The 114579-nt window shown below is 54.7% G+C and carries 107 protein-coding genes (2 of these 107 cut by a window edge); 51 read left to right on the top strand and 56 right to left on the bottom strand.

Annotation, left to right across the window (positions count from 1 at the left end; translation table 11 throughout):
* A protein-coding gene (umuC, locus tag FOC35_RS20990; RefSeq protein ID WP_172570100.1) for a translesion error-prone DNA polymerase V subunit UmuC crosses the window boundary here: on the top strand, nt 1–1068 show its 3' portion. It extends 195 nt beyond the left edge of the window; the window shows 1068 of its 1263 coding nt (coding positions 196–1263); the start codon falls outside the window, past its left edge; it ends in the stop codon at nt 1066–1068.
* Between the two features lie 151 nt (nt 1069–1219).
* Complete coding sequence (locus tag FOC35_RS20985; RefSeq protein WP_172570099.1) at nt 1220–1714, top strand: hypothetical protein; 495 nt, start codon at nt 1220–1222, stop codon at nt 1712–1714.
* A gap of 143 nt (nt 1715–1857) precedes the next feature.
* Here FOC35_RS20985 and FOC35_RS20980 read toward each other — a convergent pair whose 3' ends face one another.
* The gene (locus tag FOC35_RS20980; RefSeq protein WP_039898186.1) at nt 1858–2889 is read right to left on the bottom strand and encodes a methionine synthase; all 1032 of its coding nucleotides are present in this window, start codon (nt 2887–2889) and stop codon (nt 1858–1860) included.
* Nucleotides 2890–2917: 28 nt separating this feature from the next.
* On the bottom strand, nt 2918–3892 hold the full coding sequence (locus tag FOC35_RS20975; RefSeq protein WP_172570098.1) for a DUF1852 domain-containing protein: 975 nt from the start codon (nt 3890–3892) through the stop codon (nt 2918–2920).
* A gap of 750 nt (nt 3893–4642) precedes the next feature.
* Here FOC35_RS20975 and FOC35_RS20970 point away from each other — a divergent pair.
* The 4 genes from FOC35_RS20970 to FOC35_RS20955 all read left to right on the top strand — a co-directional run bounded on the left by FOC35_RS20970 (nt 4643) and on the right by FOC35_RS20955 (nt 7191).
* Nucleotides 4643–5173 (top strand): hypothetical protein, encoded by a 531-nt coding sequence (locus FOC35_RS20970; RefSeq protein WP_254065323.1) that lies wholly within the window; start codon nt 4643–4645, stop codon nt 5171–5173.
* A 118-nt stretch (nt 5174–5291) separates the two neighbouring features.
* The gene (locus FOC35_RS20965; protein WP_172570096.1) at nt 5292–5810 is read left to right on the top strand and encodes a ClbS/DfsB family four-helix bundle protein; all 519 of its coding nucleotides are present in this window, start codon (nt 5292–5294) and stop codon (nt 5808–5810) included.
* A 256-nt stretch (nt 5811–6066) separates the two neighbouring features.
* A complete protein-coding gene (locus tag FOC35_RS20960) occupies nt 6067–6549 on the top strand; it encodes a glutathione peroxidase (protein WP_172570095.1) in 483 nt (160 codons plus the stop codon).
* 255 nt (nt 6550–6804) lie between these two features.
* The gene (locus tag FOC35_RS20955; RefSeq protein WP_172570094.1) at nt 6805–7191 is read left to right on the top strand and encodes a VOC family protein; all 387 of its coding nucleotides are present in this window, start codon (nt 6805–6807) and stop codon (nt 7189–7191) included.
* Between the two features lie 122 nt (nt 7192–7313).
* Here FOC35_RS20955 and FOC35_RS20950 read toward each other — a convergent pair whose 3' ends face one another.
* Nucleotides 7314–8396 (bottom strand): FAD-binding oxidoreductase, encoded by a 1083-nt coding sequence (locus FOC35_RS20950; RefSeq protein ID WP_172570093.1) that lies wholly within the window; start codon nt 8394–8396, stop codon nt 7314–7316.
* Nucleotides 8397–8543: 147 nt separating this feature from the next.
* On the opposite strand from FOC35_RS20950, the gene FOC35_RS20945 reads away from it, so the two are divergent.
* Together FOC35_RS20945 and FOC35_RS20940 are read left to right on the top strand one after the other, a co-directional pair.
* Nucleotides 8544–8888 (top strand): DUF1294 domain-containing protein, encoded by a 345-nt coding sequence (locus FOC35_RS20945; RefSeq protein WP_172570092.1) that lies wholly within the window; start codon nt 8544–8546, stop codon nt 8886–8888.
* A gap of 64 nt (nt 8889–8952) precedes the next feature.
* Nucleotides 8953–9189, top strand: a complete 237-nt coding sequence (locus tag FOC35_RS20940; protein ID WP_172570091.1) for a hypothetical protein — start codon at nt 8953–8955, stop codon at nt 9187–9189.
* 47 nt (nt 9190–9236) lie between these two features.
* Here the strand turns inward: FOC35_RS20940 and FOC35_RS20935 are convergent, their stop codons facing one another.
* Both FOC35_RS20935 and FOC35_RS20930 read right to left on the bottom strand, forming a co-directional pair.
* Nucleotides 9237–9647: an ASCH domain-containing protein gene (locus tag FOC35_RS20935; RefSeq protein ID WP_172570090.1), complete on the bottom strand. Its 411-nt coding sequence runs from the start codon at nt 9645–9647 to the stop codon at nt 9237–9239.
* Between the two features lie 120 nt (nt 9648–9767).
* Nucleotides 9768–10244: a GNAT family N-acetyltransferase gene (locus FOC35_RS20930; RefSeq protein WP_016536257.1), complete on the bottom strand. Its 477-nt coding sequence runs from the start codon at nt 10242–10244 to the stop codon at nt 9768–9770.
* A gap of 92 nt (nt 10245–10336) precedes the next feature.
* Here FOC35_RS20930 and FOC35_RS20925 point away from each other — a divergent pair, with 92 nt between their 5' ends.
* Both FOC35_RS20925 and FOC35_RS20920 read left to right on the top strand, forming a co-directional pair.
* Nucleotides 10337–11269: a LysR family transcriptional regulator gene (locus tag FOC35_RS20925; RefSeq protein WP_172570089.1), complete on the top strand. Its 933-nt coding sequence runs from the start codon at nt 10337–10339 to the stop codon at nt 11267–11269.
* Nucleotides 11270–11410: 141 nt separating this feature from the next.
* Nucleotides 11411–12304 (top strand): LysR family transcriptional regulator, encoded by an 894-nt coding sequence (locus FOC35_RS20920; protein ID WP_172570088.1) that lies wholly within the window; start codon nt 11411–11413, stop codon nt 12302–12304.
* Nucleotides 12305–12337: 33 nt separating this feature from the next.
* On the opposite strand, the gene FOC35_RS20915 is transcribed toward FOC35_RS20920, so the two are convergent.
* The 4 genes from FOC35_RS20915 to FOC35_RS20900 form a co-directional block, all read right to left on the bottom strand.
* Nucleotides 12338–13327: an aldo/keto reductase gene (locus tag FOC35_RS20915; RefSeq protein ID WP_172570087.1), complete on the bottom strand. Its 990-nt coding sequence runs from the start codon at nt 13325–13327 to the stop codon at nt 12338–12340.
* A gap of 24 nt (nt 13328–13351) precedes the next feature.
* Entirely contained in the window at nt 13352–14203 is an 852-nt protein-coding gene (locus FOC35_RS20910) for an aldo/keto reductase (protein ID WP_172570086.1), read from the bottom strand.
* Between the two features lie 223 nt (nt 14204–14426).
* Nucleotides 14427–15686 carry a hypothetical protein gene (locus tag FOC35_RS20905; RefSeq protein WP_172570085.1) on the bottom strand — a complete coding sequence of 420 codons (1260 nt, stop codon included), beginning with the start codon at nt 15684–15686 and terminating at the stop codon, nt 14427–14429.
* A 108-nt stretch (nt 15687–15794) separates the two neighbouring features.
* A complete protein-coding gene (locus FOC35_RS20900; protein WP_172570084.1) occupies nt 15795–16934 on the bottom strand; it encodes a DSD1 family PLP-dependent enzyme in 1140 nt (379 codons plus the stop codon).
* A 92-nt stretch (nt 16935–17026) separates the two neighbouring features.
* Between FOC35_RS20900 and FOC35_RS20895 the strand changes: the two genes are divergently transcribed.
* Nucleotides 17027–17947: a LysR substrate-binding domain-containing protein gene (locus FOC35_RS20895; RefSeq protein ID WP_172570083.1), complete on the top strand. Its 921-nt coding sequence runs from the start codon at nt 17027–17029 to the stop codon at nt 17945–17947.
* A gap of 1 nt (nt 17948) precedes the next feature.
* Here FOC35_RS20895 and FOC35_RS20890 read toward each other — a convergent pair whose 3' ends face one another.
* From FOC35_RS20890 to FOC35_RS20875, 4 genes are all read right to left on the bottom strand, one after another.
* Complete coding sequence (locus FOC35_RS20890) at nt 17949–21017, bottom strand: efflux RND transporter permease subunit (protein ID WP_172570082.1); 3069 nt, start codon at nt 21015–21017, stop codon at nt 17949–17951.
* The gene (locus tag FOC35_RS20885) at nt 21017–22129 is read right to left on the bottom strand and encodes an efflux RND transporter periplasmic adaptor subunit (RefSeq protein ID WP_172570081.1); all 1113 of its coding nucleotides are present in this window, start codon (nt 22127–22129) and stop codon (nt 21017–21019) included. The genes FOC35_RS20890 and FOC35_RS20885 overlap by 1 nt, the downstream gene beginning before the upstream one ends.
* Before the next feature lie 77 nt (nt 22130–22206).
* On the bottom strand, nt 22207–22824 hold the full coding sequence (locus tag FOC35_RS20880) for a TetR/AcrR family transcriptional regulator (RefSeq protein ID WP_016536268.1): 618 nt from the start codon (nt 22822–22824) through the stop codon (nt 22207–22209).
* Nucleotides 22825–22946: 122 nt separating this feature from the next.
* The gene (locus tag FOC35_RS20875; RefSeq protein ID WP_016536269.1) at nt 22947–23825 is read right to left on the bottom strand and encodes a LysR family transcriptional regulator; all 879 of its coding nucleotides are present in this window, start codon (nt 23823–23825) and stop codon (nt 22947–22949) included.
* A 108-nt stretch (nt 23826–23933) separates the two neighbouring features.
* Here FOC35_RS20875 and budA point away from each other — a divergent pair, with 108 nt between their 5' ends.
* From budA to FOC35_RS20855, 4 genes are all read left to right on the top strand, one after another.
* Complete coding sequence (gene budA / locus FOC35_RS20870) at nt 23934–24713, top strand: acetolactate decarboxylase (RefSeq protein WP_172570080.1); 780 nt, start codon at nt 23934–23936, stop codon at nt 24711–24713.
* A 23-nt stretch (nt 24714–24736) separates the two neighbouring features.
* The gene (gene alsS / locus FOC35_RS20865; protein ID WP_016536271.1) at nt 24737–26416 is read left to right on the top strand and encodes an acetolactate synthase AlsS; all 1680 of its coding nucleotides are present in this window, start codon (nt 24737–24739) and stop codon (nt 26414–26416) included.
* A 22-nt stretch (nt 26417–26438) separates the two neighbouring features.
* On the top strand, nt 26439–27209 hold the full coding sequence (locus FOC35_RS20860) for a (S)-acetoin forming diacetyl reductase (RefSeq protein ID WP_172570422.1): 771 nt from the start codon (nt 26439–26441) through the stop codon (nt 27207–27209).
* A gap of 143 nt (nt 27210–27352) precedes the next feature.
* The gene (locus FOC35_RS20855; RefSeq protein ID WP_172570079.1) at nt 27353–29245 is read left to right on the top strand and encodes a potassium transporter Kup; all 1893 of its coding nucleotides are present in this window, start codon (nt 27353–27355) and stop codon (nt 29243–29245) included.
* Here FOC35_RS20855 and FOC35_RS20850 read toward each other — a convergent pair.
* Together FOC35_RS20850 and FOC35_RS20845 are read right to left on the bottom strand one after the other, a co-directional pair.
* Nucleotides 29242–29823: a TetR/AcrR family transcriptional regulator gene (locus tag FOC35_RS20850; RefSeq protein WP_172570078.1), complete on the bottom strand. Its 582-nt coding sequence runs from the start codon at nt 29821–29823 to the stop codon at nt 29242–29244. The two genes, FOC35_RS20855 and FOC35_RS20850, sit on opposite strands and share 4 nt — an antisense overlap.
* A 39-nt stretch (nt 29824–29862) precedes the next feature.
* A complete protein-coding gene (locus FOC35_RS20845; protein ID WP_172570077.1) occupies nt 29863–31359 on the bottom strand; it encodes an MFS transporter in 1497 nt (498 codons plus the stop codon).
* A gap of 161 nt (nt 31360–31520) precedes the next feature.
* Between FOC35_RS20845 and FOC35_RS20840 the strand changes: the two genes are divergently transcribed.
* On the top strand, nt 31521–32135 hold the full coding sequence (locus FOC35_RS20840) for an alpha/beta hydrolase (protein WP_016536276.1): 615 nt from the start codon (nt 31521–31523) through the stop codon (nt 32133–32135).
* Nucleotides 32136–32184: 49 nt separating this feature from the next.
* Here FOC35_RS20840 and FOC35_RS20835 read toward each other — a convergent pair whose 3' ends face one another.
* Nucleotides 32185–33216 (bottom strand): AI-2E family transporter, encoded by a 1032-nt coding sequence (locus FOC35_RS20835; RefSeq protein WP_172570076.1) that lies wholly within the window; start codon nt 33214–33216, stop codon nt 32185–32187.
* Nucleotides 33217–33672: 456 nt separating this feature from the next.
* Between FOC35_RS20835 and mdtJ the strand changes: the two genes are divergently transcribed.
* From mdtJ to FOC35_RS20820, 3 genes are all read left to right on the top strand, one after another.
* The gene (mdtJ, locus tag FOC35_RS20830; RefSeq protein ID WP_172570421.1) at nt 33673–34050 is read left to right on the top strand and encodes a multidrug/spermidine efflux SMR transporter subunit MdtJ; all 378 of its coding nucleotides are present in this window, start codon (nt 33673–33675) and stop codon (nt 34048–34050) included.
* A complete protein-coding gene (mdtI, locus tag FOC35_RS20825) occupies nt 34037–34366 on the top strand; it encodes a multidrug/spermidine efflux SMR transporter subunit MdtI (RefSeq protein WP_016536280.1) in 330 nt (109 codons plus the stop codon). Before mdtJ ends, mdtI begins: the two co-directional genes overlap by 14 nt.
* A 127-nt stretch (nt 34367–34493) precedes the next feature.
* Entirely contained in the window at nt 34494–36662 is a 2169-nt protein-coding gene (locus tag FOC35_RS20820; protein ID WP_016536281.1) for a bifunctional diguanylate cyclase/phosphodiesterase, read from the top strand.
* A 3-nt stretch (nt 36663–36665) separates the two neighbouring features.
* Here FOC35_RS20820 and FOC35_RS20815 read toward each other — a convergent pair whose 3' ends face one another.
* From FOC35_RS20815 to FOC35_RS20800, 4 genes are all read right to left on the bottom strand, one after another.
* Nucleotides 36666–37472, bottom strand: a complete 807-nt coding sequence (locus tag FOC35_RS20815) for a serine protease (RefSeq protein WP_016536282.1) — start codon at nt 37470–37472, stop codon at nt 36666–36668.
* A gap of 404 nt (nt 37473–37876) precedes the next feature.
* Nucleotides 37877–38302 (bottom strand): acid resistance repetitive basic protein Asr, encoded by a 426-nt coding sequence (gene asr, locus FOC35_RS20810; RefSeq protein ID WP_172570075.1) that lies wholly within the window; start codon nt 38300–38302, stop codon nt 37877–37879.
* A gap of 152 nt (nt 38303–38454) precedes the next feature.
* Nucleotides 38455–39939, bottom strand: a complete 1485-nt coding sequence (locus tag FOC35_RS20805) for a carboxypeptidase M32 (protein ID WP_172570074.1) — start codon at nt 39937–39939, stop codon at nt 38455–38457.
* A 74-nt stretch (nt 39940–40013) separates the two neighbouring features.
* A complete protein-coding gene (locus FOC35_RS20800; protein WP_172570073.1) occupies nt 40014–41264 on the bottom strand; it encodes an MFS transporter in 1251 nt (416 codons plus the stop codon).
* A 100-nt stretch (nt 41265–41364) separates the two neighbouring features.
* Here FOC35_RS20800 and FOC35_RS20795 point away from each other — a divergent pair, with 100 nt between their 5' ends.
* From FOC35_RS20795 to bioD, 3 genes are all read left to right on the top strand, one after another.
* On the top strand, nt 41365–42267 hold the full coding sequence (locus FOC35_RS20795) for a LysR family transcriptional regulator (RefSeq protein ID WP_016536287.1): 903 nt from the start codon (nt 41365–41367) through the stop codon (nt 42265–42267).
* 125 nt (nt 42268–42392) lie between these two features.
* Nucleotides 42393–43610 (top strand): sugar metabolism global transcriptional regulator Mlc, encoded by a 1218-nt coding sequence (gene mlc / locus FOC35_RS20790; RefSeq protein ID WP_016536288.1) that lies wholly within the window; start codon nt 42393–42395, stop codon nt 43608–43610.
* 125 nt (nt 43611–43735) lie between these two features.
* The gene (bioD, locus tag FOC35_RS20785; protein WP_016536289.1) at nt 43736–44431 is read left to right on the top strand and encodes a dethiobiotin synthase; all 696 of its coding nucleotides are present in this window, start codon (nt 43736–43738) and stop codon (nt 44429–44431) included.
* On the opposite strand, the gene clcB is transcribed toward bioD, so the two are convergent.
* From clcB to FOC35_RS20745, 8 genes are all read right to left on the bottom strand, one after another.
* Nucleotides 44384–45679: a voltage-gated ClC-type chloride channel ClcB gene (gene clcB, locus FOC35_RS20780; RefSeq protein ID WP_172570072.1), complete on the bottom strand. Its 1296-nt coding sequence runs from the start codon at nt 45677–45679 to the stop codon at nt 44384–44386. The two genes, bioD and clcB, sit on opposite strands and share 48 nt — an antisense overlap.
* 97 nt (nt 45680–45776) lie before the next feature.
* Nucleotides 45777–46922, bottom strand: a complete 1146-nt coding sequence (gene osmV, locus FOC35_RS20775; RefSeq protein ID WP_172570071.1) for an osmoprotectant ABC transporter ATP-binding protein OsmV — start codon at nt 46920–46922, stop codon at nt 45777–45779.
* 36 nt (nt 46923–46958) lie between these two features.
* Complete coding sequence (osmW, locus tag FOC35_RS20770; RefSeq protein ID WP_039898198.1) at nt 46959–47597, bottom strand: osmoprotectant ABC transporter permease OsmW; 639 nt, start codon at nt 47595–47597, stop codon at nt 46959–46961.
* Between the two features lie 9 nt (nt 47598–47606).
* Nucleotides 47607–48470 carry a glycine betaine ABC transporter substrate-binding protein gene (locus FOC35_RS20765; RefSeq protein ID WP_172570070.1) on the bottom strand — a complete coding sequence of 288 codons (864 nt, stop codon included), beginning with the start codon at nt 48468–48470 and terminating at the stop codon, nt 47607–47609.
* A gap of 21 nt (nt 48471–48491) precedes the next feature.
* On the bottom strand, nt 48492–49205 hold the full coding sequence (gene osmY / locus FOC35_RS20760; protein ID WP_016536295.1) for an osmoprotectant ABC transporter permease OsmY: 714 nt from the start codon (nt 49203–49205) through the stop codon (nt 48492–48494).
* A 312-nt stretch (nt 49206–49517) separates the two neighbouring features.
* On the bottom strand, nt 49518–50138 hold the full coding sequence (gene dmsD / locus FOC35_RS20755) for a Tat proofreading chaperone DmsD (protein WP_172570069.1): 621 nt from the start codon (nt 50136–50138) through the stop codon (nt 49518–49520).
* An 11-nt stretch (nt 50139–50149) separates the two neighbouring features.
* Nucleotides 50150–52585 carry a selenate/tellurate reductase subunit YnfE gene (gene ynfE / locus FOC35_RS20750; protein WP_172570068.1) on the bottom strand — a complete coding sequence of 812 codons (2436 nt, stop codon included), beginning with the start codon at nt 52583–52585 and terminating at the stop codon, nt 50150–50152.
* A 215-nt stretch (nt 52586–52800) separates the two neighbouring features.
* Complete coding sequence (locus FOC35_RS20745) at nt 52801–53073, bottom strand: DUF1161 domain-containing protein (protein ID WP_039898202.1); 273 nt, start codon at nt 53071–53073, stop codon at nt 52801–52803.
* A 105-nt stretch (nt 53074–53178) separates the two neighbouring features.
* Between FOC35_RS20745 and FOC35_RS20740 the strand changes: the two genes are divergently transcribed.
* The 7 genes from FOC35_RS20740 to paaY all read left to right on the top strand — a co-directional run bounded on the left by FOC35_RS20740 (nt 53179) and on the right by paaY (nt 59755).
* Nucleotides 53179–53889 (top strand): YnfC family lipoprotein, encoded by a 711-nt coding sequence (locus FOC35_RS20740; protein WP_172570067.1) that lies wholly within the window; start codon nt 53179–53181, stop codon nt 53887–53889.
* A gap of 50 nt (nt 53890–53939) precedes the next feature.
* A complete protein-coding gene (locus tag FOC35_RS20735; RefSeq protein ID WP_172570066.1) occupies nt 53940–55355 on the top strand; it encodes a DUF3404 domain-containing protein in 1416 nt (471 codons plus the stop codon).
* On the top strand, nt 55345–56004 hold the full coding sequence (locus FOC35_RS20730) for a response regulator transcription factor (protein WP_172570065.1): 660 nt from the start codon (nt 55345–55347) through the stop codon (nt 56002–56004). The genes FOC35_RS20735 and FOC35_RS20730 overlap by 11 nt, the downstream gene beginning before the upstream one ends.
* Nucleotides 56001–56816 (top strand): DUF2861 family protein, encoded by an 816-nt coding sequence (locus tag FOC35_RS20725; RefSeq protein ID WP_172570064.1) that lies wholly within the window; start codon nt 56001–56003, stop codon nt 56814–56816. The genes FOC35_RS20730 and FOC35_RS20725 overlap by 4 nt, the downstream gene beginning before the upstream one ends.
* A gap of 89 nt (nt 56817–56905) precedes the next feature.
* Nucleotides 56906–58084, top strand: a complete 1179-nt coding sequence (locus FOC35_RS20720) for a glycoside hydrolase family 5 protein (RefSeq protein WP_172570063.1) — start codon at nt 56906–56908, stop codon at nt 58082–58084.
* A 135-nt stretch (nt 58085–58219) separates the two neighbouring features.
* Nucleotides 58220–59149 carry a phenylacetic acid degradation operon negative regulatory protein PaaX gene (gene paaX / locus FOC35_RS20715; protein ID WP_172570062.1) on the top strand — a complete coding sequence of 310 codons (930 nt, stop codon included), beginning with the start codon at nt 58220–58222 and terminating at the stop codon, nt 59147–59149.
* A 9-nt stretch (nt 59150–59158) separates the two neighbouring features.
* Entirely contained in the window at nt 59159–59755 is a 597-nt protein-coding gene (paaY, locus tag FOC35_RS20710) for a phenylacetic acid degradation protein PaaY (protein ID WP_172570061.1), read from the top strand.
* Between the two features lie 113 nt (nt 59756–59868).
* Here the strand turns inward: paaY and azoR are convergent, their stop codons facing one another.
* On the bottom strand, nt 59869–60474 hold the full coding sequence (gene azoR / locus FOC35_RS20705) for an FMN-dependent NADH-azoreductase (RefSeq protein ID WP_172570060.1): 606 nt from the start codon (nt 60472–60474) through the stop codon (nt 59869–59871).
* Between the two features lie 213 nt (nt 60475–60687).
* On the opposite strand from azoR, the gene hrpA reads away from it, so the two are divergent.
* Nucleotides 60688–64587 (top strand): ATP-dependent RNA helicase HrpA, encoded by a 3900-nt coding sequence (hrpA, locus tag FOC35_RS20700; protein ID WP_172570059.1) that lies wholly within the window; start codon nt 60688–60690, stop codon nt 64585–64587.
* Nucleotides 64588–65363: 776 nt separating this feature from the next.
* On the opposite strand, the gene FOC35_RS20695 is transcribed toward hrpA, so the two are convergent.
* Together FOC35_RS20695 and FOC35_RS20690 are read right to left on the bottom strand one after the other, a co-directional pair.
* A complete protein-coding gene (locus tag FOC35_RS20695) occupies nt 65364–66020 on the bottom strand; it encodes an O-methyltransferase (RefSeq protein WP_172570058.1) in 657 nt (218 codons plus the stop codon).
* A gap of 66 nt (nt 66021–66086) precedes the next feature.
* Complete coding sequence (locus FOC35_RS20690; RefSeq protein ID WP_172570057.1) at nt 66087–68384, bottom strand: FdhF/YdeP family oxidoreductase; 2298 nt, start codon at nt 68382–68384, stop codon at nt 66087–66089.
* 189 nt (nt 68385–68573) lie between these two features.
* On the opposite strand from FOC35_RS20690, the gene FOC35_RS20685 reads away from it, so the two are divergent.
* Nucleotides 68574–69086, top strand: a complete 513-nt coding sequence (locus FOC35_RS20685) for a GNAT family N-acetyltransferase (RefSeq protein WP_172570056.1) — start codon at nt 68574–68576, stop codon at nt 69084–69086.
* Here the strand turns inward: FOC35_RS20685 and FOC35_RS20680 are convergent.
* Complete coding sequence (locus tag FOC35_RS20680; protein ID WP_147293928.1) at nt 69075–69296, bottom strand: hypothetical protein; 222 nt, start codon at nt 69294–69296, stop codon at nt 69075–69077. The two genes, FOC35_RS20685 and FOC35_RS20680, sit on opposite strands and share 12 nt — an antisense overlap.
* A gap of 221 nt (nt 69297–69517) precedes the next feature.
* On the opposite strand from FOC35_RS20680, the gene FOC35_RS20675 reads away from it, so the two are divergent.
* From FOC35_RS20675 to cybB, 6 genes are all read left to right on the top strand, one after another.
* A complete protein-coding gene (locus tag FOC35_RS20675) occupies nt 69518–69769 on the top strand; it encodes an HTH domain-containing protein (protein WP_016536315.1) in 252 nt (83 codons plus the stop codon).
* Nucleotides 69770–69872: 103 nt separating this feature from the next.
* Entirely contained in the window at nt 69873–71522 is a 1650-nt protein-coding gene (locus tag FOC35_RS20670; protein WP_016536316.1) for a bifunctional diguanylate cyclase/phosphodiesterase, read from the top strand.
* Nucleotides 71523–71655: 133 nt separating this feature from the next.
* Nucleotides 71656–73350, top strand: coding sequence for a methyl-accepting chemotaxis protein (locus FOC35_RS20665; protein WP_172570055.1), 1695 nt, complete (start codon nt 71656–71658; stop codon nt 73348–73350).
* A gap of 126 nt (nt 73351–73476) precedes the next feature.
* Complete coding sequence (locus tag FOC35_RS20660; RefSeq protein WP_016536318.1) at nt 73477–73761, top strand: VF530 family DNA-binding protein; 285 nt, start codon at nt 73477–73479, stop codon at nt 73759–73761.
* A gap of 94 nt (nt 73762–73855) precedes the next feature.
* On the top strand, nt 73856–74650 hold the full coding sequence (locus FOC35_RS20655) for a YdcF family protein (RefSeq protein ID WP_172570054.1): 795 nt from the start codon (nt 73856–73858) through the stop codon (nt 74648–74650).
* 143 nt (nt 74651–74793) lie between these two features.
* The gene (gene cybB / locus FOC35_RS20650; protein ID WP_172570053.1) at nt 74794–75333 is read left to right on the top strand and encodes a cytochrome b561; all 540 of its coding nucleotides are present in this window, start codon (nt 74794–74796) and stop codon (nt 75331–75333) included.
* 94 nt (nt 75334–75427) lie between these two features.
* Here cybB and FOC35_RS20645 read toward each other — a convergent pair whose 3' ends face one another.
* Nucleotides 75428–75715, bottom strand: coding sequence for a hypothetical protein (locus FOC35_RS20645; protein ID WP_016536321.1), 288 nt, complete (start codon nt 75713–75715; stop codon nt 75428–75430).
* Nucleotides 75716–76017: 302 nt separating this feature from the next.
* On the opposite strand from FOC35_RS20645, the gene FOC35_RS20640 reads away from it, so the two are divergent.
* Both FOC35_RS20640 and FOC35_RS20635 read left to right on the top strand, forming a co-directional pair.
* Complete coding sequence (locus FOC35_RS20640; protein ID WP_172570052.1) at nt 76018–76644, top strand: hypothetical protein; 627 nt, start codon at nt 76018–76020, stop codon at nt 76642–76644.
* A 127-nt stretch (nt 76645–76771) separates the two neighbouring features.
* Nucleotides 76772–77437, top strand: a complete 666-nt coding sequence (locus tag FOC35_RS20635; RefSeq protein ID WP_172570051.1) for a hypothetical protein — start codon at nt 76772–76774, stop codon at nt 77435–77437.
* Between the two features lie 98 nt (nt 77438–77535).
* Here the strand turns inward: FOC35_RS20635 and FOC35_RS20630 are convergent, their stop codons facing one another.
* Nucleotides 77536–78360 (bottom strand): AraC family transcriptional regulator, encoded by an 825-nt coding sequence (locus FOC35_RS20630; protein ID WP_371810711.1) that lies wholly within the window; start codon nt 78358–78360, stop codon nt 77536–77538.
* 124 nt (nt 78361–78484) lie between these two features.
* On the opposite strand from FOC35_RS20630, the gene FOC35_RS20625 reads away from it, so the two are divergent.
* Nucleotides 78485–79372: an SDR family oxidoreductase gene (locus FOC35_RS20625; protein ID WP_172570050.1), complete on the top strand. Its 888-nt coding sequence runs from the start codon at nt 78485–78487 to the stop codon at nt 79370–79372.
* A gap of 38 nt (nt 79373–79410) precedes the next feature.
* Here the strand turns inward: FOC35_RS20625 and FOC35_RS20620 are convergent, their stop codons facing one another.
* The 5 genes from FOC35_RS20620 to FOC35_RS20600 form a co-directional block, all read right to left on the bottom strand.
* Nucleotides 79411–81678 carry a TonB-dependent receptor domain-containing protein gene (locus tag FOC35_RS20620; RefSeq protein WP_172570049.1) on the bottom strand — a complete coding sequence of 756 codons (2268 nt, stop codon included), beginning with the start codon at nt 81676–81678 and terminating at the stop codon, nt 79411–79413.
* 96 nt (nt 81679–81774) lie between these two features.
* On the bottom strand, nt 81775–83880 hold the full coding sequence (locus FOC35_RS20615) for a S9 family peptidase (RefSeq protein ID WP_172570048.1): 2106 nt from the start codon (nt 83878–83880) through the stop codon (nt 81775–81777).
* 84 nt (nt 83881–83964) lie between these two features.
* Nucleotides 83965–84753 (bottom strand): energy transducer TonB, encoded by a 789-nt coding sequence (locus FOC35_RS20610; protein ID WP_172570047.1) that lies wholly within the window; start codon nt 84751–84753, stop codon nt 83965–83967.
* Between the two features lie 6 nt (nt 84754–84759).
* Nucleotides 84760–85638 carry a ChaN family lipoprotein gene (locus tag FOC35_RS20605; RefSeq protein WP_172570046.1) on the bottom strand — a complete coding sequence of 293 codons (879 nt, stop codon included), beginning with the start codon at nt 85636–85638 and terminating at the stop codon, nt 84760–84762.
* A 208-nt stretch (nt 85639–85846) separates the two neighbouring features.
* Nucleotides 85847–86017, bottom strand: coding sequence for a hypothetical protein (locus tag FOC35_RS20600; protein ID WP_172570045.1), 171 nt, complete (start codon nt 86015–86017; stop codon nt 85847–85849).
* Between the two features lie 193 nt (nt 86018–86210).
* On the opposite strand from FOC35_RS20600, the gene FOC35_RS20595 reads away from it, so the two are divergent.
* The 4 genes from FOC35_RS20595 (at nt 86211) to FOC35_RS20580 (ending at nt 89001) form a co-directional block, all read left to right on the top strand.
* Complete coding sequence (locus FOC35_RS20595; RefSeq protein ID WP_172570044.1) at nt 86211–86561, top strand: hypothetical protein; 351 nt, start codon at nt 86211–86213, stop codon at nt 86559–86561.
* 351 nt (nt 86562–86912) lie between these two features.
* The gene (locus FOC35_RS20590; protein WP_172570043.1) at nt 86913–87452 is read left to right on the top strand and encodes a dihydrofolate reductase family protein; all 540 of its coding nucleotides are present in this window, start codon (nt 86913–86915) and stop codon (nt 87450–87452) included.
* A gap of 126 nt (nt 87453–87578) precedes the next feature.
* A complete protein-coding gene (locus FOC35_RS20585) occupies nt 87579–87854 on the top strand; it encodes a metal/formaldehyde-sensitive transcriptional repressor (RefSeq protein ID WP_016536335.1) in 276 nt (91 codons plus the stop codon).
* Between the two features lie 28 nt (nt 87855–87882).
* Nucleotides 87883–89001: an S-(hydroxymethyl)glutathione dehydrogenase/class III alcohol dehydrogenase gene (locus FOC35_RS20580; RefSeq protein WP_172570042.1), complete on the top strand. Its 1119-nt coding sequence runs from the start codon at nt 87883–87885 to the stop codon at nt 88999–89001.
* An 82-nt stretch (nt 89002–89083) separates the two neighbouring features.
* Here the strand turns inward: FOC35_RS20580 and katG are convergent, their stop codons facing one another.
* The 13 genes from katG to FOC35_RS20515 form a co-directional block, all read right to left on the bottom strand.
* Nucleotides 89084–91258: a catalase/peroxidase HPI gene (gene katG / locus FOC35_RS20575; protein WP_172570041.1), complete on the bottom strand. Its 2175-nt coding sequence runs from the start codon at nt 91256–91258 to the stop codon at nt 89084–89086.
* A gap of 826 nt (nt 91259–92084) precedes the next feature.
* On the bottom strand, nt 92085–92648 hold the full coding sequence (locus FOC35_RS20570) for a hypothetical protein (RefSeq protein ID WP_172570040.1): 564 nt from the start codon (nt 92646–92648) through the stop codon (nt 92085–92087).
* Between the two features lie 22 nt (nt 92649–92670).
* Complete coding sequence (locus FOC35_RS20565) at nt 92671–93138, bottom strand: hypothetical protein (RefSeq protein WP_172570039.1); 468 nt, start codon at nt 93136–93138, stop codon at nt 92671–92673.
* Between the two features lie 230 nt (nt 93139–93368).
* Entirely contained in the window at nt 93369–94313 is a 945-nt protein-coding gene (locus tag FOC35_RS20560; protein WP_172570038.1) for a hypothetical protein, read from the bottom strand.
* Between the two features lie 152 nt (nt 94314–94465).
* Nucleotides 94466–95560 carry an alkylhydroperoxidase domain protein gene (locus FOC35_RS20555; protein ID WP_371810771.1) on the bottom strand — a complete coding sequence of 365 codons (1095 nt, stop codon included), beginning with the start codon at nt 95558–95560 and terminating at the stop codon, nt 94466–94468.
* Entirely contained in the window at nt 95554–96603 is a 1050-nt protein-coding gene (locus FOC35_RS20550) for a putative FMN-dependent luciferase-like monooxygenase (protein ID WP_172570036.1), read from the bottom strand. Before FOC35_RS20550 ends, FOC35_RS20555 begins: the two co-directional genes overlap by 7 nt.
* Nucleotides 96600–98219: an ABC transporter ATP-binding protein gene (locus FOC35_RS20545; protein WP_172570035.1), complete on the bottom strand. Its 1620-nt coding sequence runs from the start codon at nt 98217–98219 to the stop codon at nt 96600–96602. The genes FOC35_RS20550 and FOC35_RS20545 overlap by 4 nt, the downstream gene beginning before the upstream one ends.
* Complete coding sequence (locus tag FOC35_RS20540; protein WP_172570034.1) at nt 98216–99076, bottom strand: ABC transporter permease; 861 nt, start codon at nt 99074–99076, stop codon at nt 98216–98218. Before FOC35_RS20540 ends, FOC35_RS20545 begins: the two co-directional genes overlap by 4 nt.
* Entirely contained in the window at nt 99073–100017 is a 945-nt protein-coding gene (locus tag FOC35_RS20535; RefSeq protein WP_016536358.1) for an ABC transporter permease, read from the bottom strand. The genes FOC35_RS20540 and FOC35_RS20535 overlap by 4 nt, the downstream gene beginning before the upstream one ends.
* Nucleotides 100018–100028: 11 nt before the next feature.
* The gene (locus FOC35_RS20530; protein ID WP_172570033.1) at nt 100029–101654 is read right to left on the bottom strand and encodes a TIGR04028 family ABC transporter substrate-binding protein; all 1626 of its coding nucleotides are present in this window, start codon (nt 101652–101654) and stop codon (nt 100029–100031) included.
* A gap of 117 nt (nt 101655–101771) precedes the next feature.
* Nucleotides 101772–102011 carry a DUF2554 family protein gene (locus FOC35_RS20525; RefSeq protein ID WP_172570032.1) on the bottom strand — a complete coding sequence of 80 codons (240 nt, stop codon included), beginning with the start codon at nt 102009–102011 and terminating at the stop codon, nt 101772–101774.
* 152 nt (nt 102012–102163) lie between these two features.
* A complete protein-coding gene (locus FOC35_RS20520; protein WP_172570031.1) occupies nt 102164–102487 on the bottom strand; it encodes an AzlD domain-containing protein in 324 nt (107 codons plus the stop codon).
* A complete protein-coding gene (locus FOC35_RS20515; RefSeq protein ID WP_172570420.1) occupies nt 102487–103146 on the bottom strand; it encodes an AzlC family ABC transporter permease in 660 nt (219 codons plus the stop codon). Before FOC35_RS20515 ends, FOC35_RS20520 begins: the two co-directional genes overlap by 1 nt.
* A 105-nt stretch (nt 103147–103251) precedes the next feature.
* Between FOC35_RS20515 and FOC35_RS20510 the strand changes: the two genes are divergently transcribed.
* Nucleotides 103252–103800, top strand: a complete 549-nt coding sequence (locus tag FOC35_RS20510; protein ID WP_016536363.1) for a helix-turn-helix domain-containing protein — start codon at nt 103252–103254, stop codon at nt 103798–103800.
* A 39-nt stretch (nt 103801–103839) separates the two neighbouring features.
* Here the strand turns inward: FOC35_RS20510 and FOC35_RS20505 are convergent, their stop codons facing one another.
* Nucleotides 103840–104169 carry an SMR family transporter gene (locus FOC35_RS20505; RefSeq protein WP_172570030.1) on the bottom strand — a complete coding sequence of 110 codons (330 nt, stop codon included), beginning with the start codon at nt 104167–104169 and terminating at the stop codon, nt 103840–103842.
* 327 nt (nt 104170–104496) lie between these two features.
* Between FOC35_RS20505 and nrfB the strand changes: the two genes are divergently transcribed.
* Genes nrfB through FOC35_RS20490 form a run of 3 tightly spaced genes read left to right on the top strand, consistent with a single transcriptional unit; the run spans nt 104497 to nt 110014 of the window.
* Nucleotides 104497–106722, top strand: a complete 2226-nt coding sequence (gene nrfB, locus FOC35_RS20500; protein ID WP_172570029.1) for a cyclic di-3',5'-guanylate-activated glycosyltransferase NrfB — start codon at nt 104497–104499, stop codon at nt 106720–106722.
* Entirely contained in the window at nt 106719–109100 is a 2382-nt protein-coding gene (locus FOC35_RS20495) for a tetratricopeptide repeat protein (protein ID WP_172570028.1), read from the top strand. The genes nrfB and FOC35_RS20495 overlap by 4 nt, the downstream gene beginning before the upstream one ends.
* Nucleotides 109100–110014 (top strand): DUF4434 domain-containing protein, encoded by a 915-nt coding sequence (locus FOC35_RS20490; protein WP_172570027.1) that lies wholly within the window; start codon nt 109100–109102, stop codon nt 110012–110014. The genes FOC35_RS20495 and FOC35_RS20490 overlap by 1 nt, the downstream gene beginning before the upstream one ends.
* Before the next feature lie 112 nt (nt 110015–110126).
* Here FOC35_RS20490 and FOC35_RS20485 read toward each other — a convergent pair whose 3' ends face one another.
* Genes FOC35_RS20485 through FOC35_RS20475 form a run of 3 tightly spaced genes read right to left on the bottom strand, consistent with a single transcriptional unit; the run spans nt 110127 to nt 112659 of the window.
* On the bottom strand, nt 110127–110249 hold the full coding sequence (locus tag FOC35_RS20485) for a DUF2474 domain-containing protein (RefSeq protein ID WP_016536368.1): 123 nt from the start codon (nt 110247–110249) through the stop codon (nt 110127–110129).
* Nucleotides 110249–111262, bottom strand: coding sequence for a cytochrome d ubiquinol oxidase subunit II (cydB, locus tag FOC35_RS20480; protein WP_172570026.1), 1014 nt, complete (start codon nt 111260–111262; stop codon nt 110249–110251). The genes FOC35_RS20485 and cydB overlap by 1 nt, the downstream gene beginning before the upstream one ends.
* Nucleotides 111262–112659: a cytochrome ubiquinol oxidase subunit I gene (locus tag FOC35_RS20475; RefSeq protein ID WP_172570025.1), complete on the bottom strand. Its 1398-nt coding sequence runs from the start codon at nt 112657–112659 to the stop codon at nt 111262–111264. The genes cydB and FOC35_RS20475 overlap by 1 nt, the downstream gene beginning before the upstream one ends.
* 321 nt (nt 112660–112980) lie before the next feature.
* Between FOC35_RS20475 and FOC35_RS20470 the strand changes: the two genes are divergently transcribed.
* The 3 genes in view from FOC35_RS20470 to FOC35_RS20460 are tightly spaced (at most 21 nt apart) and all read left to right on the top strand, a layout consistent with a single transcriptional unit that may run on beyond the window.
* Entirely contained in the window at nt 112981–114186 is a 1206-nt protein-coding gene (locus tag FOC35_RS20470) for an MFS transporter (protein WP_172570024.1), read from the top strand.
* On the top strand, nt 114183–114452 hold the full coding sequence (locus FOC35_RS20465) for a metal-sensing transcriptional repressor (RefSeq protein ID WP_016536373.1): 270 nt from the start codon (nt 114183–114185) through the stop codon (nt 114450–114452). The genes FOC35_RS20470 and FOC35_RS20465 overlap by 4 nt, the downstream gene beginning before the upstream one ends.
* A gap of 21 nt (nt 114453–114473) precedes the next feature.
* A protein-coding gene (locus FOC35_RS20460) for a chitosanase (RefSeq protein ID WP_172570023.1) crosses the window boundary here: on the top strand, nt 114474–114579 show its 5' portion. The gene runs 677 nt beyond the window's last position; 106 of the gene's 783 nt are visible here — the first part of the coding sequence; the start codon lies at nt 114474–114476; its stop codon lies beyond the right edge, outside the window.

Here is a 114579-nt window from a genome sequence, read left to right as displayed (position 1 = left end):
CAGGTGACGGTTTTTAGCTCCAACTATGCGCTTTATGCCGACCTCAGTCATCGGGTAATGTCTATCCTGATGGAGCTGGCTCCCGCCGTAGAAGTGTATTCCATCGATGAGGCTTTTATCGATCTTTCCGGCGTCTCCGGCTGTATTTCGCTTGAAGTGTTTGGCTGCCAGATTCGAACTCAGATATTAAAAAACACCGGGCTGACGGTTGGCGTAGGCATTGCACCGACCAAAACGCTGGCTAAGGCGGCTAATTACGCGGCTAAAAAATGGCCTCAGACCGGCGGCGTTGTCGATCTTTCTGCCGTAGAACGGCAGCGTAAATTGCTCGCCCGTATTCCCGTGGATGAAGTCTGGGGCGTTGGCCGCCGTATCAGTAAAAAACTGGAACTGATGGGGATTGAAAACGCGCTACAGCTAGCAGAAAGCTCTACCTGGGTTATCCGTAAACACTTCAACGTGGTGCTGGAGCGCACGGTACGCGAGCTGCGCGGTGAGCCCTGCCTGGCGCTGGATGAATTTGCCCCGACCAAACAGCAGATTATTTATAGCCGTTCATTTAGCCATCGGATTACCGAATACGACGATATGCACCAGGCGGTTTGCGCCTATGCCGAGCGTGCGGCGGAGAAACTGCGAGCGGAAAGGCAGTTTTGCTGCATGATCAGCTTATTTATGCGTACCAGCCCGCATGCCGGGAATGAAACCTTCTATGCTCCTCAGGCCACAGGCCGACTGACGACGCCAACTTGTGACACCCGGGATATTATCCGCATTGCTACTCAGGCGCTTAACCACATCTGGAAAGACGGCTTCCGTTATATGAAAGCCGGAGTGATGCTGAGTGATTTCTACAGTCAGGGCGTCGCGCAGCTCGGCCTGTTCGATGAATATCAGCCGCAGGCCAACAGCAGCGCATTAATGCAGGTTATCGACAGCATTAATCATTCCGGCCGGGGCAGCATTGGGTTCGCCGGGAAGGGTATTCAGAAAAGCTGGGAAATGAAGCGCAGAATGCTGTCGCCGGGTTACACCACTCGTTATACCGACCTGCCTTTGGTGAAATAGTGGCTTTTATTCAGCCTGGCAGGAGGTAATATAATTAATTGTAATGCAGGGTTTTTGTCAATATTTCGATATTCTTCTGCCGCCTCAGGCGTTTTTTTGTAGATTACTTTATAATAATTTTTATACTAAATTTTATTTAGGAGGAATGTTAATGGGGCAATTCAGGGTTTCGCTGGCAAATTTACGCAATTCTTCTTTTGAAGAGAAGCAAAGAAATAGTACTGAATTATCAACGGGACATAATGGTGACTATCAATTTTTTCTTGATGTGCCTAAGAATAATACAGGGAACAGGCTAAATATTGTCGGCCATGGTGATAAAGGTGGGAGCAGTTTTGTTAGTTTAATCAACAATGTTAAATCAACCCCCGCGGAACTTCATCATAAAATCAAACCGCAATTTTGTGATAAAGAAATCACAAGCATTAGACTTGTATCCTGCCGTGCAGGTGGAACAGGGTTTGCTGAGGCCTTAGCTGATTGTACTAAGTTACCCGTAAAAGCTTCTCCTGGTTCTGTTACTATTTACCAAATATGCAACGATCGTTATGTGTTACTCAAAAAAATGAAGAGCGAGAAAAGGCCGGATGAACATAAATTCTTTTGGTTTGAATGTAGCAAAGATAATTCTGTTAGAAATAGTTGATTGTCATCCTTTATTATCAGGGACTCAGTATCCCTGATAACCTGACTGGGATTTGTTTTTTTAATATATTTTCTGGCGTGAGTAAATATCCGGTCGCTCGGCCGGAAATTAACTCCCTTCGAGCGACCGGATAGCAGGCGAGGTTATTTAGCCAGCAGTTCTCTGCGAATAATCTCTGCGCCAGCGCTCAGGGCATTCAGCTTGCCTCTTGCTACGTGGCGAGGCAGCGGGGCCATGCCGCAGTTGGTGGAAGGGTAGAGCTTATCGGCATCAACGAACTGAAGCGCTTTACGCAGCGTGTCGGCAACTTCCTCTGGCGTTTCAATGGCATGATTTGCAACGTCAATTGCGCCGACCATCACTTTTTTACCGCGGATAAGCTCAAGCAGATCCATTGGCACGCGGGAGTTGTGGCATTCCAGCGAGATGATATCGATATTCGATTTTTGCAGCTTTGGAAACGCTTCTTCATACTGGCGCCACTCTGAGCCCAGCGTTTTTTTCCAGTCCGTGTTGGCCTTAATGCCATAGCCGTAGCAAATATGTACGGCAGTCTCACATTTCAGCCCTTCAATGGCTCTTTCCAGAGTCGCAATTCCCCATTCATTCACTTCGTCAAAGAAGACGTTGAATGCGGGTTCGTCGAACTGAATGATATCGACGCCTGCGGCTTCCAGCTCTTTGGCTTCCTGGTTGAGAATTTTGGCGAATTCCCAGGCCAGCTTTTCGCGGCTCTTGTAGTGGTTATCATAGAGCGTATCTATCATCGTCATCGGGCCCGGCAGAGCCCATTTAATCGGCTGTGTGGTCAGCTTGCGTAAGAATTTGGCATCTTCAACAAATACGGGCTTCTGGCGAGCCACGGGGCCAACGACAGTCGGGACGCTCGCATCATAGCGATTACGAATTCGGACGGTCTCGCGTTTCTCAAAATCAACGCCGCTAAGGTGTTCGATAAAGGTGGTGACAAAGTGCTGGCGCGTCTGCTCGCCGTCGCTGACGATATCAATATCCGCGAGTTGTTGCTCATGCAGGGCTAAACGCAAAGCATCCTGTTTACCTTCAATTAATTCCTGATCCTGCAATTTCCACGGCGACCACAGGGTTTCAGGTTGTGCAAGCCAGGAAGGTTTAGGCAGGCTACCAGCAGTCGAAGTCGGTAATAATCTTTTCATAATAAATGACCTTAATATTTTTAGTTAATCAACGTGCGTAATTAGCGGACCATTGTTCAAGAATAGTTTTATAGGGTTTTATGAAGCTCTCCTCGGTGAACTTTCCTTGCTCAATCGCTAACCGGCTACGTTCTTCTCGATCATAAACAATTTGCGTGACTGAATGATCCAGGTGCGTCAGGTTTGGCTGGTAGTGCAGTCCTGCGGGGGAATTAGCATTATAAATTTCAGGGCGATAGATCTTCTGGAACGTCTCCATCGTGCTGATGGTCGCGATCAGTTCAAGATCGCTATAATCGTCAAGTAAATTACCGGAAAAATAGAAAGCCAAAGGCGCGACGCTATTTTTCGGCATGAAGTAGCGAGCCTGTAGCCCCATTTTACTGAAATAGTGGTCGGTCAAAGAGAGATCGTTTTGCTGATATTCAATGCCCAGAACAGGGTGTCGGTTACCGGTCTGGTGATAAGTATTTTTACTTGAAACACTTAAACAAATAACAGGTTGCTTCTTAAAGTTCTCTTTGTAAACACCGGACTCAACGAAGTGCTTAAAGATATTGCCATGCAGAATACCAAAGTTCTCTGGCGTGCTGAAGTCAGCACGCTGCTTATTGTAGTCCGGTAGTAACACGCTGAAGTCATAATCACGCACGTAAGAAGAGAAGTTATTCCCAACAATACCTTCATGGCGCTGATTAGTTTTTTTGTCAACAATGTTAGTTTTCAGTATTTCAATCGCCGGGAAAGTCTCGCCATTGCCCTGAATATCAACCTCAACGGAGATGATTTCAAGTTCAACAGAATAACGGTCCCCTTTCGGGTTGTCCCAGTGCGCCAGAGAATTGAAACGATTGTCAATCATCGTTAAGGCATTGCGCAGGTTCTCCTGGCGTTTCTCACCTCTGGCCAGGTTAGCAAAGTTAGTTGTGATGCGCGTATTTCCCGACGGGTTATAATTCTCGTCGAAATTAATGCTCTTAATAGTAAATGCAAACTCTTTCATCGTAATCTGGCACCCTAATTTCTGATATAAAATCTGTTTTTATTTCTGGCTTCTTCAGGAATGACCACTTTTATTTTGTGGCTTCCTCTGCGGTGAACTTCACATTGTCAATAGTTAATAGCCCTGCATATCTTATGCCTGAGTCACACTTTGAGGAAAAGTGATTTAATTTCACAGAACATGAACGAATTTCATGATCGCGAAAGTGGCGTGGTGCAGAATTGAGACATGCGTTGAGCCTTAGTAAGATAAACCTTTTAAAATCATGCGTTTTATCGATTTTTTGGTCAGTGAAAATAACTATCAGATGGTTAAATCCTTGTTATTTATAAGACATTAAAGACCACTAAATCTCCGACGGTTTCTGCCCGGTAAGACCGGTCACAATCTTCCCTCAGTGCACAATCAAAAACCGGAAGACATCTGACCCGCATTAACAAAAAACAGAGCTTATTTATTGGAAACCTAAACCGAGGTGCTCAGCGCTCCTGCCTGATTATGCCCATCGGTATAATGGAAGCACCAGCATATATTCCGCTGCAACTGAGTTTCCAGTTATCATATTTTAGTGATTTATAGCTAATTATTGAGGTTTCCAATAATTAACCACATTAATACTGTTGACTTGTACAGTGCTAATAGCAGAGGGTGAGGGGTAAGGAGAGAGTGGTACCTTAAAAAAGCGCCCCCAAATGGCGCCAAAACACCAGGTGAGGGCTAACCACAATGCAACTGACAAGGAGTCACACCATGACTGGTACTGATAGTAACACATTTACCCAACAGAAAGTCACAGGCACACAAAACCTTATAGCCGGAGATATTGCAGCCTTATTAAAAATACCCATGGGAGCAAAAGACGATTTATTTTATGTACTGAATGTTTGCCGCCGTTGTGTCGGTGAATTAATTGAAACAGATAGTCATGTTGAATATATTGCGCTGTGCGGGCGTTTGCTTGCGGGGTTCAATGTTCTGAGAGTTGTGCTGGATAATCCGCTGCCAAAATACCTTATTGAGCAATTAACAGTAGAAGAAGGGTATTCAGAAGCGCTGCGAACTGCGCTTGAAACCGAGTCCGAAACCATCTGTGACTATTGTGCCGCCTTATCTATGGTGCTGCTGAACCAGCAGCTTTCGGCGGGGCAACAGATACAGATAACCGACCTGCTGTATGAAGTGTTCATCATGCTGGATCAGGATTTAAAAGCGCCGCGCTTTGTCCGCACCAAAAAAGGGCTGGCAATGATAGACGGTGGTATCGTTTCAGGTGTCCACTAAGTCGTAAAGCTTCCCGCTTTCTCAGCCGACGTTGCTGAAAAAGCGGGGAAATGAAACGCGGTACGCCGTTTAGTTACCGCATTTCTGGTTAAGTACTCAAAGTGAGAGGGAATTCTTTGTGAGCGTGCCACAAACAAAATCTGAACTACTTTTAGCAATTGATAAAAATTTTAGTAAATTAATCAGTTATCTTAGCAAAATACCGCATGAATTGGCCTCTGAGAAATCGATGGATGGTCACGTAAAAGGTACGGAAATGAGCGTTCGGGAGCTTGTATCGTACCTGCTGGGGTGGAATTCGCTGGTTGTGAAGTGGATTACTCAGGATGCCAAAGGCTTGCCCGTTGATTTCCCCGAAACCGGCTATAAGTGGAATCAACTGGGGCTTCTCGCACAAAAATTTTACTCTGATTACCGGGAGCTAAATTACGATTCATTAATTGAAGCACTTCAGGCTGAAAAAAATGAAATTGTGAAACTTATAGATCAGCGTTCTGACGACACTCTGTTCGCAAAACCCTGGTATACGAAATGGACGATGGGGCGAATGATCTCATTTAACACCTCTTCGCCCTACGCAAATGCGAATGGGAGATTAAGAAAGTGGGCAAAAATTAAAGAAATCAATCTTAAGTAAATAACGAGGAAAAGATTCACTTCTCGCTCATAGACGCTAGATGCAAAACGCACACAGCTAACTTTATGGTGTGTTAATAAACGGAGAGCAGGTTAAAGGTTGCCGGTTTGTTGTTCTTTTCGTTCAACTTTGCAAAGATGTATCGCACACGGCTCCAGACCTGCCACGTTATCAGGAGCAGGACCTACTCTCCACGACGCTTGCCCTGTGTACTGGAATATTGACATTAAACTGGTTCTGCTTTGAGGGCCCCTGTATGACCATCTTTCATCAACTTACGGCCACCAGTCTGGACGGCCAGCTTATCTCTATGACCGACTACGCTGGTAAGGTGGTTCTGGTCGTTAATACCGCCAGCCATTGTGGATTCACGCCACAATACGGCGGCCTTGAAGCGCTCTATAAAAAATATGCCGCCCAGGGGCTAGTGGTACTTGGTTTCCCCTGCAACCAGTTCGGCAAACAGGAACCCGGCGGCGCCGACGAAATTGCGCAGACATGCCGCATTCACTACGGTGTGAGCTTCCCTATGTTCGCGAAAGTAGAGGTGAACGGAACCGCAACGCATCCGGTGTTTCGTTATCTGAAAAACGAATTGCCCGGCGTACTGGGTGGGCGGATCAAGTGGAACTTCACTAAATTCCTGATAGGACGCGACGGTAAACCGCTCAAGCGTTTTGCACCGTTCACCAGCCCGGAAAAAATGGAAGCCGCAATCCTTTCTGCACTTGAAAGCTAAGTATTTCAGTAATTCGAACCCTTCGAGTTTCCAGCGCTTTCGAAAAAACGATTATCCGTGGGAGGATAACCTCCGCCGTTCGCTTGTAATCGACCTCACGGTTCTTCAGTCAAACTGCTTCGTGCCAGAAGCGGACCGTTAGCTAGTCCCAGCAGGATATTTCGGAGGCTCTTCTGGACAAATGAAAAACATCATCACATGTAAACTCAGGCGGGATTTCAACGTTAAAGCAGTATTTTTCATTGGAGAACCCAGATGTTTACTCATATGCGTATTGCTAAACCCGTCACCAATCTCGAAAGATCTTTTCTGATGTACAGCCAGGGATTGGGTCTACATAAAATTGCTGAATTCAATGATCATGACGGTTTCAATGGAATAATGTTAGGGCAGGGAGACGTAGACTGGCACATAGAGTTCACCTTTTGCCAAAACCATCCCGTTCAACCTTTGCACACGGAAGAAGATTTACTCGTTCTTTATTACTCGGATGAAAATGAATGGGTGCAAGCCTGCGAAAGAATGATTGATGCTGGTTTCAGAGTGATAGAGTCATTCAATCCCTACTGGGACGTGAACGGAAGGACATTTGTTGACCTCGACGGACATAGGGTGGTTATCCAAAACAAGACGTGGGCGTAATTCCAATAAATATTGCAGTGTTGCCTCCGTCCAGCTGCAAGCTAAACATCCGCTCCTCAATCAAACCAGGCTCCATCCGCCGGGGAGCAGTCTGCTTATTACTTCACAATCCGTTAATTCTTCTACAAAGAATTATTTCTGAAACGAGAGGGACGATAACGCTCAGGGATTTCATCGTTCTTACCGTCGCGTAATTCTTCAGAAACCAGCCTTCCGATGGTAGCTGCACATGTAACCGCCGGGTGCATAACTGCCACATAAACGCTTTTGCTCTCATCAGTAAAGCCAAGAACGGGATACCCATCCTGCAGGACAGGGCGTTCTCCCACGGAGTATCGGGTGAGAGAGGCAGACTCTGCACCCCTGAGCCTGTTTCTTACCGATGTCTGAGCCGCGTTAGCCGTTTCCCTGACGTTGCCGTTTGTTGGGTAATCCTCAGCGGCGAATAAATCCCCGTTATGGTTATGCCGAACTTCTATATCATCACCAGCGATGAGCGTTTTGACTACGCGCCGGGGGACTGCAAAGCGCAGCAATATAGCGGGTGATGCCAGAACCGGAACAGAGGTCCCCGCCGCCTCAGCTAACGTGGGAATGCCGGTTCCACAGGCCAACACAACGCAATCCGCCTCCAGCTTACCCCGTGAGGTCAGAACTGCTGTCATCGTACCTTCGGCCATGCAGATACCCGTAACGGTCGTTTGGTTTTGCACTACAGTCCCCATACCACAGGCCTTGTCCAGTAATATACGTGTCGCTTCGGCGGCATCAATGGCACCGTCTTTTGCAGCATAGCGGGCTTCAGAGGGGGGACGTAGCAACGCAGGCTCAAGGCTGGCGACCCCGGCTCTGCGGAGAAGGCTTTCGTCCGGCAGGCAGGCCTGAGGCGTTGCGCCGTATTTTAACGAACCACTCCAGTTGATCTGAAGTTCCGGTATTTGTTCTTCCAGCCTGTGCCAGTCCGCAAGTGCGGCACGCCGCAGAAGCACATCGGGCGCATCATCACTCACCGCGCCAGTTAGCCAGCCAAACGCGCTGCCGGTCGCCCCTGATGCAGGCTCATTTTGCTCAATAATGGTGACGTCAAATTCAAGGCAGGCAAGATGCCAGGCGATTGAAGCACCAACGATCCCTGCACCGACGACGACGATCATTTTTTTCATGCTGCCCAGGGTGGCTTCCTCCCGCGTGGGTAATAGATTCATGCCATGATGCAGAAGTTATTTATTACCGACAACCTGCCAGAAATTGCAAATACCTGGCCGGGGCCAATTCAGGCAGCCATTTCTTCCCGCCGTTGGTATTGCGTATAATACGTCGCGATAAATTCTGACAATTACTGTGGTAATGGTATGAATCTCAATCGTTGTTGTTTTTTGCTACTGATCCTGGTGGCGCTCGGAAGTATTTTCACATCCAATCCCTTTGTTATAGGGTTGCTGCTTGTCAACATACTGACGCTGGTGATTTACGGCGTGGACAAAATGGCAGCTCGTAAGGCGTGGCGCAGAGTGCCAGAAACAACTTTGCTGATATTCGGGGTTGTAGGTGGGTGGGGTGGAGCGCTTGTTGGGCAGCAGCTCTTTCGCCATAAAACACAGAAGCAGCCATTCAAAACATACTTCATTATCAGTATTATAGTGAATATTGTGGCGATCACGGCGGCGTATCGGCTCTATCCCTTTTCCCTCTACTGAGTGTAAACCTCGGCACGTTGCCCTGGCTATGGATAGCATTCCGGTTGAGTTATGGAGAATGTGTATGAATATTGGAATGGATGACTTGTCGCTGGTGGGTTTATTTGGCGGCTGTATCTACGGGGCGTATACCATCATCCGGGGAATCAAAACCGGCGAGATTGTCACCTACATCAATCGTCGTAAGAGAACGTTCCGCCGCGGGGAGCGTTATTTTACTGCCGTTCTGGCCATACATTCACTTCTCATTGTTGCAGGGACAGGTATGGGCGGATGGCTGGTATGGCAACGTTTTAGCTAGCCGCCTGAAGGGCTGAAGCTCTATGCAGCGAGCAGATAAAAGGGGCGTTACACAACCTCAACCAGCTCAAACTCTTCTGCCACAAGTTCCATTGCTTCATGGTATGTCCCTTCTCTTAAGAAAAACTCTTTATGGCCTTCTCTCCAGTATCTGAGGCTGAGATCGCCTTCGCCTTCTTTTCTTGCAAACTCTTCGGCTACATCGCAAAAGCGAACTATCCGCATAGCGATGGTTCTGATAACGCAGGCTGGCTCTCCTTTACCGTTAAGAACAATGCTGTAACTGCCAATCGTCGGGGATTCATCCTCATCCTGGAATGATGAGAGTGAGCAACAAGTTGCTGTTTTTATTCCCTTAACAACAAGTTCAGCCAGCTCGTCTGCCATGGCTGGAGTATCTCCAAATGGCCATGCAATCGCACCAGGATAGTTAACTTTTAAGTCGTCAATTTTGCGCATTGTTAAATCCCTAAGAACAATATTATTGGCTACGCAGGCAATCCCAGTAAAAGGGCAGCTACGATAACCGCAACAAAGAAAATCCCGCTATGGCGGGATTATGTCAATGTAATGGCGTTTTTATTCGGCAAACTTCAGCAGTGCCTCACCATCAAGGCGATAGCGCACCCATTCTGACTGCGGCAATGCGCCAATACTCAGGTAAAAATCAATGGCGGGCTGGTTCCAGTCCAGCACGCTCCACTCAAGGCGGCCGCACTTTCTGTTTACTGCGCACTGCGCGATGTTTTTCAGCATTGCTCTTCCCGCACCTTTGCCGCGATAATCAGGAGAAATATATAAATCCTCCATATAAATACCGCTACGCCCAAGCCAGGTGGAATAGCTGGTAAAGAATACGGCATACCCGGCGATTTTATTATCAATCTCACAAATCAATGCTTCGCTATTACTGCCTGCGCCAAAGAGGGTTTCCCGGATCTCGTCCGGGGTAGTGACGACTTCTTCCGGGGCCTTTTCATACACGGCCAGCTCAAAGATCATATCGTAAATGGCTGCTGCATCTTCCGGGCGCGCCTGGCGAATAGTTATGTTCATGAATTTTCCTGCGATTTCTTTATGATGTCGATATTGATGGCGCTAAGCATAAGGGTTATTGTCAGAAGAATTAAGTGCAATGAAATCACCCAATGATGAATATTATGCATCCAGCCCTGAGGCGTCTTGATTTAAACCTTCTGCCGGTATTTGACGCGATTTATCGCCACCGTTCCGTTCGACGGGCGGCAGATGAACTGGCGATGAGCACATCGGCGCTGAGCCATGCGCTGTCGCGGCTGCGTATCACCCTTGATGATCCGTTATTTTACCGGGAAGGGCATCATATGTGCCCCAGCGTGTACGCCACCCAGCTAGCGCCTTCTATTGCTTCGGCCCTGAAATTTCTTAATCAGGAACTGGCCCCGCAGCCAGAGTTTAAATCCGCAGGCAGTACCGAGCGTTTACAGATTGCGATAACGGACTTTACCGCATTTTGTATTTTCCCGGCTCTGATGCACAAATTGCAGCATGAAGCGCCCGGCTTGCGCTTTGAGTTACTTTATTTGCCGCACACACCGGCGCTCACGGAGCTGCTGGCGGGCGAGGTAGATCTGGCGCTAGGGTTCAGCACGCCGGACGAAATCCGGCATCCGGAACTGGAAGAAATCAGCTGGTTCGAAGATGAGTATGTCGTTATCAGCAATAAAAGCCGAACACGGCTGACGCTGGAAGATTATCTCGCCGCCAGGCATCTGGTCGTCACGCCGTGGAATGAGAAGCAGGGCGTAATGGATTTGCAGCTTGAGCAAATGGGTTACACGCGGCAGATAGCAATCAAAACGCCGTCTATGCTGAGTGCGCCGTTTATTGTGGCGGAAAGTGATTTGCTGATGGCGCTCCCACGTTTTGCCGCTGAGAAACTGATGCACTCTGCGGAGATCAACGTTTTTGACTTACCCTTCAGCGTTCCTCCGTTCGAAGTGAAGATTTATTCTCATAGCCGGAGCGGCAAGCGCGGCGCGACGTCGTGGTTAAAAACAACGCTGCAAATACTGGCGAAGGAAGTGAATTCAGGTCGATGAGTTTTAGCGGGCTGCTGAGGCTCTTCGCGGGAAAAAACATCCGTTATCATTATTGTCGCTAACAGGGCTAAACTACTCGTATCTATGAACTCCCTTCATCAATAAAGTCTAAGAAGGGAGGTTTAAATAAGGAAGTGCCCGATGCTCAAAGAGAACTTCAACGAACTGCAAAGCTTTCTGGTGGTAGCGCGAGTGCGGAGTTTTACCAAAGCGGCTGCGAAGCTTGGCGTTTCACAGTCGGCGCTCAGCCATGCGATGAAGGCGCTGGAAGAACGCCTGAACGTCAGGCTATTAACCAGAACCACACGCAGCGTTGCGCCTACGGAAGCGGGCGAAAGAATTATGGCCTGTCTGGAGCCGAGAATAGCCGATCTTGAGCAGGAACTGGGGGCGCTTATCCAACTGAACGGCACCGCCTCCGGTAATCTCCGCCTGTCCGCGGGGGAGCATGCCGCCCGCAGCCTGGTGTGGCCGAAGCTAAAACCGTTTCTCAGAGAATACCCGGAGATCAATGTCGAGCTGGTGGTGGATAACGGCTTCGTTAATATTGTTGAAGGCCGCTTTGATGCCGGAGTTCGTCTCGGGGAAAGCGTTGATAAAGACATGGTAGCCGTAAAAATAGGGCCGGATATGCGTATGGCGGTGGTCGGTTCGCCGGGTTATTTCGCCGCAAACCCCGTGCCGAAGACGCCGCACGAGCTTCAGGCTCATCGCTGCATCAATATGCGGTTGCCAACCGCCGGTGGCCTGTACCACTGGGAATTTGAAAGGGAAGGGAAGCCGCTGCGCGTGGGCGTTGAGGGGCAACTGACGTTAAACCAGCTGCCGGAAAGAATAGACGCGGTGCTGTCGGGGTTTGGGCTTGCCTGCGTGCCTGAAGATACGGTTCAGGCGTATGTAGAGTCCGGGGCGCTGATTCAGGTATTGCATGAGTGGTGCCCGTCATTCCCCGGTTATTATCTCTACTACCCCAGCCGCAAACAGCATCCTTCTGCTTTTGCGCTGATGATAGATGCCCTCCGTTATACGCAATAGCTGGCCTGCAATACTCGGCAGGCCAGCTAAACCTTAGCGGCCTGTGCGGGCCTGAAGCGCCGCAGGGTAACGGTCGCCAACGATTTTAACCGTTTCCAGCGCCAGGGCGATTTTGCTTAAATCACTCTGTGACAGGGTAACTTCTATTGCGCCCAGGTTTTCCTCCAGCCGGTGCAGTTTAGTGGTTCCCGGGATCGGCACAATCCACGGTTTTTGCGCCAATAACCACGCCAGCGCAATTTGCGCCGGGGTTACGCATTTTTCGGCGGCGATGTTACCCAGCAGAGCCACCAGCCCTGCATTGGCTTCACGCGCTTCTGCGGCAAAACGCGGCACCTTACTGCGAAAGTCATCTTCGCCGAACGAGGTTTCTGCCGTGATGGCTCCGGTCAGGAAGCCTTTGCCCAGCGGGCTGAACGGCACAAATCCGATGCCCAACTCTTCCAGCAGCGGCACAATCTCTTGTTCAGGTTCACGCCACCACAGAGAGTATTCACTTTGCAGGGCGGTAACCGGCTGTACGGCATGCGCCCGGCGTATCGTCTGTGCCCCGGCCTCGGAAAGCCCAAAATGCTTAACCTTGCCTTCGGCAATCAGGTCTTTCACCGTACCGGCGACATCCTCAATTGGTACCTCCGGGTCAACGCGATGCTGATAAAACAGGTCAATCACGTCGGTTTTGAGGCGGTGCAGCGATCCTTCCACCGCTTCGCGGATATGCTCCGGGCGGCTGTTTAAAATCTGCTGCTTGTTGTCAGCCCCGAAGGTGAAGCCGAATTTAGTTGCGATAACCACGCGATCGCGCAGCGGTTTTAAAGCTTCGCCGACAACTTCCTCATTCAGATAAGGGCCGTAAACTTCGGCGCTATCAAAAAAAGTCACGCCGCGCTCTACGGCTGCTCGAATCAGTTCCACCGCCTGACGAGTATCCGTTGCCGGGCCGTATCCGTGGCTAAGCCCCATACAGCCCAGACCCAGGGCAGACACTTCCAGCCTGGCGTTACCGAGAAAACGTTTTTGCATCAGTATTTACCTTTTCTGTCGCGGTTAAACATCGAGTTTACGGCCCGTCAGCCATTCGACCATGGCCGGGTCACGATGCGAGAAAAATGCGCTGGTTGCGGTATCAAGAGCGGTAATGCGCATCATGTCTTCGGCGCTGAGTTCGAAATTGAGGATGCTGATGTTCTCTTCCATCCGCGCTTTTTGTACTGATTTAGCCAGTGAAACAATGCCGCGCTGGAACAGCCAGCGCAGGACAACCTGGCCCACGGTTTTGCCATACTGCTCACCTATGGCGGTTAAAACGGGATGCTGAAATAAGCCATTTTTACCTTCGGCAAATGGCGCCCAGGCTTCAGGCCGGATGCCCCGGCTTTGCATCCACGGTGCGGCATGTAGCTGCTGATTAAAGGGGTTAACCTCAACCTGGTTTACGGCCGGAACGACTTTATTGAAGGCCACAAGGTCGGCGAGCCTGTCGGGATGGAAGTTACTCACGCCAATGGCACGAACTTTTCCGGCCTGCTGCAACTCCTCCATAGCACGCCATGCGCCATGAATGTCGCCGTAGGGCTGGTGGATAAGGTAAAGATCGACATATTCCAGCTGCAGGCGATTAAGCGAACGCTCAAACTGCGCTTTTGCGCCTTCGTAATGGGTATCCTGTAGCCACAGTTTCGTGGTAACAAAAAGTTCGTTACGCGCGATACCGCTTTGCTTCAGCGCATTCCCGACCTGAGTTTCATTTTGATAAGAAGCGGCGGTATCAATCAGGCGGTAGCCCGTTTCGATGGCGTCAATCACGGCCCGCTTGCATTCGTCGGCGTCCGTCATCTGGAACACGCCAAAGCCCAGCAGGGGCATTTCAATACCGTTATTGAGTGTTACTGTTTGCATGGCGTTACCCTTCAATCGTTGTGTGTGAAGAGCATAACGCAGGGAGATTTATTCGATTAGAGGGCATAATTCGCAAGGGCTTATTAGAATTATTCATTAATTATGATATTGCCTAAGGAGACTGTTGCTGCCCGTCTATGCGCTAATAAAATAGCGGCTCGGGTAAGGCCGAAACCGCCATCATGCAGGCTTTCTTTTTTGCGAGGCTGGAAAGAGAGGGTGATTATGTTTCTTGAGCTTCTCCGGTTTTAAATTCTGAGGTATCCAGCAGCGGCATAGTGCCATTTTTCTTGAAACCATAATTACCAAGTGCAATAGCCAGGTGGCTTATAGAGTCAGCATTGATAAAAAGTGCTTCCTCTTTAATAGTCGAGTTTGTGTTAAAGATATCAACAAATTCCTTTGTATTCATATTGTATAAATGGCTAATATATAGATCTGTGAAGATATTCCTCTCTTCCAGTTTTCTGGTTGAGGACGAATAATCATCTGATACGTCATCAAGTTGAGCGTGAACGGCAATCTCTGAACCGGATTTATCATCTAAACACGACTTCTCTTTTATAATCTGAAACAAATCCACTTTTGAATGATGGTGGGCTACTTCATGAATAAGAGCGTTAATCGCATTAAGAGTGCATTTCCCAAAGAAGTTGTCTGTCAGAAATATGACTTTGTTATGGCCATCTGAGATGGATGCCGCAGTAATGTTGGCGTTTGCGCCCGTGCTGCTGTATCCATAATATACAGACTCTCTTTTGCTTTTTAGACGTTCAGCTATATCTGATTTTATTGAGTTGTATAAAGGAATGAGTCTTGATTTAATACCCTGAGGATCGACTATGCCATAGTGTCGTAGATGGTTATCGAGCTCATCATTATTTTTGTCTTCTAATTGTAAGATTGCTGAGCCCAGGGTTTTTATAGCGTTATAGGCAACGCCTTTGAAAAATTCATATTTATCAAGTTCAATACATCTTAATTCATCAAGCCCTCGGGTAACAACATTAAAACCATCACTATTCAGGAGGGTTACAATATCATCAGGAAGATGTGAGGCAGAGCAGACCGAATCGGCTTCAGCGCCTGGGAATATCAGAGGGTCATGGCGGGAAATAAACTCTCCTGTTGCATGTAGCGCATTTGAAATGGGGTGTAACAGGTTGTTGGCAGAGATAAATGAAGTGCTATCGGAGGGAGCGGTTAGCTGATTATTTTCAAACCGGAGTTGGCTAAGAAGAAGCATTAATGGAACAGCCAGTCCCTGGCGTGGAGCTGTATTTTGTGGAGAGGAGCGACTCAGTTCGAGATAAGAATTGGCGACTTGATTAATATTCTTTCCCGTGCGGAGTATCTCATCCGGCGTGGCCGGGTTCTTTGAGGTGGTTACCCGAGTTTGTAGCGTGTTTTTCCCAAAAGCATCATGAACGTTATGCTTATAAGCTCCGGTTGAAGCCCTGTGCTGCGATGCTGAAATTGGCATATTAAAATTTCCTTTTAATCAAAAGAAAGTATTAAAACTTTCGCACACGCATAACTATCAATTAACGACCTTTATTCTGGTTGTTTTTTAACTTAACCAGCCTGCCGATCACCAGCCCGTAATACGCGGCCAAATCTCAGGCACAGAGCTGCTCTCGTCTACAACGTAGTAATGCTGGTGCATGGCGGCGGTGGCGCAGGCGTGGTTGGGCAAAATACGCACCCGGCTGCCGAGGGGGAAATCATTTACCGTGAATGAGGCCTGCTGTGCCAGCTCAATAATGCCGTGCTCCTGGTTGGTAGTGTTGACGATTAAACCTTCAAGCGGATCTCCGTTGGGGCTGCAAACCATGCCGTAGCCATAATCCTGGCTCTGGTTTGCCGTGCCCCTATCGCGGGATAGCGCCATCCAGCCTGCGTCTATAAATACCCAGCCTTTGTCGCGGTTATGGCCGATAACGGTGGCTACCACGCTGATTGCGATGTCTTCAACACGGCAAACGCCGATGTTTTTCATCACCAGATCGAACGTGGTAAACACTCCGGCCCGCACTTCGGTGATATCGGTCAGGTCTTCGGCGAAATGCGCCGTCGGGGTTGCGCCAACGCTTAATATCGGGCAGTCAAAACCCCGCTCTCGCAATCTGTAGCCAGCGGTTCTGATGGCCACGCACTCTGTTTTAGCGGCGGCGCGGATCTCATCGTCAGTGCGGCACTGGTAAGACTCGCCCGCATGTGCAAGCAGGCCGGTAAGCCGTGAGCCACCGTCTTCAATAATGCGAGCCAGCTCGGGCAGAGCTTCGCTGTGCGGCGGAATGCCGCCGCGATGTCCGTCGCAGTCCACCTCAATAAACACCGAAAACTCGACGCCGTTTTGTTGCCCATACGCGGCCACCGCCAGAGCCTGCCGCTCGCTGTCGAGCAAAATGTGCATCTCCACGCCTTGCTGCATCAGCCGGGCAACACGCGGCAGTTTGTGCGGGGCAATACCAACGGCGTAAAGCAGGTTGCTATAGCCCGCTGCGGCAAAAGCCTCGGCTTCTGCGAGAGTTGAAACGGTTGCCGGGGAGCAAGCATCGCGCAGCAGATAGCGTGCGGCATCTGTTGACCGCAATGTTTTAAGATGCGGCCTTACATTGCTGCCCAGCGCTGCAACGCGGGAATACAGCCGCGTGATATTGCGCAGGTATTTGCTTTTATCAATCAGTAAAAACGGGGTGTCGGGCGCTTGCGGACATTCAGCGAACATAGCGATTCTCCTTATGGGGGAAGCTCATGTTGCCATTCGTCTGGTTAGGTATAAATTAATATAAAATCAATAAATGATTAGGTTTTAAGTTAATGATAAGCAGCGACGACCTCTATTTTTTCCGCACCATCTCCGCCCACGCTACGCTTGCCGCGGCGGCGCGGGCGATGAACGTTACGCCTCCCTCGGTGACGCAGCGCCTGAAAGGGCTAGAGCAAAAACTCGGCGTCAGCCTGATCCTGCGGCCATCGAGGCAGGTTTCCCTTACCGATGAGGGCTCGCTGCTGCTTAGCCGGGCGGAAAAAATTCTCGCTGAACTGGCCGGTTTGCAGTCGGCAATGGACGACCGGCGGCAAACGGTCCGAGGGAAGCTGCGCGTGCTGGCCCCATTAGGCTTCGGTAACGACTACATCGCGCCGCTGCTGGGCGATTACGCCGCTCAGCACGAAAACCTCGAAGTGGAACTAACGCTCTCCGACGACCCGCACTGGGCCACGCTGCACAAATGGGATCTGGTGATATTTATCGGTGAACTGCGGGACTCCAGCATGCACTGTATCAGGCTGGCGGCCAACCGGCGTTTTATCTGCGCTTCGCCGGATTACCTCAGCAGGCGGGGGACACCAGCCGCGCCGGAGCAGCTGGCTAACCACGACTGCATCGCCCTGCGTGAAAACAGCGAGGACGTTACCCTCTGGCGTTTCTCCGGCCAGGAAGGCGATTGCCCGCAGCGTATTGCGCCGCGCCTGTCGAGTAATGAAGGCCGGGTGGTGAAGGAGTGGGCGCTGGCTGGGCGGGGGATCATTATGCGTTCCGAGTGGGATGTGCTGCCGCAGATCAACGCCGGTTCGCTGGTGCGCCTGCTGCCGGAGTATCAACTGCCGGATGCCGACATTGTGGCGCTTACCGGCTCTGCGCCTCAGGAAAGAAGCTCCAGAACGCAAAAATTTATCGACCTGTTACGAGAAAAACTCTCTTCCCGTCCGTGGGAAAGAGAGTCGCGTGCGGGTTAAATCAGCTGGCCGTGTTTTCTGGTTTGATCCTGAACCAGATGGCGTACATCGCAGGCAGGAACAGCAGGGTCATCACCGTGCCGCCAAGAGTACCGCCGATGAGCGTATAAGCCAGCGCGCCCCAGAATACCGAGTGGGTAAGCGGGATAAACGCCAGAATCGCCGCCAGGGCGGTGAGCAGAACCGGGCGCGAACGCTGAATCGTCGCCTCCACCACGGCGTTAAACGGCGTGAGGCCCGCCAGCTCGTTATGCCGTATCTGCCCGATGAGAATTAAGGTGTTACGCATCAAAATTCCCGATAGCGCAATCAGCCCCACCAGGGCATTAATACCAAACGGCTGGTTGAAGAGGATAAGCGTCGGCACCACGCCAATCAGCCCCAGCGGGCTGGTGGCAAACACCATCAACATCGCTGAAATCGAGCGTACCTGCATAATAATTACCAGCAGCGTCAGAGCAATCATTATCGGGAACAGCGGAGCCATGGCTGCGGTGGCTTTGCCGGATTCTTCAATCGCTCCCGCTTGCTCAATCCTGTAGCCCGCCGGGAGCTTGTCGATAATCGGCGCGATTTGCTTCAGCATCGCCGTCGAAACATCCGGCGGCTGGAGGCCTTCCGCCACGTCGCCGCGTACGGTAATGGTCGGCGTTCTGTCCCGGCGTCTTAGCACCGGGTCTTCCATTATCACTTCGACCTTGCCAATCTGCGAAAGCGGCACTTTCTGGCCGTCCGAGCCCATCAGCGTTAGCGCCGAAAGCTGCGCCGGATTGTTACGGATCTCGCCCCTCGCTCTGCCAGTGACCTGCACGGAGCGAATATCCTCCCGAACCTCGGTAAGCGGAGCGCCGGAAAGCAGGAACTGTAATTGCTGCGAAACAGAGGCCGTAGTCAGGCCCACGGCATTCAGGCGGTCCTGGTTCAGCGTGAAGTGCAGCGTCGGCACCCTTGACCCCCAGTCGATATTCACGGTGCGCATCTGCGGGCTGCCGATCATCACCGCTTCAACCCGGGCGGAAATATCCCTTAACACGTCCGGGTCCGGCCCCATAACGCGAAAGGCAACGGGGTAGGGAGTGTAAGGCCCGAATACCAGCTGGGTTACGCGTACTCTGGCTTCGGGCGCAAGCCCGTCGCTAATCGCCTGGCGTAGCCGGAATTTCAGCGCCTCGCGGGCTTCCGGGTCGGGAGTGAGGATAACGATTTTGGCAAATGACGGGTCGGGCAATTCGGGTGCCATAGCCAGGTAGAAGCGCGGTGCGCCCTGGCCAATATAGGAGGTCACGATTTTTGACTCTTTCTGCCGCCCGAGCCATTTTTCAATCTTCTCTGTAGCAAGCGTGGTTTGCCCGATGGCCGTGCCGTAAGGCATCTGCACTTCTACCAGCACTTCCGGGCGGTCGGAAATAGGGAAGAACTGCTTCTTAACCACGGCCATTCCGGCGATGGCGAGCAAAAATAAGCCCACCACTGAGCCCGCGGTTAGCCACTTTCTGGCGATGACTTTTTTCAACAGTGCTCTGAAGCGGTTGTAGTTTTTACTGGTGTAGACAGCGTGCTCCGCCAGCACCGCTTTATGCCGCTCGGGCAGTAATTTCACCCCCAGATAAGGCGTAAACACCACGGCCACCAGCCAGGAGGCAACCAGCGCGATGCCGACAATCCAGAACATGTTGCTGGTGTATTCCCCGGCGGTGGAGTGGGCAAAGCCGTTTGGCATAAAGCCGATAGCCGTCACAAGCGTGCCCGCCAGCATCGGCGCGGCCGTGTGGCTCCAGGCATAGGCCGAGGCTTTTACCCGGCTGTAGCCTTCCTCCATTTTCACCACCATCATTTCAATGGCGATAATTGCGTCGTCAACCAGCAGCCCGAGCGCCAGGATCAGCGACCCGAGGGTTATCCTGTCAAAGTTTTTATCCGTCGCCGCCATGACGATAAACACCACGGCAAGCGTCAGCGGCACGGCTGCGGCGACCACAATGCCGACGCGCCAGCCCATGCTCACGAAGCACACCAGCATCACCACCAGCAGGGCGGCGAAGAACTTCATCATAAACTCGTTAACGGCGGAGCTGATGTTGACCGACTGATCGCTGACTTTGCTTAACGTCATGCCCAGCGGCATACCGTCGTTGATTTTGCGGGTTTCACTATCCAGCGCTTTACCCAGCTCCAGCCCGTTCCAGCCGTCGCGCATTACTACGCCGAGCAGCAGCGCCGGTTCGCCGTTATTGCGCACCAGGAACGTAGCCGGATCTTCATAGCCGCGATCCACGCTGGCAACGTCGGAAAGTTTCAGGGTTTTTCCCTGCGCCACAATCGGAGTGTTGCGGATTTTATCCAGCTGATCCAGCGCCCCGTCCAGGCGAATAAACACCTGAGGGCCGGAGGTGTCGATGGATCCCGCCGGGCTTAGCAGGTTCTGGTTGCTTAGCGCTTTAAAGATGTCGAGCGGAGAGACGCCAAGGGTTGCCAGCCGGTCGTGTGAGAACGAAACGAAAATACGCTCCGCCTGCTCGCCGATGATATTGACCTTTTTCACGCCGGGAACGTGGAGCAACTGCTGCCGCAGGTTTTCCGCGTCACGCACCAGCAGGCGCTGCGGTTCGCCTTTTGCCTTAAGGGCAAACAGGGCGAAGGTTACGTCGGAGAATTCGTCATTCACCAGCGGGCCGATAACGCCGTCAGGCAGGTTTTTGGCTTCGTCGCCGATCTTTTTACGCGCCTGGTAAAACGCTTCCGGCACGGCAGCCGGTGGCGTGCTGTCTTTTAAAGAAACGATGCTGTAGGCGAGGCCGGGCCGGGTGTAGGTTTCGGTGCGGTCATAAGCATCCAGCTCTTGCATCCTTTTTTCCAGCGGCTCGGCCACTAGATCCTGCATTTGCTGCGCTGTCGCGCCCGGCCAGGCGGTGATCACGGTTAGCTGTTTTACGGTAAAGGGCGGGTCTTCCGCACGGCCAAGCTTGAGAAACGCGATTATCCCGGCAAGGGTTATCAGCAGGATCATAAACAGGGTGACCGATTTTTCCCGCACCGCGAGCGCGGAGAGGTTAAAGCGCTGGTCGCTCATTATGGCGCTCCCGCTACGTCGGGGGTGCTCTGGGCCTGCGGCCTGACTTCTTCGCCTTCGTGCAGAAGGTGGATGCCTAACGCCACAATGCTGGCATTATCCGGCAGCGCGGCGGAAACCACGGCGGACTCATCGCTGATTCTGAGAACGGTGACCGGCTGCCAGCTCACTTTTGCCGGTTTCCCGGAGACGACCCAAACGCCGGACCCTTTCTCTTTGCCCGCGTCGTAAATCGAAGCCAGCGGAATGGTCAGGTTTTGAGACCGGTGGCCGCCCTCGGGAATATCAACCGTTACCGTGCTGCCGAGCGGCGCCTCTGAGAGCGGGGGAGCTAGAACAAATTTGGCTTCGAAGGTTCGCGTTTGCGGGTCAGCTGCATCGGAAAGCTGGCGCAGCGTGGCCGCAACGGGTTTTCCGTCACCGCCGTACAAATGAGCGCTGGCAACGGTGCCGATATCGGGGCGCAGCGTCTCCGGCAGGTTAACTACGGCTTCACGCTGCCCGGCGCGGGCCAGCCTTATCACCGCTTGCCCGGCGGAAACAACCTGGCCTGGCTCGGCCAGAGTCTCCACCACCACACCATCGGAGTCTGCCGTCAGCACGGCGTAGTTCATCGCATTTTTCGCAACGTTAGCCTGCGCCAGCGCGGCCTGAAGATCGGCTCTGGCGCTGCCGGCCTGGGCTTTAACCTGGTCGTACTGAGAAGCTGAAATTGCCCCGGTGCCGATTATGCTCCGGTAGCGGGTTTCGTCCGCTGCGGCCTGCTTTGCACGCGCTTTTGCCGCCGCAACGGCCTGGTCTTGTGCTCTGGCCTGCAAGCTTAGGTCCTGCGGGTCCAGCCGCAGCAGAGGCTGGCCGTTTTTGACCGTTTGCCCTTTATCCACCAGGCGCTCAAGGATCTTACCGGAGACGCGGAAACCCAGGTCGCTTTGAATGCGGGAGGCCACAACGCCGGTGAATGAGCGCGCGGCGTCGTTTGCAGGCTGCACGGTGCTTGTTCGCACCAGCGGAGGCTGGGTTCGCGGATCGTCTTGCTTAGACGAGTTATCGCAGGCGGTAAGGGTTGTGCACAGCAGGGCAGCAACCACCGGAAGAGGCAGAAGACGAAACATACGTTCCCTTATAAACGCGAGTCAGGAACGCGATAATTATTCAAGTGACCAATTTAGTCAATGGTCACAAAGTGCCGTCATGGCATCAGGCTTTTTAGGATCAGGGCGGGAAGCTGCTGCTCCGCCTGCTTCGCGAGGTCGAGGTTGTATTGCAGCTGAACCGGATTAATAAAGGGCAGCATCACCAGAAAAACGGCATCCACGGTCTCATCCAGCGGGCTGCGGCGCTCAAACTCGCCTGACTGGCGGCCTCTCTGGATAATATTTGCTAACATAATTTTCAACTGCTGCTTGTAGCGCTCGGCGGACGGCCAGTTGTGCTGGCAGGAGGCAATAGCGATATCGTGCAGCTTGCGGTCATAGAAGAACAGGTCGCTGCCCGCGGCAATCAACTCGCTAAACATTGCCCGCAGCTGCGCCGACGCCCCGTTAGCGTCGTTTACCGCGGCGCTGACTCTGTCTATCATCAACGTAAGTCGGTTATCGCAGATAACTTCGCCAATTTCCTGCTTGGATTTGAAGAACTTATAGATATAGGCTTTGGAGTAGCCAATCGCTTTGGCCAGGTCTGAAACCGTGGTTTTTTCAAAACCATAATGGCCGAAGAAATCGGTCGCGGCGTGGATAATCTGCTCCCTGACATTGTGTTCGGCAGGCCCTCTGGTTTCTGCTGCCTGGACGCTGGTATCGGACATGCGTGCTCCCTGTAATCGAACGGGTGAATGGTGACCATTGTAGCATTGGGTTACCCGCGGTGGATTATTCTAATCCTAAAAGGTGTTCAGCACGGCTTACCGTGCTGATAGAAAAAATCAGGTTACTGCCCGAGCATCTGTAAAAAACGCTTTACCGACGGAGATCGTTCGAACTGCCGGCAGGCCACGGCGACATCGGTTTTTATTTCATCGCCGCGTATCGGGTGGAAGGTGACATTCGGGCTGGCGATACAGGCCATCGAGGCGGGTACCAGGGCAAAGCCGAATCCGGCGGAAACCATGCTGAGCGAAGAAGATATCTGCGAAGCCTGGCAGGCATTTTTCAAATCAATATTGGCCCGCAGGCAGGCGTTATACATCATTTCATAAAGCCCCGGCGCGACTTCCTGCGGGAACAGCACCGGCGGCACGTCTGCCAGCGCGGCCAGCGCCAGCTCATTTTCACCAGAAAGTGGATGATCCCGGTGCAGGGCAATCATCGTCGGCTCCTCATCTACCAGCCGCAGGCTGAAACGTTTGCTGCTTTCGCAGGGCAGGCGCACGAACGCCACGTCCAGCAAGCCCTCATCCAGCTCCTGCATTAGCTCCGCCATATTAGTCTCCCGCTGCCGCAGTTCGATGGCGGGATATTGCTGCTGAAATTGCCGCAGCAGCGAAAAAATCTTCGGATTGAAAGCGTTTGAACTGGCAATACCCAGCGAAAGCTTGCCGTTTATGCCGCGCGCAATGCCGCGGGCTTTTTCCAGCGCGGCGTCGCTGTGGGCGAGGATCTGGCAGGCATCCTGGTAGAAGGCCTCCCCGGCCTCGGTCAGCTCCACGCCGCGGGTCAGGCGGTGCAGCAGCGGGGTGCCCACTTCGCGCTCCAGGCGCTGTATTTGCTGGCTGAGCGGCGGCTGGGAAATCCCAAGCAGTTCGGCGGCTCGGGTGAAGTTGCGCGTCTGGGCGACGGCAACAAAATAGCGGAGATAGCGAAGTTCCATATCAAAAACGTCTTAAACCTGAGGGAGTTTTATATTGGAACTGTGAGCTGGATCGAGTCAACATCTTATTAACGTTTCTTAACTGTCCCGGCGCGAGGATAAACCGCGATGAGCGACCTAACACTCTGTTCCTGTGAGAAAAGCCTGCTAGAAATGGTCGAGACTTTTGCCGCAAGAAATAAAGAAAACATGATATATCAAACTTCGCTGATGAGCGCGCTCCTGAGCGGTGTGTATGAAGGCGAAACCACAATGGCCGACCTGCTCAAGCGAGGGGATTTTGGCCTCGGCACCTTTAACGAGCTGGACGGCGAGATGATTGCCTTTAACAGCCAGGTCTACCAGCTGCGGTCTGACGGCAGCGCCAGAGCGGCCAGTCCACAGCAGAAAACGCCCTTCGCGGTAATGACCTGGTTTAAACCGCAATATCGGTTACGCATCGACAGCCTGACCAGCCGCCAGGAGCTGCACCAGATCATCGACCAAAAAATCCCTTCCGATAACCTGTTCTGCGCCTTACGCATTGACGGACACTTCCGCCACGCGCACACCCGCACCGTACCGCGCCAGACGCCGCCTTACCGTGCAATGACAGACGTGCTGGATGACCAACCGGTGTTCCGCTTTAACAGCCGCGCCGGGGTGCTGGTGGGATTCCGCACGCCGCAGCACATGCAGGGCATTAATGTGGCCGGTTACCACGAACACTTTATTACCGACGACCGCCAGGGCGGCGGGCATCTGCTCGACTACCAGCTGGAGCAGGGCGTGTTGACCTTCGGTGAAATTCACAAACTGATGCTCGACCTCCCGGCGGACAGCGCTTTCCTTAATGCCGATCTTCATCCCGATAATCTTGATGCCGCTATCCGTGCGGTAGAAAACTAGCGTTCAGCTGGAGGAAACAAACGATGGACAATAAAAAACCTCTGCGTCAGTGGGCGCACGGTGCCGACATGGTTGTTGCTCAACTTGAAGCTCAGGGCGTGAAGCATGTATTCGGCATTCCCGGGGCAAAAATAGACAAAGTATTTGATTCCCTGAACGACTCGCCAATCGAGCTTATCCCGGTACGCCACGAGGCAAACGCCGCCTTCATGGCCGCGGCGGTGGGGCGCATTACCGGCAAAGCCGGGGTGGCTCTGGTCACTTCCGGACCGGGGTGCTCAAACCTGATTACCGGCATGGCGACGGCCAATAGCGAGGGTGACCCGGTGGTGGCGCTCGGCGGCGCGGTAAAACGCTCCGATAAAGCCAAACAGGTTCACCAGAGTATGGACACGGTAGCGATGTTCAGCCCGGTGACCAAATATGCTGTTGAAGTTTCCGCCCCGGACGCTATCGCCGAAGTGGTCTCTAATGCCTTCCGCGCCGCCGAACATGGCCGCCCAGGCAGCGCCTTCGTCAGCCTGCCGCAGGATATTAGCGACGGCCCGGCCACCGGCAATATTCTGCCTGCAAGCGGCGCAATTCAGTCAGGTGCCGCGCCGGATGCGGCCATTGAAGAGGTGGCAAAACTGATTGCTGCGGCTAAAAATCCGGTGTTCCTGCTTGGGTTAATGGCGAGCCAGACCGAGAACAGCGCGGCGCTGCGCCATCTGCTGGAGAAAAGCGGCATCCCGGTTACCAGCACCTACCAGGCCGCCGGTGCGGTAAATCAACAGCACTTTTCTCGCTTTGCCGGGCGCATTGGCCTGTTCAATAACCAGGCCGGTGACCGACTGCTGCAATTGGCTGACCTGGTTGTTTGCATCGGCTACAGCCCGGTGGAATACGAACCGGCGATGTGGAATACCGGCGACGCTACGCTGGTGCATATCGATGTGCTTCCGGCCTATGAGGAACGCAATTATGTGCCGAACGTTGAACTGGTCGGCGATATCGCCGGAACGCTCAGCAAGCTCACCGCGCTGATAGAAAAGCCGCTGATTCTTAGCCCACGCGCTTCTGAAATCCTCATCGACAGGCAGCATCAGCGTGAACTGCTGAACCGCCGGGGGGCGCAGCTTAACCAGTTCGCTCTCCATCCGCTGCGCATCGTTCGTGCCATGCAGGATATCGTGAACGACGACGTAACGCTGACGGTTGATATGGGCAGTTTCCACATCTGGATTGCCCGCTACCTCTATAGCTTCCGCGCACGCCAGTTGATGATTTCTAACGGCCAGCAAACCATGGGCGTGGCTCTGCCGTGGGCGATTGGCGCATGGCTGGTCAATCCCGGGCGCAAAGTGGTTTCCGTTTCCGGTGACGGGGGCTTCCTGCAATCCAGCATGGAGCTGGAAACCGCGGTGCGGCTGGGCGCTAACATCCTGCACATCATCTGGGTCGATAACGCCTACAACATGGTGGCGATTCAGGAGCAGAAAAAATATCAACGCCTGTCCGGCGTGAACTTTGGTCCGGTGGACTTTAAAGCCTATGCCGATGCCTTTGGGGCCAAAGGGTTTGCGGTGGAAAGCGCCGAAGCTCTGGAACCGACTTTACGCGCCGCAATGGATGTTAACGGTCCTGCGGTGGTCGCCATTCCGGTTGATTACAGCGACAACCATCTGCTGATGGGCCAGCTGCACCTCAGCCAAATTCTCTAAAAAAATACAGAAGGATAAAATGATGAAAAAAGTAGCATTAGTGACCGGTGCCGGTCAGGGAATTGGGAAAGCTATCGCACTGCGTCTGGCTAAAGACGGTTTTGCCGTCGCCATTGCTGATTTCAACGCGAAAACCGCGAAAGAAGTGGCTGACGAAATTAACCGCAACGGCGGGCGTGCGCTGGATGTAACCGTCGATGTCTCCAGCCGCGAGCAGGTGTTTGCCGCCGTTGAAGCGGCACGCAAAGGGCTGGGTGGTTTCGATGTGATTGTGAATAACGCCGGGGTTGCGCCTTCTACGCCGATTGAGGAAATCACCCCGGAAATCGTCGATAAAGTTTACAACATCAACGTGAAAGGCGTTATCTGGGGTATTCAGGCGGCGGTCAAAGCGTTTAAAGCCGAAGGCCACGGCGGCAAAATCATCAATGCCTGCTCTCAGGCAGGGCACGTCGGCAACCCGGAACTGGCGGTTTACAGCTCGAGTAAATTTGCGGTTCGTGGCCTGACCCAGACCGCAGCTCGCGACCTGGCTCCGCTTGGCATTACCGTTAACGGCTACTGCCCGGGCATTGTGAAAACGCCAATGTGGGCTGAAATTGACCGTCAGGTTTCTGAAGCTGCCGGTAAACCGCTGGGCTACGGCACGGAAGAATTCGCCAAACGCATCACTCTTGGCCGCCTGTCCGAGCCGGAAGACGTGGCTTCCTGCGTCTCTTACCTCGCCAGCGCCGACTCCGATTATATGACCGGCCAGTCGCTGCTTATCGACGGCGGTATGGTCTTTAATTAATAGCCTTTTTAATGTGGAGTACCTTTTGGCCTGGCAATGATACTGCCAGGCCTTTTTTATTTGCCGCCGTTTATCTGAAGCTTTTTACCAACCTCTATACTTTGTCATCACCAATGGTAGAAAAATTACAGAAGGGATTGGGTATGTCAAAGTTGTCACCGGCGGGCGGCGGGGAAGCTGCTGTTTCATCGCCGCACAAGCTGATTCTGGCCGGTAGCGCGCTGGGCGTGGTGTTTGGTGATATCGGCACCAGCCCATTGTATACCCTAAAAACGGTGCTGCTGCTTTCGGGGAATAACCCAACTCCGGCGGTGATCCTCGGGCTGTTGTCGCTGATTATCTGGACCCTGATCCTGATTACTTCGGTGAAATACGCGATGTTTGCCATGCGCATCGACAACCATGGCGAAGGCGGGATCATGGCGCTGATGTCGCTGCTGGTGGCGAAAGATAAAGGCTCGCGCTGGGTGGTGCTTGCTGCTCTGCTTGGGGCGGCGCTTATTTACGGCGACGGGGCGATTACCCCGGCCATTTCGGTGCTTTCGGCGATTGAAGGCATGAATATTCTCTGGCCCGAAGCCGAAACCTACGTGCTGCCGATTGCCGTCACTATTCTGGTGGCGCTGTTTGCGGTTCAGCCGTTCGGCACGGCGAAAATCGGCAAGGTATTTGGCCCGATTATGGCGCTGTGGTTTATTTCGATTGCCGGGCTGGGGATCTGGGGCATTGCCCAGCATCCCGCGGTGTTGATGGCGCTCAATCCGTGGTATGGATTGAAGTTTCTGGTTTCTAACGGCTTTGTGAGCTTTATGGTGCTGGGCGGAGTCTTCCTGTGCGTAACCGGAGCCGAAGCGCTGTATGCCGATATGGGGCACTTCGGTAAAAAACCGGTCTGGCTGGCCTGGTTTGGCGTGGTGTTCCCGAGCCTGCTGCTGAATTACGCCGGGCAGTCGGCGCTTATCCTTTCCGGGGCGGATATCAGCCAAAACATCTTTTTCAGGCTGTGCCCTCCGGCACTGCTGATGCCTTTGGTTATCCTCGCCACGCTTGCCACCATTATTGCCAGCCAGGCGATAATCACCGGCGCATTCTCCATGACCCGGCAGGCCATTCAGCTCGGCTGGCTGCCGCGTTTACGCATCAGGCAAACCGCCGCTGAAAGTTACGGGCAGATTTATATCGGCACAATAAACTGGCTGTTGATGGCCGTCACCTTGTTCCTGACGGTGTTCTTTAAATCCTCTGAAAACCTCGCCGCGGCATACGGCATTGCGGTCTCGCTCACCATGCTGATGACCTCCGGGCTGCTGTACGTGGCGATGCGCCACATCTGGCAGTGGCGGCGGCTGACCAGCGCGCTGGTGGCGGGGGGCTTTTTGATCATCGATACCTGCTTCTTAATTGCCAACCTGATTAAAGTGCTGGAGGGCGGCTATATTCCGCTGCTGCTGGCGGCGGTAGTTTGCACCACCATGCTGGTCTGGCATCGAGGTGCTGGCGAGGCGGCAAATGCGGTGAATGAGAAGGTCATCGACGTCAACACGTTCTTCGCCGCGCTGAAAGAGCGGGGCGTGCCTCGCGTGCAGGGTTCAGCGGTGTTTATGACTAAAAATCGCAACGGTATTCCGCCCGTTATGCGCTGGCATGTTGCGCGTAACCATGCGCTACAGCAGCAGGTACTGTCGCTGACGATATCGATTATGAACGTGCCGCGCGTTCCCGCCGGAGAGCGACTGGTGATTGTTGAGCAGGCACCGGATTACTGGCGCGGTATCGCCCAGTACGGCTTTATGGAAAGGCCGCATATTCCCGAGCTAATGGCGAGGCTGGGTGAAATGGCGTGTGCTTTTTCGGTGGAGGATGTGACTTACTATCTCGGACACGAAACTATTGTCCCGCGTGAGGATGGGAAAGGGATTCCGGGCTGGCAGCGCAAAGGCTTTGCTTTTATGCTCAGGAACGCCACCCATGTGACCCATTATTATCGGCTGCCGAGCGACCGGGTGGTTGAAATTAGCCGCCGCATAGCGATTTAAGCGGAGCGCAGAACCAGGCGGATAAAACTGTCGATATCGCCCAGCGCCAGCTCTCTGTCGGCAGGCGCTGAGGCAACCAGCAGCTTGTCGGCATAGCCATTTAGCAGGGCGCTAAGCTGGCGCGTAACGCGGCCGGCATCAACCGTTTTGAAAATACCTTCGGCGATACCGGCGGCAATAATATCCGCCAGCACCTTTTCCCATTTTTGCGTCATATCCAGCGCCAGCTCCGCCCACAGTGGGCTGTGAGCCGCCTGGTGCCACAGCGCGCCGTAGAGCTGCCAGACCGCGTCCGGCGCATGGGGGAGGTAAATGTGGGTCAGTCGGCGCAGTTTTTCTTCCGGGGAAAAAGCGTTGGTTTCTTCGGTAAATCTGTGCAGGTCGGCCATTAAAAAGTCGGTCATTGCTTCGATGCACAGCGTTTGCCAGTCGCGGAAATAGTGATAAATGTGGCTGCGTGAGATGCCCACCCGCTCGGTCAGTTCGCGGGTGGTCACTTTCTCAATACCTTTCTCAATGAACAGCTCGATGGCCCCGCTCAGGATTTTGCTTCTCAGCGTGTCAGCTGCTTGTTTCATGATTATTCCACGATTATCTATAGCGTCAGGGAAGCTATCTTAGCAGTTTTTAACGCTATTTTCCGTCTGACGCAGGGCGTATTTCAGCCCCACGGTGCTGGCGGCAACCAGAGCAGCGGCAGAGATTACGACCGTCAGATAGGCCTGCCCAAACGCGGCGCGCGCAAGGCTGGTCAACTGCTCTGCGCCTTGCTCGCTCATATTCCGGGCAAGATGCAGCGCCTCGTCCAGGCTATCGTAGGCCGCCTTGCCGCTGACCAGCCCGTCCGGCAGCACCAGGCTTGAGCTGTATACCGCCGTCATCAGGCCGCCGAGCAGCGTTACGCCTAGCACGCCGCCCATTTCCCACGACACGTCTTCAATCGCCGCCACCATTCCGGCTTTTTCTTCCGGAGCGTTAAGCATGATTGAGGTTGAAGCCGCGGTAAAAGCGACGCCAAGCCCGAGGCCGATAACAAACAGGGCGGCAAGCTGCGGGGCGAGACTATAGTCGGCAAGCAGCGCCACGCCAGCCATACCGAGAGCGGTAACCAGCAGCCCGAAAACCATCATCCTGGAACCGCCCCAGCGCGGCAGCATGATGCCAGCAAGCGGGGAGGCAAGGGCGGAGCCAATCGGGATCGGCAGAATCGACAGTCCCGCCAGCAGCGGCGTAAGACCGAGCACCAGCTGGAGTCGCTGGGTCAGCACCAGTTCGATGCCGGTAAGCGCGATCATAGTAATAATCGCCACGCAAATACCGCTGGCAAACATGCGGTTACGGAACAGCGAGAAGTCGATCATCGGCTGTGCCGCGTTTTTCTGGCGGCGCACAAATAGCGCCAAAAACAGCACGCCAACCAGCAGAGAGCCGACAATCGTCAGCATTGAGGCGTCCATTTTGCTGAGCTCTTTGAGGGCGTAAATCACGCCAACCAGCCCGAACATAATCAGCAGCGATGCGATAAAGTCGCACGGGCGCTGCGGGTTTCCCGCATCACGCGGGATCAGGAACCAGGCAAAGACGATAACCAGCAGCACGACCGGCACGTTTATCAGGAACACGGAACCCCACCAGAAGTATTCCAGCAGTACGCCGCCCACAACCGGGCCGAGCGCGGCGGCGGCGGATGCTACAGCCGACCAGATTCCGATGGCGAGCGCGCGCTCGCGTTCGTTGATAAACACCTGACGGACGATGGCAAGCGTTGCCGGCATCATCATCGTTGCGCCAATGGCGAGGAACACACGGGATGCAATCAGCAGTTCCGCCGTAGGAGAGTAAGCGGCGCAAAGGGAAGCTATGCCGAATACCGGCAGCCCCGACATAAACATCAATTTATGGCCGAGCCTGTCGCTCAGCATGCCCGCGCCGGGCAGCAGGCCAGCCGCAACCAGCGGGTAGGCGTTGATTATCCAAAGCTTTTCTGACGCGGTTGCGTTCAGCGCCTGGGTAAGCCGCGGCAATGCGGTGTAGAGCACCGTCATATCAATAATGATTAAAAACAGGGTGCTGGTGAGGATCGCCAGAATCAGCCAGCGATTAGTGAACTGCATGGTTAATGCCTCTAAAAAACGAAAATTGAGCGGTTGCTCAAGCGTGAAATATACTTGAGCAACCGCTCAAAGACAACCCGGGATCTGTTGTTGGAATGGCGAATACGATAGGGTAAACACATATCAGCAATCCGATATGGGTTTCAGGAGAAGGCAGGGAAATGAAAAAACTGATCGTTATGTTGCACGGCGTGGGAAGTTCCGGGGCGGATTTAGAAGGGCTGGGGCTATTTTTCCAGCAGGTCATGCCGGAAGTCCTGTTTGCTTCTCCGAACGGCAGCGAGCCTTTTGACGGCGGCGGCGAGGCGTACCAGTGGTTTAGCCTGGCGGGCGTGACGGAGCAAAATCGTGCACAGCGCATCGTTGAGGCGAGGGCGGCATTCGACGCTCAACTTCGGGCTATTTTTGAGCAACACGATGTGGTTCCGGGCAAAGACCAGGTGATTTTGCTGGGCTTTTCTCAGGGATCGATTATGGCGCTGGACGCGCTGGTGACCGCTCGCTTCCCGCTGGCAGGCGTGGTGGCATTCTCCGGGCGACTTGCTTCCCCAAAACCTTACCAGCTCGCGGCAGATGCTTCAGCGTTGCTTATCCATGGAATGGCGGATCAGGTGATCCCTTGGGCGGAAAGCGAAGCCGCAGCGGCGGCGCTCACGGAAGCCGGAGCCGAGGTTGAAACGCTGTTCGAACCTGGCGTAGTACACACCATAAGCGCCGACGGTGTTTCTCAGGCGATGGGCTACATCGCCGAGCGTTTTGAACTGGATCCTGAGTAAAATATTCTTCTCATCGTGGCCTCCTCCCTGAAGGGGGCCACGGAAGCAATCACTTGCTCATATCGCTAAGCAGCACGGCAATACTCTTGCCGCCCTCGGTCTGCTCCAGCGCAATTTTCACCGCAATTGTCAGCGGTACTGAAAGCAGCATGCCCACCGGGCCAAGCAGCCAGCCCCAGAAGATTAACGATAAAAACACCACCAGCGTTGAAAGGCCCAGCCCGCGCCCCATCATGCGTGGCTCGAGAATATTGCCGAACACCAGGTTAATCACCAGGTAGCCCGCCACCACAATCAGCGCTTCATACAGGCCATTAAAAACCAGCACCTGCACCACGGGCGGAATAGCCGCTATCACCGAGCCGATATTCGGAATGTAGTTGAGGGCAAAGGCCAGCAGGCCCCAGATAAAAGCGAAGCGTACCTCAAGCGCCGCCAGCATTCCCCACACCACAATCCCGGTCACGATGCTGATGGCCGTTTTCAGCACCAGATAATGACTGACGCTGTCCAAAGCACGCTGGATAGCGCCCATGCCTTCTTCCGGGCGGGACATCAATTGCTGGAGCTTGCGCGGCAGCTGCGGGACTTCAATCAGCATAAACACCACGGTGAGCAGCAGCAGGAAGATGGAGGTCATGGCGTTGGAGAGCTGGGTCAGCAGACCGGTAACCAGGGTCATCAGCGCGTTGGGGTCAACATATTTCATGAGCTGATCGACGGAAACCGAGATCCCCGCCCGCTGTAGCCACGGCTCCAGCGTTTGCAGCGGTACGGCAAGCGAAGAACGATATTGGGGCAGGGTACGAGCCAGCTCGTTCAGCGATGTGCCGAGATAGGCGAGCAGCAGCACCATACTCAAAATAATAATCACGATAACCAGGCTGATGGCAAGCACGCGAGGAACGCGCAGGCGCTCAAGACGGCGAATCAGCGGGTTGAGAATAACCGCGATAAACAGCGCCAGAATAAACGGCACGATGATATCGGCCGCGGCTTTTATTCCCACCAGAATAATTACCAACATTCCCAGTATAATCACGGCTTTCAGAGCGCGCAGAGTTATTATTGGTTTCGCCATTGTTGCAGGTTCTCCACGGTTACAGGCAGAAAATAATACACCGCCGGTAAAAAATTCATCGATTAATTACGCTAGTTTAAACGTTGCCATCAGTTTAATACATTGTGAAGCCAGGGGAGTGCAGCGTAAAGAATTGCAAAGGTCGCGGGCTAAGATACCGAATTATGGTACAAATTTGGCGTGTTTAACTACTGAGGACAATTTTCTATCCGCAACTGACGAGAAGCAACACCGCGGATAAGTTGGAAAAATTATGGACAATATGTTCAATACCCCTTTAAGCAACTCTTTTATTTTTACTACTTCTGCCTCTTCCCTTTCTGGTGAACAACACTGGCGCAACGCGCTTTAGTCCCTTTCTTCTGACAAATTTTTTGCACCTTTAATTTGGCTTGCTCGTCGGTTTGACGTGTCTTGCAGGCTTCTTGCAGCTTTATTTTCTCTGTCAGGAGAGAAATCATGATTTACTGGATTTTACTGGGACTGGCTATCGTCGCCGAAATTACCGGCACTTTGTCAATGAAATGGTCAAGCGTCAGCGAAAATAACGCAGGTTATATTTTCATGCTGGTCATGATCGCCCTCTCTTATATTTTACTGTCGTTCTCGGTGAAAAAAATTGCCCTCGGCGTGGCCTATGCCATGTGGGAAGGCATCGGTATTTTGTTTATTACCGTATTCAGCGTGCTGCTGTTTGATGAGTCCATTTCACCGCTGAAAATACTCGGCCTGACCACGCTGGTTGTCGGCATCGCGCTGATTAAATCCGGCACGCTGACCAAAAAACCGCGTAAACAGAAAGCGGAAAAGGGAGGCGATCATGCCGTCGTTTGAGTGGGTTCATGCTCTGTGGCTGCTGCTTGCTATCGTGCTGGAAATCGCCGCGAATATATTATTAAAACATTCGGATGGCTTCCGTCGCCCGCTCTACGGCGTGCTCTCTTTACTGGCCGTACTGGCGGCATTTAGCGCCCTGGCCCAGGCGGTAAAAGGGATCGAGCTGTCAGTGGCCTATGCGCTGTGGGGCGGTTTTGGGATTATTGCTACCGCCGCCGCAGGCTGGATCTTGTTCGGCCAGAAGCTGAACCGTAAGGGCTGGATTGGCCTTGCCTTGCTGCTCGCAGGGATGGTTATTATCAAATTTGCCTGATCTATCACGCTGCCCGTTAATTATCGGGCAGCGCTTTGCCGTAAGTGTATTACGCTTATTTTACGGTAAAAGAGACTCCTCTTAATTAATCACCGGTTAGCTCAACGTTATTTCACTTAAAAGAGAGATGAAATTGCGTAATCCCCTTAGCTGGAAAAGCACGCCCGTCGCCGGAACCCTGTTTGCCATGATTTTTATGGCTGGCATCGGGTTAGTGATTTCTATTATCGCGCTGCTATACCTTTCGCTGCACCTTATCAGTAGTAAAACCAATGAGATAGATGAGCACCGCAGCGCGCTGTCGGTGCAGGGTGCTATCCAGACTTCGGTTAACCGCGTTTGGGCGCTGGTGATTGATAACGCGGTCTGGGACGACGCGGTAAACCAGGTGTATCGCCAGGAGCTGGACGTTAACTGGCTGTATAACACCTGGGGCGCGGGCTACAAAATCAACAATCTCTACGACGGCGTATACGTCCTGGATGAAAGTTTCAATATCCTTTGGGGCTCGTTTCGCGGCCAGCGCGTTGCCGGGAGCAGCATCAGCCCGCTCGGCAAAGGGTTTGAAGCGATGGTTCGCCAGCATGCTCAGGCGCTGAAAGATGATAAAAAGATCTTTGCCGGGATAACCAATACCTCGTCGGGCGTTTCCTTTATCGGCATCGGCCTGATACGCCCGATGCTGGGGCGGCTTCAGGTTCGGGATGCCACTCGCCGCTATCTGGTGATCGGCCGCCAGGTTAACAGCAGCATGCTCAAAGAGCTGGGCAACACCTTCCAGATTGAGAATCTACGTTTTGCATCACGGGCGCTGGATTTATCCAGCGTGCCGCTAAAGAGCAGCTCCGGCGAGACGCTGGGCTACCTTAACTGGAAGCCGAGAATGCCCGGGGCAGAGGCGGCACACGCGGCCTCCGCCGATATTACGCGCATCGCTATTCTGGCCGCGCTGCTAATCCTTATTTTTATCGCCATCAGCAGTCTTGGGCTTTACAAGCTGGCGCGCGGTGAAAAGCAGGCGAGAAACATTGCCCTGACCGACTGGCTGAGCCACCTGCCAAATCGCCGGGCACTGATCGAACGGCTGGAAAGCATCAGCAAGCGCGGGGATAAGGACGAAAAAAGCGTGGTGTTTATCGATCTCGACGGTTTTAAAGACGTGAATGATATTTACGGGCACGACATCGGCGACCAGTTGATTATCACCATTGCCAACTCGCTGCGCGACCGGGTGCCGGTTAACGGCATGCTGGTCAGAATGGGCGGTGACGAGTTCGCGATGATGATCGGCGGTGAACACGCCGGGGAACTCTCATCGGCATTTGCCGGTTCGGTGCTGGATTATCTCAGCCAGCCTGTTCCGGTAGGGGAAAGCACCATCCACATCAGCGCCAGCATCGGTATCGCCTGCGGTTCGCTGGTGGACTGCGGCAGCTCCGAATTGTTCCGCCGCGCCGATATCGCCATGTATCACTCCAAAATGACCGGCAAAGGCCGCATTACTTACTATGATGCGGCGCTGAATAGCGTACGCGAGCGCCGCCTGGTGATTGAAAACGATATTCGTAATGGCCTGGCGCGCGAAGAGTTTGAGGTCTGGTATCAGCCCATTATTGATGCCCGGAGTCTGGCCATTACCGGCGTTGAGGCGCTGGTGCGCTGGCCGCGTCGTCCCGGAGGGGAGCTACAGCCGGACGATTTTGTTGGCGTGGCTGAAACCAGCGGCCTGATTTATGCGCTCGGGCAGTTTGTACTGCGCCGGGCGTGTAGCGATTTACAGGCTTTTGAGGATTTACGACTGTCTGTCAACATTTCTCCGGCGCAGTTCCGCGACCCGGAGTTTGAAGACAAAGTTGCGCGAGTGCTGCAAGAAACCCAATTTCCCGCCCGGCGCCTCGAGCTGGAGGTCACGGAAAGCTACGTGCTGGAAAACCCGGAGCGGGCGCTGGCGGCCATTCGTAATCTTAAAACACAGGGTATGGCAATGGCGCTGGACGATTTCGGCAACGGCTATTCCAGTATTGGCTACCTGCGTAGGTTCAACTTCGACACTATCAAGATAGATAAATCCCTGGCGGGCCTGGTGGACAACGACGAGCAGGCGCTGGCTCTGGTGAGCGGCACCGTGCGAATTGCCAGCGCGCTGGGCATGGCTGTCACGGCTGAGGGAGTAGAGAACGACGGGCAGCTACGTTTGCTGTGCCAGGCCGGATGCGACCGCCTGCAGGGATATTATTTCAGCAAACCGATGCCGCTGAGCGCGCTGTCATCATGGCGTCAGCAGCATCCGGCATGAGATTTACTGCGCCAGCGCTTCGAGCTTATCGCGAAAGCCGGTCACCGAGATGGCGCGATTGTCCGCCCGGTAGCGATCTTTGGCCGCAGGCGCGGAGCTTTGGACCGCAATTAGCTGCCAGCCGTCGTCGGTTTTCAGCAGCAGCGGAGAGCCGCTATCGCCGGGCAGGGTGTCGCACTGGTGCGACAGCACGGACGCCTGCGCCCAGCCGGTGACTAAGCAATTATTATGAGTATACAAATCGTCAAGATGATCCAGCGGATAACCGGACTGGGTCACTTTGCGATCCTGCGCCTTTAACGCCGCGGTCAGGGCGTCTTTGTCACCGGTAAACAGCGGCACCGGCGTAATGCCGGACGGCGGGTTGCGGATGATAATCAGGCCAAAATCGTAAGGCGCGGCGCTGGAAGGCACCAGCCATCCGTCACCGTCGGGCTTAAGGCGGCGGCCCAGGGATTTATCTACCCGGCCTTCGATGTCATGAATTTCATAGCGCCATTGCCCTTTATGGGAAATAAAACGCAGGGCGATAGCTTTGTCGGCCTTACCGCGCGGCGGCTCAAGCAGGCAGTGCCCGGCGGTGAGCGCCAGATGAGGTGAAATTAGCGTGGCGGTACACAGATTGCCGCTGGCGGTTTCCAGCTGGCCGATGGCATCCCACGGCGCATCTTCCTGGTTGGTCACGCGAATACGGTCATCTTTGCCGAAGAACAGCGTTTTAACGTTAGCGGGGCTATCGTCTTCGTCCGCATGGCTCAGTTGAGGTAAAAGGAGTAACGCTCCTAAAAACAACACAACACTTTTGCGCATAGCTCTCTCTGAAGGGGCTAATAATTATGGTTTTTATAGATGCAGTAACTATAGACGGAACGGGCCGAAAGTGGGAGTAGAAACAGCGGGCTACACTAACCCAGCCAGAAGCTCAGGGTGATAATTCCGCAGATTACCAGCAGGGCGAGGATTAACTCGAAACTATAGCGTCGCAACATTATCCGCACTCCAGAAATAAACACCCGGTAAGCCGGGTGTCTGCCTCGGTGTCAAACAGGTAAAAAACGGTACCTGTTTGGGGTAAACCAGAAGACACCCTTCTTTGCGTTTTTTTCTCAGGCGATAAGTACGTTTAAAGCGTCGTACTTTATCTCTAATGAAACACCCGGCAAGCCGGGTGTTTTATGTTAACGCTTTAAGCCACCGGGTTTGCCCCGTTGAACTTATGCAGCTGGCTGTACAGCTGGTTTTGCAGCAGCTTTGTGGTGTTTCTTAACGTGTTTTTTAGCAGCCTGTGCTTTCTGAGCAGCTGGTTTTACTGCTTTTTTGTGGTGTTTTTTAGCAGCCTGAGCTTTCTGTGCAGCAGGTTTTACTGCTTTTTTGTGGTGCTTTTTAGCGGCCTGAGCTTTCTGCTCGGTAGCTGGCTTAGCGGCTTTTTTGTGGTGCTTTTTGGCAGCCTGAGCTTTCTGAGCGGCAGCTTTTTTGTGTTTTTTATGATGAGTTGCTTTTGCAGCAGGTGCTTTAGCAGCAGCAGCAGCAGCGGTGGTTGCTGGAGCAGCAGCCGGAGCGGTAGCAGTAGTGTCAGCAGCGAAAGCAACAGAAGACAGACCCATAGCAGCGGCAACAACCAGAGCTAATACTTTTTTCATTTCGACATCCTCGAATTTGTTTATGTGTCAACCCCACTGCGGGGCCGTTGAAATGAACTATAGGCTGGAGGATGGAAGTGTTCAGTGAGTGATTGGTATCGGCGTGTAACGGAATGTACAACGCCGGGTGCGGGCGACCCGGCGTCAGGGTTTTACAGGTAGCGGGCTTCTAAATGTTTACGGAAATACAACGGGTTAAGATCTTCTCCTGTGGCATTGCTAATCAGCTGCGCGGTGGTGAAGCGGCTGCCGTGCTGCCAGATATTTTGCTTTAACCAGTCAAATAATGCGCTGAAATCACCGCTGGCGATGTCGCTTTCCAGCTGCGGCAGCGCCCGGCTCGCGGCGGCGAACAGCTGCGCGGCGTACATTGCGCCCAGAGTGTAAGAAGGGAAGTAGCCAAATGCCCCGTCCGTCCAGTGAATATCCTGCATGCAGCCGTTACGATAGTTGCCTTCGGTAGACAGGCCCAGCCAGGACTGCATTTTTTCATTCCACAGAGCCGGAATGTCATCGACTTCGATATCACCGTCAATCAGCGCGCGTTCAATTTCGTAGCGCAGTACAACGTGCGCCGGATAGCTGACTTCGTCGGCATCCACGCGTATAAAGCCGCGCTCTACCTGCTGGTTAAGATTGATAAAGTTATTTAGCTCAAACGCGGGCTGCGGGCCAAAGCGCTCGGTGACTTTCGGCAGCAGAAGTTTCAGGAACGGCGCGCTGCGGCCAAGCTGCATTTCAAAGAACAGGCTCTGCGACTCATGAATCGCGGTGGAGCGTGCCAGAGAAACGGGTTGGCCCAGCCATTCGCGCGGCAGGTTCTGCTCGTAGCGCGCGTGGCCGGTTTCGTGGATCACGCCGAACAGCGAACTGAACATCTCTTCTTCGTTGTAGCGGGTGGTGATGCGTACGTCTTCCGGCACGCCGCCGCAGAACGGGTGGGCGCTAACGTCGAGGCGGCCGCCGTTAAAGTCGAAGCCGAGCAGCGCCATTGTGTCGAGACCCAGCTGGCGCTGCGTTTCGGTGGCGAACGGGCCTTGCGGGGCGATAAGAGATTCTTTAGCTTGTTTATCAACTACTTTCTGCAGAAGATCCGGCAGCCAACCGCGCAGGTCTCCAAACAGCACGTCGAGCTTAGCGCTCGTCATGCCCGGCTCGTAGATGTCCAGCAGGGCGTCGTAGCGGGAGATGCCTTTCGCTTCGGCACGCAGTTGCGCTTCTTCGCGGCTCACGCGCACCACTTCTTTCAGGTTAGTGGAAAAACCCTGCCAGTCGTTAGCCGGGCGCTGGGTACGCCAGCCGTGCTCGCAGCGGGTGCCGACCAGCGATTTCTCTTCAACCAGAGCATCCGGCAGCAGCACGGCTTCCTGGTAATGGCGGGTCATCTCACGCAGGTTTGCGCGTTCAACGTCATCGAGATCTTCCTGAGCGGCGGCCTGCAACAGCGTGGCGATTTTCTTGTCGGTCAGGATCTGGTGCTTAAGCACACTGAGTTCAGCGAGGGCTTCACCGCGTGCCTGGCTGCCGTTAGCGGGCATCATGGTTGACATATCCCAGCCTGCAATGGCGTACAGGTGGTCAAAGCGGGACAGACGCTGGAAGGTACGGGTCAGGTGATTATAGTTTTGCTTTTCCATATGGCCTCGTGAACAGGTTGTTAACGCCAAAGAAAATAGCATTAAGCGCATCTGAAAACGAGGCCAGCAGAACCTTACTGCGCGCGGTGATGCAAACGCGTGCCAACCAGCAGGGCGATAAGCAGCAGCGAGCCGATAAATGCGGCCACGCCGTTCCAGCCGAACTGGTGCCAGAACACACCGCCGAGCGTACCGGCGATGCTGGAGCCGAGGTAATAGCTGAACAGATACAGCGAAGAAGCCTGGCCTTTTGCTCGCCGCGCGCGCGGGCCAATCCAACTGCTGGCGACAGAGTGGGCGGCGAAGAACCCGGCGGAGAACAGCAGCATCCCGGCAAAAATCACCAGCAGAGGCGAGAACACGGTGAGCGTCAGGCCGATGAACATTACGGCGGTGAAGGCTATCAGTACCGGGCCACGGCCATATTTCGCGGTCATTGCCCCGGCTTTTGGCGAACTCCATGTCCCGGTGAGGTAGGCCACGGACAGCAGGCCAACCACCGCCTGGCTAAGGAACCACGGCGCTTCCATCAGCCGGTAGCCAATGTAGTTAAACAGCGTGACAAACGCGCCCATCAGCAGGAAGCCTTCGGCGAAAAGCAGCGGCAGGCCCTGGTCGCGCCAGTGCAGGCGGAAATTAATAAACAGCGTTTTGGGCCGCAGGCTGGAGGCGCGGAAATGCTGCGACTGCGGCAAAATTTTCCAGAACATCAGCGCCGAGGCGAGGGCGAAGCAGCCGATAGCGGCCACGGCAACGCGCCAGCTAAAGAAGTCGGTCAGCACGCCGGTTATCAGACGGCCGCTCATTCCGCCGATGGAGTTCCCGCTGATATACAGCCCCATTGAAAACGCCACCACGCTGGGGTGCATCTCTTCGCTGAGGTAAGTCATGCCGACGGCGGCCACGCCGCTAAGCGACAGGCCAATCAGGGCGCGCATCACCAGGATGCCGTGCCAGCTGGTCATCAGAGTGGAAAGCAGGGTGCAGCAGGAGGCGAGCAGCAGCGCGGTGACCATCACCTGCTTGCGGCCAATCGCATCCGAAAGCGGGCCGGTAAACAGCAGGCCGATAGCCAGCATGGCGGTGGATATCGACAGCGAAATACTGCTGCTGGCGGGGCTGACGCCAAATTCTTGCGACAGCACCGGCAAAATCGGCTGCACGCAGTAGAGAAGGGCAAAAGTGGCGAGACCGGCGGAAAATAGCGCCAGGGTGACGCGCATAAACTGGGGAGTGCCTCGTTTAATGTAGCTGACAGACTGAACAGAAGGTCTTTCGCCAGCGGCCTCTGTCGGGGCGGGGCTGACGGTTGTGGTGCGGCTCAAAGGAGATCCTTACAAAGTGCGTTAACTTATTATTTACAGAGTAGAAAAGTGTAAATGTTATGTCTAATATATTAATAATCTCAAATGATATGTTTGGCATATGAATATAGAACTGCGTCACCTACGTTACTTTGTCGCCGTTGCGGAAGAACTGCATTTTGGCCGCGCTGCGGCAAGGCTGCGCATCTCCCAGCCGCCGCTCAGTCAGCAGATCCAGACCCTTGAACAGCAAGTTGGCGCCCGACTGCTGGCGCGAACCAACCGCAGCGTGAATCTGACCGCCGCCGGGCAGCAGTTCCTCAACGATGCACGCCTTATCCTTAGCCAGGTGGACGCAGCAGCAGCACGCGCCGCGCGTTTGCATCAGGGCGAAACCGGCGAGCTGCGCATCGGTTTTACTTCGTCCGCGCCGTTTATCAAAGCCGTCTCGGACAGCCTGTCCGCCTTTCGCCGCCGTTACCCGGATGTGCATATTCAAATGCGGGAAGTGAATACCCGGGAGCAGATTGCTCCGCTTAACGACGGCGAGCTGGAGCTGGGGTTGATGCGCAACACCAAACTGCCGGAGACGCTGGACTGGACGCTGATCCTGCGTGAGCCGCTGCTGGCGATGGTACACCGGGAGCATCCGCTGGCCTGCGCCAGTTCGGTTTCCCTTAAGCAGCTTGCCAAAGAGCCTTTTGTTTTTTTCGACCCGCACGTTGGCACCGGGCTGTACGACGACATAGTCGGCTTGCTGCACCGCAACGATATCGTGCCTTACATTACCCAGGAGGTGGGCGAGGCGATGACGATTATCGGCCTGGTGTCGGCGGGGCTGGGCGTTTCTATTCTCCCCGCGTCGTTCCAGCGCATTCGGCTAAGCGATGTTGTGTGGTTACCCATAGAAGAGCAGGAAGCGCAGTCGGAACTGTGGCTGGTTTGGCCGAAGCATCGGGAACTTTCTGCGGCGGCAAAGCGCATCTCGGCGCTGTTAACCGAGGCCTCATCCGCGCTAAAATAGCCGCAAAATGGCGGGATTATGTGCGGTAAATCACAACCCTAAGTAAATATTTGACTACCCCGCTTCAAGTGTTTAACCATAGCCTAAAAGTTTATTTCGAAGCGCGAAAATAAAGGGAGTACCACGTGGTTGCTGATAGTCAGCCGGGCCATATCGATCAGATTAAACAGACCAATGCCGGTGTTGTTTATCGTTTGATTGATACCCACGGTCCGGTGTCGCGAATCGATCTTTCCCGCCTGGCGCAGCTGGCACCGGCCAGTATCACCAAAATTGTGCGCGAGATGCTTGAAGCTCACCTGGTACAGGAAACCGAAATTCAGGACCCGGGCAGCCGTGGCCGCCCGGCCGTGGGGCTGATGCTGGAAACCGAAGCCTGGCACTATCTTTCATTGCGCCTGAGCCGGGGCGAAATCTCCCTCGGCCTGCGCGACCTCAGCAGCAAGCTGGTGGTTGAAGATACCGTTGCCCTGCCGATAGAAGATCCTCAGCCTCTGCTGGACCGCATCGTTTTTCAGGTCGATCAGTTCTTTATTCGCCACCAGGAAAAGCTGGAGCGCCTAACCGCCATCGCCATTACGCTGCCGGGCATCATTGATACCGTGCGCGGTATTATTCACCGCATGCCGTTTTATGACATCTGCGATATGCCGCTCGGCGAAGCGCTGGAAACCCATACCGGTGTGCCGGTGTTTATCCAGCACGACATCAGCGCCTGGACCATGGCCGAAGGGCTGTTTGGCGCGTCGCAGGGGGCGCGAGACGTCATTCAGGTCGTTATCGACCATAACGTCGGGGCGGGCGTAATAACCGACGGTCGCCTGCTGCACGCGGGCAGCAGCAGCCTGGTCGAAATCGGCCACACTCAAGTTGACCCGTACGGCAAGCGCTGTTATTGCGGCAACCACGGCTGCCTGGAAACCATCGCCAGCGTCGAGAGCGTTCTGGAGCTGGCGCAGCAGCGTATGAGCCAGTCTATGGGGTCGATGCTGCACGGCCAGCCGCTTAGCGTGGAATCCCTGTGTGACGCGGCGATTGGCGGCGATCTGCTGGCAAAAGACATTATTATCGGCGTCGGGCAGAACGTAGGCCGTATTCTGGCCATTATGGTTAACCTGTTTAATCCGCAAAAGATCCTTATCGGTTCGCCGCTTAACCGCGCCGCCGCTATTCTGCACCCGGCGATTACCGACTGCATTCGCCAGCAGGCTTTACCCGCCTACAGCAGCCATACGGTAGTTGAAAGTACCCAGTTTAATAATCGGGGTACGATGGCCGGTGCGGCGCTGGTAAAAGACGCAATGTATAACGGCTCATTATTAATTCGCCTGCTGCAGGGCTGATTCCACGCCCTGATTCACCAAATATTGCGCTATCTCAATCTGGCCGCAGCGCCATTCTTTTAGACTTTCCCGGTTCAATTTTTCTTTTTTGTTTTTATTGCAAGCGTTACCTCCGGGAGAGATTCATGCTTAAGCGTTTCTTTATAACGGGTACCGATACCGCCGTGGGGAAGACGGTGGTTTCAAGAGCCTTGCTGCAGGCGCTGGCCGCCAGCGGTAAAAGCGTTGTCGGCTATAAGCCGGTGGCGAAGGGTAGTAAAGAGACGCCAGAAGGACTGCGCAACAAGGATGCGCTGGTATTACAAAGCGTCTCAACGGTTAAACTGCCCTACGAAGCTATCAATCCTATCGCGCTGAGCGAGGAAGAGAGCAGCATTAGCCACAATAGTCCGGTGAACTACTCTTTGCTCTCCAGCGGCCTGGCGCGCCTGAGCAGCCAGATGGATCATGTTGTGGTTGAAGGCACGGGCGGCTGGCGTAGCCTGATGAACGATCTGCGCCCGCTCTCCGACTGGGTGGTGCAGGAGCAACTGCCGGTGCTGATGGTGGTGGGGATCCAGGAGGGCTGTATCAACCATGCACTGCTTACGGCGCAGGCCATTGCCAACGACGGGCTGCCGTTTATTGGCTGGGTCGCCAACCGCATCAACCCAGGGCTGGCGCACTACGCGGAAATTATCGAAGTGCTGAGCAAGAAACTGCCGGGGCCAATGATTGGCGAGCTGCCGTATCTGCCCCGCGCCGAACAGCGCGACCTCGGGCCGTACATCAACTTACCCCGGCTGCGCAGCGCTCTGTCGGTAGACAGACTGCGGGCGTAGCCAGCGCGACAGCGTAGAGGCTATAACGCAGGTCAGAAGCAGGCCGGGGAGCAGGGTAAACTCTCCGGTCATTTCACAAATCATCAGCGTTGCCATAATGGGCGCATGGGTGGTCGCCGCAAGCAGCGAGGCCATACCCGTCAGCCCCAGCAGAATCGCCACCGGTTCGCCGCCTCCGCTCCACATTCCACAAATTTGACCAAACAGCATGCCCAGCGCTGCGCCGATAAATAGCGTTGGCGTAAACACGCCGCCCGGCGCGCCTGAGCCGCTGCTCGCCATCACCGCCAGTAATTTGCACAGCAGAACTCCGGCAACAAACAGTAGCGCGGGCGGGCTGGAGAGAAATGATTGCACCACGCTGTAGCCGTTACCCCACGCGGTGGGCGTTATCAGCGAAAGCAAGCCGACAATCAGCCCGCCCAGCGCCAACTGCAACGGCGGCGACAGGTGCAGCCCGCGAAACAGCACGCTGCTTTTCATCAGCAGCCACAGCATCAGCGGGCCAACCACGCCTGCCGTTAAGCCCAGCAGCGCCATCAGCCCATACTGGGAAGGCAGAGGCGGCGCGAGAAGGGTGACGATATACAGCGGAGCCTGGCCGCCGTTCAATAAATGGGTCATCAGCAGCGCGCTAACGGCGGCGATAACCACCGGCCCAAGCGAAGCAAGCATCAGCGAGCCAAATAGAATCTCCGCGATAAACAGGCTGCCCGCCAGCGGCGCGTGGTAGGCGCTGGCCATCCCGGCGGCTGCACCGCAGGCCACCCACAGTTTCCACTCTTTGTCTGGCGTAAATCGCTGGGCAAAGAGCGAAGCAAATACGGTAGCCAGCAGGATCATTGCCCCTTCGCGGCCAATGGCGCTGCCGCTGGCGACCACAATAAGCGAAGCGCCGGACTTTACCAGGCTTGAAGGGACGTCGAGCCGCCCGTCGCCGGTTTCGATGGCTTCCATATAATCGGTGGGGGCAGAAGGGCGCTGGCGGGTGGCCCGCTGCCAGCCCCATAACAGCAGTCCCGCGAGCAGGCCGCCAACGGCCGGCGTCATCACGCGTCGCCAGGGTTCAAGCGAAGCCGCAGCCGCGACCAGGCTGCCGCCGTGGTCGCCAAGAAACGCATTCTCAAGCAGATACATTGCCTGGCGAAACAGCCAGACAACCAGCGCGGAGGCAAGGCCAATGAAGACCGCAATCACCAGTCGGCGCAGCATCTCCCTGATGTCGGGGAAAGCATGTAAACGGTGCATAATGGATAACGTAGCGGGGGAATGGCGCTATTGTGGGGCAGAAAGAAGAGAAGCTCAAAAGAAAATGCGCCGCCGCTGGGGCAGCGCATCAGGTTGATTAACTTTGGTGAATATTCAGCACCCGGCGGGTACGGCCCGAGCTGAGATAGTCGGCAATATAATCCTGCGAAATTTCTCCGCTGTAGCGCCCGTCCTCATCGGTAATCGGCATCCAGACCATATTGTGCTCGTAGAGTTTCGACAGCACGATGCGCAGGTTTTCTTCAGCCCGGCCGGTCACGCGGAACGGGTGGAGCAGGTCAGAACAGACTCCCGTTGCGCCGCGCGCTTCGCGGCGCTTAACGAAGCCCAGCGGTTTACCATCGCCGTCTACCACGGTAATAGAGCGCATGTCGTTATCATCCATGGTGGCAAAGGCTTCCGGCAGCGGCGTGGACTCGCGGGCGGTAATGGTCGGCTGCTGGTCGGTTACGTCCCCGGCCTGCACCAGCAGCAGGCGCTTCAGCGTGCGGTCCTGGCCCACGAACGAGCCAACAAAATCATTAGCCGGTTTTGCCAGCAGTTCGTCCGGGCTGGCGCACTGCACGATTTTGCCCTGTCTGAACACCGCGATGCGGTCGCCCAGCTTCAGCGCTTCGTCAATGTCGTGGCTCACCAGCATCACGGTTTTTTTCAGCTGGCGCTGCATGTCGAGAAACTCGTTCTGGATGGTTTCGCGGTTAATCGGGTCGACCGCGCCAAACGGCTCATCCATCAGCAGCACCGGAGGATCTGCCGCCAGGGCGCGAATAACCCCGATGCGCTGCTGCTGCCCGCCGGACATCTCGCGCGGGTAGCGGTTAAGGAAGCGATTCGGATCGAGGGCTACCATGCTCATTAACTCGCTGGCGCGCTCTTTACAGCGGGCTTTATCCCAGCCCAGCATGCGCGGCACCACGGTAATGTTCTCTTCGATGGTCATGTTCGGGAACAGGCCAATCTGCTGGATAACGTAGCCGATATTGCGGCGCAGGGTGACGGTATCCAGATCGTTAGTGTCCTGCCCGTTAATCAAAATTTTGCCGCCGGTTGGCTTAATCAGGCGGTTAATCATCTTCAGCGTGGTGGTTTTGCCGCAGCCGGAAGGGCCAAGCAGGACGCACATTTCCCCCTCGGGTACGTTGAGGCTGACGTTGTCCACGGCGTTAAAAGTCTGGCCGTTTTTTTGCACAAATTGTCTGGTGAGATTTTCAAGTTTTATCATTATTTACTCTCTTTTAAAGACGAATTTAATGGCCGGTTACCACTTGGTAAAATGCATTTGCAGGCGATGCAGCAGCCAGTCAAGCACGATGGCGAGCAGGCAAATCATTACCGCTCCGGCAATCAGCATGCGGATGTCGCTCCCGCTGATGCCGTTCAGCAACAGCAGGCCCAGCCCGCCCGCGCCGATGACGGCGGCAATCGCCATCACGCCGATGTTCATCACCACTGCGGTACGGATACCGCCAAAAATCACCGGCAGCGCCATCGGGATTTCTACCCAGCGTAAACGCTGCCAGAAGGTCATGCCGATGCCGCGACCGGCTTCGCGCAGACCCGGCGGCAGGCTGTCCAGCGCGGTATGGGTGTTGCGAACAATCGGCAGTAGCGAGTAGAGAAAGACGGCCGTAACGGCAGGTACCACGCCAATTCCCTGACCGATCAGCGAAAACAGCGGGATCATCAGGCCGAACAGGGCGATAGACGGAATGGTCAGCACGATAGTGGCGACGCCGAGCACCGGCGTTGCCAGCCATTTATGGCGCACAATCAGAATACCGAGCGGGACGCCAATCACGATGGCCAGCCCGACGGCGATAAGCACCAGCCACAGGTGATGCAGAGTCAGGGAGCCAATATAGCCCGCGTTATCAATCATATAATGCAGAGTTTCCACGATACCTCCTCAGAGCAAGCCTTTCTGCTGCAGGAATTCACGCGCTACCTGCTGCGGGGTTTCATGGTCGATATCAACTTTGGCGTTCAGGGTTGTTATCACGTCGTTATTCAGCAGGGACGAAAGAGTATCGAGCGCTTCCTCAAGGCCGGGATTCGCATCCAGCACATCTTTACGCACCACCGGCGTGACAGCGTAACTTGGGAAGAAACCTTTATCGTCCACCAGCGCCTTCAGGTCGAAGCCTTTCATGCGCCCGTCGGTGGTGTAAATCAGGCCGGCGTCCATCTGGCGGATCTGCGGGCGGTCCAGCGGCATGTTATACACCTGCTGGAGCGGCTTCAGGCCGTCGCTGCGCCCGGCAAATTCCAGATCCAGGCCGAGCATCCAGTTATGTTTCGGGTCGGTCTGGCGAAAATGCTCCACCCGTTCCACCAGCTGAGACATCGTGCTAATGCCTTCTTTCTCAGCGCGTTCACGCTTCATGGCAAAGGCGTAGGTGTTGTTCATTTCCGCAGGCTTGAGCCAGACGAGGCCAAGTTTGGCATCCAGCTTTTTAACCGTGTTATACGACTCTTCCGGCGACATTCTTTTGTTGATGTGGTTGAAGATAATCAAAGAAGTCCCGGTGTATTCCCATGTCATATCAATCTGTTTATTGATCATCGCGTTGCGGGAAATAACCGTGGCGATATTGGTTTGCGGCGTAACCTGGAACCCTTTTTTTGCCAGATACTGCGTGGTCATGGCAGAGAGAATATGTTGCTCGGTAAAGCTCTTGGTCGCCAGCACCAGCGGGGCAGCCTGCGCCTGGGCGGTAAGAAGTGCCGTGGCGGTAAGAGCCGCCGTCAGCAGTCGGGAAAGCATCTTCATGAACGCTCCTTATTGTTGTTATTAAGCGGCGTGGGGGCTGAGCACCCGGCCAAGGCCCGCGAGAGCAAGATCCAGTATCAGCGCAAACAGCGCGGTAGCCACCGCCCCGAGGATCAGCGTCGGGAAGTCGTTAAGGTAAATACCCGGGAAAATCAGTTCGCCGTAGCTGCTGGCACCGATAAGAAACGCCAGCGGGGCCGTGCCTACGTTGATGGCGGTGGCGATGCGCACCCCGGAGAGCATAACCGGCAGCGCGTTGGGGATTTCAACCTGGCGCAGACGCTGTAATTTTGTCATGCCAATGCCGTTAGCCGCCTCGATAAGCGAAGGCGGCACGCTGCACAGCCCGGCGTAGGTATTACGCACAATGGGCAGCAGGGAAGCGAGGAACAGAGCAATAATCGCCGGTTTATCGCCGATACCGATGACCACCATTGCCAGAGCCAGCACCGCCAGCGGCGGCAGCGTATTGCCGATATTAAATATCTGCATCACGTATTCCGCCCAGCGGCGGGCGGCAGGGCGACTGAGTAAAATCCCGCTGGGAATACCAACCAGCAGCGCCAGCGCCATAGAGCTAAACACCAGAATTAAGTGCTGCTGCCCGAGGTAAACCAGGTCCACCTGACGGGCTTTTATTGTTTCAGGCCCGATACCCCAGACCAGCAGGCCGAGCACTACAACGAGCGCAAGGAGGCCGAGAAGGAACCTTGTTAAGAAGGATGCGTTTTGCATTGCAGTGTGTCTCCCTGTTGCACGCGTTATTGCCGCCGGAAGGACGGCCTGTTGTTATGCCTTGTGTCGGCAGGGTGTCTGGAGCTATAGCAACGCAGCGGGAAGGATTCCAGTTTAGCGGACCATTAAGTGGCTAATGGTTTAGGGGATAAAGTATTGCGCAGGCCTTATGGCTGTTGGGCTGGGAGGGGAAAGTAAAGATTTGTCTTAAAAATGTTAATGCGACGTGACGTTGTCACATATCAATTATCGCCGACGGGCGGGATCTTTCAGGAAACCGAATGCCGTCGGCTCCCCGAAAGACCAGGATTCTTAGAAGAACAGCTCCTTCTGCGCCACCGGCGTCAGCATGCCGCGCCGCCATCCGGCAAGGGTAATTTGCGCAAGCTGACCTAGCCCGCGATAGAAATCATTGGCGGCATGGTCGGTGAACAGGCTAAGGAAACGCTCTGACCACGGCAGCAGATGCCAGGCGAGCAGTTCGTCCAGCCGCTGAGATTGCTCCTCATCGGCGAGCCAGGCGGCCAGCATCAGCAGCGTGCCAAAATGGTCTTCCGGCTCGTTCTGCTCGGTTTCCTGAACAAACCCGTGCTCGCGCATCCACTGGCGTAAGGCCAGCATTGAGTCGCCAAAGAGCACGTTTTCTTTGTCCAGATAGACCGAACCCCACGGCGGAGCAGGCAGCGCGTACGGGCCGATAAACAGGCGCTGATACTCCGCATCAAGCCCCTCGTCCGCCAGGCCGGAAGCCATAAGTCGTGCGATATCAGGTAATTCAGCAGACTGAATCGGCCACTCCGTAACCCACTCGGGTGATGCCAGCATAGCGATAAGCTCCGCGCATTCCGGGCTGCCCGGCGGCTGATAATAAAGTGCGCCGAGTACGCGACCGGTCAGGGCGATGGCGGGCAGGCGTTGTAAATCTGAAGACATTCTTTGCTTCCTTAAATTTTTCTAATCTCGACCAGATTGGTGTGCTGCGGGTTGCCTTTGGCCAGCGGCGAAGGACGATGCGTGGTCAGGGTGTTAATGCAGGCCCCGCGGTCGATTCTGTCGCCGCTCATGTTGGCATCGTGCCAGGCGCCCTGGCCCATGGCCGCTACGCCCGGCATGATGCGAGGGGTGACTTTGGCTTCGATATACACCTCGCCGCGCCCGTTGAACACGCTGACTTTGTCTCCGCTGGTAATCCCGCGTTTCTGCGCATCTATTGGGTTGATCCAGACTTCCTGGCGTGCGGCGGCCTGGAGCACGTCAATATTGCCGTAGGTTGAATGCGTTCTGGCCTTGTAATGGAAGCCAAACAGCTGGAGAGGATAATCGCCGCGCTGCGGGTCGTCCCAGCCTTCAAAGGTAGAGGCATAAACCGGCAGCGGGCTGATGGTTTCATCTTTTTCCAGCTCCCAGTTACCGGCAATTTCCTCGAGCCTGCTCGAATAGATCTCAATTTTTCCGGAGGGCGTCTTGAGCGGATTGGCCGCCGGGTCTTCGCGGAATTTTTTGTAAGCCACGAAGTGGCCCGCCGGGTCTTTACGTTTATAAATACCCATTTCGCGCAGCGCCTCGTAGGACGGCAGCAACGGATCTTTGGCGAGCATTTTAGCGTACAAATGGCGCAGCCATTCGCTCTGGCTTCTTCCTTCGGTAAACGCCTGGTGAACGTCAGGGCCAAGCCGCCTTGCCACTTCGCTCATCATCCAGTAAATCGGTTTACGCTCGAACTTAGGCGCGGTGGCGGGCTGAATAAAAATCAGGTAGCCCATATTGCCCGCGTAGTCGTTGGGAATAATGTCTTCCTGTTCCACCGTCATCAGGTCCGGCAGCAGGATATCGGCGTACTTCGCCGAAGAGGTCATAAAGTTTTCGATAACCACAATCATTTCGCACTGCTTGTCGTCCTGCAAAATATCGTGGGTTTTATTGATGTCGGAGTGCTGGTTGATGATGGTATTACCGGCATAGTTCCAGATGAACTTTATCGGCACGTCCAGCTTATTTTTGCCGCGCACGCCGTCGCGTTTGGCGGTCATTTCCGGGCCACGAACAATAGCGTCCGTCCAGCTGAAGCAGGAAATCTGCGTTTTCACCGGGTTTTCCAGCACCGGCATACGCTCAATGGTGATGGTGTAGGTGGACTCACGGGCGCCGCTGTTGCCGCCGTTAATCCCGACGTTGCCGGTCAAAATCGGCAGCATGGCAATCGCGCGGGAGGTCAGTTCGCCGTTCGCCTGGCGCTGCGGGCCCCAGCCCTGAGCAATATAGGCTGGTTTAGCGCTGCCTATTTCACGAGCCAGTTTGATTATCTTGTCGGCAGGGATGCCGGTAATCGTGGCTGCCCACTGAGGCGTTTTTTCAACGCCGTCTTCGCCCTGGCCGAGAATATACGCCTTGTAGTGCCCGTTTGCGGGCGCACCCGCGGGCAGCGTCTTCTCGTCATACCCAACGCAATATTTATCGAGGAACGGCTGGTCAACCAGATTCTCGCTGATTAAAACGTGGGCAAGCCCGGCGACGAGCGCGGCGTCTGTGCCTGGGCGGATAGGTATCCACTCGTCTTCCCGCCCGGCGGCGGTATCGGTGTAACGCGGGTCGATGACTATCATGCGTGCATTGGAGCGTTCGCGGGCCTGCTCCAGATAATAGGTGATGCCGCCGCCGCTCATGCGGGTCTCCGCTGGATTATTGCCAAAGAGCACGACCAGTTTGCTGTTTTCGATATCCGAGGTGCTGTTGCCGTCGTTGCTGCCGTAGGTGTATGGCATCGCGCAGGCGATTTGTGCCGTGCTGTAAGTGCCGTAATGGCTCAGGAAGCCGCCGTAGCAATTCATCAGCCGGGCAACCAGCGAGGCGTAAGGCGAGGAGCGGGTTATGTTGCCGCCGACCACGCCGGAAGAGTAGTTGATATAGACCGCTTCGTTACCGTACTTTTCAACGGTTTTCTTCAGGCTGCTGCTGACGAGGTCTAGTGCCTCATCCCAACTGATGCGCTCGAACTTCCCTTCGCCGCGCTTGCCCACTCTCTTCATCGGGTAATTCAGGCGTTCCGGGTGGTTGATGCGGCGGCGAATGGAGCGCCCACGCAGGCAGGCGCGAACCTGATGGTCGCCATAGTTATCCAGCCCGGTATTATCGGTTTCGACCCAGTAGACCTCTTCATCGCGGACGTGCAGACGCAGCGCGCAGCGGCTGCCGCAGTTGACCGAACAGGCTCCCCAGACCACTTTATCTTCCTGGGAGACGGCACCGGCAACAGCGGCTGCGGCGCTGCGTAAAGCAAACGGCAGTGAAATACCGCCGGCGGCAAGCGCCAGGCCGCCTATAGCGGAAGATTTTACCAGGCTGCGGCGGCTAATCCCGCCCGGATTGTTGAGATTCGACATCGCTCACTCCATGACTGTTTTGTCGCGTGGAAGACGTTATTTTTTTGAAATTTAGGGTTGATGATTGCGGTAGAGTCTCGCCGCTTAACGGGCGAATATTCACTCCGGCAAGAGTGTTACTTATTTAGGAGTAGAGGTTATTAACGCCAATCAAAGTTAGGGCAGTCTGCGGGGGAAATTGCGGGAAAGCAGGGCGCAGCGGGCCCCACTGGAGATTACTGAGGCTCGTTTTCAGCTGCGGCGCCGCCCGCGATGCGGGTATAAACAATTTTTTGAGTATCGTTAGCGCAGTGGCCAACAACCTGGCCGCCGGCCTTGTCTGCCTGATCGTTCGGAACGATGGTTAGCGAAAATCCGGACTCAGGCACGCCGTTATTAATAATACGTTGCTGGATATCCGCTTTCACTCTTTCGCAGCTGCCTTGCGCGGCCAACGCCGGGGCGGCAGCGATCAGCAGTATCGTGCTTAACCAAACGGAACGTTTCATCATCTCTTCCTTATGTTGAGGTGAACTATAAGAATAGCGCTTTTAGTGTAAAGGGTTGTATTTGCTTATATCATGTTATGACACCAAACAGGAGAGCGGCAAAACGTGAAGAAAATCATTATCTCTGGTGCGCTGGTTTTCGGGCTTGTCGGATGTGACAACTCGCAGTCGCCGCAGGCGTATACGCCGGAAATGGCCAGTTTTTCTAACGAGTTCGACTTCGATCCGCTGCGCGGGCCGGTAAAGGATTTTAGCCAGACGCTGATAAACGAAAAGGGCGAAGTGGTGAAGCGGGTTAGCGGCGTGTTGTCGCAGGAAGGCTGCTTCGACAGCCTTGAGTTTCACGATCTTGAGAACAATAGCGGCGCTGCGCTGGCGCTGGATGCGAATTACTACATTGACGCCGTTAGTCACGAAAAACGCGTGGAGTTGCAGGGGAAATGCCAGCTTGCCGGGCTGCCTAAGGTGGGCATCAGCTACGATACGGATGACAATGGTTTCGTCACGGTTGCCCGGGGTAAAGATGTCCAGATCGACTATAAATATGACGATGAAGGCTATCCGCTGGGCAAGATATCCAAAGCCAAAGAGAGCGAGCTGGCGATTATTGCGAAGGCCGGAACCGACAAAAAGAAAAAGCTGGATTACAGCGCGGTGACTACGCTGAACGGTAAAAACATCGGGATGGCCAAGCAAAGCTGCGACTACGACAGGCATTTCAACCCGCTGTCCTGCGATCTGGATATGACCGATGAAACCGTAACGCCGCCAACCACCGTGCGTTATACGATTAAAAATACTATCGAGTATTATTGATAGCGGCGCGTTTGCCGCCCAACCCACGTTTAAAAATTAAGGTGCTGCTCGTGGCCCAGCGGTTTGCCCTGATACTTCGTTCATTGTTGTTCTGTTGGTGCCTGGGCTTGTTGTTGGCTCCGGCGGCGCACGCGGCTGAACTTGCCGCCGGGGTGAGCCAGTTTAGCGCGGCGTTAGAAAAAGCCAGCCCTGCGGCGCAGGTGCCGCTACAGGCTCTGCAACAGCTGGATCCTGCGCTGCTAAAGCCTGAATCAATGTATCCTCAGTTTCAGGCATATTCAGCTGCCGACCTGAGCGCGCTTTATCAGTTTGACAATCGCTGCGTTTCCGGTCCCTCACTTCCAGAATCGGTTTTACCTTTCGTTCAGGCGCTGTGCCAGGCAGGCAGGCCGCCAGCGTCGTGGTTTAACACGCATCCTGTTTATCCGCTCGGAGGAAGCAGCGCGTGGCACTATATTTTGCGCCATCCTGATGCGGCAGCGGCGTTGCAAAACGCTCTGCATGTCCGGGAAAGACCCGGTAGCCTGGGCGGCGTGGGAACACTTTCCGATGACAATCTTGAGGCGCTGGTCGGCGGGCAGCGCTGGCTGTTGCAAAACGGCGAGCTGTGGCACCTTAGCCGCCAGCAATGGCAGCGCTATGAACAACCAGTCTGGCAGCCGCTGGCTAAGCAGGCCGGGCTTGAACTGGTGAGTGCGGGAGGGCGCTGTGATGTCCGCCTCGGGGCATTATGCGCCAACGCTAATGACGGGTATCGCGATGTCTGGCGCTGGTTGTTTGTTTTGTTGGCAATTTTTGCCGCCGCTGGTCTTGCGTGGATGGGCTGGCAGCGCCGCCGGTTACGCGAGCGGCAGCGTTTTATTACTCAAATGTTGACCCACGAACTGCGCACGCCAATCGCCCAGCTTAGCAATGTTGTTGAGCATTTTCGCCGCGACTTTGACCAGCTCCCTGACCGGGCGCAGCTTAATTTTGTTGCTCTGGCAGATACATTACAGCGCATGCGCCAGATGGCCGAAACCAGCAAGCATTATCTTATAGCGGAGCATCAGCGTGAGGCGCTGGAGGCTCCAGCCCGGGTACAGCTCAGCGAGTGGCTGGATAATCTTTGTGCAACACGGGACGGCCTGATTTACTGCCTTGAAGAAGATATGACGGTTAGCGTAGCGCTATACTGGAGCAGTCTCTGCCTGACGAATTTACTGGATAATGCCTTTTGTCACGGAGCCGCCCCCGTGCGCTTAACCGTGCGCAGAAGCAAAACGAGCCTGCTTTTCCTGGTCAGTGATGCCGGAAGGATGAGTAAAAACCCGCTGCTAAACTCGCGCCGCATGCGCTGGTCAAACAATAACCTTGGACTGGGGCTGACCATCGTCCAGCGAGTCTCCCGCCGCCTGAACGGCAGGCTGACTTTTAGCGCTTCGCCAACCACTTTTACCCTGGAGCTTCCTTGCGATGTCAGCTAATACCCCCTCGCTGTTATTGATTGAAGACGATCCTGCGCTTGGCGAGGGGCTGGCGGCATTTTTGCGGCAGGAAGGATTTACCTGCCGCTGGCTACGCGGTTCGGAACAGGTGCCCGATTATTGGTATCTGGCGGATTTGGCTATTCTCGACCGGCAGCTTCCGGACGGCGACAGCCTGCGCCTGCTGCCCCAGTGGCTTGCCAGGAAAGCTCTGCCGGTCATCGTCCTGACGGCAAGAGTCAGCGTAGAAGAGCGAGTGGCCGGGCTTGAAGCCGGAGCGCGGGACTACATCAGCAAACCTTTTGCTCACGTTGAGCTGCTGGCCCGCATTCGCGCTCAGCTGCGCCCATTGGGCGAGGGCGTGCTGGTTTGCGGCGAACTTACTCTGGTTCCGGCGCGGCAGGTTGCGCGCTGGCAGCAAAATGATGTGGCGCTAACGGCAACGGAGTTTTCGCTTCTGGCGATGCTGGTGCAGATGGCCGGGCGGGTGTTCACGCGAGACGAGCTGTTAAACCAGGTCTGGGGTTACCAGAGCTTTCCTTCCACCAGAACGGTGGACACGCATATTTTGCAACTGCGTCAGAAGCTCCCCGGACTGCCGATCTCCAGCGTCCGAGGCATTGGCTACCGGCTGGAGCGGATGGAATGAAATTACGCCTGATAGCCGCCTTACTCTTTCCTTTAAACCTGCAAGCCGCGCTGCCGGAAACGCCGCTGGAGCCGGTTTATCATCAGCTATTTAACCAGCGTGGTGACCTTGCCTACGGCCAGTTGACAGATGTTTGGCCTCGGTTGAACAGCCATGCACAGCGCCAGGCGTGGAAGGAGGCGCTTAATGCCGCGGTGAGCCATCAATGCGGCAAAGATCTCCCTTCGGCGGTTCCGGCGTGGCTGGATGACATCACGCTGACGCTGATGCAGCGCGATATGCCGCTAAGCCGCATATACCGCATTACCCTCAGCGGCAATAGCCCGCGCCACGACTTGCGGGTTTCGCTGCTTCTGCCCGAAGGCAAAGAGGCACTTTCCTCGATGAGGGTAGAGTACGAACCAGAGGGGGAATTTCGCGTTGAGAGTGAGGAATTTAACCAGCCGTTTAACGAAGGCGTTTATTTACTCACCGTTTCCAGCGGCGGCCAACAATGGCGGCAGTCTCTGGCTTTGCAGGGCATTAACGGCCTGAGCCAGGCTCAGCTTCAGGGGCATAGAATAATCCTCCATACATCGCAGGTTGCGGCGTCTTGCCCGGAGCCGTGGCTTGAGCAGTCGCTGCTTAAACGGGATGACTACAGCCAGGTATGGTGGCAGCGCAGCGACAAAATGGCGCTGGTGGCCTGGCCCGCGGAGCCGGTAGAAAATTTATGGGCAACGGTTGCGGTGGTCAGCGCTGAAAACCGGGGTAGCGTAACCGTGCGCACCGAGCATCGCCTTGCCGGGCCGCTGGCAACATTACAAAACTAGCGGCCGGGCCGTAATCCTGACATTCCTCTGACAATTGCTCTGAGTTAACCGGCAATACTGGCATCTCTTTTATTAACGGGATATTTGCCATGAAATTAAAACCCCTGCTGGCCAGCCTCGCGCTGCTTTCCTCTTCGGCCTTCGCCGTCGACAATATCGCCTTCTGGAACACGCCGCAGCACGGCGGTAACAGCTTTAATCGCCTTGCACCAACGGAAGCTTACTTTTCCGCCCTAAAAGGCTACGGCGCAAGCTGGGTGCGGCTTTCGTGGGATAAATGGCAGCCGGAACAGCGCGATTTTTTGATTGGCAATGCCGACAATTATCAGGGCCTGATGAAGCAGGATCTGCAAACGCTTAAGGATACGCTGGCCCGGGCTCACGCCGCCGGGCTGAAAGTGGTCATCACGCCGCTTTCGCTGCCCGGCATGCGCTGGTCGCAAAACAACGGCGGCCGTTTCGACGACCGGCTCTGGCAGGATAAACATTACTGGCAGCAGAGCGCTGCTTTCTGGCGTGACTTGGCAAAAGAGTTGAAAGATAACCCGGCGGTGGGGGCCTACAACCTGGTTAATGAACCGGCACCTGAAAAGCGCGGCGGCCTGAAAGAGCACGCTTCGCCGCAAGAGATGCTGGCCTGGTATAAAGAACATCAGGGCACGGCGCGGGATCTGCCGGAGTTCTACCAGACCGTCATTAAAGCGATTCGCGAAGTGGACCCGAATACGCCAATTATGGTCGATAGCGGCTGGTATGCAGCGGCGGACGCCTTTAGCTACTGGCCGCACGCGCTCGCTGACAAGCGGGTGCTGTACAGCTTCCATATGTACGAACCGTACGACGCCACCAGCGCGCCTAACCTGAAACGAGCTAAGCCCTATGCTTATCCCGGCGTAGTGCCTTTTGCCGGAGGGAAGGAAAAATGGGATGCCGGGCGCGTTGCCGAGTATTTACAGCAGCCTTTCGTATGGGCAAAACAGCGGGGCATTGAGCAAAATCGTATGGTAGCCGGGGAATTTGGCTGTATTCGCCAGCTGGACGGCTGTCGCCAATATCTTGAGGATGTGCTCACCGTGCTGGATAAAACCCAGGCCCACTGGGCGTTTTACAGCTTCCGGGAGGACGCCTGGGACGGAATGGATTACGAGTTGGGCAAAGGCAAGGTGCCCTGGTCTTACTGGCAGGCGATGGATAAACAGCAGCCGGATACTTTGCCGCGCCGTGCGACGCCTGAGTTCGAGCCGATTAGCCGCAGGTTGAGTCACTAACGCGGATGATTAAGTGGTTCAGGCTGAATTGAGTCAGCGACTATTCTGAATCACATTTTCTAATGCAATGATTTTTCGCCGCTTTATTTATGTTATGTTTTTCGCTGGCAAATTTAACCACGGCGGCGAGACAGGATGAGCGGCAAACTCGATCAGTTTATTCAGCAGGCGGTCAGCGCGGTTCCCATTAGCGGCACCTCGCTGATTGTCTCTTTGTACGGCGATGCGCTGGCGCACCGGGGAGGAGAAATCTGGCTTGGTAGCCTGGCGGCAATGCTGGAGCCGCTCGGCTTTGGCGAACGCTTTGTTCGAACCTCACTGTTTCGCCTGAATAAAGAAGGCTGGCTGGATGTGGAGCGGGTGGGGCGTCGGAGTTTTTATCGCCTGACGGATTTAGGCCAGCGCATGTCGCGCCGCGCCGAGTCAAAAATTTACCGTGCCGGGCAGCCCGCCTGGGACGGGAAGTGGCTGCTGCTGCTGTCCGAGGGGTTGGATAAAAGCACTCTCCAGCAGGTAAAAAAACAGCTGATCTGGCAGGGGTTTGGCGCCCTGGCTCCGAGCCTGATGGCTTCTCCTTCGCAGAGCCTGGCGGATATTCAAAGCCTGCTGCATGAGGCGGGCGTGGCCGAACAGGTTATCTGCTTTGAAGCCGATTCTCCGCTGCAAACCTCCCGCGCCGCGCTAAAGTCTCGGGTGGAAGAGTGCTGGCTGCTGACCGACAAAAACGAACGCTACGCCGAATTTATCAGCTCCTTCCGCCCGCTGTTGCCGCTGCTGCGCGAGGCCGGAAGCGAAGAACTTACTCCCCGGCGCTGCTTCCAGATCCAATTGCTGCTGATTCACTTCTACCGCCGCGTAGTGCTGAAAGATCCGCTTCTGCCGGATGAACTGCTGCCGCCGCACTGGCTGGGGCAGAGCGCACGCCAGCTTTGTATCAATATCTACCAACGCGTTGCGCCAGGCGCGCTGGCTTATGTCAGCGAACTGGGGGAAACCTCGGTTGGCTCTCTGCCGGTGCCGGGCAATGGCTATTTGCAGCGTTTTGGCGGACTCAATCACTCTTAAGGAGCCTTTATGCCTGTTTACCAGATTGATGGCCTGACGCCGGTTGTCCCGGAAGACAGCTACGTGCATCCCACGGCGGTGCTGATTGGCGACGTAATCCTGGGCCACCGAGTCTATATTGGCCCCAATGCCAGCCTGCGCGGCGACTTTGGGCGCATTATCATCGAAGATGGCGCTAACGTGCAGGATAACTGCGTGATGCACGGCTTCCCGGAGCAGGATACGGTGGTGGAGCAGGACGGCCACATCGGCCACGGCGCAATTCTTCATGGATGCCGCATCGGTAAGAATGCGCTAATCGGCATGAACGCGGTAATCCTCGACGGGGCGCAAATTGGCGAGAATTCTATCGTCGGCGCGGCGGCCTTCGTTAAAGGCAAAGCGGAGTTTCCGGCCAATACGATGATTATCGGCAGCCCGGCGAAAGCGATTCGCGAGTTAAGACCGGAAGAGCTGGAATGGAAAAAGCAGGGAACGAAGGAGTATCAGGATTTAGTGATTCGCTGCCAGCAAACGATGCATCAGGTCGAGCCGCTGCGTGAGGTAGAGGCGGGGCGTAAACGTCTGGTGTTTGAGGATTTGCACCAGCCTAAGAAAAGCGGTTAATTCCCCTCACCCCAACCCTCTCCCCAAAGGGGCGAGGGGGAAAACAGGTTTGGAGAATATTGTTTATCCCCTCTCCCTTCCAGGGAGAGGGTCAGCCACTCGGGAAGTAAATATTACGCAGCAACGATGCTGTCGATAGCTGCTTTTGCATCAGTCTGCGCTTTAGCCGCAACTTCCGGGCCGTAGCCGAAGCCTTCAGCGAACACGTAGTTCACGTCGGTGATGCCGATGAAGCCCAGGAATACGTTCAGATAAGGCACCAGCAGGTCGGTCGGGGTATCTTTGTGGATGCCGCCGCGGCTGGTCACAACCAGAGCACGTTTACTGGTCACCAGGCCTTCAGGGCCTTTCTCGGTGTAGCGGAAAGTGACGCCAGCGCGAGCGACCAGGTCAAAGTAGTTTTTCAACTGAGTTGGGATGTTGAAATTGTACATCGGCGCGTTGAAAACAATCACATCGTGCGCTTTCAGTTCTGCAATCAGCTCGTCAGATAACGCCAGAGCTTCCTGCTGACGCGGAGTCAGAGCCGCATCGGAAGGACGCAGCGCGCCAACTAGTTCACCATCCAGCACAGGAATTGGGTTTGCCGCCAGGTCACGAACGGTAATTTCGTCGTTGCTGTGCTTTTCACGCCATTGTTCAACAAAATAGTCGGACAGCTGGTTGGACTGTGAGTAACCTGCCAGGATGCTGGATTTCAGAACTAATACTTTGCTCATGGAGTGATTCCTTAGTGTTTGGTCAGTCGGGCGTTGTGCCCGTTCGCTGAGAGTTAATGTATTCACAATCTGATTACAGTGATAGCGCAATATATCGAACCCTAAATTCGAATTTATTGAACAAGGCGCTCTAAATCGTGGTGTGGTAAAATAGCGGAAATCAGAGCCATGACTTAACCGGTTGTGCCCGGTAGCGAAATAAAGATAGAAAAAATGGAAACCATAAAACACTCGCTGTCCTCTTTGTTTGCGCGCCTTGACGGGCTGATGCTCCGCGACAGACAACGCTTCTCCCGCCGCCTGCACGGCGCAAAGAAGATCAAAAATGCTGACTCTCAGCAGGCCTTATTCGACTCCCTGGCCGCAGAAATAGACGCCGCAGCAGGCAAGGTTCTGCTGCGCGAAGCCGCGCGCCCGGCTATTACCTATCCTGAAAATCTGCCTGTAAGCCAGAAAAAGCAGGACATCCTCAATGCGGTACGCGACAACCAGGTGGTTATCGTGGCCGGGGAAACCGGCTCCGGGAAAACCACCCAGTTGCCAAAAATCTGCATGGAGCTGGGGCGGGGCATAAAAGGGCTGATAGGCCATACGCAACCTCGCCGTCTTGCAGCGCGTACCGTTGCAAACCGCATTGCGGAAGAGCTGCAAACCGAGCCGGGCGGCTGCGTGGGCTATAAGGTGCGCTTCTCCGACCACGTTGGCGACAACACCATGGTCAAGTTGATGACGGACGGGATCCTGCTGGCGGAAATCCAGCAGGACAGGCTGCTGATGCAGTACGACACCATCATCATCGATGAGGCGCACGAGCGCAGCCTGAACATCGACTTCCTGCTGGGCTACCTGCGGGAACTGCTGCCTAAGCGTCCCGATCTCAAAATCATCATTACTTCGGCAACCATTGACCCGGAGCGTTTTTCGCGCCACTTCAATAATGCGCCAATCATTGAGGTGTCCGGCCGGACTTATCCGGTGGACGTGCGTTACCGCCCGATGGTGGAAGATAACGACGATACCGACCGCGACCAGCTACAGGCCATCTTTGATGCGGTAGACGAGCTGGGCCACGAAAGCGCGGGCGATATCCTGATCTTTATGAGCGGCGAGCGGGAAATCCGCGACACGGCAGATGCGCTGACGAAGCTGAACCTGCCGCATACTGAAATCCTGCCGCTCTATGCTCGCCTGTCCAACAGCGAGCAGAACCGGGTGTTCCAGCCTCACGTTGGCCGCCGTATTGTGCTGGCAACCAACGTGGCGGAAACCTCGCTCACCGTGCCGGGCATTAAATACGTTATCGATCCCGGTACGGCGCGTATTAGCCGCTACAGCTACCGCACCAAGGTGCAGCGTCTGCCGATTGAGCCGGTTTCTCAGGCCTCTGCTAACCAGCGTAAAGGCCGCTGCGGGCGCGTTTCGGAAGGGATTTGTATTCGTCTTTATTCCGAAGATGACTTCCTGTCTCGCCCGGAATTTACCGACCCGGAAATCCTGCGTACCAACCTCGCGTCGGTTATTTTGCAGATGACGGCGCTGGGGCTTGGCGATATCCAGGCGTTCCCGTTCGTTGAAGCGCCTGACAAGCGCAATATCCAGGACGGCGTGCGCCTGCTGGAGGAGCTGGGGGCCATCACCAGCGATGAAGATCACAGCGTTTATAAGCTAACGGCGTCCGGTCGCCAGCTCGCCCAGTTGCCGGTTGACCCGCGCCTGGCAAAAATGGTGCTGGAGGCGCAAAAATTTGGCTGCGTGCGCGAAGTAATGATCATTACGTCAGCGCTCTCTATTCAGGACCCGCGCGAACGCCCGATGGACAAGCAGCAGGCGTCGGACGAAAAACATCGTCGCTTCCACGACAAAGAGTCAGACTTCCTGGCTTACGTGAACCTGTGGAACTACCTCGGCGAGCAGCAAAAAGCACTTTCTTCGAACCAGTTCCGCCGCCAGTGCAAGCTGGATTTCCTCAATTACCTGCGAGTGCGCGAGTGGCAGGACATCTACACCCAGCTACGCCAGGTGGTTAAAGAACTTGGCCTGCCGGTAAACAGCGAGCCTGCGGACTTCCGCTCCGTGCATTCGGCGCTGCTGACGGGGCTTCTGTCGCATATCGGCCAGAAAGATACTGAGAAACAAGAATATACCGGCGCGCGTAATGCACGCTTCTCCATCTTCCCCGGCTCGGGCTTATTCAAAAAGCCGCCGAAGTGGACGATGGTCGCCGAGCTGGTGGAAACCAGCCGCCTGTGGGGGCGCATAGCCGCCCGTATCGACCCGGAATGGATCGAGCCGCTGGCGCAGCATTTGATTAAACGCTCCTACAGCGAACCACACTGGGAAAAAGCCCAGGGCGCGGTGATGGCGCAGGAAAAAGTGACGCTTTATGGGCTGCCGATTGTGGCCGCGCGTAAGGTCAACTACAGCCAGATTGACCCCGCTCTGTGCCGCGAGCTGTTTATCCGTCACGCGCTGGTGGAGGGCGACTGGCAAACCCGGCATGCCTTCTTCCGCGAGAATCTCAAACTGCGTGCGGAAATCGAGGATCTTGAGCATAAGTCGCGCCGCCGGGACATCCTGGTGGATGACGAAACGCTATTTGAGTTCTACGACCAGCGAATTTCTCATGAAGTGATTTCCGCCCGCCACTTCGACAACTGGTGGAAAACCGCCAGCCGTGAAACCCCCGATCTGCTGAACTTCGAAAAAAGTATGCTTATCAGGGAAGGCGCGGAGCAGGTCAGCAAGCTGGACTATCCGAACTTCTGGCATCAGGGCAACCTCAAACTGCGGCTTACCTATCAGTTTGAGCCGGGCGCGGATGCCGACGGCGTCACGGTCCATATTCCGCTGCCGCTGCTTAACCAGGTTGAGGAATCCGGCTTTGAATGGCAAATCCCCGGCGTGCGTCGGGAGCTGATTATTGCCCTGATTAAATCGCTGCCGAAGCCGGTACGCCGTAATTTTGTTCCTGCCCCGAACTATGCCGAAGCGTTTTTAGGCCGCGCAACGCCGCTGGAGCTGCCGCTGCTGGACAGCCTGGAGCGCGAATTCCGCCGTATGGCGGGCGTGACCATCGACCGGGAAGACTGGCACTGGGATCAGGTGCCCGATCACCTGAAAATGACCTTCCGGGTGGTGGACGAGCACAATAAAAAGCTGAAAGAAGGTAAAGACCTCCACGAATTGAAGGGCGGCCTGAAAGACAAAGTACAGCAAACGCTGTCTGCGGTGGCGGATGACGGCATCGAGCAGAGCGGGCTGCATATCTGGAGCTTTGGCTCATTGCCGGAAAGCTACGAGCAAAAGCGCGGCAGTTACAGGATGAAGGCCTTCCCGGCGCTGGTGGATGAAAAAGAGAGCGTGGCAATCAAGTTATTTGATAACCCGCTCGAGCAGCAGCAGGCGATGTGGCGCGGCCTGCGCCGTTTACTGCTGCTGAACATCCCGTCGCCGGTGAAATACCTGCACGAGAAGCTGCCCAACAAGGCGAAGCTCGGCCTCTACTTCAACCCTTACGGTAAGGTGCTGGAGCTTATCGACGACTGCATTTCCTGCGGCATCGACAAGCTGATTGCGCAAAACGGCGGGCCGGTATGGAGCGAGGAAGGCTTTGCCGCGCTGCATGAAAAAGTGCGCGCCGAGCTTAACGATACGGTGGTTGAGATTGCCAAACAGGTTGAGCAGATCCTCACGACGGTGTTTAACATCAACAAACGCCTGAAAGGGCGCGTGGACATGACGATGGCGCTCGGTCTGTCGGATGTTAAAGCCCAGATGAGCGGCCTGGTTTACCGTGGTTTTGTTACCGGCAACGGCTATAAGCGCCTCGGCGATACGCTGCGTTACCTGCAGGCTATCGAGAAGCGGCTGGAGAAGATGGCCATCGACCCTCACCGGGATCGTGCGCAAATGCTGAAAGTGGAAAACGTGCAGCAGGCGTGGCAGCAGTGGCTGAACAAACTGCCGCCGGCCAGCCGCGAAAACGAAGAGGTACAGGAGATCCGCTGGATGATAGAGGAGCTGCGAGTTAGCTACTTTGCCCAGCAACTGGGAACCCCGTATCCGATTTCCGATAAGCGTATTTTGCAGGCCATGGAGCAGGTAGCGCTTTAAGTCTTCGTGTGCGCCTTACATAGGCAGCGGGATAGTGCGTGAACGGAAGTCTCTTCGGATTGGCATAAACGGCTTTAACCTGAAGAGATAATCTCTGCACGCACGGTTATGTTCCGTTCACCGGTAAATCTGTTTTCCCTGCACGTTCAGAAAACGGTGAACGTGTCAGGGGAAATTACGCCATTCCCCCTGACCACCCCCGGCGCCGGCAAGCTCATCGCCGCTAAAGCGGTAAACCCCCGGCTATCACCCAAACATTCGGGGTCGTTCGCGATCCGTTCCCGACGATCGCTCTCTTTCGCTGCTCCTGGCAGCTCCACCCCGCCTGAGTTGGGTCAAAGCCGGGGACGACGAGAGCCGGGGGCAAGGGCGTGGCTGCTGAATCTAACGCGACGTGGGGTTGGAATGTGGCTGCAAGCCTGAAGCGCGGCACTTGTTCCGGCTTAAATCGTCTCCGTGTTCTCTCCGACTGACCAGGGTCCGAACGCCGGGAGCGGGCGGAGGCTGTGAGCGTCGGGAACGCATCTCAGCCGACCCAGGGCTGGGAGATAAAACGGAGGTTTACCGCTTGCGGCGATTTATCTCGCCGGGAGTCCGGGGTCTCGGGGGAGTGACGGTGACTCCCCTGAGACGTTCACCGGTTCGGTGGCCGCATATGAAGCAGCGCTGGAAGTGAACGGAATCCCCTCCGGATTAGCATAAACGGCTGTAACCCCCCCCCGCCGGGCCAATTCATTGCCGCTAACACAGCCTCTCACACAAAGGATAATCCTTTTTCACAACACCCGGGCCAGCGTAAAACCATCCCAGCCTTTGCTGCCGACCGTTTGTAGCGCGGTGACGGAAAGGCGAGGGTTATTACCCATCATTTCTATAAACGTTCGCACGCCCTGAACGCGGTCATCGCCGCTTTCGGGGTTGGCAACCTCACCGTCGCGCACTACGTTGTCGCCAATAATTAGCGTGCCGGGGTGGGAGTATTTCAGAGCCCATTCAAGATAAACCGGGTTGTTGGGTTTATCTGCATCAATAAAAATCAAATCAAACGGCGCTTCACCGCCCAAATGCGCAAGCGTTTCTGCCGCCGGACCGATATGCAGATCGATAATAGTTTCAAGGCCTGCCAGCTGAATGTTCTTTTGCGCAACTTCCGCGTGGTGAGGGTCAGCCTCAAGCGTGACCAGCTTGCCGCCAGCCGGTAGCGCTCGCGCCATCCAGACCGAGCTGTACGCTCCCAAAGTACCAATTTCGAGGATTTTGCGCGCGCCGGTTATCTCCACCAGCAACTGAAGGAATTTCCCCTGGTTGGGGGCTACATCGTGGGCGGGTAGCCCTGCGGCGTAATTATTTTCGAGGATTTGTTGGAAAACGGAATCGGTGGGGATTAAAGAACAGACAAGATACTCATCAACATCGGACCATTGTTTCTGCATGGCTTACTCCACGTTAAGAGAGAGCTTTCTCCCTCTCCCTTGTGGGGAGAGGGCTGTTATTCCAGGTCAGGCAATACGTCGGGTTTCAGTTTCTTCACTGCGGCTGATTTTGACCGGTACAGATTTTGAAGTTGGCGTTCCCGTGCCGTCGCCCACGCTGCCGAGCGGCACCAGCGGGTTGGTTTCGGGGTAATAGGCCGCGAGATTGCCGCGTGGAATGTCGTAGGCAACCAGCTTGAAGCCGCTCACTTTACGGGTAATGCCGTCGTGCCAGATGGTCTCAATATCGACTCTATCGCCGTCGTTCAGCCCCAGGTCACCCATATCATCGGGATGAATAAACAGCACTTTCCGCTGGCCGTAAACGCCGCGATAGCGATCGTCCAGCCCGTAAATCGTGGTGTTGTACTGGTCGTGAGAGCGCAGAGTTTGCAGGGTGAACGGGGCTTCCACGTCTTGCCAGAGCGAATCGGGCAGCGGTGCTGCACAAAATTCTGCTTTGCCCGTCGGAGTGTTAAAACGCAGTTCTGCCGCAGCATTACCCAGGTAGAAACCGCCGGGGTGTTCACAGCGCTGGTTAAAGTCTTTAAAGCCCGGCAGCGTAGCGGCGATATGGTCGCGGATCAGATTGTAGTCATCCGCCAGTTCCAGCCAGTCTAGCTGGCTCCTGCCTAATACCGCGTCGGCAATGCCGGCGACAATTGCAGTTTCCGAACGTTGAGTCGCGGCAATGGGTTTCCCGATGCCTTCGGAAGCGTGCACCATGCTGAACGAGTCTTCCACCGTGACGAACTGGCGGCCGGAAACCTGCATATCCTCCTCGGTACGCCCGAGCGTTGGCAGAATAAGTGAGGCTTTGCCCGGAACCAGGTGGCTGCGATTGAGCTTGGTGCTGATGAAAACGGTCAGGTCGCAGCGGCTGATGGCTTCCTCGGTGCGCGGGCTGTCCGGTGCCGCAGCGGCCAGATTACCGCCCAGGGCGATAAGCACTTTCACTTCGTCGCGCAGCATGGCGGCCAGCGCTTCAACGGTATTGTGGCCGTGCTCGCGTGGAGGCTCGAAGTTGAAGTGTTGCGCCAGGCTGTCGAGCAGGCTTGCGGGCGGCTTTTCATCAATACCCATCGTGCGATTGCCCTGCACGTTGCTGTGGCCACGTACCGGGCACAGGCCCGCGCCAGCCCTGCCAAGATGGCCGCCAAGCAGCTGAAGGTTGACGATTTCGCGCACGGTATTCAGCGAATGCTTGTGCTGGGTTATGCCCATCGCCCAAGTGATTATCACTCGTTTTGACTGCTGCCAGACCGCTGCCGCGTCGCGCAGCTGGAGTTCGCTAAGCCCCGACTGGCGAGTAATGTGTTCCCAACTGGTGTTATCAATGGCGGCAAACCACTGCTCTACGCCGTGGGTATGCGCGGCAATAAACTCAAGATCAAAAATTCCGTCTTCGCCATCGGTAATCCGTCGGCGATGAGTTTCCAGCAGCGCTTTTGCCATTCCGCGCAGGGCGGCCATATCGCCGCCCAGATTAGGCTGGTAATAGTTTGTGCTGATGGTTCCCGCCAGCGAGGTGACAACTTCCAGCGGTTTTTGCGGGTCCGCAAAACGCTCAAGGCCGCGTTCGCGCAGGGTATTAAAAGTGACAATCTGAGCGCCATTTTCCGCCGCATGGCGCAGGCTGTGCAGCATGCGCGGGTGGTTGGTTCCGGGGTTCTGGCCGAAGACGAAAATGGCGTCCGCCTTATCGAAATCGTCGAGGCTGATGGTGCCTTTGCCTACGCCGATGCTGCGCTTCAGGCCGCTGCCGCTGGCTTCGTGGCACATATTCGAACAATCCGGGAAGTTGTTCGTTCCCAGCATGCGGCCAAACAGCTGATAGAGATAAGAGGCCTCATTGCTGGCGCGCCCCGAGGTGTAAAGCTCGATCTGATTTGGGTTGTCCATCTGGACGATATGTTGCGCAATCATTCTCAGCGCGCTGGCCCAGCTTATGGGTTCGTAATGGTCCGTTTCGGAGTTGTAGCTTAGCGGCTCGGTGAGGCGGCCCTGGTATTCCAGGAAGTAATCGCTTTGTTGGTAAAGTTTACTCACGCTGTGCTGGGCAAAAAACTCGTTATCAATGAAACGGCGGGTGGCTTCCCAGGTCACGGCTTTTGCGCCGTTTTCGCAGAAGCTGAAGGTGCTTTTGTTATCATCGCCCCAGGCGCATCCCGGGCAGTCGAAGCCTTTGGCTTTGTTCATGCGCAACAAATTGCGCAGATTTTTCAGGGCATGCTTGCTGTCGATAACGAAGCGGGTCGTCGCTTCAAGAGAGCCCCAGCCGCCCGCTGCGGCCTGGTAAGGCTTAATCGCTGATTTGAATTTCATATGGCAGGTGTCACTTGTTATGGTTAGCGTTGCGCAATAACACAGTTAGGTTGCTTACCTTTAGTTTACTCCTGATTAACATTAGTGAAAGAGCAAAGCATCAATCCGCCGTCAACGAAACGGCCGGGATTCACCCCTAAGCCTGTTAGAATCGACACTCGTATGGCGGTAAGCATAAGGACATCGACAATGATTTTACGAGCCAGCACTATCGGAGATATCGAAGCGCTACGGCGAGTTGAAGCCGCGGCGGCCCGGCTTTTTTTGAGCGCGCCCGAATTGGCTTTCCTGGCGCAGGCAGGCGTGACGGACGCTACGACGCATCGCCGTGCCATAGAGCAAAATCTTTCCTGGCTGGTAGCCGGAAGCGAAGGGCCGATTATGGGATTTTGCTACTGTCAGATGCAGCAGGATTCTCTCTATCTGGCCGAGATCTCCACTCATCCGGATTTCCAGCGTGCCGGAGTGGGAACCGCGCTACTGGAAGCCGTTTTCGAACACGCCAGGCGCCTGAACGTTAAGGAGGTTACGCTGACGACTTATCGGGATGTGCCGTGGAATGCGCCATGGTATCGGCGGCACGGCTTCGAGAGGGTTGAAACGCATGAACTTTCTGCGGAACTGGCGGAATGTTTGCGGCACCAGCAGGAGGAAGGGCTGATGGTGTTACCGCGTTGCGCAATGCGTTATTTACTCGGGTAAGGGCAGTTCTCTTTCCTTAAACCAGCGCTGCAACTTGCTCAGTTGGCGAATGTGGTAGCCGATAGCCAGTTCTTCGTACAGCGTGGCGGGCGGCGTTAAGGGAGATTCATCCGGCCGTGCGCACAGAATGGCTCGCCGCGCCTGATGCCAGGCCCGCCGCTTCATCTCTATTTCGTCTGGTCTCGTTACCCGATGTTTGCTCACTGTCATCGTCTGTTAGCTCATTGTGGGGGGCGATTATAACCCGCAAAGCCAGCGACATGTCGTCCGATCTCCACGGCTGCTCTGTTTTTGCTCAAAAAAATCTAATCTTGTCAAAAAGTTGCATCATAATTACTTTGCTGTCGCGCGATATATTCTGACAGCGGGTGACAAGACCTGTCATCTGACTGCGCTAATATTCCTGACACCTACTTGCGGGAGAAACACTCATGACCCCCCCCGAAAAAAACACGCTGCTGGCGGACCGGATTGCCGGTATCTTTTGTGAAATGCTGAGCTGCGAGCGCGTGTCCCGTCATCAACTGGCCAGCAAATTTGGCGTAAGCGAACGCACGATTTACCGGGATCTCCGGCGGCTCAGCAACTATGTTTATCATGTCGGCGACGATCAGTACGCGCTGAGCCGGGAAGTGACCCAGCAGATGGAAAATTATCTGTTGCGGGTAAAGCGTAAAAATTGATTTCACCAGAGGGGTGAACGCATAAAGCTTCATAGCTACGCTGCCGATAATGCGGTAAATTTTTCTTTTTATTAATGAAAACCACAATTAACCCAAGGGCAAGATGAGTACTGAAAGCTTAACTGATATCGCCTATCGTCACTTTGTGGAGAGCGTTAAAGATTACGCTATCTACATGCTAAATATTGATGGCACGGTCGCAACCTGGAATGAGGGCGCGCTGCGGGCAAAAGGGTATCAGCGTGAGGAAGTTGTGGGGCAGTATTTCGGTATCTTCTATAGCGAGGCCGAGCAGGAAAACGGCCTGCCGGCGCGGAATCTGACCATCGCCCTGAAACACGGCAAGTTTGAAGGCGAGGGATGGCGCTATCGCAAAGATGGCACCCGCTTCTGGGCTCATGTGGTTATCGACGCTGTTTATGACGACAACCAGGCATTACTTGGCTTCGCTAAAATCACCCGCGACGTCAGCGAGCAGAAAGTGGTCATCGACAAAATGTCGTGGCTTGCCCGCTATGACGCGCTAACCGGCCTGCCGAACCGGGTCGAATTTTTCTCTTTTGTCGAAAAATTGTTTACCGAGTCCGACTATAACCACATCGCAATTTGCACCGTTGACCTGGATAAATTTAAAGAAATTAACGATACGGAAGGTCATCTCGTGGGCGACCAACTGCTACAGCGCGTGTCTGCTTCGGTGCTGAAGGCGATTGAAAAGGACGAGATCGTTGCCCGCTTTGGCGGCGATGAGTTTGTTGCGGCCAAGCCCTATAACCACGATGACGAGCTGCGTAATTTCACCGAGCGCCTGCACGGCTGTTTTGTGGGCAGGCAAACTTTCGCCCACAGCGATATTCTCGTTAGCGCCAGCATCGGCGTGGCGGTTTACCCCGACGACGCCACGGACATCAACACGCTTATCAGTAATTCAGATCTTGCTATGTACCGCGCCAAAGCCAATCTGGATAACAAGATTTGCTGGTACGAAAAAGACATGGATGAGAAGACGCGCCTGCGTAACCTGATGGCGGCAGACATTCGACGCGGCCTGAAAGAAGGGCAGTTTTTCATTCATTATCAAGAAAAACGCTCGCTGAAGGATAAGGCCATCACCGGTTATGAAGCCCTGTTGCGCTGGAATCACCCCGAGCACGGGCTTATTCCGCCGGATGTATTTATCCCGGTCGCCGAGGAGAGCGGTGCAATTGTTCCGCTCGGTTACTGGGTTATCGAGACGGTGTGCAAAGAGTCGCTGGCCAATAAAATCGACAAGAAAATCTCGATCAATATCTCTCCGGTACAGCTGCGAAACCTGAGCTTTATCGACAACGTGCGCGAGATTTTAATGCGCACCGCGTGGCCGATGACGCTGCTGGAGTTCGAGGTGACCGAAACCGCCTTTATCGTGAACAAAAAGCTGACGTTTAACATTCTGCATCAGTTCCAGAAAATGGGCATCAGCATCGCGCTGGACGACTTCGGCACCGGCTACTCTTCGTTGAGTACCCTGCGGGAGTTTCATTTCGACGTTATCAAGCTGGATCGTAGCTTCCTCACCAACGTGGAAAGCAACTTCCAGGCTCGCTCCTTTGTGCGCGCGATAATCTCGCTGGGCAATTCGATCAATACCCCGCTGATTGCCGAAGGCGTAGAAACCAGCGAGCAGTTGCGCATTCTGGAAGAAGAGGGCTGCACCGAGATTCAGGGATTCCTGTTTGGCCAACCGGTCGATATCAAGAATATTCATCGCTAAGGTGTGATCTGCTTAACTATCCGGACGTTATTTAGCGGCATTAACTCAAATCTGTGACGTAGCGCGTAATGTTTTTCCCCGACGGGGCCGATGACCCGGGAAGGGATTTCCCTTTGCAAAGCGAGTCACGGATATGTCGATAAAAACTCTGACCCCACAAGGCGGCGTGCGTTTCTGGCATCACATCAGGCTGGTGCCGCTGTTTTCTTCTATTCTTGGCGGCATTCTGCTGCTGTTTGCGCTGTGTATCGGCTTCGCCAGCTATTTCCTGGTGCAAAGTGACCAGGCTTTGCAGGACGTGACGGAAGAGATTCAGGTGCGAATGGGGATTGCGGACAGCGTTAACCATCTGCGCTCGGCGCGTATTAACCTGATTAACGCCGGGGCGGCGAGCCGCGTGGCGGATATGGACCAGGTGAAGCTGAATAATGCCAATGCAGAAGCGTTAATTAAGCAGGCTCAGCAGGGCTTTAATACCTATATGGCCCGGCAGGTAAAAACGCCAGCCGATCAGGCGCTGGACAAGGCGCTACAGGATAACTTTGCGGCCTACCTTGAAAAAGGGATGAAGCCGATGCTGAAGTTTGCCAAAAACGGCATGTTTGAGGCGATCATCACTCACGAAAGCGAAGTGGTGCGCAAGCTTGATAACGACTACAGCGACAAACTTCAGAAGGCCGTTGCTATCCGCACCGAGCGGGCAAATCTGCTGCGGACAGAAGCCGAGAGCCGTACTCGTCTGAGCGTGGCGCTAATGGCCGGAGCATTTGGCCTCGCGCTTTTTATGACGGTATTTACCTTTATCATGCTGCGCCGGGTTGTTATCGGTCCGCTGCAAAGAGCGGCATTGCGAATTGAACATATCTCCACCGGTGACCTGACGCAGCCCGAAGAAGCCTGCGGCAACAGCGAAATCGGCAAACTAAGCCAGCATCTGCAACATATGCAGCAGCAGTTGGTCACTACCGTGAGCTCGGTACGCGAGGGCGCAGAGGCTATCTACCAGGGGTCAAGCGAAATCTCTGCGGGCAACAGCGATCTCTCTTCCCGTACTGAACAGCAGGCCTCTGCGATTGAGCAAACGGCCGCCAGCATGGAGCAGCTTACCGCCACGGTGAAGCAGAATGCGGACAACGCGCACCATGCGACTAAGCTTGCCGAAGACGCCTCGAAAAAAGCCAGCGACGGCGGGCGTATCGTTTCTGGCGTGGTCAGCACGATGGATAATATCTCCGCCAGCTCGAAGAAAATCTCCGAAATAACCGCGGTCATTAATAGCATCGCCTTCCAGACTAATATCCTGGCGCTCAACGCCGCGGTTGAGGCTGCACGGGCGGGCGAGCAGGGACGAGGCTTTGCCGTTGTTGCTACCGAAGTTCGCACCCTGGCGCAGCGCAGCGCCCAGGCGGCCAAAGAAATTGAAGGGTTAATCAGCGAGTCAGTATCGTTGGTTGATGATGGCTCGCGGCAGGTAGCCCAGGCAGGAGCGACAATGACCGGCATCGTCGAAGCCGTGCGCCGCGTGACGGATATTATGCTGGAAATAGCCGCCGCCTCCGACGAACAAAGCCGGGGAATTTTGCAGGTTGGCCAGGCAATTCATGAAATGGACAATGTGACCCAGCAGAACGCTTCGCTGGTGGAAGAGGCATCCGCAGCTGCGGTATCACTCGAAGAACAGGCCGCTCGCTTGACCGAGGCCGTAGGGACCTTCCGCCTGAAAGCTGGCTTATCTTCACAGCCTAAAAGCGGCTATGTTGCGCCCGCCGCTAAAGGTGCACCTGCTCGTCCGGTCGCCGTCTCCGCCGATAACTGGGAAACCTTCTGACGGCATCAACCGGGCGGCGTTCGCAACGGCTCGCCGCCCGCGTAGTGATTAACGGGAGTGCCCGGTTGCGCCGGGGTTTTAGAATCAGTAAGGTGTGCGCAAATTTACAAGATTTCGGAATAAGTTATGAGCACTCAGCATTCAAAAGATCCGCTGCACGGCGTTACGCTCGAGGCGCTGCTGAATCATTTAGTGGCGCGCTACGGCTGGGCTGAACTGGCGAAACAAATCAACATCAACTGCTTTAAAAGCGACCCCAGCGTGAAGTCCAGCCTGAAATTTCTGCGCCGTACGCCGTGGGCGCGCAAGGAAGTTGAGGAACTGTATATCGCTTCCCTCGATGAGCCGCAGGAATCTGATACTCAAGCGGATAACCCGTGGGCCAACTGGCAGGGCAAAAAAGGCGACTAATTATGCTTAGCGGCCTTTTCAGCCGCATCTGATAGGCCCGGTATAAAGGCCGGGCTATGCTGCCTGCTGGTTTTTAACATGGAGGGACCAGTTGATGATGACATTTCCGACCCTGAGCACCCCGACCATTCAGGCTATTAACACCGTGGGCCGCTGGCTGGCAGAGAATGATTTTTCCTCTGCACCGCAGTCCCAGGAGGCCGATTTAATTATTCTTGCCGGTAACGCAGTGATGCCGACACTCGACGCAGCCTGTGAATTTGCCGCAAACGGTGAAAAAACATTGCTGATAACCGGCGGTATCGGGCATTCCACGACTTACCTTTATGGGGCTATCGCAGGCCACTCGCGCTATAACACTATTCCTACCACCGGGCGCTCAGAAGCGGCGATTATCCGTGATATCGCCCACCAGTTCTGGAAAGTGCCGAACGAAAAAATCATTACCGAAGAGAAATCGACCAACTGCGGTGAAAACGCGCGCTTCAGCCTTACCACGCTTGCTGAGTACGGGCTTAACCCGGGGCGCGTTCTGCTGGTACAGGACCCAACCATGCAGCGCCGTACGGTCGCGACCTTTGCCCGTGTCTGGCAGGATGAGCCGCAGCAGCCTGAATGGTTAAGCTGGCCCGGCGTCGTGCCTGAGCTGATAGCCGACGAGCGAGGAGACATTTTTGCCGGTAACCTTGAAGGAATGTGGCCGCCGGAGCGCTACGTTTCACTGGTGCTCGGTGAGATCCCCCGGCTACGTGACGACGCCAGCGGCTATGGCCCACAAGGACGAGATTTTATCGTGCATGTTGATATTCCGGCGGAGGTTATGGCCGCCTGGCACACCCTACAGCAGGATATGGCGCTAAGCGCCTACATGCGGGAAAGGGGTCTTTAACTCCCCAGCCTTGCCCTGATTACCGTTATCGCCAAAAAATTACACGCTGAAACAAAATGCCGACCATAATTCATTGATGTTAATGAATTTTTAATGTTTCTTCGTTATCCTGGTATTTAACGTTTTCAAGGGCAGGGCAGATTATGCGCAACAAATACACCTCACTACAGATTTCGCTCCACTGGCTGGTGTTTCTCCTGGTGGTGGGCGCTTATTGCGCGATGGAATTGCGCGGATTCGCGCCGCGCAGTTACCGGCCGCTAATCAACTCTATCCATTTTACCTGTGGGATCTCGGTACTGGTGTTAATGGTAGCCCGCCTTCTGGTGCGCATTAAGTTTCGCGCTCCGGCAATCGTGCCAAAGCCGCATCCGGCCATTATCGGCATCTCCCATCTGGTACACACGGTGATTTACCTGATATTCATTGCGCTACCGCTGCTGGGCTTCCTGACGGTCTATTTCAGGGGTGTCGAATGGGTGGCTTTTGGTATTCATATGCCGGTTGCTGCAATCCCGGATGAAGACAGGGAATTCGACCTGAAATCCTGGCATGAGCTTATCGCCAATACCGGTTATTTTATCATCGGCATTCACGCCTTTGGTGCGCTGTTCCACCATTACGTCTGGAAAGATAATACTTTACTGCGCATGATGCCGGGCAAGAGCGACCGCGAATCATAATTTAATGCAAACAGGCATAGAGATTATATATTTATCCTGGTTAATAAGATAAATAGCTCTATGCCTTTTTATTGCACAATATATTAATTCTATTTCATGACTTTGCGTTCACGTCTTTTCCTGGAGCAAAATAAGTTTTTAGTGCGGCAATGGAGAGCGGGCCAGTATATGTCCATTTAAATTCATTAGTTACCGATGTTTCTTTGACGCTAAGCTCGACATTGCTACCTAATGCAATAAGGGTCGTCACGCGAAAAGCCGGGGAGGCTGCGAGCCTGATAATACCCAAAAGCGGCGTAATAGTTCCTGAAACCTGAGCCGTTTCGTTATTCACCGAAGGATCAACCTGAAAAGAATTAACGACTTCAATTTCTTCTGACATGTTATCACCTCAATAAAATTGCAGGCCATTAGCGATCTGTGCATTTAAGCGTAATGAACGAATGGAAAACTGCAATTCGTTCAGGAAAATAATTATCTTTTTATAGTTTACTGGTTTTGCATTATGTGTAGCGCCACTTAATGATTGAAAATATATTTATCGCCTCGCTTAGGATATATTTAATTACCGTCATTGCTAATTTAAAAACATCGCTGATAATGAATTTATCTCGCATCACATTGCAATGTACCGAGGCGGGATAAAGACTCACACAGCATATATATCTAAGAGGAAATAACATTATGTCTTCCTATTCTATTTCTGTGTTAAATGCCAGCGGTGCGCCGGCAAATGTTGCTATTTATCAGACTTACCCGAGCATCGTCGGGCTGCCGCTGGTCTGGCTGCTGCAAACGGTCAACAACGGTAATACCAATACCTACAACTGGACAATTGACTGGGCACTAAACTGGGGGACCACGGCTCAGCCTCTGGCCCCGGGCGTGCTCTGGAGTTCTGGCGGGCCGCTTCAGCAAATGGACCCGATAACAACGGGCGGTAATAACGAAATGGGGGTGACCTATAGCAGCGGTCAGTTCCAGACAAAACCCCCGGCTTTCCATGATGATGCTGTACCAAGAGGGAGTATGTTAGTCAAAACGGACTCCACTTTTACCGTGACACAATCTCTTGCTATGAGCCTGGCAGTGTATATGAATTCGCTGCCTGCATTTGCTATGCAGGGGAAACCAAACGGTAATTTCCTGTTTGATACCCATCCTACTTATTGGATCTGTACTACCGACTCAAAACAGGGCGTTGCGGTATCCGGGACATTTGTCAGTAGCCCAACCCAATTTGCCTTTGCAGACGGCATCAGCTCGCTGAATTTTAAACTCGATGAAACTCTGAAGTTTGTTCCTATTTAATTCAGTTGCTACCGCTATTTATTTTTAATCTCAATATCTTAATGTAATTTGGCAGGCCGGTTTGCCTGACACGCAGTCTGGCTTGCCTGTTACTGTTTTTTATATTTTAATGATGAGGCACTGATATATGAAAAGCGTGTCGGTCACTAATTGCAGCGGAGTTGGTCAGAATATCGCACTTTTTATTAATGATGCATCCGGTGGCGGAGTGTACTCCCTGGTCTGGCAATCTGCCTCAGTAAATAATGAAGTGTGTTATATTTTTTCATGGGATGAAAATGCATTTGGGCTTGGCTGGGGGAATACTACGCGACCAATTGATGCGGGCGTGTTATTTACCAGCGGCCAGGCTCCAGCCTCGGTAGAGCCAAACGTCGCTGGCGGAAGTAATGCGCTACCGGTTCAGTATAATCAGGCTGGGTTTTATTCCGGCACACCTTATTTTGATGGGCAAACAGATACTAATTTAGAAATTATAACGGATAAAAGTTTTACCGTTGATAATGCAGCGACGATGAATATTGCATTATATTTGAGCGGCAACCCTTCTTTAGTGATGAAGGGCATGCCAAACACCAGCTATATATATGATACTTCGCAGATCTCATATTATTTAACCGTGACTAATCTTAAGACGGGTTTTACCCTGCCTGAATTAAACTTGCTGCCGGCGCGTAGCGCCGCGACACCGGCTTCAATCAGCGTTAGTACGCCGAAGAAAATAGTGTTTGCTCCCCAGGCGACAAGCGCGAGTTACACGCTGACCAATACGCTGGTTTTTCAGGCTAACTGATAATGTTTGTCGGAGTCTTCATTGCTCGCCTCGTGGGCATATTGCCGCGGCGAGCAGCCAATTACCCGCTTAAACGCTTTACCAAAAGCACTTTCCGATTAATAACCCAGCCCGGCTGAAATTTGTGCTAACGACTGGCCCGTTTGTTTCAGCAGGTTGCAGGCCAGCATCATGCGCCAGCGCGTAAGGTAATCGATGGCGGATGTTCCGGTAACTTCTTTAAAGCGTGCGGCAAAGGCCGAGCGGGACATGCCTGTGCGTTCGGCAAGTAATTCCAGCGTCCAGCTAAACGCCGGATCTTTATGCATGCAGCTCAGCGCGATATTAAGTTGCTTATCGGCCAGGGCATACAGCCAGCCCACGGAGGGCCGGTTTGCAAGGTGCAGCCGTAAAGCCTGGATCAGCATCATGTATGCCAGTTGTCGGGTAATAAGTGCGCTACCGGGTTGAGGGTGACGCACCTCGTCGGCAATGCGTTCCAGCGACCAGCGCATCGCCGCTTTACCTTCCGGCTGCTGGATGCAGACTACCGGCGGCAGCGAACTCAGCAGCAGGTCTGCCGCTTCCCCGCTTAGGACAAAATGGCCGCCAACAAGAAAGCAGCTTTCCTGCTCGCCGGGCAGGACGTCCGGCCCCAATTTCCCCTGCTGGCGCAGAGTATAGAAATCTACCGGACTTGCGTTCAGGTCCGTCGTCAGGCTGAAAGAGGGGCCTGGCGGCAGCAGGTAACAGTCTCCGGCCTCCAGGCGTATGGGCTGACTGATACCCGAGACCGTAAGCCAGCAGTTGCCGGACACCACGGCGTAACATTTGATGCCTGCATGTTCCGGCCACCGGATAGCCATATTCTCAAGCAGCGCGACACCGCCGGAGGCATAGTTTTGCGGTTTCAGTAACGAGAGCAGATCGGAGAGCGGATCCATATTAACTCCGGACGATAAGACCAAAAGTAGCGACTTTTGAACATTGTTCGTATTTATCACCCTGTTTACAGTAAATCCCGTTGGACGGCAACTCAGTCCTTAGTTACTCGTTGGGATAACAGATATGCGTATTTTTGTTACCGGTGCGACCGGCTTTCTTGGCACAGTTATCGTTCAGCAGCTAATAGCTTCTGGCTACCAGGTTCTGGGTTTAACGCGTTCCGAACGCGGGGCCGAGCTGCTGAAATCCCTGGGGGCTGAAGCACACTTTGGCAATCTGGATGACCTGCCGGGTCTTCAGCGTGGAGCGCAGGCGGCTGACGGCGTTATCCATACCGCTTTCAACCATGATTTTTCGACATTTGCCGCAAATTGCGAGGCGGATGGCAAGGTTATTGCGGCTCTCGGGGATGCGCTGGCCGGATCGGACCGGCCTTTAATCATCACTTCTTTTGTTGCGATGGGAGCCAGTGAACCAGGAAAACCAGCAACGGAAGACGGATATAACATTCAAACGCCGAACCCGCGTAAAGCGACGGAAATGGCCGGGGTTGCACAGCTTGAGAAGAGGGTGAATGTCTCGTTTGTCCGCCTGCCGCAGGTGCATAACACCGTTAAGCAGGGCCTGATTAGCCCGCTTATCGAACTGGCGCGGGAGAAGGGCGTTGCCGCGTGGATTGGAGAAGGGAAAAACCGCTGGTCTGCGGTACCGCTGGAAGATGCCGCTCGCCTTTATGTTTTAGCGCTGGGGCTAAAAGTGCCGTGTGCGCGCTACCATGCCGTTGCGGAAGAGGGCATCACGACCAGGGAAATAGCGGAGGTTATCGGCCAGGGGTTGGGCATTCCCGCTCAAAGTATTACGCAACAAGAAGCGGAGGCGCATTTCGGCTGGCTTAACACGTTCGCCGGGCACGATATGTCAGCCTCCAGCGAGCTGACCCGCCAGCGTACCGGCTGGCAGCCGGTGGGGCCGACTTTGCTCGACGATCTCAGAAACATGAATTACCGCTAAATGTGCGCCGCCCGGCGTTAAACCGGGCGGCTTTTTCATCAGAAGCGAACTTCCCCGGCAAATATCCAGGTTCTGCCGCGTGCGCTATTGGCCGCGTGGGTTTCATCCCCCAGGCCAGGCATCATATTGAGCTTATTCAGCGCTTCCGAATAGTCTCGGTTCATCAGGTTTTGCACGCTGAGCTTCAGCGTCAGGTTGCGGTTAAATTCATACGTGCCATAGAGATCGATAATCGTCGGGATCTGCGGCAAGTCTTGCTTGATAATGTCGCCGGTGTTCTCGTCGGTTTCAAAGTCCGGCGACAGGCGGCGCGCCTTCCCGGTGTATTTCACGATGGTGCCGAGGGTTAACGCTTTATCAAAGAAGCGCACGCCGGTGTCCAGCGTCATGTATTTTCGCGGCAGCTCTGTGATGTCACCTGCGCCAAAATAGGTGCTGGCGATAGAAGTGGGCTGGTCGGTGCGCTGCTGGCTGAACGACAGGCGGCCAAAAGCAAAGCCCGCGTCGTAGTCCATTTCCAGCTCGAAGCCCTTCGCAGTAACGCCGCTGGCCGAGTTAACGTAAATGTACATGTTGTCGCTATATTCTTCGCTCATATCCTGCCAGTTGTTGCCCAGCAGCTCCCTCATGCTGCATTTACGTCCGCCGGAGCAGACCTGGTACGACTCGCTGTAGATATAGTTTTGGATCTTGCTGCGGTACACCAATGCCTTGAAGCGCAGGGCGTCGCTATCGACCAGCAGATCTTTGGTATCAATATTAAAACCGGTTTGCCAGGTTTCAGCGCGTTCAGGTTTTAAGAACGGGTTCATGGATGCTCCGCCGGAGTTGGAGAAGAACATCTCCTGAATATTTGGGGCACGCATCGACTTGCTGTAACTCACAAAAGGCTGAAGCCAGGGGGTAACCTGGGCCGAAAGCTGGGCCGATGGGTTAAAGCCGCTCTCTTTTTCGTCAATATCATAACTGCCCTGCGGGACGCAAATAACGCGGGTATCACACGCTGGTTTGTGGCCGGTGATTCTGTTGCGGGTGTAATTGAGATTTAAGTCCGCCTCCCAGATGCCGCGCGTCACCTTCAGCCCGGTATACAGCGCCGAAATGTCTTGCTGGCCGGAAGGGGCAAACGGGTTGTTTTCAATTGATTCCTGATTTTTTTTCTCGTTGCCCGCCGCCGAGTGAATAATACGGTCGTAGCGGGTGCGCATTAGTTTGCTGCCGAGGGTAAATTCCAGGTCGTTATCCGCTAAGGTGAAGCGGCTGGTGTTGTTGATGTCCAGCGCGTTGGAGCGGTTTTGCGCTGACGTGTTGTAGAAGGTATACAGAGAATCGTCGCGGTATTTTTGGTTGCCGCGGCTGGTACTGGCCGTTAGGTTGAAATCAATTAACTCTGAGAACGGCGTGTAATGATATTTAAGATAATAATCATCGCTGGTAATGTCGCGGCGCGTGAATCTGTTTTCATAGGTTCTCGCAGAAAGTTCGAAGCTATTAAATTCGTTCGGCTTGATATCCATCTTATACAGCTGGGATTTTGGATTCTGCTTCATATATTTATCATAACCAAACTCCTCGCTACTAATGCCCGAACCGTTTGAGAAATTAGAATAAACAGAACTGCCGCTGACGGCGGCCATTGCCCCGAAGCTGCCGGTATCGGTAAATGCCTCTGTTTTCCCGGCTACCGCAATCATTCCGCTGCGCCCGACGCCGTTGCTGCCGACCGAGAAGCGCGAGCGCAGGCCGTAAGCATTTCCGTCAAACACCACATCGTCCACGCCGATCGTGCGCATATTTGCGCTACCGGCCAGGGCGTTAATACCCGCTGAACCGCTGCTGTCGCCGCGTGTAACGTCAACGGCCACCAAAAAGTTAGGGTCAATAAGCACCCCGGCCTGGTTATTGGTTGAGCCATGCTGCGTGGTGCCGGAGGTTGAGCTGCCGTAAAAACTCTGGGTTATGCCGTCCACCATGGTATTCACGCGGCCAAAACCGCTCATACCACGAATATTCACGCTTACCGCTCCCTGGCCCGGGTCGATTTGCGTGTAGGTGCCGGGCATGCTGCGCAGGGTGGCGTCGAGCGATTGCAGGTTTTTGTCGGTGGAACGGGAGCTGGTTGCTCCGGTTTTCTCAAGCGCCTGCTGCTCGGGCGTAATATTCCCGGCGGAAACGTTGAGCGGGCTAAATTCCGCCGAACCTTTTTTATCACTGCCGGATGATTCATTTCCCGATTGTGCGTAAGTGCCGCTGCTGAGCAATAGCATGCCCGAGCCGATGGCGGCCGCCAACTTATTAACGTTCATAAATGTCCTTGAAAGTATTGTAATAAAGAATAATTGTTATTTTTATAATTATGCGGCGTCGGGCTTTCCCTCCCCGGTTAAGAGGAGGGCGCCAAATTACCGTTGTTTATCTGCTTCCAGAATAAAACTGTATTCCACGGCGGTATTTTCCAGGCGTTTAATGCGCCCGGATTTACCGCCATGCCCGGCCTGCATATCGGTCAGCAGCAATATTTTTCCGTCGCCCCGCTGGTTCTCACGTAGCTTCGCCACCCATTTCGCGGGCTCCCAATATTGCACCTGCGAGTCGTTTAACCCGCTGGTCACCAAAAGATTTGGATAATCGGCCGGTTTCACGTTGTCATAAGGGCTCCAGGATTTGAGCCGCAGATAATCTGCTTTATGGTGCGGATTTCCCCACTCATCATATTCGCCCAACGTCAGCGGGAGTGAGTCGTCAAGCATGGTGGTCACAACATCGACAAAAGGTACCTGAGCGACCACGGCATTAAACAGCTCCGGCTGCTGGTTGATAACGTTGCCGACCAGCAGGCCGCCCGCGCTGCCGCCCATGGCGTAGAGCCTGCCCGGCTGCCCGTACCCTCGGTCGACCAGAGCGTGGGTGGCATCAATAAAGTCGTTGAAGCTGTTCTGCTTATGCTCCAGTTTCCCCTGCTGATACCACGCCTGGCCCAGCTCACCGCCGCCGCGCACATGTACCAGAGCAAACACAAAGCCCCGATCCAACAGGCTGAGGCGGTTGGCGCTAAACGCCGGGTCCATGCTCATGCCGTATGCGCCGTAGCCGTAGACCAGCAGCGGGCTGTGGGCCGGTTTGAATTTATGCTTGTTGTAAACCAGCGAGACCGGCACTTTTACGCCGTCACGCGCGGTGACCCAGATACGTTCGCTGTGGTAATCCTGCGGTTCGGTGTTATTGACCTGCTGGCGTTTGAGCAGAGTCCGCTCGCCGCTTGCCAAATCCCACTCATAAGTGCTGGTTGGCGTTGTCATGGAGGAATAGCCGTAGCGCAGCTTGCCGGACTGAGGGTCGGGGTTATAGCCGAGCCATGCCATATAGCTTGCATCGTCAAACTTCAGCGTTTCTTCGCTGCTGTTGGCCCATTTAATTTTACGGATTTGGCTCAGTCCGTCGCGGCGTTCGGCAAGCACCAGCCAGTCTTTAAACAGGCTAAAACCTTCAACCATTTTATCCTGCTGCGGGGCAACAACCGCGCGCCATGAGTCGCCGATGGTCGCGGTCTGGTAGAGGCCAAAGTTTGCGCTTTCCTGATTAGCTCGCAGGTAGAATTTACCGTCAAAGTGGTCGAGGTAATATTCGACACCAGGCCTGCGGGCGCTAAACAATACCGGCGCGGCTTCCGGGTTATCCGCGTCAAGCAGCCGGGCTTCAGATGAGGTGCTGGCGCTAAGCGTGATTATCAAGTAGCGGTCGGAGGACGAGCGGGAGAGCCCGATATAATAGCCGCCGTCCTGCTCCTGATAGACCAACTGGTCTTCGGCGGTTGGTGTGCCGGGTTTATGCCGGTAAACCTGGTAAGGCACCAGCGTTTGCGGGTTATTACGAACGTAAAACAGAGCGCTGCCGTCGTTCGACCAGACCATATTCCCCGAGGTATTTTCGATAACGTCGGGCAGCCATTTTCCGCTCTGCAAATCGCGTAGCGCCAGGCGATACTGGCGTCGCCCGCTGGTGTCTTCGGCAATCGCCATCATCCGGTTATCCTGGCTGACTACCTGGCCCGCCAGTTGATAATAGGCCTGACCTTCGGCTCGCTGGTTGCCGTCTACCAGCGTTTGCCAGACCTGGCCACCGCTCACCGGCTGGCGTTGGCTAACGGCGTAGTTTTTCCCCGCCGGGTGAATATCCTGATAGCGATAGCCGTTTTGCTGCCAGGGCACGGAGCGGTTTTCCGGGCTCATCCGGGCCACCATCTCCTGGTAGAGCTTGTCTTTTAGCTCTGAAGAAGGGCGCAGCACCTCGCTGGCATAGCGGTTTTCCGCTTCCAGATGGCGCAGAACTTTGGCGTTGCTGCGGCTGTCATCCCTGAGCCAGAAATAGTTATCGATACGGACATCACCGTGCCCGGTAAGCTGGTGAGGGATTTTTTGCGCAACGGGCGGCTCAACGGCGGCGGTCAGGCAACTGGCGTAGAGCGAGCAGGCGATAAACAGCGGCGTAGCTTTCCATAGGTTTTCCATGATGCATCCTTTAGTTTTGGCTGAGGGGCAGCCTGCCGGGAGATTCAGCATAAAAGTAAGTTCGGTGGAACAGGGGCTAAGGCGCTAGCTTCGCCTTAGATCCGTAAGGTCAAAAGTAATCGGCATTTTCACTTTATAAACCCCGCCTTGTAATATTTCCGACGGCGGTTTGGGCAGTGGCTGGGCCCGTTCGAGCACCGTAACCGCCTCGCGATCCAGCGAGATTGTTCCCGAGGAGGCGGCCAGAGAATTGCCGATGACCGTGCCGTCTGCATTAACGGTAAACGTTACAACGGCAGTGCCGATACGGGCTCGCCTGCGGGCATCGGCCGGGTAGCGTTTATACCGGTTAAGGTGGCCTTTCACCCGGCTTTCCCATGAGTCTTCAAGGTTGTCTCGCTTTGGCGAGTCACTGTTGAAAGGGGCGGCAATACGGGATGAAACAACCGCAGCCTGGGGCGCGGCATCGCTGGAAACGGCGGCCTGGCTGCTGTCGCTGGTTTGATTTTTAACTTTGCGCTGCGGGCGCGGCTTCTTCTTTTCACCCTCGGCAGCTTTTTTCTGCCGCGTGACTTCAATCACCGCATCCTTGTCTTCAGGAATGGCCTGCTGCTGCTTGTTTTCGGCCTGCTGCTTTTCCTCGGCGGCAGCAGATTCCTGCTGGGCAATTCCCACTGGCTGCTTAACGGGAGTCGCGGGTGCTTCAATATTGTCCGACCATTGCAGCATGACCGCCGGAGCTGGCGGCAGAGAGGGCTGTACGTCGGCAACCTGCCAGATAAGCGCAAGAAAAAGCAGACTATGGAGCAGCAGAGAGAAAACAAATCCGCCGCTCCATCTTCCCGTCCGCGGCGCGTAGAGAATATCCGTCATCCACTTTTACCGTTTTGCCGCAGCTGGCTTCACAAACCACACGTAATCAGCCTGGTCAGCGGTAATGTTCATGCCTTTTTCCGCGAGCATTAATACTACCGGGTGGGAAGCGGGGGCGAGATCTTCCATATGCAACGGTACGCCGATGCTTTTTGATGCGTGATAACCGCCAGCAATCAGCACTGCCGGAGCGGGGGCGTTCAGCAACTGCTGTGCCATATAGCGGTCGCGCTGCTGCTGAATAGAGAGCATCGATTTAAGCTGCTGACTCTCAATATTGCCCTCATGCATGGCGATAATGGTTGCGCGCAGTGCGTCCTGAACGGCAGGAGCGGTAGATTTTTTCCCTTCGGGGAATTCGGGCTTTTTATACAGCTCCATGACCCGGCTGCGGTCGATGTTGGCATTAAGCAGCGGGTAAGGCGCGCGCAAGGCTTCGGTAACGACGCCGCCATACATCTCCCACGGCCAGCCTTTTTGCCAGCTTAGCAGTTCCTGAATACGGCCATCGCGTACGACAGGATCTTCTTTCAGCCAGTTTTTAACCTGGGAAACTCGCGGCTGCTGGCCTGCGGTGAGCATTTCAAGCAGCACGCTGCCCTGAGGGCGCTGGCGAGCCAGGTTCTGAATCAGCCAAAGCTCAATTTCATGATGTTCGGCGTTATCGTGTTTCTCGCCGACGATAAGCCGCGGCGCGGCCGCAAGCTGCGTTAATAGCTGGCTTTCGGTCAGCGTTTTGCCGCTGTGCAAGTCGAGGATCTGTCCTTCGACAACGGCGGCTTTGAGTGCCGATGCTTTCGGCTGTGGAGGAGAGGTTTGGCTGCAGGCGCTGAGGCCCAGGCTGGCTAACGCTATCAAAGAGCTAAGGATCAATTTTTTATGCATATCTTTGCCCGAGGTGGCCTTCACTGGCCGCTGTTATTGATACCGATCGGTTTATAGCGGGCGGGATGTTAACAAATAAATTTGCCTAATGATACTCATTATCATTTGCATTTGATTTGTAAGGTTATCTTTTTGTCGTAAAAAATCCTTGATGCAGAGAAAACGCCGCATATAAGCGGCGTTTGGCGGGATAAAATAGTGAAAGACGCTAACGAACGTAGCGCGGGGCGGGATGCGTTGAACTCAGGTGGCCGCTAATCGCCCGGCGATCTGCTTCCCAGGCATCCCATTCGCTTCCTTCCTGTAGGGAAGGGATGGTGACTTTTTCCCCGGCATCCAGACCGGCAAGCGCGGCATCCACCATATCTTCGGTTGTCATTACCCATGATTGCGGCAGATTTTGGTGGCCGCCCACGCCCGCAATGTTCCAGAAATCCGTTGCCGTTGCGCCGGGCGGAATTTAATATTTCAGATTTTTCATCTACCCTTATTCTTTACATGGTTTTGGTCGCGTGGATAATACCTGAAAACAATTATGATTCAGGCTCCGGGATATTCCTGGAGATGTGATAATGAATAAAAGAAAATCATTGTGGTTTATTGCCGTATTTTGGATTCTGGGTATATCAATCTTTGCTTTCAATCTTCACTTTAAACCGCCCTATGTCGCTGATGCAGAAGAGAAGCTGGAATCGAATCTGACATACACCTTTGGGCCTGGCAACTGCGACAGCCGCGAGGAACCCGACGGAGAATGGGATATCATCTGCGATGTTGGCTATGACAAGCACAGCTTCCAGTACAAGGTTTACCCGGAGAGCGAGAGCGGAGATTTTTATCTTGTCGCGCTAAATACCGATGCCAGAGAAAATGTGAATACCGATTTGCTCTCCTATCTCGATATCAGGAAATCAAAAGGATAATTATTATCATCTTTAACCTGACTAAGAAATTTAAATAATCTCCAATCGTGGCGAATTTATCGCTACCCAGAAGTGCCTGTTGAACTGGCTGGTTGAGTGTTTTAATTGCCGCAAACGCGGCTTTTTTTTATTGGAATAATAATAAGCGGATGCTTCTAAGTATTATTCTTTATTGCATCATTTGAGAAACTCACGGCGGCAACCGGCGGGCTAATACACTTCACACCTCTCCTCAAACACTGCATTGCCTTGAATCAGAAACAAGAAATGTAAAGCCCGGAATTGGGGGCTGGAAATCTATCATTTTTACAATATTATCAATTGGATATTTCTCTTTTATGAGTGATCCCAATGACAAAAATGATCTATTACGTTGCCTCTACGCTGGATGGGTTTATTGCGGATGAAACCCATAACCTGGACTGGCTGATGTCGTTTCCGCTGGGGGAGGACGCCACGCCTTATGACGATTTTTATCGCTCTGTCGGGGCGGTGATTATGGGGGCTGAAACCTATAACTGGATAGTGGCAAACTCCCCGGAGGGTTGGCCTTATGCGGATGTGCCTGCATTTATCGTCACTCATCAAAAGTTAGCCGTACCGGAAGGCCAGCAGATAACCCTGGTCCAGGGCAGCGCAAACGACATCGCGGCGACTGCGCGAGCCGCCGCACAGGGCAAAGATGTCTGGCTGGTTGGCGGCGGTAAAACGGCGGCTTACTTCGCAGACGCCAACGAACTCCAGAGCCTGTTTATCACTCAGATCCCGGTCATTATCGGTTCAGGGATCCCTTTGCTGCCGGTGAAAAAAACGCTGAACTTCTCTTCTGTGAACCAGCGCGTGCTGAAGAGCGGGGCGATTGAATTGCTTGCCGAGGTGAAGTCTCGTTGAGCAGGGCTTAGAGAGCCGCATTGTTCTTCCCCTACATAACAACATGATAACTAGCAATAATTTCTAAATTATCAATCTGCTGTAAATTAATGTACTATACCCCACTACAGTATATAGGGGGCGAACATGCCACACTCACCCGAAGACAAAAAACGCATTCTCACCCGCGTCCGGCGTATTCGCGGCCAGACGGAAGCGCTGGAGCGCGCGCTGGAAAGCGGCGAGCCGTGTCTCGCTATTTTGCAGCAGATCGCTGCCGTTCGCGGCGCAGCCAACGGGCTGATGGGCGAAATGATGGAAATTCACCTCAAAGATGAGCTGGTCACCGGCGACACTTCAGAAGACCAGCGCGCGCTGCGCATGGCGGAAGTCGGGACTTTAATCCGCTCTTATCTAAAATAAAAACACCCTCACCAAAAGGAAGAGAGTTATGAAATCACGTGCTGCGGTGGCCTTTGGGCCGGGTAAACCACTGGAAATTGTTGAACTTGATGTTGCTCCACCACAGAAAGGCGAAGTGCTGGTAAAAATCACCCATACCGGCGTTTGCCATACCGACGCGTTTACCCTGTCCGGCGATGACCCGGAAGGCGTGTTCCCGGCGGTACTGGGCCATGAAGGCGGCGGTATTGTGGTGGAAGTGGGCGAGGGCGTTACCAGCCTGAAGCCGGGCGACCACGTTATCCCTTTATACACCGCCGAATGTCGCGAATGTAAGTTCTGTAAGTCCGGCAAAACCAACCTCTGCCAGGCGGTTCGCGCTACCCAGGGTAAAGGCCTGATGCCGGACGGCACCACCCGTTTCTCCTACAACGGCGAGCCTATTTATCACTATATGGGCACCAGCACCTTCAGCGAATACACCGTGGTGGCCGAGATCTCTCTGGCTAAAGTTAACCCGCAGGCGCCGCTGGATAAAGTCTGCCTGCTGGGCTGCGGCGTCACTACCGGCATCGGCGCGGTACACAATACGGCTAAAGTGAAAGAAGGCGACAGCGTTGCTGTGTTCGGCCTCGGAGGTATTGGCCTGGCGGTTATTCAGGGCGCGGTACAGGCAAAAGCTGGCCGCATTATTGCCGTTGATACCAACCCGGAAAAATTCAAGCTGGCACGCGAAATGGGCGCTACCGACTGCATCAATCCGAAGGATTATGAGAAACCAATCCAGGACGTGATTGTAGAATTAACCGACGGCGGCGTGGACTTCAGCTTTGAGTGTATCGGCAACGTGAACGTGATGCGTTCCGCGCTGGAATGCTGCCATAAAGGCTGGGGCGAGAGCGTGATTATCGGCGTAGCCGGTGCCGGTCAGGAAATCAAAACTCGTCCGTTCCAGCTGGTGACCGGGCGCGTGTGGCGCGGTTCCGCGTTTGGCGGCGTGAAAGGGCGCACTCAACTGCCGGGTATGGTAGAAGATGCGATGGCCGGGAAAATTAACCTCGACCCGTTCATTACCCACCGCCTGCCGCTGGAGCAGATCAACGAGGCGTTTGACCTGATGCATGAAGGCAAGTCTATTCGTACCGTTATTCATTTCGGCGACAAATAATCAAAAAAAGGGAAAGCGCGATGCTTTCCCTCAGGTTGCAAATGAAGGGAGGGCGTAAAGCTCTCCCTTTTTTGTGAGCTAATTACTGTTGCAGGTCGAAACGGTCAAGGTTCATGACTTTAGTCCAGGCGGCGATAAAGTCTTTAACGAATTTCTCTTCTGCGTCCTGGCTGGCGTAGACTTCTGCCAGCGAGCGCAGTACCGCGTTTGAACCAAACACCAGGTCAGCACGGGTGCCTGTGTACTTCACTTCGCCGCTCAGGCGGTCACGGCCTTCGAACAGTTCAGAACCCTCTCCCGTCGCTTTCCATTCGGTACGCATATCCAGCAGGTTGGCAAAGAAGTCGTTGCTCAGCACGCCAGGGCGAGAGGTCAACACGCCGTGCTGGCTCTCATCGAAGTTAGCGCCGAGCGCACGCAGCCCGCCCACTAATACCGTCAGTTCAGGCGCGGTCAGCGTCAACTGCTGCGCTTTGTCGATCAGCAGAGCTTCGGTAGAAGTCGCATTGGCGATGCGGCGATAGTTTCTGAAGCCGTCGGCAGCGGGTTTAAGCAGCTCAAAGGATTCAATATCCGTTTGCTCCTGGCTTGCATCGACGCGGCCCGGAGTAAACGGTACTTTGCGACCGCTGGCTTTTTCGATCCCGACAACGCCTGCCAGCACGATAATGTCTGCCAGAGAGGCTTTGCCTGACGCTTTTTGGATTCCCTCAAGCGTCGGAAGAGCACGGGCGGCGATGGCGTTCACATCCCAGCCGCGCTGCGGAGCCAGCGCCAGGCGAGCCCCGTTCGCGCCGCCGCGTTTGTCGCCGCCGCGGAAGGTTGAGGCTGAAGCCCACGCCACGGAGACCAGCTCGCTCACCGACAGGCCGGAATCAGCAATCGCCTGCTTCAGCGCTTCGATATCGGCGGTGGTAGGCGCGTGAACTGCCTGCGGTAACGGATCCTGCCAAATCAGATCTTCTTTTGGTACTTCTGGCCCTATGTATCTTGCCTTCGGCCCCATATCGCGGTGCGTCAGCTTGTACCAGGCGCGGGCGAACGCTTCGTTAAACGCCTGCGGATCGTTCAGGAAACGGCGAGAAATTTTTTCGAACTCCGGGTCGAAACGCAGCGTAAGGTCGGTAACCAGCATGGTTGGCTTACGTTTTTTCGACGGGTCAAACGGATCGGGGATAATATCCGGTCCGTTAGTCGCTTCAAACTGGATGGCTCCGGCCGGACTGCGGGTTTGTACCCAGTCATAGCCGAACAGGTTTTCGAAGAAGTAATTGCTCCATTGGGTAGGCGTTTGGGTCCAGACCACTTCCAGGCCGGAGGTAATCGCATCCGCGCCTACGCCGCTGTTGTAGCTGTTCGCCCAGCCAAGGCCCTGGGCCTCAAGAGGGGAGGCTTCCGGGTCGGAACCAACATGCGTTGCCGCCGCGGAGCCGTGGGTTTTACCCAGCGTATGGCCACCCGCTATCAGGGCGACAATCTCTTCGTCGTCCATGCCCATATTGCCGAATGTGGCACGAATAGCCGGGGCGGCGGAAAGCGGGTCACCGCTGTGGTTAGGGCCTTCAGGGTTGACATAAATCAGACCCATTTCGGTTGCGCCTAAAGGTGCCTGCGCCAGGGATTCCGGATGACGGTGCTCGAGCCACTCTTTCTCGCTCCCCCAGTTCACGTCGAGATCTGGTTCCCACACGTCTTCACGCCCTGCGCCAAAACCGAAGGTGCGGAAGCCTGCGTTTTCCAGCGCCACGTTACCGGCCAGAATAATCAGGTCAGCCCAGGAAATCTTCTGTCCGTATTTTTGTTTCACTGGCCACAGCAGACGGCGGGATTTATCGAGGCTGACGTTATCGGGCCACGAGTTAAGAGGAGCAAAACGCTGCTGGCCGCGCCCGGAGCCGCCGCGGCCGTCGCGGGAGCGATAGGTTCCTGCGCTGTGCCACGCCATGCGGATAAACAGGCCGATATAGCTGCCCCAGTCGGCAGGCCACCATGATTGAGAGTCGGTTAATACGGCTTTGATGTCGCCTTTCAGGGCGTAGTAATCAAGCTTGCTGAATTCTTTGCGGTAGCTGAAGTTTTCATCCAGCGGGTTGGAACGATTAGAGTGCTGATTTAGCAGATCGACGCGCAGTTGATGTGGCCACCAGTCCTGATTGCTGGTTCCCTCGCCTGCGATGTCCGTGCTCTGGCCCTGATGAAAGGGGCACTTTCCAGCGCCCGCCGGGGAAGCGTTGTGTAAGTCTGTAGAATTGCTCATTTTGCTCTCCGTTTTATATGTGCCCGTTAACCATAGTCTTTACGATTGATAATTAGAATCTGGATGGGCCTACGAATTTGATAGTTGTTACCTTTTAAACGCAAAAATTTATGGCTATCTTATTTTAGAACCGATTGGTCGGTTTGCCGGGCAACCGAGCGCTAAGTGCGCGAAAAAACCTTCATTTCGTCGAGTGTGAACTGAGAGTCCTGCGAGCAATCTCTGCGCCAAACCGCTTGTTCAAATTTGGGGGCTGGGCAACGGTGGGAATGAATGAAACAGCTTCAAGGAGGCATTGAGGAACCACTTGCCACGGGGCGCTATTACTACCAGCTACACAGTCATAAAAAGGGATCATGCGTTTGGCTTCGTTCCAGACTCTTTGAAAATCCGTCCTCTCATGGCCTTCTGCGTATAGGCCTCGATAGAGATCCCCCCGGTGTTCATTTTTGAGCCAATTAACCAAGGGGAGTATATTATCTTGTGTTTTTTCGTTTATTGGATCGTACGTGAAAATATTAAATGAATAATTGAAGTTGCGGCCATTGGCTTTTATTGATGAATTGGATTGATTAATGTCATATCCACTAGTGAAACTATAATCAAGAAGTCCATTTTTTATGTGCTTTTCAATGTCTCGGTCGACTCTGAATAGTTCATAACCTTTGTTGCCTTTGGTTATGGCTTTAAGTGCATAGATCCTTTCAATGCCTCTATTACGTCCTCGACGGGCCGCAATAAGCTTGGTTCGGGCCAATGGAATTATTAAGTCCCTGTATTTTTTAATCCAGCAGTTGGGCTGGCTTTTATCTGAAAATTAGCTATGTCAATATCCGCTGGGTATAATTTTGTGTTTTTTCGATGAAATGAATTTATAATCATTTTTTGGTAAGGAATTTATTGCAGATTGAATCAGATAGTGGTCAATTTCATAAAAGGCATCCGCAACACTTGATGTCCGTTTTTGGTATTCACGCTCTAAATTTGCTGGTGCATCACTGCAGGGTGCATTGTTTCCGTCCAGGTAACGCTGTTTCGCTAGTGCCCCAGCCGCATCTAAGAGCTGTTTCTCATTAGCATTATGGAATGCCAGGCCTTCGGGTACGCGGGGCAGCACGGGGCACTGAGATATGATATTATCAGCCAACTTTTCCTTGGTTAACCATAATTGCGCCATACAGAGATACTTGTGATGTTTGCATTTTATATCTTCATGTAATTTTCTGACTTCATTTCTGTATTTAACGTACGAACTGACAAGGGTAGAAATATTACCATCATGCCAGTCTGATTTTTTAAGAGGACTGACATCCAGAAAAAATAATGCTGGGGAGCTATAATCGTTTAGGTTGCTTTCAGTTATGCCCTCTCGTAGGGCTGAGTTCCACATGCTTTCACCAGCAGCTATTGCCTCAGAGTAAGTATAGGGTTTGACCCGAGGAACGTTGTAACAAACGGGAACCCGAATAAAGAAGGGCAAAATTATAATCATTTAATTTGAGTGATAGCACTGAATTATCTGTAAGATTCAGAAATGGCATTTCGTCTTTGAGAAAACAATCCCACAGCTCGTAAAGCTTATCCAGTTCTTGAATGTTTATTTTTTGGTAGTTCACTCGGCCAGTCTTTATCATCTCACCATAGAGTAATTGATCGTATAGCATTTCAATACTAGCATCGCGCGGGAGAGTGCCGTTATCTATTTTATTTTTAATGTATTGAGCAGGAGAATCCCCCTGTATGTTATTGAAAACCCATTCGCGGGTGAGAGAGTTAGCCTGTAAAAGCGAAGGCTCAGCGGCTTTCGTTTTATTCTCCGGGCTGCCCACGGCCAGAATGCTGCTGGCCAATAATTTTATTTTGTTGTCGTAATCTGCCACTTTCTCTTTGTTGTTAAAAAGATATCCGGCCGCTGCCTAAAGCATTTTTTCTTTACTAACCGGATTTGTTTCTCCCTCAGCAACTGTTTTCAGCAACCCTTTATCGCGGAGCATATCTATGACTTTGTCATTTTGCATTTTTATCGGGGAGGTGAACTGGGTTTTGTTTTGTTTGGGGGATTTTACCAGGCCGGGTGTCTGGCCTGGACTTTCGGTGCTGACAGCTACTGTTATTTCGGTTTTAAATGTCCGCATAGACGATGTTGTTTCTGGAGCGGTAGGCGGTCGCCTGGTCTGAACGCTGCCTGTAGCGTAAGTGCCAGGAGTCGAGGTTGAATTGGCTGAAAGAGAGTAACCTGAGATTCTGGCACTGGAGAGGGATCATTTGGATTCACGGTGATTTCCGCGGCATCTACACCAAAAGTCGAAATCTGCAGCGGGGCTGTGTTGGGCGGGATGTTGTTGCCAGCCATATTGCCAAGAGTATTCCAGCAATGGTTAACACGGATAAAAAGATTGGCGATAGAGGCCGGAAGCCTGAGCAATCCGCGCTGGGCCGCATCACGGTCACTCATCCAGTGTTTTGCAACCAGCGCGGTGACGGCCAAAGCGGTGAACACCGTGCTGGATGATTGATTTTCCTCATCGCCCAGAAACTGGTGCACGAAGGCCTCTCCAAGCCAGCCGGTCACCGTCTCTCTGATATAGCAGGCAGATTGAGAAAAGATAGTGTTGTCGGGCAAGAACCAGGAAGCCAGCCCGAGCGCCTGCAATATCGCTGTATCTATATTTCTGCGCTCGGTAATGGCGCTATACAGACTGTTGGCGGCAATAGCGAGATTGGCGGGAACACCGGGGAGTAATTTTGAAAGACAGAAAGAGAGGATTTTGCTCTCTTCATGGTTGCCAAGGGTTGCCATCAACTGCTGAATGCTACGTCGGCAATCCTCGGTGAAAGGAACAAGTGAGTCTGCATTTTGTTCGGGTGAATTTTTCCCGTTACAGGTGGTGTCGCTGGCATCAAACCAGGCTTCCTCCACCCGGATGCTGTCTTCAGCATCGAACCAGGTGTCCGGCTCCTCCGCTATCAGAATAGCATTGTCCCCTGACGGACTGAATGTAGATAAATATGGAATGTGGGAGTTGCAAGGGGGGCTGATATGAGCATTCGGCATGTTACCTCTTGTAAAAGCTAATATGAAAATAACATTCACATTTAACTCTTTAATTAAGATCTTTAATTAAAGAAAACGCTCTTAATAGTGGCAGCGGCTTGAGGGATATATTCCTTGCCCCCCGCGAAGAGGGCAAGGGGGGTATTTATCGATCAGTTAAACGGTTCCCCGAGGGTCAGCATCAGCCGGTTTGCCCAGGCAAAGAATGCGGTTGACTGCACCAGATCAAGCAGTTCCAGCTCGCTAAGACCCTGCTCTCTGAGGGCGTTTATTTGCTGTGCGCTGGCGCTTGCCGGGGTGGCAGAAAGCGCGGCTGAAAAGTTAATTTCCGCCTGCCAGCGTGGAGACTGCCCGTCGCTAAGCGTATTGCCGGGTGCAATAGCCAGCAGGCGCTCAACCGATTCGTTGTGTTTAGAAAGCTGGCTGGCTTTACGGGCGTGTACCGACGCGCAATAGATGCAGCCGTTAACCTTGCTGGCAACGGTCGCAGCTAATTCACGCTCGGCGCGCGGCAGGCCGCCGGGCGTATAGAAAATGCCTTTATCGGTTAGTGTTCGCTGTTCCAGCACCGGCAGGTTGCGCCCCAGAAGTCGGAAGTAGTCGGAGTCCTGGTGGCCGAAGCGCTTCAGGGTTTCCTGCTGTTCAGGTGTAAACTCCGCGTAAGTTTTTGCGGCAATCCACGGTTCCCAGCCAAGCTCGGCCTGGGTGAAGGCCTGTGGTGCCGATTTGCCAGTGTGGGACTGCGGCTGGCGGTGCCACTCTCCCGCGCCCGGAATGCGGACCTGCTCGCCGTTAACCGGCCGTCGCCCAATCAGGCGCAGGCCGCGCAGCAGGCGGGTCTGGAAGGCTACAAAGCCGATGATTTGTGACAGTGTCACTATTTCTTCTTCGCTAAACCCCGCTTCACTCAGGGCCTGAACGTCGTTCGGGGTGGCCTGCACCGGCTGGAAGCTGAGCCGTTCTGCGTGATCCAGAGCCTGTTCAAAGCGTTCGCTTGCGGCTTTTCCCGCCAGGCGTTCGGCGTAGTGTTCTGCCAGCTGCGCGTCGTCATGCCATTCGGCTACGCGCCGGGCGAGATGCAGGCGTTCGGCCAGGGTCAGACCGCTGGCGCTGAGTTCGCCAAACAGCGCGTCATAGCTGCCCTGGGCATGTGCCGTTGCGGCTTCGCGAGTTTTGCGTGCCTCCGCCAGCGCGGAGCCGGGGGTAATGTCTGCCAACCGTTCGAGTAAATCCTGATGACTCATAATGATTCCTTAGCCAGTGTCGAAGATGTAGTGCCGGGGCGAGCGCCGCTGCGCACCCAGCCAAGCGCAGGGGCAACGTGCTCCGCCAGCAGTTCGATGGATCGTAAAATGTAGGAGTGGGGCGGATCGATGGAGTGAACCTGGAACGAAAGATCGGTCACGCGTTGCAATGTGCTGTCCCGCTGTAGTGACTCGATGACCTGCTGCGGCGTGCCGAGGTGGACATCAAATGCGGCGATGTGGTGGTCCAGCGTGTCACCGGGAACCGGGTGACCCTGTACGTGGTGCTGCTCGGCCTGCTGGCGAAGTCCTCTGGCCGCAAGTTGGCGAGCCAGTTGACCGTCGTCGGTAACAAACCCGGTGCGTGAACCCAGAATCCTGGGCTCCACGCCGTCGGGTAAGGCATCCAGATAAGCATCTATTATCGGGTTTTGAATCGCGTCCAGCGGCGTGTCGAGCGCGTCCGGGCTTCGGGGCTGGGTGCGCGATAACATCAGTCCGTCACCGGCTTTACCCGCTCTTGCACCGCCGTCCACCGAGAATGTTGCCTGCCAGATACGGCTTTTCAGCAGCGGAGACGACGGGTAGAGATGATTATCCGTTCCGCTGAGCGGCTCATCGTTAAGCGCCGAGCGCAGCAGCGCCAGGTTTTCGGCATAAATTTTACCGCGTTCGCTGCTTTGCAGGCCAAATGCAGGAAATGACCCCGGTGTTCCGCCGGAGCCTACGCCCAGTTCAAGGCGGCCACTGCTCAAAAGATCGATCACCACGGCATCTTCCGCAACGCGCAGCGCCGATTCCATCGGCAGGGTGATTATTCCGGTGCCAAGACGAATACGGCGGGTATGGGCGGCAACATGGCTGAGGAAAACCAGCGGAGCGGGCAGGCCACCTTCCGCTTCATGAAAGTGGTGCTGTGCCACCCATGCGGCATCAAAACCGTGCCATTCAGCGTGAATAATTTGCTCGGTTGCCAGCCGGTAGCGCTCGGCGGCAGGGGCATGGTCGAGCAGGCGGGTGAAGAAACCCAGGCGTTTAATCGTCATGCTACGTCCTTATGAATGAGGCCGGTATCGGGAATGGCGTTGAGCAACTGCCAGGTGTAATCGCTGGCAGGGGCGTTGAACACGTCGGCTATCGGGCCGTTGTCCACCAGTTGACCCGCGCGAAGCACCGAAACGCTGTGCGCAAGCTGACGTACGGTCGCCAGATCGTGAGAGATAAACAGGTAGCTAAGCCCTAGCTGCTGTTGCAGGTCGTCCAGCAGGCGCAGGATTTGTGCCTGCACCGTGACGTCAAGCGCGGAGGTGGCTTCATCCAGCACCAGAATCTGAGGTTCCAGGATCAGCGCGCGAGCGATAGCAACACGTTGGCGCTGCCCGCCGGAAAGCTCGCGCGGCCTGCGGGTTAAAACCTCCAGCGGGAGGGCTACCCGTTCGGTCATAGCTTCGACCCGGCTGTGGCGCTCCGCTTTTGAATACTTGCCAAAGTTGAGCAGCGGCTCTTCAATAATGCGAAACAGCGTCTGGCTCGGATCGAGAGAGGCGAAGGGGTTCTGGTACACCAGTTGAATCTTCTGGCGTAGCTGCCGCCGGGCTTCAGGGCTGAGAGCGGTGGTGTCGATACCGTCTATCAACACTTTGCCGGAGTCCGGTTTTTGGAAGCCCAGCAGAATGCGTGCCAGGGTCGATTTACCCGAGCCGGACTCGCCCACCAGGGCGTGGGTTGTTCCCCGGGCAACGGTAAATGACACGTCATCCAGCGCACGTAACGTTTGGTCGCTGCTTTTGCCCAGTGAGAAATTCTGGCTGAGATTGCGGATCTCGATAGCCGCCGTCTGTGGCGCACGTAGCGGCCACGGGCGCAAAGTGCGGGACAGGCCCGGCGCGTCGGCAAACAGCTGTCGCGTATAAGGATTTTGGGGGCGCTGTACCACGTCGGCAGTCAACCCTGACTCCTGGATCCTGCCGTCACGGAAGACCAGAATGCGGTCAGATCTCTGGGCGGCAAGCGCTAAATCGTGAGTGACAAACAGCACGGCGGTGCCGGATTCACGGCGCAGGTTATCCAGCAGGTCCAGGATGCGTTTTTGTACCGTTACGTCCAGGGCGCTGGTCGGCTCGTCGGCAATAATTAGCGCGGGCTTAAGTGCGATAGCCATGGCGATTAAAACCCGCTGTTTCATACCGCCGGAAAGCTGGTGCGGGTACTGGCCAGCACGCTGCGCCGGGTGGCTAAGGCCGACTTTTTCCAGCAGGGCAACAACCTGCTCGTCACGCTGCGTTTTTGGTATGCGGGTATGGAGCTTCAGCACCTCGGCAACCTGCTGCCCGATAGTTTTGACCGGGTTTAACGAACTGCCCGGGTCCTGCGGGATAAGGCTAATGCTGGCGCCGCGCAGGGCGTCGAGCTGGCGTTCAGACCAGCGGCTAATTGGTTCGCCGTTAAGGCGAATTTCCCCGGACTCGATGACGCCGTTTTCACCAAGCAGGCCGATAATCGACTGGGCGAGCGTGGTCTTTCCCGATCCGGATTCGCCGACTATCGCCAGCACTTCACCGGCGTTCAGGCTGAACGAGGCATTGTGAACCACGCGCTTGTTTCCCCCGCGTTGGCGCCAGGCGATGCTCAAATTTTCAATCTTTAACAGCGGCGTACTCATGCAACTCTCCCGGCAAAATAATGGCTTAAACGGTTAACGGCCAGCACCACGGCAACCACGACGATGCCGGGGAAGGTTGAGAGCCACCAGGCGGTTGCCAGATAGTTACGGCCTTCGGCTATCAGCAGGCCCCATTCCGGCGTAGGCGGCGGCGTGCCGTAGCCGAGAAAGCTCAGGGTAGAGAGCGCGAGAATGGCGCTGCCAAATTGCAGCGCGGCAAAGGCGAATACCGAAGTGAGAGCGTTCGGCAGAATATGGCGCCAGAGCACCTGCCAGAAGGTTCCGCCGCTGCCCACCGCCGCTTCTACATAGTCGCTGTGCCGCACGCGAACCACTTCGGCCCGCGCCAGACGCGTGAAATTGGCGATAGAGGTAATACCCACGGCAATGGCCGCGTTGACGGTGCCGAAGCCGAGCAGGATTATCACGCTCAGGGAAAGCAGCAGGCCAGGGATAGCCAGCAGGACGTCAACGCCGCGCATTAAAGCGCTTTCGGTTTTGCCTCCTGTTGCCCCGGCCAGCACCCCAAGTGCGGTGCCGACAACCAGCCCAAGCGCCACGGCCACCAGCGCACCTGAAAGCGAATGAGAAGCTCCCCAGACAATTCTGGCGTAAAGGTCACGGCCAAGCTGATCTGTCCCGAGCCAGTGTCCGGCCTGGGGCGCAAGCCGCTGCGCCCCGGCAACGCCTTCGGTCGGGCTCCAGGCGGTAAATAGCGAAGGAAACAGCGCCCAAAGCGCGACGACAATCACCGTCAGCCAGGCAAGCCAAAGGCCGGGCTGGAAGTCAGTTTTAAAGCCGGAAAGCCGACGTAAAGAGCGGCGGGGCAGCGGAGTATTAATATCAACGGTAGTCATGCGGTAGCCCCCCGAACGGACTGAAGACGCGGATCGAGTAGCGGATAAATCAGATCCACCAGCAGGTTAATCACCACAAAGCTGAGGGCGGAAATCATCACTACCGCCTGCAAAACGGCAACATCCTGGTTGTTCACCGCCCGCTGGGTAAGCTGCCCCAGGCCGTTGAGGCCAAATACGGTTTCGGTGATAAGCGCCCCGGCGATAAGTTCGCCCAGCAGCAGCCCGGCAACCGTCAGCACCGGCAGAATCGCATTGCGGGCAACGTGCCGCCACAGCACTCCTGCGCGGCTGCCGCCTTTTGCTCTGGCAACGGAAACATAGGGCTGAGTCAGCACCTGGTCGATATTACGCATCAGCAATTGAGCCAGCGGGGCGCTAATCGGCACGGCGAGGGTGGCAACGGGTAAAATCAATCCCTGCCAGAAGCCGGGGTTGATAACCGGAATCAGCCGCCACTGGAAGGAAAAAAGCTGAATAAGCGCGATGCCGAGCCAAAAAGTCGGCACCGCGACAAACAGCGCCGGAAGATTAGCAAACAGGGTGCGTAGCCAGCGTAAAGGGGCGAGGGTTGAAGCGGCAGAAATAGCCACCGCCAGCACGATGGCAGCGGCAAAACCCAGCCCCGCCAGCCGTAAAGTCGAAGGCAGATTAGCGGCGATCAGCTGGCTGACCGAAACTCCGGCCTCCACCGAGTAGCCGAACTCGCCGCGCAGCATATTGCCGAGCGTGGTCAGGTATTGCTGCCAGATTGGGGTGCTTTCCCCGTAGACCACGCGCATTTCCTGAATTTGCGCCGCGCTCAGGCCCAGGTCAGGGTTCTGGAATTTAATCAAAATGGCGTCGCCCGGCAGCAGCTGGAGCAGAATGAACGACACGCTATAGGCCGCCCAAAGTACCAGCACCGCCTGAGCAAAACGCCCGGTCAGATAACGTGTCATCGTCGCTCCCCTTAGTGTTTCTCAAGCCATGCGGCATAAAATGAAGGTCGTCCCACGGCTTCAAAGGCCACGCCTTTCAGCCACGGCGCACCGGCAAAGACCTGCGGCTCTTCGAAAATTGGAATCACATACGCCTGGTCGATAAGGTAGCGTTGAGCGTCACCGGCAAGCTGGAGGCGCTTCTGCGAGTCGACTTCGGACGAGATGCCCACCAGCAGGGCGTTCAGCTTGTCGTCACTAAACTGAGATGTGGCGCTAAGGCCGCCTTTTTGCAGCAGGGCATCGCGATTTGCCGGGTGGAACTGGCTCTTGATAACGTCCGGGTCGGCGCGGCCAACTTCAATCACGTTTACCGCCGTTTTCTGTGGATTATTGGTGTCCAGCACGCGGCTGCCTGCGTCACCGGCGCGCACGCTCAGGCCGACGCCAATCTGCTTCCACTGCTGGGCTACCAGTTGCAGCACTTCTTTGTTTTGCGGTTGCGGCAGAGATTCATAGATAGTGAACGACAGCGGCTTGCCGTCTTTCTCGCGTATTCCGTTGGCCGCCTTTTTCCAGCCCGCTTCGTCCAGCAGCTTGTTAGAAAGCTCCGGGTCATATTTCAACTTGTCGCGCAGGTCAACGTAGCCCGCCGCAGAACTGGCGATAACCGAGGTTGCCACCGGGTAGTTAGCCGAAAACAGCGTATCGACCACTTGTTGGGTATTGGTGCCGTGCAGCAGCGCCTGGCGCACTTTTACGTCGGCAACCAGCGCGTTGTCAGGGCGCAGGGCTATGCCGTCGTTGACGCCGCGAGTCGGTGCCGCATAGATCGGGAATTTTTGCTCAGTAGCCTGCTTTTCGTCATAGGCCTGTACCTGGCGAATAAAGTCCGCCTGGCCCGCCAGCAGCGCGCCGATGCGCACGCTATCTTCAGGCGTGACCAGAATTTTAATGCCGTCGAGGTTAGCCGGGCCTTGCTGCGGGCTGTTCTTTGGCCCCCACTGATAATCTTTGCGGGCCACTAAATCGACTTCACGCCCCAGCGTTTCGTTTTGCACCACAAACGGGCCGGAGCCGATGATATTGCGGGCGTCGCCCAGCTCGTCGAAATTTCGCCCCAGGGTCTTGAGTGATACCAGGCCGGAACCGATGGTGGCCGTGCCCTGCAGGAAACCAGGCGACGGTTTTTTAAAGAAAAACTTAACGGTCAGCGGGTCGACAACTTCGCTATGGTCGTAGTTATTAATGACTTCGGAAACCGGCAGGCGCAGGGCTTTGTTGCCCAGCCCGTAAGTGTCGAAGTTTTTGGCTACCGCGTTGGCATCCAGCGGTGTGCCGTCCGAGAACGTCACGCCGGGGCGCAGTTTAAAAGTGTATTCGGTTTTGTCGGCATTGCTGGTCCAGGACTCGGCAATCCACGGCTCCACTTCGAGGGTTTTCGGGTTCTGCCAGGTTAACTTGTCGGTTATCTGGTTCAGAATGCCGCCGTTCGGGTAGAAGCCCCCGGCTGGCGGATAAAGGTTGGTGTGTGCCTGTTGCTCAAGGTAAACCAATTCCCCGCCTTTTACCGGGGCGGCGCTGGCGTGGAAAGCGGCAAAAGTTGCTGCTAATGCCAGTCCGCGGGCAAGCGCGGTCCGGCGAGGCGATGATGGCATGGTGTTATCCTTTATTGTCTGATTGTTAGCGGCGCTGGCGCGCCTTGAAACTCATAACAACTCAGGCAATAAAGGATGAGAACGAAGAAAAACTGCTAACGATTGTCAGAAATTCACTTAACGCAAATAGCTGGCTGGACGTCTGTGCGTCACCTCATGGTGGTGTTCGCGGAAATCATCGGCAGAATCCTCTGCCGCCTGGCGCAGTTCATCGCTGTCGGCCTGGTGACTCAGTTGGATATCCACATCTTTCACTACGAAGTATTCATGCCCCTGGTGCTCTGCCATAGTCTGGCCGGAGAACAGAGCGGTAACAATTAATAACAGGATTGTGTTGAGTCGGTGTTTTTTGGCCATCGTGCTTCTCCTCGGCGAAACGAAGCCACTTTAGCGATAATGCCACCGCGAAACTATTCGACTTTTCAAAAGTGCGTTAAAGGTTTGTCAGCAAGGTAAAAACCGGCAAGGAACCGGTTTTGTTGTGGTCTGGTTAAGGCGAAGTGTGCAGCTTAGTGGATCCCGGCCAGTCGCAGAAGCGCGGTAACCAGCGCGGCGGCAAGAATAACAAAGATAAGCGGCACTTTACGCCAGGCCAGGAATACGGCGACGGCCACGCCCGCAAAACGTGCGTATCCGGCAAAGTGGGAGCCTTCGAAGAAGGTTGTCGCCAGCGCAACCGAGAACAGCAGGGTGGTTGCCGCGTCGTTAAGCAGCTTTTGCGAGCGGTCAGAAAGCGCCATTCTGCCGCCAAGTTTTGCCCCGCTAAAGCGCATCAGCCACGTACCGGCCGAAAGTACCGCCAGCCCGGCAATAATCGTCAGGGTATTGTCCATTATTTTTTCCTCGTCAGCAGGCCAAGCATCGAAAGCAGTACCGGAAGGCCGACCGGCGCAAACGGCGTAGCCGCCAGCGAAATCGCCGCTCCCGTTGAAGCGCGAACCAGAGTGGTGCGGCTTTTAAACGCCGGGATCACCAGCGCCAGCAGAATAGCCGGGAATACGGCATCAAGGCCGATAACTTCAGGAGAAGGAAGCAGGCTGCCTACGCCCGCGCCGAGCAGGGTTCCCGCCGGCCAGAACAGCGCCACGCCGGTACCGCATAGCCAGTAGGCGGCTTTACGTTTTTCCGGTGAGGATTGGGAAAGTCCGAAAACAACGCTCTCGTCATTCATAATATGGCAGCCGACGGCGCTTAACAGGCGGGTGCCAACCAGTTCGCGCACCGCTACGCCGAAGGGAATATGGCGGGCGTTAACCAGCAGACCGGCCATGGCTGCCGCAAAAGGGTTGCCGCCGCTGGCGATAATACCGATAAACATAAATTCAGAAGCCCCGGCCAGCACTACAAAAGAGGCCAAAACCGGCAGCCAGAGCGGGAAGCCATAGGCCATTGCCAGCGAGCCGTAAGAGACACCGACCACGCCCACGGCAAGGCAGACAAGGAAAATCGCCTTTTTGGTGTCGCCCGGCAGAGCGGCAAGATGTTTGCGCATCATCTAATGTTTTCCATATCGAACGAATTTTTCATTATAATGACCGCAATCTGATGCTATATCAAGCGAACGAATCGTTCATTTTACCGAACAGCGGGTGATGCCATGACGCAGCCGATAGACACTATAGCCCTGAGCCTGGTCCGGGAGAGAAACCGCGCCGGGCTGTCGCTGGCGGAAGTTGCCCGCCGCGCCGGAATTGCAAAATCCACGCTCTCTCAGCTTGAGGCCGGGAACGGTAATCCTAGCCTGGAAACGCTGTGGGCGCTTTGCGTTGCGCTGAATATTCCTTTTGCTACGCTGCTGGAGCCACAAAGTGCCAGAACGCAGATTATACGGCGAGGGGAAGGGAGCCGGGTTTCTTCGGAGCACGCTAATTATGAGGCAATATTGCTCGCTACCTGCCCGCCAGGCGCGCGGCGGGATATCTATTTACTGGAAGCGCAGCCCGGCACGCCAAGGCTTTCAGAACCTCATTCGCCCGGATCGGTCGAGCATATTATTGTGACTCAGGGAAGGGCGCTAATTGGCCTGGTGGATGCCCCGCAAGAATTAGGCGTTGGAGATTACATTTGTTACCCGGCTGACCAGCCGCATATATTTAATGCGCTGGAGCCGGATACCATGGCAATTATGATTGCCGAGCAAAATTAAAAACGGGTAGCTTTTTGTTTTCCCCGCAACCGGGCATTATTAATGGGCGACGGATTTGGAAAACAGATTAATCACCAGCACGCCAAGAATAATCAGCGCCATCCCTGCAATAGCAGGCCAGTCGAGCTTCTGATCGAGGAAAAACCAACCAATCAGGCCGATAAGCACAATTCCCGCGCCGGACCAGATAGCGTAAATTATGCCGGTAGGAATAGTGCGCATAGTAATAGAGAGCGCGTAGAATGCCACGCTGTAAAACAAAATGGTCACCACGCTGGGCCACAGGCGGCTGAAGCCGTCGGAGAGTTTTAATGCGGTGGTGGCAATCACTTCGGCAACGATTGCGAGAATAAGCCAGCTGTAGGTCATGTCTTGTTTCCAACGAGAGAGGGCAATTGCGGAGCGCCATTTTGCCTGGCGGACGGCGGTTGCGGAAGCCCCCTGAAGGTAAAAAAGAGTGATTATCACCTGGTTTATGAATCAACTGCCTTTATTGTTAATTGCAGATTATCTGACTGGTTTGAATGTTAATTTGGAGTTGTTCTTTAATTAAAGTCATAAATTATTTAGTATATTATCCTTTGTAACATTATGTAATTCAATTATGATACCGGTAACATTGAGATGCGGTCAGGCACGTTTAGCCCGCCTCTGGTGGACGGAGTCGTTAACGGTAATTAACCTCTGGGGTGAGGCATGGATTGGTTAGTAGATTATTTCTCTACTTATCTGTACGGGCTGAAAGTGATAGCGATTGGGCTGGCTATCCTGATGCTTATCAGCGGCATCGACGATCTTTTTATTGATATTGTGTTCTGGGTTCGCCGCGCATGGCGTGCCTGTACGGTTTATCGTCGGCATAATCATTTAGGCCATAAACAGCTTTATGAGCCGCAGGAAAAACCGCTGGCGATTATGGTGCCCGCGTGGAATGAAACCGGCGTAATCGGCAATATGGCAAGCCTTGCGGCCAGTACGCTTGATTATGAGAACTACCATATTTTTGTGGGGACCTATCCTAACGATCCGGATACCCAGCGCGACGTTGACGAAGTTTGCGCTCGTTTCCCTAACGTGCACAAAGTGGTCTGCGCTCGTCCGGGGCCGACCAGTAAAGCCGACTGCCTGAATAACATTCTTGATGCGATTTTGCAGTTTGAGCGTAACGCTCGCTTCTCCTTCTCAGGCTTTATTCTCCACGACGCAGAAGACGTTATCTCGCCTCTGGAATTAAGACTGTTCAACTATTTGGTTGACCGTAAAGACCTGATTCAGATCCCTGTTTACCCGTTTGAGCGCAGCTGGACCCACTTTACTAGCCTCAGCTATCTGGATGAGTTTTCAGAGCTGCACGGGAAAGACGTCCCGGTGCGTGAGGCGCTGGCGGGCCAGGTGCCAAGCGCCGGGGTCGGCACGTGTTTCAGCCGCCGTGCCGTGCTGGCGCTGCTTGCGGACGGTGACGGCATCGCGTTTGACGTGCAGAGTTTGACGGAAGACTACGATATCGGCTTCCGCCTGCGTCAAAAAGGCATGGAAGAAATCTTCTGCCGCTTCCCGGTGGTGGACGATAGGGACAAATCGTCCAGACCGTTCGGTCAGCGTAAACGCACCTCTAAAGTTATCTGCGTGCGCGAGTACTTCCCGGATACCTACACCACGGCGGTACGCCAGAAGTCCCGCTGGATTATCGGCATCGTTTTCCAGGGGTTTAAAACGCACCGCTGGAGCAGCAGCTGGGTGCTGAACTACTTCCTGTGGCGTGACCGTAAAGGCGCTATCGCTAACTTCCTTAGCTTTGCCGCGATGCTGGTGATGTTACAGCTGGTTGCGCTGCTTATCTATCAGCGCAGCGTGGAAGGAGCCTGGCAGTTCTTGTCGATTTTCGTCGGCGGGGCGTGGCTCAGCACGCTGCTGTGGATCAACTTCTTCCTGATGGCGAACCGAATTTTACAGCGCATTATCTTCGTTACCGGCTATTACGGAATATGGCAGGGGCTGATGTCTATTCCGCGCCTATTCTGGGGCAACCTGATCAACTTTATGGCTAACTGGCGTGCGATTCGTCAGGTTATCCAGCACGGTGACCCGCGCCGCGTGGCCTGGGATAAAACCACCCACGACTTCCCGACCGTCAACACCCGTAACCGCGCTCTGCGCCCGCTGGGTGAGATCCTGATAGCCAACGGGGTTATCACCGAGGAACAACTGACGGAAGCGCTGCAAACCCGAACGCCAGGCCTGAAGCTTGGCGGTAGTCTGGTGAACAGCGGCATGATCACCTCCGTGCAGCTGGCCGAAGCGCTTGCCGAGCAGGCGAGCGTGCCGATGGAAATTATCGACAGCCGTCGCTTAGATGAAGCGTTAATTAAAAGGGTTCCGGCAAGCGTGGCGCTGCATTACGCGGTTCTGCCGCTGCGTGAAGTGCAAGGCACGCTTATCTTTGCCAGCGAAAGCGCCATCGACCCGGTTTCCCTCGCGGCGCTGGGGCGCAAAGTTCAGCGCCCGGTAAGCTATGTCATCGTTCCACGCGGTGAGGTTGTCGTAGGGCTGCGATATTGGTACAGCCAGCAGAAAAACGATCCTTCCGTTCTGCTTAACAAAGCCGTTGAGGCAGGAATGCTTAGCCAGCAGCAGGCCGCTGAAATCTGGCAGGAGTATGTCTCAAGGCAAATACTGTTTGCCGAAGTGCTGATAACTGAAAGTCACCTCGATGAGGCGGTGCTTAAAGCCGTGTTACTACGCTATGAGCGCAGCCCGATGCTGTTTGGCGAATTCCTGGTTCAGGAAGGGGTAATCAGTCAGCAGGTTGTTGACCACGCGCTGGAGCAGCAGAAAAAACTACAGCCTTCTTTAACCGCATTGATGCATAAAGCCGGACTGAGCAGCCTGCAGCTGTCCAGCCTTGCCGGGGAGGGAGCATGAAGCTTCGCCTGAAACCTTTGGCCGCGCTGGCGTGCGGCCTGTTAATTGCCGGGCAAAGCCTGGCGGCAACCGAAGGCTCAAAAGAAGATCTTGGGCTGAGCGACTATCGCTATTTTAAAGTTTACCCGCACATTGAGCGCGCGCAAAAAGCCCTTAAAGCCAACGATGAGCAGCGCGCCATCAGCAGCTTCCGTCACGCCCACGAGCTTGCGCCGGACAGCGTTCGCCTGACGCTATGGCTGGCGGAAACGTATCGCCACTTTGACCATGATGATAAAGCGAGAGAACTGCTCAAAGAACAGCTGCGCAAAACGCCTGATAATAAGCAGGTGCGTCTCGCGCTTAACGCTATTCCCCGGGAAGTTAAAAATATCACCACCCGGGATCAACTGCTGGCGCTGAGCGCGGAATGTAACGCCGAGCCTTACGCTGAATGCCGGTCTGAAGTAGGCAACTATGCCCTGAAGCTGGGCGAGCTTGAAGTGGCTTTCGCCCAGATAAACGATACTGCGTTTCGCACGTCACCGGCGGGCCATGAGCTTATCAATGGCCTGATCCAGCGTGCGATTTACCTGCAAAACTGGCAGATGGCCGATCGTGGTTTCGCTCTTCAGGACCGTTCAGCAACGCTCACAGAAGAGCAATATCAGCAATGGTTCGCTATTCTGCTGCACCTTGGGCGTGACCGCCGTATTCTCGACCTTCAGCAGCAGGGCGTGATGAACTCGCCCGGTATGCAGCTTGCCTATGCCCGCTCTCTTGCCGAGCGCAAAAAATTCCCAGAGCTGGAAAGCTATCTGGCCAGCCATAAGCCCGAGCTGGCCACCGAAAGCGAGAAGCATAACTGGCGCTATTTGATGGTGACCTGGGGCGGTATGAAAGAGCCTGCTCCGGTGCTGCCGGTGTATAAACCTAAGCCGCTTACCGCCGTCGAAATGCGCATGGCTCAGGCGCGCGTGCTCAAAGATCAGTGCGATAAAGTCATTTCGATTCTGGGCGATATGTCGCCTCAGTATGACGCCCAAAGCTGGTCTCATCTGGCGCAGTGCTACCAGCAGACCGCGCCGGGAATGGCGCTGTATGCTGCCCAGCAGGCAAGCTCGCGGGACAACAATCCTTATTATGCCCGCCAGGTTTCTTACCTTGCATTTGCGGTAGAAGATTATGAACTGGCTCAAAGCAGTATGCGCAGCGTGCCCGCTAAAGAGTTGAGCGACGAAGATGTCACCGCCGCAGCACGCAGCGCGTGGCTGGCAAAAGACACCGTGGCGCAGGAATACTGGCAGCAGGTTGCCTGGCAGCGCGGAATGCCCGAGCAGAACTTTGAAACTCCGCCGGCACAAGATGCCGCGACTCGCGGGTTCGCCTCGTTTAAAGCGGACGATATGCCCGGCGCACGCAGTGAGTTAGAAAAAGCGCTCGTCACCATGCCGGACTCCCCGGAAATCATGCGTCAAATGGTTTACATCAATCAGCGCCTGGACGACGGAGTGCAAACGCGCAGCTACAGCGAACGCGTAGTCGACGATATCGATAACACGGTAACGCCGTCTAAGGGGCTGAGCGACGAGCAGCAGAAAGACCGCTTCGCCTTCCGCCGCGTGCATGAAGATAGCCAGCGCGGCTGGACGTTCTCCTTTGATAGCTCGCTGGGCCTGACCACCGCATCCAAAAACGTGGCCGGTGCCGACTCTTCCGGCCCACGCAACCGAAGCAGCCGCAGCTATGGCCAGCTCGAGGCGGAATACCGCATCGGCCAGAACAAAATTCTGGAAGGCGATACGCTTTCGGTCTACAGCCGCGTGTTTGGCGGCAGCGGCGAGCATACCAATATCGCACCGATTTACATGCCTGCGCTGGGGCTGGGCGTGCGCTGGAAGCCGCTGCGTGAGCAGGTCATTTATCTGGCAGTAGAGCAGCAGTTGCCGCTCGACAAAGCCACGACCGAAGCCGACGTAATGGTTCGCGCCAGCGCCTCGTTCCTGAACGGCGGCACCCACAGCGATGACTGGCACCCGCTTGGTAAAGGCTGGTTTGCGCAAAATATCTATCTGGATGCCGCGCACTATGTGAAAGGTGATAACCAGCTGTATACCGCTGATTACCGTCAAAGCTGGCATCAGAAGGTTTCCGGCAGGCAAACGCTCGAACCGTACTGGCATGTGCAGTACAACAACCAGACGAAACATTCACGCAGCAGCGATACTAAACTTGCCGGGGTTGGCGTTCGCTTTAATACCTGGTTTGGCGAAACGCATTACGATGCATTCCCTCACAAGGCAAGTGTAGGTCTGGAATACCAGCGGGTGATCGACGGTCATAACCGCGATGTTGATTCCAAAAATAGTCTGTTCCTCACAATCGGAGTGCGCTGGTAATGAAATTTACTCCTGCATTAACGCTGGCGGCCGCGCTACTTTGCCCGACATACGCTCTTGCCATCAACGCGGTGATGTACCAGCCGCAGCTGCGCGATATGTCGATGACCGACCAGCAGTGGAAAAATATCCTCGGGCAGCTGAAACAGCAGGGCATCGACACCCTGGTGTTCCAGTGGAGCCGCTATGGCGACGCCTTTAACGGCGGAGAGCCGCAGCACTGGCTCGAAAACAAAGCGATGCTGGTGAAAGACAGCGGGCTGAAGCTGGTGATGGGCCTGGCGGCGGACGATAAATTCTTTGAGCGCCAGAATCAGCCGCTTTCCGCGCTGGAAAATTACTTTAACGGCCTGCGCGCGCGTGATGCTGAGGTGGCCGCTCGCTGGAAGCTGGTGCTCGGGGAAGAAAATATCGCCGGGTGGTACATCAGCAGCGAACTTGATGACCGCCGCTGGCGTAGCCCGGAAATGCAGCAGGCTGCTCTTGCCTGGCTCACGAAGACCCACGAATCTCTGGCGGCGGTGGCGGATAAGCCGATTGCCGTCAGCAGCTTCTTTGCCGGAAATATGTCGCCGGACGGTTACCAGAAATGGGTCACAAACCTGAGCCATAGCGGGGTTAAAGTCTGGGTGCAGGACGGGGCAGGAACCGGCGTCATGACGCCTCAGGCACGGGAGCTGTATTTACAAACTAACAGCGGCGGGCAGGTGGTTGAACTGTTCCGTCAGGATAAAAATGCCGCCGGGTTTAGCGCTACGCCGCTCGACTCGTCTGAACAGCGCCGTTTGCTGGAGACTCGCCCTCCGGCGGGGAAAGACAGGGTGTACTTCTCGCTGCGCTATATGGGCGCCGCTGCCGGAATATTACAATATCGCAATTCTCCGCCGGTAAATATTGACGCAGAGAAAAAGTAAAATGATTAACGGCCCTTTATTCAATGAAAAAAGGGCCGTTAATTTTATTTTTTGAAGACTTCGATATTCACGCTTTTATGATTCGATCCGCTTCGTTTATACCCGTGAATAGCTATGACTTAAATCCGGCTGCGTTCATCAATAAACGAAACCCCATTCCTACGGCGGCCAGCGCTAATACGCTGGCGCTCCATAAAATCACCATCCACATCACTCTTTTGGCCGTCTGTTTCATCAGTGATATCCCTCTCCGGGCTGCACTTTGCCGCGAAACACGTAGTAGCTCCAGAAGGTGTAAACCAGGATTATCGGGATAATAAACAGCGCGCCAACCAGCATGAAGCCCTGGCTCTGCGGCGGCGCGGCCGCGTCCCACAGCGTGATGCCCGGCGGGATGATATTAGGCCAGATGCTGATGCCGAGGCCGCTAAAACCGAGGAAGACAAGCCCCAGAGTCAGTACAAACGGCGTTGAGTGCAGGCTTTGATGCGAGCGAACGCTGCGCCACAGCCACAGGCTGCACAACACAACCAGCAGCGGAACCGGCAGCAAGAACAGCAGGTTTGGCATGCTGAACCAGCGTATCGCAATGGCCGGGTGGCGCAGCGGCGTCCAGATGCTTATCGCGGCAATCACCGCCAGCAGACCCGGCAGCAGGCCGGAGGTAAGGATGCGCATTTTGTCATGCAAAGCGCCTTCACTTTTCATCACAAGCCAGGTTGCGCCAAGGAGGGCATAAGCGATGGTCAGCCCCACGCCGCAGAACAAGTTGAAAGGGGTAAGCCAGTCGAGTTGGCTCCCGGCAAACTGGCGGCCGCTAACGTCAAAGCCGGAAATCACCGCGCCAACCACAATCCCCTGGCAAAAAGTCGCCAGAATAGAGCCGCCCAGAAAGGCTTGATCCCAGAACGGGCGGTGAGCGGGCGTTGCCTTAAAGCGAAACTCAAACGCCACGCCGCGGAAAATCAGACCCACCAGCATCAGCGTTAGCGGAATAGTCAGCGCATCTATGATGACGGCATAAGCCAGAGGGAATGCCCCGAACAGCGCCGCGCCGCCGAGTACCAGCCAGGTTTCGTTCCCGTCCCATACCGGCGCAACGCTGTTGACCATCACGTCACGATCTTCTCCGCTGCGGATGAAGGGGAAAAGAATGCCAATGCCCAGGTCAAAGCCATCCATCACGATATACATCAGGGTGGCAAAGACGATGATAACGAACCAGATAACGGATAAATCGATGCCCATTAGCGCTGCTCCTCAAGAGATTCTGTCACCGCAGAAAGCGGGCGTGCCGGAGTGCCGGTGGCCGGTGAGTCGCCGTCAAATGGCTGTGGCCCTTTTCTGATAAGCCGGATCATGTAGCTATACCCGATGCCGAACACCGACATATAAACCACGAAGAAGGCGGCGAGACTGATGCTCATTTGCAGCGTTCCGTGGGCGGAGACGGCATCTTTAGTGCGCAGCAGGCCGTAAACGACCCACGGCTGGCGGCCAACTTCGGTAGTGACCCATCCGGCGAGAATGGCAATCAGCCCAGAAGGCCCCATCCACAGCGCAAAATGCAGGAACGGGCGGCTGGTATACAGGCGCTGGCGATAACGCAGCCACAGGCTGGCAACGCCGAGTGCGATCATCAGCATGCCCAGCCCGGCCATAATGCGAAACGACCAGAAAACAATCGGCGAGTTAGGCCGGTCTTCCTTTGGAAACTCCTTCAACGCCGGAACCTGTTTGTCCAGGCTGTGGGTCAGGATCAGGCTGCCAAGGGCAGGGATTTCGAGGCCGTAGCGCGTGCGCTCCTGTTCCATATCCGGCAGCCCAAACAGCAGCAGGGGCGTAGGTTCGCCGGGAATGTTTTCCCAGTGTCCTTCAATGGCGGCTATTTTTGCCGGTTGATGCTTGAGAGTATTCAGGCCGTGCATATCGCCGATCATCGCCTGAAGCGGGGCGACAATGACTGCCATCCACAGCGCCATTGAAAACATCGTGCGGATTGCCGGGCTGTTATTACCGCACAGCAGGTGCCATGCGGCAGAGGCGCCAACAAAAAAGGCGCTGCTGAGGAACGCGGCCACCGACATGTGCAGCAGGCGGTAAGGGAAGGAGGGGTTAAACACCACCGCCAGCCACTCTACCGGCACCACCTGCCCGTTGTGGATCTCGAAGCCCTGTGGCGTTTGCATCCAGCTGTTAGACGCGAGGATCCAGAAGGTCGAGATAATGGTGCCGAGCGCCACCATACAGGTGGCGAAGAAGTGCAGGCCGGGGCCAACGCGGTTCCAGCCGAACAGCATTACGCCGAGGAAACCCGCCTCGAGGAAGAAGGCGGTGAGAACTTCGTAGGTCAGCAGGGGGCCGGTAATACTGCCCGCAAACTGCGAGAACCCGCTCCAGTTGGTGCCAAATTGATAAGCCATCACCAGCCCGGAGACCACGCCCATACCAAAGTTAACGGCAAAAATTTTTGACCAGAACTGGTACAGCGAGCGGTACACCGGATTTTTAGACCTCAGCCACAGCCCCTCCAGCACCGCGAGGTAGCTGGCAAGACCGATGGTGATAGCCGGGAAAATAATGTGGAAGGAGACAGTAAAAGCAAACTGGATCCTCGCGAGGTGGAAAGCGTCTAAACCGAACATGCAGAACTCCGCATAGCAAATTATTCGGCTCGATTGTAGGCTTCGTCTCTTACGGGTTGTAGAAACAGAGAGGCGGGATAAAGGTATAACAGTTTGCGAATAGCACGTTTTCTTAAGGCCCTGTTATAGATTGGCCGGTGCGTCATGGTTTGCTTCCCACACCGCTATCAAAGGCACAATTTTTAACTTCATTTCTCTCAATTGCTTACCATGTTTTATATCCCCCCACCCAGGATATTGATTGTCATTTTTACTGCGTCTCCCTATGCTCTCTGCATCCCCCGCGGGGGATGTTTGATCTCATGTTTTCGGGGGTGTTATATGTTAGCTATTCTTGCCAACCGTACTTACAGACATCTGTTTATGGCGCAGGTTATCGCGCTTATCGGCACCGGTCTTGCAACCGTGGCGCTTGGGCTACTGGCTTACGATATGGCCGGAGACAGAGCGGGGGCCGTGCTGGGAACCGCGCTGGCTATTAAAATGAGCGCTTATATTCTGATCGCTCCTTTTGCGACGGCTCTTGCTGAACGATTCCCCCGGCGCAGTATGCTGGTGGCGCTGGATCTGGTGCGGGCTCTGGCCGCTCTCGCGTTACCGTTCGTCAGCCAGGTTTGGGAAATCTATATTCTGATTTTTGTTCTTCAGTCCGCATCCGCGGCGTTCACGCCGACGTTTCAGGCCACAATCCCCGATATTCTGCCGCAGGAGCGGGATTATACCAGGGCACTTTCACTTTCCCGCCTGGCCTACGATCTTGAGAGTGTGATAAGCCCGGTCCTGGCCGCCGCGCTGTTAACGATGATGAGCTTTCATAATTTGTTTGCCGGAACCGCGCTGGGGTTTATGGCCTCTGCCGCTCTTGTGGTTTCATCCAGCCTGCCAAAAGCGCGTTCCGCCGTCGCGCCGCGTAGTTTTTATGACAAAGCGACCAGCGGGATACGCATTTTTCTCGCTACGCCGCGTCTAAGGGGATTGCTGGCGCTTAATATGGCGGTCGCCGCCGCCAGTTCGATGGTTATTGTTAATACCGTGGTGCTGGTACAGGCGGGGTTCGGCCTGCCGCAAAGCTCGACCGCCGCCGCGTTGGCGCTGTTTGGCCTCGGTTCGATGCTGGCCGCGATACTCCTGCCCAGGCTGTTGGATTCCATGAGCGATCGCCTGCCGATGCTGGCAGGAACGCTGCTGCTGGTTGTGGGGCTGGTGGCAGGAATATTTATCCATAATTACCGGATGCTGCTCGCACTTTGGCTACTGCTTGGGGTAGGTTATTCCCTGGCTCAAACGCCGGTCGGCAGGCTGCTCAAACGTTCGTCCTCCGCAGAGGACAGGCCGGCCTTATTTGCGGCTCAGTTTGCGCTTTCACACTCATGCTGGTTGCTAACTTATCCGTTGGCCGGTTGGGTTGGCGCGGCTTTTAGCGTTAAGGCGGCATTCGCCCTGATGGCGACGATTGCGGCGGTATCGCTGGCCGCCGCCATTGCTATCTGGCCCCAGGAACATAAAACACAAGAGGCTAATCAATGACGATTCATAGCTCACACCCGGATATTATTAAGCGGCTGAAGCGGGCGGCCGGGCATCTGAAAAGCACCATTCAGATGCTGGAGGATGAAAAACCTTGTCTGGACATTACCCAGCAGCTTCAGGCGGTCGAGAAGGCAATAACCAACGCCAAGCGCACGCTTATTCACGATCATCTGGATCACTGCCTGAAAGATGCGCTTAACGGCGAACATCACCCTGCGGACGAGACGCTTAGCGAATTCAAAGAAATTGCCAAATACCTGTAGTTAATTAGCCGGGAGAGGCTTATGTGTCCGCGTATTTATGGGTTTGCAGTGCTGCTGGGGATCTCGCTCTCGGGTGTCGCTGGCGCTGAGGATTTGCTTTCTCCGGCAAAACGAGAGATTGCGATGC

This window comes from Cedecea sp. FDAARGOS_727, from assembly GCF_012273235.1.
In the GTDB taxonomy this organism is placed as follows: domain Bacteria; phylum Pseudomonadota; class Gammaproteobacteria; order Enterobacterales; family Enterobacteriaceae; genus Cedecea; species Cedecea davisae.
This window is presented reverse-complemented; position numbering and strand designations above follow the sequence as displayed.

Coding starts and splice junctions, on each gene's coding strand:
- FOC35_RS20985 (WP_172570099.1), top strand. CDS start 1,220: ATGGGGCAATTCAGGGTTTCGCTGGCAAATTTACGCAATTCTTCTTTT.
- FOC35_RS20980 (WP_039898186.1), bottom strand. CDS start 2,889: ATGAAAAGATTATTACCGACTTCGACTGCTGGTAGCCTGCCTAAACCT.
- FOC35_RS20975 (WP_172570098.1), bottom strand. CDS start 3,892: ATGAAAGAGTTTGCATTTACTATTAAGAGCATTAATTTCGACGAGAAT.
- FOC35_RS20970 (WP_254065323.1), top strand. CDS start 4,643: ATGACTGGTACTGATAGTAACACATTTACCCAACAGAAAGTCACAGGC.
- FOC35_RS20960 (WP_172570095.1), top strand. CDS start 6,067: ATGACCATCTTTCATCAACTTACGGCCACCAGTCTGGACGGCCAGCTT.
- FOC35_RS20955 (WP_172570094.1), top strand. CDS start 6,805: ATGTTTACTCATATGCGTATTGCTAAACCCGTCACCAATCTCGAAAGA.
- FOC35_RS20950 (WP_172570093.1), bottom strand. CDS start 8,396: ATGAATCTATTACCCACGCGGGAGGAAGCCACCCTGGGCAGCATGAAA.
- FOC35_RS20945 (WP_172570092.1), top strand. CDS start 8,544: ATGAATCTCAATCGTTGTTGTTTTTTGCTACTGATCCTGGTGGCGCTC.
- FOC35_RS20940 (WP_172570091.1), top strand. CDS start 8,953: ATGAATATTGGAATGGATGACTTGTCGCTGGTGGGTTTATTTGGCGGC.
- FOC35_RS20935 (WP_172570090.1), bottom strand. CDS start 9,647: ATGCGCAAAATTGACGACTTAAAAGTTAACTATCCTGGTGCGATTGCA.
- FOC35_RS20930 (WP_016536257.1), bottom strand. CDS start 10,244: ATGAACATAACTATTCGCCAGGCGCGCCCGGAAGATGCAGCAGCCATT.
- FOC35_RS20925 (WP_172570089.1), top strand. CDS start 10,337: ATGATGAATATTATGCATCCAGCCCTGAGGCGTCTTGATTTAAACCTT.
- FOC35_RS20920 (WP_172570088.1), top strand. CDS start 11,411: ATGCTCAAAGAGAACTTCAACGAACTGCAAAGCTTTCTGGTGGTAGCG.
- FOC35_RS20915 (WP_172570087.1), bottom strand. CDS start 13,327: ATGCAAAAACGTTTTCTCGGTAACGCCAGGCTGGAAGTGTCTGCCCTG.
- FOC35_RS20910 (WP_172570086.1), bottom strand. CDS start 14,203: ATGCAAACAGTAACACTCAATAACGGTATTGAAATGCCCCTGCTGGGC.
- FOC35_RS20905 (WP_172570085.1), bottom strand. CDS start 15,686: ATGCCAATTTCAGCATCGCAGCACAGGGCTTCAACCGGAGCTTATAAG.
- FOC35_RS20900 (WP_172570084.1), bottom strand. CDS start 16,934: ATGTTCGCTGAATGTCCGCAAGCGCCCGACACCCCGTTTTTACTGATT.
- FOC35_RS20895 (WP_172570083.1), top strand. CDS start 17,027: ATGATAAGCAGCGACGACCTCTATTTTTTCCGCACCATCTCCGCCCAC.
- FOC35_RS20890 (WP_172570082.1), bottom strand. CDS start 21,017: ATGAGCGACCAGCGCTTTAACCTCTCCGCGCTCGCGGTGCGGGAAAAA.
- FOC35_RS20885 (WP_172570081.1), bottom strand. CDS start 22,129: ATGTTTCGTCTTCTGCCTCTTCCGGTGGTTGCTGCCCTGCTGTGCACA.
- FOC35_RS20880 (WP_016536268.1), bottom strand. CDS start 22,824: ATGTCCGATACCAGCGTCCAGGCAGCAGAAACCAGAGGGCCTGCCGAA.
- FOC35_RS20875 (WP_016536269.1), bottom strand. CDS start 23,825: ATGGAACTTCGCTATCTCCGCTATTTTGTTGCCGTCGCCCAGACGCGC.
- budA (WP_172570080.1), top strand. CDS start 23,934: ATGAGCGACCTAACACTCTGTTCCTGTGAGAAAAGCCTGCTAGAAATG.
- alsS (WP_016536271.1), top strand. CDS start 24,737: ATGGACAATAAAAAACCTCTGCGTCAGTGGGCGCACGGTGCCGACATG.
- FOC35_RS20860 (WP_172570422.1), top strand. CDS start 26,439: ATGAAAAAAGTAGCATTAGTGACCGGTGCCGGTCAGGGAATTGGGAAA.
- FOC35_RS20855 (WP_172570079.1), top strand. CDS start 27,353: ATGTCAAAGTTGTCACCGGCGGGCGGCGGGGAAGCTGCTGTTTCATCG.
- FOC35_RS20850 (WP_172570078.1), bottom strand. CDS start 29,823: ATGAAACAAGCAGCTGACACGCTGAGAAGCAAAATCCTGAGCGGGGCC.
- FOC35_RS20845 (WP_172570077.1), bottom strand. CDS start 31,359: ATGCAGTTCACTAATCGCTGGCTGATTCTGGCGATCCTCACCAGCACC.
- FOC35_RS20840 (WP_016536276.1), top strand. CDS start 31,521: ATGAAAAAACTGATCGTTATGTTGCACGGCGTGGGAAGTTCCGGGGCG.
- FOC35_RS20835 (WP_172570076.1), bottom strand. CDS start 33,216: ATGGCGAAACCAATAATAACTCTGCGCGCTCTGAAAGCCGTGATTATA.
- mdtI (WP_016536280.1), top strand. CDS start 34,037: ATGCCGTCGTTTGAGTGGGTTCATGCTCTGTGGCTGCTGCTTGCTATC.
- FOC35_RS20820 (WP_016536281.1), top strand. CDS start 34,494: ATGAAATTGCGTAATCCCCTTAGCTGGAAAAGCACGCCCGTCGCCGGA.
- FOC35_RS20815 (WP_016536282.1), bottom strand. CDS start 37,472: ATGCGCAAAAGTGTTGTGTTGTTTTTAGGAGCGTTACTCCTTTTACCT.
- asr (WP_172570075.1), bottom strand. CDS start 38,302: ATGAAAAAAGTATTAGCTCTGGTTGTTGCCGCTGCTATGGGTCTGTCT.
- FOC35_RS20805 (WP_172570074.1), bottom strand. CDS start 39,939: ATGGAAAAGCAAAACTATAATCACCTGACCCGTACCTTCCAGCGTCTG.
- FOC35_RS20795 (WP_016536287.1), top strand. CDS start 41,365: ATGAATATAGAACTGCGTCACCTACGTTACTTTGTCGCCGTTGCGGAA.
- bioD (WP_016536289.1), top strand. CDS start 43,736: ATGCTTAAGCGTTTCTTTATAACGGGTACCGATACCGCCGTGGGGAAG.
- clcB (WP_172570072.1), bottom strand. CDS start 45,679: ATGCACCGTTTACATGCTTTCCCCGACATCAGGGAGATGCTGCGCCGA.
- osmV (WP_172570071.1), bottom strand. CDS start 46,922: ATGATAAAACTTGAAAATCTCACCAGACAATTTGTGCAAAAAAACGGC.
- FOC35_RS20765 (WP_172570070.1), bottom strand. CDS start 48,470: ATGAAGATGCTTTCCCGACTGCTGACGGCGGCTCTTACCGCCACGGCA.
- osmY (WP_016536295.1), bottom strand. CDS start 49,205: ATGCAAAACGCATCCTTCTTAACAAGGTTCCTTCTCGGCCTCCTTGCG.
- dmsD (WP_172570069.1), bottom strand. CDS start 50,138: ATGTCTTCAGATTTACAACGCCTGCCCGCCATCGCCCTGACCGGTCGC.
- ynfE (WP_172570068.1), bottom strand. CDS start 52,585: ATGTCGAATCTCAACAATCCGGGCGGGATTAGCCGCCGCAGCCTGGTA.
- FOC35_RS20745 (WP_039898202.1), bottom strand. CDS start 53,073: ATGAAACGTTCCGTTTGGTTAAGCACGATACTGCTGATCGCTGCCGCC.
- FOC35_RS20730 (WP_172570065.1), top strand. CDS start 55,345: ATGTCAGCTAATACCCCCTCGCTGTTATTGATTGAAGACGATCCTGCG.
- FOC35_RS20725 (WP_172570064.1), top strand. CDS start 56,001: ATGAAATTACGCCTGATAGCCGCCTTACTCTTTCCTTTAAACCTGCAA.
- FOC35_RS20720 (WP_172570063.1), top strand. CDS start 56,906: ATGAAATTAAAACCCCTGCTGGCCAGCCTCGCGCTGCTTTCCTCTTCG.
- paaX (WP_172570062.1), top strand. CDS start 58,220: ATGAGCGGCAAACTCGATCAGTTTATTCAGCAGGCGGTCAGCGCGGTT.
- paaY (WP_172570061.1), top strand. CDS start 59,159: ATGCCTGTTTACCAGATTGATGGCCTGACGCCGGTTGTCCCGGAAGAC.
- azoR (WP_172570060.1), bottom strand. CDS start 60,474: ATGAGCAAAGTATTAGTTCTGAAATCCAGCATCCTGGCAGGTTACTCA.
- hrpA (WP_172570059.1), top strand. CDS start 60,688: ATGGAAACCATAAAACACTCGCTGTCCTCTTTGTTTGCGCGCCTTGAC.
- FOC35_RS20695 (WP_172570058.1), bottom strand. CDS start 66,020: ATGCAGAAACAATGGTCCGATGTTGATGAGTATCTTGTCTGTTCTTTA.
- FOC35_RS20690 (WP_172570057.1), bottom strand. CDS start 68,384: ATGAAATTCAAATCAGCGATTAAGCCTTACCAGGCCGCAGCGGGCGGC.
- FOC35_RS20685 (WP_172570056.1), top strand. CDS start 68,574: ATGATTTTACGAGCCAGCACTATCGGAGATATCGAAGCGCTACGGCGA.
- FOC35_RS20680 (WP_147293928.1), bottom strand. CDS start 69,296: ATGACAGTGAGCAAACATCGGGTAACGAGACCAGACGAAATAGAGATG.
- FOC35_RS20675 (WP_016536315.1), top strand. CDS start 69,518: ATGACCCCCCCCGAAAAAAACACGCTGCTGGCGGACCGGATTGCCGGT.
- FOC35_RS20670 (WP_016536316.1), top strand. CDS start 69,873: ATGAGTACTGAAAGCTTAACTGATATCGCCTATCGTCACTTTGTGGAG.
- FOC35_RS20665 (WP_172570055.1), top strand. CDS start 71,656: ATGTCGATAAAAACTCTGACCCCACAAGGCGGCGTGCGTTTCTGGCAT.
- FOC35_RS20660 (WP_016536318.1), top strand. CDS start 73,477: ATGAGCACTCAGCATTCAAAAGATCCGCTGCACGGCGTTACGCTCGAG.
- FOC35_RS20655 (WP_172570054.1), top strand. CDS start 73,856: ATGATGACATTTCCGACCCTGAGCACCCCGACCATTCAGGCTATTAAC.
- cybB (WP_172570053.1), top strand. CDS start 74,794: ATGCGCAACAAATACACCTCACTACAGATTTCGCTCCACTGGCTGGTG.
- FOC35_RS20645 (WP_016536321.1), bottom strand. CDS start 75,715: ATGTCAGAAGAAATTGAAGTCGTTAATTCTTTTCAGGTTGATCCTTCG.
- FOC35_RS20640 (WP_172570052.1), top strand. CDS start 76,018: ATGTCTTCCTATTCTATTTCTGTGTTAAATGCCAGCGGTGCGCCGGCA.
- FOC35_RS20635 (WP_172570051.1), top strand. CDS start 76,772: ATGAAAAGCGTGTCGGTCACTAATTGCAGCGGAGTTGGTCAGAATATC.
- FOC35_RS20630 (WP_371810711.1), bottom strand. CDS start 78,360: ATGGATCCGCTCTCCGATCTGCTCTCGTTACTGAAACCGCAAAACTAT.
- FOC35_RS20625 (WP_172570050.1), top strand. CDS start 78,485: ATGCGTATTTTTGTTACCGGTGCGACCGGCTTTCTTGGCACAGTTATC.
- FOC35_RS20620 (WP_172570049.1), bottom strand. CDS start 81,678: ATGAACGTTAATAAGTTGGCGGCCGCCATCGGCTCGGGCATGCTATTG.
- FOC35_RS20615 (WP_172570048.1), bottom strand. CDS start 83,880: ATGGAAAACCTATGGAAAGCTACGCCGCTGTTTATCGCCTGCTCGCTC.
- FOC35_RS20610 (WP_172570047.1), bottom strand. CDS start 84,753: ATGACGGATATTCTCTACGCGCCGCGGACGGGAAGATGGAGCGGCGGA.
- FOC35_RS20605 (WP_172570046.1), bottom strand. CDS start 85,638: ATGCATAAAAAATTGATCCTTAGCTCTTTGATAGCGTTAGCCAGCCTG.
- FOC35_RS20600 (WP_172570045.1), bottom strand. CDS start 86,017: ATGACAACCGAAGATATGGTGGATGCCGCGCTTGCCGGTCTGGATGCC.
- FOC35_RS20595 (WP_172570044.1), top strand. CDS start 86,211: ATGAATAAAAGAAAATCATTGTGGTTTATTGCCGTATTTTGGATTCTG.
- FOC35_RS20590 (WP_172570043.1), top strand. CDS start 86,913: ATGACAAAAATGATCTATTACGTTGCCTCTACGCTGGATGGGTTTATT.
- FOC35_RS20585 (WP_016536335.1), top strand. CDS start 87,579: ATGCCACACTCACCCGAAGACAAAAAACGCATTCTCACCCGCGTCCGG.
- FOC35_RS20580 (WP_172570042.1), top strand. CDS start 87,883: ATGAAATCACGTGCTGCGGTGGCCTTTGGGCCGGGTAAACCACTGGAA.
- katG (WP_172570041.1), bottom strand. CDS start 91,258: ATGAGCAATTCTACAGACTTACACAACGCTTCCCCGGCGGGCGCTGGA.
- FOC35_RS20570 (WP_172570040.1), bottom strand. CDS start 92,648: ATGTGGAACTCAGCCCTACGAGAGGGCATAACTGAAAGCAACCTAAAC.
- FOC35_RS20560 (WP_172570038.1), bottom strand. CDS start 94,313: ATGCCGAATGCTCATATCAGCCCCCCTTGCAACTCCCACATTCCATAT.
- FOC35_RS20550 (WP_172570036.1), bottom strand. CDS start 96,603: ATGACGATTAAACGCCTGGGTTTCTTCACCCGCCTGCTCGACCATGCC.
- FOC35_RS20545 (WP_172570035.1), bottom strand. CDS start 98,219: ATGAGTACGCCGCTGTTAAAGATTGAAAATTTGAGCATCGCCTGGCGC.
- FOC35_RS20540 (WP_172570034.1), bottom strand. CDS start 99,076: ATGACTACCGTTGATATTAATACTCCGCTGCCCCGCCGCTCTTTACGT.
- FOC35_RS20535 (WP_016536358.1), bottom strand. CDS start 100,017: ATGACACGTTATCTGACCGGGCGTTTTGCTCAGGCGGTGCTGGTACTT.
- FOC35_RS20530 (WP_172570033.1), bottom strand. CDS start 101,654: ATGCCATCATCGCCTCGCCGGACCGCGCTTGCCCGCGGACTGGCATTA.
- FOC35_RS20525 (WP_172570032.1), bottom strand. CDS start 102,011: ATGGCCAAAAAACACCGACTCAACACAATCCTGTTATTAATTGTTACC.
- FOC35_RS20520 (WP_172570031.1), bottom strand. CDS start 102,487: ATGGACAATACCCTGACGATTATTGCCGGGCTGGCGGTACTTTCGGCC.
- FOC35_RS20515 (WP_172570420.1), bottom strand. CDS start 103,146: ATGCGCAAACATCTTGCCGCTCTGCCGGGCGACACCAAAAAGGCGATT.
- FOC35_RS20510 (WP_016536363.1), top strand. CDS start 103,252: ATGACGCAGCCGATAGACACTATAGCCCTGAGCCTGGTCCGGGAGAGA.
- FOC35_RS20505 (WP_172570030.1), bottom strand. CDS start 104,169: ATGACCTACAGCTGGCTTATTCTCGCAATCGTTGCCGAAGTGATTGCC.
- nrfB (WP_172570029.1), top strand. CDS start 104,497: ATGGATTGGTTAGTAGATTATTTCTCTACTTATCTGTACGGGCTGAAA.
- FOC35_RS20495 (WP_172570028.1), top strand. CDS start 106,719: ATGAAGCTTCGCCTGAAACCTTTGGCCGCGCTGGCGTGCGGCCTGTTA.
- FOC35_RS20490 (WP_172570027.1), top strand. CDS start 109,100: ATGAAATTTACTCCTGCATTAACGCTGGCGGCCGCGCTACTTTGCCCG.
- FOC35_RS20485 (WP_016536368.1), bottom strand. CDS start 110,249: ATGAAACAGACGGCCAAAAGAGTGATGTGGATGGTGATTTTATGGAGC.
- cydB (WP_172570026.1), bottom strand. CDS start 111,262: ATGGGCATCGATTTATCCGTTATCTGGTTCGTTATCATCGTCTTTGCC.
- FOC35_RS20475 (WP_172570025.1), bottom strand. CDS start 112,659: ATGTTCGGTTTAGACGCTTTCCACCTCGCGAGGATCCAGTTTGCTTTT.
- FOC35_RS20470 (WP_172570024.1), top strand. CDS start 112,981: ATGTTAGCTATTCTTGCCAACCGTACTTACAGACATCTGTTTATGGCG.
- FOC35_RS20465 (WP_016536373.1), top strand. CDS start 114,183: ATGACGATTCATAGCTCACACCCGGATATTATTAAGCGGCTGAAGCGG.